The following is a 111,868-nucleotide window of genomic DNA, read 5'->3' on the forward strand; positions in this document are numbered from 1 at the left end:
AGAACGGCGCGAGCTCGGCCTTGATCTTGAGCTTGTCGTAGACGGCGCGCACGCGGCTCATGTCCTCTTCGCGCACCTGCTGGGTGAGGACGAGACGGCTCCACAGCGCAGGCTCGAGCCTTTCGATCGCGCCCGGCACGATGTCGGCCATGATGCGCGCGCCCTGGCTGCCGCCGACGACGAGCAGACGCAGCGGACCGTTCGGCTCGGGCGCGGCATATTTCACCGCGGCGGCCGCGAGGATCGCCAGACGCATCGGCGTGCCGACGGTCGTGGTCTTGCCTGCCAGCGCCGGATCGCGATCGAGCACGCCGGGCAAGGACGTCGCGATGGCGCGCACGCGGCGCGACAGGAACCGGTTGGCGCGGCCGAGCACCGCATTGGCGTCGTGGATGATGCCGGGAACGCCAGCGAATTTCGCCGCGACCAGCGGCGGCAGCGTCGGATAGCCGCCGAAGCCGACGACGGCGACGGGCTTCAACCGCTTGATCAGCGCGTAGGCCGACAGCGTGCCGGCGGCGAGCGTGAGGCCGGCATAGGCGAGCTGGAACGGATTGCGGCCGCGCGCGGTCTCGCTTCTGACGACGTCGATCATGTCCTTGCTGAATAGCCCGCTATAACGCAGCGCGCGCTCGTCGGTGACGAGGCGGACGCGATAGCCGCGCCGGATCAATTCGACGCCGAGCGCTTCGGCCGGGAACAGATGGCCGCCGGTGCCGCCCGCGGCGAGAAGAATCAGGGGGGACGTGTCCATAATGAGGGAGTTTTACAGGGTCTTTCTCGTCATTGCGAGCGAAGCGAAGTAATCCAGACCACCTCCGCGGAGACAGCCTGGATTGCTTCGTCGCTTCGCTCCTCGCAAATGACGGCTCACGCGTAACTGCGCATCGCCTCGGCGTGGCCGCTCGCCTCGACCTCGGTGCGCGGGCGCAGCCGCGTCAGCGCCAGCATCATGCCTATGCCATAGGCGAGCGAGACCATCGAGGAGCCGCCATAGGAGATGAAGGGCAGCGTCATGCCCTTGGCGGGGATGAGCTGCAGGTTCACCGACATGTTGATCGCCGCCTGCACACCGAACAGGATCGCGAGCCCGGAGGCAGCAAAGCGCGAGAACATGTCCTCGTTGGCATAGGCGCGCGACAGCGTGCGCATGACGACGAAGGCGAACAGCGCCAGCATCGCAAGGCACAGGATGATGCCGAACTCTTCGCCCGCGACCGCGAAGACGAAGTCGGTGTGGCTGTCCGGCAGGCTGCGCTTGGCGATGCCCTCGCCCGGTCCGAGCCCGAACCAGCCGCCGTTGTAGAAAGCCTCCATGGCGGTATCGACCTGGAAGGTGTCGCCGGAGGCCGGGTTCATGAAGCGCTTGATACGCCCCGCGACGTGCGGAACGAACAGATAGGCGCTGAACAGGCCGGCCGCGCCGAGACCTGCGAGGCCGAACACCCAGATCATCCGCATGCCCGCGATGAAGAACAGCGAGCCCCACACCATCAGGACCAGCATGGTCTGGCCGAAATCCGGCTCCATCACCAATAGCGCGACCAGCATCAGCAGCAGCACCACCGCCATCGAGGTCGCCGGCATCTCCGGGCGCCTAGTCGATTCCGCGAACAGCCAGGCCGCGATCACGACGAAGGACGGCTTTGCGATCTCGGAGGCCTGGATGTTGACGCCGAGCAGCGTGATCCAGCGGCGCGAGCCCTTCACCTCCGGGCCGAAGGCGAGCGTGAGCACGATCAGGACGATGCTCGCCGCGAAGATGATCAGCGCCGAGCGGCGGATCGCGCGCGGCGACAGGAAGGACACCCCGAGCAGCACGATGCAGGACGGCACCAGGAACAGCACGTGGCGGCTGAAGAAATGGAAAGCATCGAGCCCGATGCGGGTCGCAACCGGCGGGCTCGCCGCCAGCGACAGGATCACCCCGGTCAGCATCAGCCCCAGGATGGCGCCCATCAGCGGCTTGTCGACGGTCCACCACCACTCGGAAAAGGGGGTGCGTTCTTCACGGGAGAGCATGGGCGGCCGCTTTCGGACAGAGGTCCGTTCATTGGTCGCCGAGGTTGGTTACCGGGAGGTTAAAGGGACGGGTAACTTTTGAGCGAAGCGCTGGTGCCGGGCTACGAACCGGGAGCCCTGACGAATCGATAGGGTATGCCGCCAAGCGCCAGAGTGAGAACGCCATCCTCGGCGAATGAGAACTGGGTTCGTTCAACTTGTGGAGCTGAGGGCTGGTCGGTGACAATCGTCGAGCCCTCCACCCGATATCGAAGATTGATGATTTGTCGCTTGTCGTGCTCACGAATTGTGTAGCGCAGCCCACCGCTCTCATCGAACTCGACATTTCCCAGGCGGGCTAGCGCCAGTTCATCGGTCTCGTCTACAAGCCAGGCGCCTACCAGAGTCATTATGTCATTCAATGGTTGGTGTCGGTGTCCTCACACCACCGGCTGCACACCCGGCAGCGCTTGCACCAGCTCGCGGAACTTGGTGCCGCGGATCTCGAAGTTGCGGTACTGGTCGAAGGAGGCGCAGGCGGGCGACAGCAGCACGACGGCATCGGTGAGACCAGAGGCTTCCGCATCGCGAGCCGCGTGTTCGACCGCAACGTCCAGCGTCTGGCTGATCTCGTGCCCGACCTGTGTGCCCAGCGTGCCCGAAAACTCCTGCGCAGCCTCGCCGATCAGATAGGCCTTGCGGATGCGCGGGAAGAAGCCGGTCAGGCCAGTGATGCCGCCCGCCTTCGGCTTGCCGCCGGCGATCCAGAAGATCTCCGAAAACGACGACAGCGCATGCGCGGTGGCGTCCGCGTTGGTGCCCTTGGAATCGTTGACGAACAGCACGTTGCCGCGGCGCCCGACCTGCTCCATGCGATGCGCCAGGCCCGGAAAGCTGCGCAGGCCGTTCTGCAGCACGTCCTGGCTGATGCCCATGGCGAGCGCGACGGCGGCCGCGCAGGCCGCGTTCTGCGCGTTGTGCTGGCCGCGCAGCGAGCCGATGCCGCCGAGCGCGGCGATCTCGCTGCGGGCGCCGCCCGCGGCGCGCACGATGGTGCCGTGCTCGACGTAAATGCCCGACGCGAGCGGGTTCTTGACCGAGATGCGCACCACGTTCTTGCCAGCGCGGTCGAGCCGGTCGGCGATGTCGCGGCAAAAGCCGTCATCGACACCGACAATCGAGGTGCCGCCGCCTTGCACGCCGGCCACGAGGCGCTCCTTCACCGCGGCGTAATGCTCGATCGTGCCGTGGCGATCGATATGGTCCTCACTGACGTTGAGCAGGATGCCGACGGAAGGATCGAGCGAGGGCGTAAGGTCGATCTGGTAGGACGACATCTCGATGACGTGGACGCGGCCCATGCGAGGCGGCTCCAGCGACAGGATCGCGGTGCCGATATTGCCGCCCATCTGGGTGTCGTAGCCGGCGACCTTGGTCAGATGCGCGATCAGCGCCGTCGTGGTCGACTTGCCGTTGGTGCCGGTGATGGCGACGAACGGCGCGTCCGGCGCATGGCGGCGCCGCTCGCGGCAGAACAGCTCGATGTCGCCGATCACCTCCACCCCTGCCTCGCGCGCCTTCAAGACGCTCCAGTGCGGCACCGGATGGGTGAGCGGCACGCCGGGCGCGAGCACGAGGGCTGCGAAATTCGCCCAGGAAACGTTGCGCAAGTCCGCGGTGATGAAGCCGGCCTGCGTCGCCTTGGCGACGTTCTCGGCATTGTCGTCGGCCGCGATCACTTCGGCCCCGCCGGCCTTCAACGCATGGCAGGAGGCGAGCCCCGAGCCGCCGAGGCCGAACACCGCGACCGTCTTGCCGGCGAACGAGGTGACGGGGATCATCGATCGGTCACCGCAGCTTCAGCGTCGAGAGGCCGGCAAGCGCCAGCATCACCGAGATGATCCAGAATCGGATTACGATCTGCGGCTCGGTCCAGCCCTTCTGCTCGAAGTGATGGTGGATCGGCGCCATCGCGAACACGCGCTTGCCCGTGAGCTTGAAGGACACGACCTGCACGATGACCGAAACCGCCTCGAGCACGAACAATCCGCCGATCACCGCGAGCACGATCTCGTGCTTCACCGCGACCGCGATCGCGCCGAGCATGCCGCCGAGCGCGAGCGAGCCGGTGTCGCCCATGAAGATCGAGGCCGGCGGCGCGTTGAACCAGAGGAAGCCGAGGCCGGCGCCGAGCAACGCGCCGCAGAGCACCGCGAGCTCGCCGGTGCCTGCGACATATTTGATCTGGAGGTAGTCGGCGAACACCAAGTTGCCGGTGAGATAGGCGATCATCGCGAAGCTCGCGGTGGCGATCATCACCGGCACGATGGCGAGGCCGTCGAGGCCGTCGGTGAGGTTCACCGCATTGCCAGCGCCGACGATGACGAAGGCGCCGAAGACGACGAAGAACCAGCCAAAATGCAGCACGGTATCCTTCAGGAAGGGAATCGTCAGCGCGGTGGAGGCGGGATCGCGGTTGAGCCGCACCAGCGCATAGCAGGCGACCAGCGCGATCACGGCTTCGATCAAGAGGCGCAGCTTGCCGCCGAACCCGGTCGTGGTCTGCTTGGTCACCTTGAGGTAATCGTCATAGAAGCCGACGAAGCCGAAGCCGAGCGTCACCGCCAGCACGATCCAGACATAGGGGTTGAGCGGATTGGCCCACAGCACGGTGCCGACCGTGAGCCCGGACAGGATCATCAGCCCGCCCATGGTGGGCGTGCCCTTCTTGGAAAGATGCGATTGCGGACCGTCGGTGCGGATCGGCTGGCCCTTGCCCTGACGGATGCGCAAGTGATCGATGATCCAGGGGCCGAACAGGAACACGAACAGCGCGCCGGTCACGATGGCGCCGCCGGTGCGGAAGGTGATGTAGCGGAAGACGTTCAGGAAGGTGCGAAAGGCACCGAAGCCCGGAAATGTGTTGGAAAGCTCGATCAGCCAGTAAAACATTCAGACGGTCCTATGGCGCCTTTGCACGTCCAGGTGCTTCACGCGCATTCGCTGGTCTTCGTCATGGGCCGCGCGTTTCGGAAAACGGACGGCTTCCGCCGCAAAGGGTGGGATTCGGGAACGGCGTCTTCCAAGCAGTTTACGCCTTTGCCTGCAAGGCGGCCACCAGCCCCGGCACAAACTTGTTGACCCAGAACATCTTCTTGCTGCCCTTGACAACCACGACGTCGCCTGCCTTCAGCAGATTTGCGACCTCGTCCGGCTTCAGCGTGGCGGGATCGTCGTGCCAGCCAAGACCCTTGCCCGAGGGCAATGCGTCGAACAGGTGGCGCATCAGCGGCCCGACGCAATAGACGCCGTCGATGCCGTCGAGGTGGCTGGCAAGGCCGGTGTGATAGCTCGTTGCGTCCGCGCCGAGCTCGAGCATGTCGCCGAGAATCGCGATGCGGCGGCCGCCGCTCATGTTGCGCGCCTGCAGGCTTTGCAGCGCCGCGGCCACGCTGGCCGGATTGCCATTGAAGCTGTCGTCGATCACGGTGACGTCGCCGACCGCCTGCTCGACGCCGCGGCCGGTCATGATGCCGACGCGGTCGAGCTTGACCGCGAGCGTCGCGACGTCGAGATGCGCGGCATGAACCGAGGCGAGCGCGGCCAGCGCATTGTGCAGCCGGTGCGGCGCGCCAGGGGTGAGGCTGAAGGCGATCTCCTTCCTGCCGATCGCGGCCACGACCTGCCAGCTCTCGCCGTGCGGCGCGTGCGCGACCTCGTGCACCTCGGCATGCTCGCCGCCGAAGCGCACGACCTTGCCCTTCCACTCGGAAGCCTTGATTCCGGCGGGCAGCACCAGCACGCCGTTCTCGGGCAGTCCGAGCGCGATCGATACCTTCTCGCGCCGGATGGCTTCGAGCGAGCCGAGCTTTTCCAGATGCACCGGCTGGACGTTGACGACGAGCGCGACGGTTGGCTGCGTGAGCTCGCTGAGACGGGCGATCTCGCCCTTCTGGTTCATGCCCATCTCGACGACCCAGAGGCTGGCGTCCCGCCTGGCATTGCACAGCGTCAGCGGGACGCCCCAGAAATTGTTGAAGCTGGAGGGGCTCGCATAGGCGTTCGGATAGGCGGCGATGAATTCCTTGGTGCTGGTCTTGCCGGCGCTGCCGGTGAGCCCGATCACCGGGCCGTTGAAGCGCGCGCGTGCGGCGCGCGCGAGGCCCCAGAGGCCGTCGATCAGCGTGTCCTCGACCACGATCTGGGGGATGCGGATGCCCGCGATCTCGTGCGGCACGATCATCGCCACTGCGCCTGCGGCTTCCGCCTTGTCGGCGAACTCCCAGCCGTCGCGCGCGCTGGCGAAAGCCGAGATGAAGCCGCCGCTCGGCGTGCCGCTCAGCGCAACGAACAGGCTGCCCGGCTTCACCAGCCGACTGTCCTGGGTGACGAGATCGATTGCCGTCTCCGGGAACGATCCGGCGACGCCCAGCGCGCGCGCGACCTCGGCAACCGTCCATATTGGCCCGCTCATGCAACCCTCGACGCTAGTGCGGCGGCGACCGCCTCGTGATCACTGAAAGGCAGCACCTCGCCGCCGACGATCTGCCCGGTCTCGTGGCCCTTGCCGGCGATTAGCAGCGCATCGCCCTCCTGCAAGTCCTCGATCGCGGCGCGGATCGCCTCGGCGCGGTCGCCGATCTCGCGGGCGCCCTTGGCGGCGGCGAGGATCGCGGCGCGGATCGCTTCCGGCTTCTCGCTGCGCGGATTGTCGTCGGTGACGATGACGGCGTCGGCGTTCGCCGCCGCGATCTCGCCCATGATCGGACGCTTGCCGGCATCGCGGTCGCCGCCGGCGCCGAACACGACGACCAGCTTGCGCTTCGCATAAGGCCGCAGCGCCTGCAGCGCCTTCGCGAGCGCATCGGGCTTGTGCGCATAATCGACGAAGATCGGTGCGCCGTTGCGCTCGCCGACGCGCTCGAGCCGGCCCTTGGCGCCTTCGAGATGTTCGAGGCTCGCAAACACGTTTTCAGCATCGCTGCCCGTGCCGATGGCGAGGCCGGCCGACACCAGCGCATTCTCGATCTGGAATTCGCCGACCAGCGGCAGCCGGATCGCGTAAGCCCTGCCGCGATGTTCGACCGTGAGCATTTGCGAGAAGCCTTCGACCACGGCCTCGGCGAGGCGAATGCCTTCGCCTGCGCCATCGCCGTTGCGGCCCACCGCCATGACGCGCAGGCCGCGCGATGTCGCCGCATCGATCGCCTCCGCCGAGCAATCATGATCGGCCGAAATCACCGCCGCGCCATCAGGCGGCACCAGCTCGCGGAACAGGCGGAGCTTGGCCGCGAGATAATGCGCAACGGTCGGATGGTAATCCATGTGGTCGCGCGAGAGATTGGTGAAGCCGCCGGCCGAGACGCGCACGCCGTCGAGGCGATATTGGTCGAGCCCGTGCGAAGACGCCTCGAAGGCGAGATGCGTGACGCCCTCGCGCGCGATCTCGTCTAACTGCCGGTGCAGCGCGACCGGATCCGGCGTGGTCAGCGAGCCATAGACGGTGCGCTTTTGCGACACCAGACCGATGGTGCCGATGCTGGCGGAGGCGTGCCCGAGCCGCTCCCAGATCTGGCGCGTGAACGCGGCGACCGAGGTCTTGCCGCTGGTTCCGGTCACCGCGGCAATCGTCGCGGGCTGTGCCGGGAAAAATCTGGCCGCGGCAAGTGCCAACGCGCGGCGTGGATTGGCGACAGCGATGAACGGCACCTTGCAGGCGTCCGGTGCATGGTCGCCGACGACAGCCACCGCGCCCGCCGCAATCGCGGCATCGACGAAGCGGGCGCCGTCGGTCTTGCTGCCTGCGAGCGCGAAGAAGAGATCGCCCGGCTTGACCACGCGGCTGTCGAGCGCAAGGCCGCTCACCTCGAGCGCCGCAGCGGCGGGCTCGATCGCGGCATCATTGCCCTTGACATCCTGACCCAAGAGGTCGCGCAGCTTCATGGTGTTCCAGTCGACATGCCGTGCCGGAAAGCCGAATCCTCCGGGGAAAATCCCGACTCAGCAGCGGCGATGGCCCACCCGGTTGATTACTGGGTTGTCCTGGATGCTGCAAGAATAAGGCGCTCCGCAGGCGGCAGCTCGAACCGCGGCTCGACCCCCAGAAGCGGCGCGATCCGCTCGATCACCTTGCCGCCGGTCGGCACCGCGTTCCAGCCCGAGGTGATGAAACCATGCGTTTCCGGCAGTGCCTGCGGCTCGTCCAGCATGATCAGGACGTGATATTTGGGATCATCGCAGGGCAGGATGGCGGTGAAGGAGTTGAGCACGCGCTTCTTGGCGTAGCGGCCGTTGACGACCTTCTCGGACGTGCCGGTCTTGCCGCCGACGTAGTAGCCCTTGACGTCCGCCTTTCTCGCCGAGCCGACCTCGGCATTGAGCCGCATCAGGAACCGCATCTTGTCGCTGGTCTCCGGCTTGATGACGCGCTTGGCCATCGCCTGGGCTTCGGATTCGCTGCGCTTCAGGAATGTCGGCGGAATCAGATAGCCGCCGTTCACCAGCGCGTTGATGCCCATCACCGCCTGCAACGGCGCCACCGACAGGCCCTGGCCGAACGCGGCGGTGACCGTGTTCAGCTCGCTCCAGCGCCGCGGCAGCAGCGGCGCCGCACTCTCCGGCAATTCGGTGCGCAGCCGCGTCGTCTGGCCCAGCTTGGCGAGGAACGCCTTGTGCGCCTCGACACCCTGGTTGAGCGCAATCCGCGCCGCGCCGATGTTGGAGGAATAGGTGAACACTTCCTTGGTGTTGATGAAGCGCCCGACCGGATGGCTGTCGTGGATCGTGAACTTGCCGTAATGCAGGTTTCCGCGCGCGTCCCACATCGAGTTCAGATTGATCTTGCCGGAATCGAGCCCCATCGCCAGCGTAAACGCCTTGAAGGTCGAGCCCATCTCGTAGACGCCGGTGGTGAGGCGGTTGATGCGGTCGGGGTCGTGCGCTTCCTTCGGATTGTTGGGATCGAAGTCCGGCAGCGAGACCATCGCCACGATCTCGCCGGTCTTGACGTTTGAGACGATCCCTGACGCGGCCTTGGCGCGGAACTTGTCCTTGGCCTTCAACAGCTCGTCGCGCAGCGCGTGCTCGACGCGCAGATCGACCGCGAGCTCGATCGGCTTCTGCAACCGGTCGGTGGCAAAGCCGGCGCGGTGGAGGTCGGCGAGTCCTTGATTGTCGAGCCACTTCTCGAGGCCGGCGATGCCCTGGTTGTCGATATTGACGAGACCGATGAGGTGGGCGACCTCGTTGCCCGTCGGATAGACGCGCTTGTTCTCGCGCAGGAATCCGATACCGGGAATGCCGAGCTTGTGGACGGCCTGCTGCTGCGCCGGCGTGACCTCGCGCTTGAGCCAGACGAAGCCCTTGCGTGTCCTCAGGCGCTCGCGCACCTCGGCCTCGTCGAGGTCGGGAATGGTCGCGGTGAGGAGCTCGATCGCCTCGTCCTTGTCGATGATGCGGCGCGGCTCGCCGAACAGGCTCGCCGCCTTGACGTCGGTCGCAAGGATGGCGCCGTTGCGATCGACGATGTCGGGCCGCGCGGTCGCAACCACCTCTTGCGCTGCGGCGCGGCGCGCGCTGTGGGCGTCGGCGCCGATCGCGAACATCACAAGCCGCCCGCCGATCAGGGCGTAGACCGAAGCGAAGGCGAGCATGGCGAGGCCGACACGCGCGCGCGCCTTCGCGGCGCGATCGACGTTGCGCCCGTAGAGCAGGCTTCGGATCAGCCGCCGCCGCCAAGGTTCACCTGACCGCTCGGTCGACTTTTCGGTAAGTTTTGCAGGCGTTGCCGGACTCATTGCTTGTCCTCGGGCTGAGGCACGGAGCCCGTCACCGTGTCGGGATCGCTCGCGGCTTCGATGGTCTTGAGCATGGCCCCGATCGGATCGGGCTCGCCCGGCCTGAACATCCGCGGCGGACGCTCCGGCAGGCTCTTCAGCGAATCATATTGCGTGCCGTTGACCGGCTTGAGGTGCAGATGCCGGTCGGACAGGCCTTGCAGGCGGTGGGGCGCGTCGAGCTTGGCCCATTCGGCCCGCAGCCCCGCGATCGCATCGCGCTGCTCGCGGATCTCCGCACGCAGCCGCAGCACCTTCTCGGTGCGCGCCGTGGAGTCCATCTTGATCCGGTAGACATGAGCTGCTGCGAAGATCAGCGCCCCGATGACGAGGAGGTGGATGATGCGCATGCGCTAGCCGCCCCTCATCACGTCGGCGAGCTTCGGCCAGGACGATGCCTCATCAGTCTCATGCGCCGGCGCCGAGCTGCGCTCGGCCGCGCGCAGCTTTGCCGAGCGCGCGCGCGGATTGTGCGCAACTTCGTCCTCGCCGGCGACGACCGGCCGCCGCGTCAGCAGCTGGAAGCTCGGCGGGACTTGCGCGACTTCCGGCAGATGCCGCGAGCCGCCGCCGGTCTTGGAGCGCTCGGAGAAGAAATTCTTGACGATGCGGTCTTCCAGCGAATGGAACGAGACGACGACGAGGCGGCCGCCGGGCTTGAGCACACGCTCGGCCGCAGCGAGCGCGGTCTGGAGCTCCTCGAGCTCTTCGTTGACGAAGATGCGCAGCGCCTGGAACGTCCGTGTCGCCGGGTGAATGTCGCCGGGCTTCGATCGCACCACCCTGCCGACGAGATCGGCGAGCGCGCGCGTGGTCGTGAACGGAGTTTCCTGCCGATCCGCCACGATGGCGCGGGCGATGCGGCGCGAATGCCGCTCCTCGCCGAAGAGATAGATGATGTCGGCGAGATCGCCTTCCGAGGCGCGCGCGACGATTTCGGCCGCGGTCGGACCTGTCTGTCCCATCCGCATGTCGAGCGGACCGTCGAGACGGAAGGAGAAGCCGCGGCCGGCCTGGTCGAGCTGCATCGAGGACACCCCGACATCCATTACGACGCCGTCGACGCCATCGACGCCTTGCGCCGCGCAGACTTCCGCGAGGTTGGAGAAGCGGTCCTCGACCAGCGTCAGCCGGCCCGCGGCGCGTTCGACCAGTTCGGCGCCGCCGGCAATCGCGGTGCGGTCGCGATCGATGGCAATCAGTCGGGTTCCCGGCACGTCCAGGATCGCGCGGCTATAGCCGCCGGCGCCGAACGTGGCATCGACGTAGACGCCGCCCTCGCGCGGGGCGAGATGTGCGATGGCCTCACGGCCAAGAACGGGGATGTGCGGAACCGAACTCATGCGCGACGCCTGCCGGCCGCCGGCCGAAATACCCGAGTGGAATCGAGGCCGAACAAGCCCATAACGCCTCGAATCATTGCGCGTCGCGGCGGTTCCACGACAAAGCCCCCGTCCAGCATGGTTACCAAGCCCGATCGTCCCGGGCCACAAACCCAGTGTTCCCAGCGGAATTTGTCGGGCAGCCATGGGATTTCGAGCCAAAATACGCTTTGGCCGCCTCCGGACGCGGGTCGGCTCTTCATCCCTCAGTAACGGCCCTTAGCGTTAAGAAAGCGTTGCTCGGTTCGAGACAAGTGGAAAAGGTGACGAGGGGAGTGATGCGTCATCCACACACATTGCCAAAATGAATCCGTTAACCGCGTCGCGCGATTGCGCGCGATGGAGGGTAAAGGAATAGTAAAGAGAAGGGCTTGCCCCACTCTCCGTCCGTTTGAGCTGCTCATGCCCTCGGGTTCGTCCACGGCTGGATCTGATTCGAAGCGTCAACGCGTTCTCCCGGTTCCCAAGACCGTGGCGGGCCTGCGCACCTTCGAGCCCGATTCCTCGATCGTCTCCGACATCATCCCCTCCCCGAACCATGGCGAGCGCAACAAGGGACGGCAGCCGGACATGATCGTGCTGCACTACACCGGCATGCCCGACGTCGAGGGCGCGCTGGCGCGCCTGTGCACCGCCGGCACCGAAGTGTCGGCGCATTATGTCGTGCTGGAGGACGGCCGCATCGTGCAATGCGTGCCTGAGGCCAAGCGTGCCTGGCACGCCGGCGTCTCCTCTTGGGCCGGCGAGGACGACGTCAACTCCTGCTCGATCGGAATCGAGATCATCAATCGCGGCCATGACTGGGGCTATCCGGAGTATCCGCTGCGCCAGATTGCCGCCGTGATCGCGCTGTGCCGCGGCATCATGCTCCGCCGCAAGGTGCCGGCGCACCGGGTGCTCGGCCATTCCGACGTCGCGCCCGCCCGCAAGAAGGATCCCGGCGAGAAATTTCCGTGGCATTCGCTGGCCAATTCCGGCGTCGGCCACTGGGTGACGCCCGCGCCGATCGTCCGCGGCGAGACTCTCATGCTCGGCACCATCAGCGACGCGGTGCTGAGCATGCAGCAGGCGCTGGCAAGATACGGCTATGGCGTGCCCCTGAACGGCAAGTACGACGCTGCGACGATGGAAGTCGTCACCGCCTTCCAGCGCCATTTCCGCCCGGCGCGGCTGGACGGCGTCGCCGATCACTCGACGCTGTCGACCTTACAGGCGCTGCTGGCGAGCCTGCCGGCGGAAGGAACGCCGGTGGCGTCGACATAGCAGACGTCTTCCGAGAATGTGACCTCTTGCTCCGTCATGCCCGGGCTTGTCCCGGCCATGACGGAAACTCAATCCATCTCCCTCATCCTTCGCGCATAGAGCCTTCGCAACGGCTCGAGCTGCGTCGCCACCGTCGCCGCACGATAGGCCTCGCGCGCCTCCTCCGTCCTGCCGAGCCGCCGCAACAGATCCGCGCGCACGGCGGGCAACAGCTCATAGCCGCGAAGCCCGCCGCGCGCGGCGATCGCATCGACGAGATCGAGCGCTCGTGCCGGCCCATCGACCATCGACAGCGCCGCGGCGTGATTGAGCTCGATCACCGGCGACGGATTGATGCGCAGCAGCACCTCGTACAGTCCTGCAATCTGCGGCCAGTCGGTCGCCTCGAAGCTCGGCGCACGCGCATGCAGCGCCGCGATCGCGGCCTGCACCGCATAGGGTTGTGGCCGGCCCGGCACGCGCAGCGCGTGCTCCACCAGCCGCAGCCCCTCGTCGATCTGCGCGCGGTGCCACAGCGAGCGGTCCTGCTCTTCGAGCAGGACGATGTCGCCGGCCGGCGTCTGTCGCCCGGCGCGGCGCGCGTCGTGCAGCAGCATCAGGGCCAGCAGGCCCTTGATGCCGGCGCGGTTGGGCATCAGCCGGTTCAGCAGGCGGCCAAGCCGGATGGCTTCGCTCGCCAGATCAGGCCGCATCAAGTCCGCGCCCTCGGTTGCGACATAGCCTTCGGTGAAGACGAGATAGATCACGGCGAGCACGCCATCGAGCCGGGGCGCCAGCATCTCGCGTTCCGGTACCTCATAGGGGATTCCGGCAAGCCTGATCTTCTGCTTGGCGCGGACGAGCCGCTGCGCCATCGCCTCCTCGCCGACGAGGAAGGCGCGCGCCACCTGCATTGTCGACAGTCCGCAGACGGTGCGCAGCGTCAGCGCGACCTGCACCTCGGGCGCGAACGCGGGATGGCAGCAGGTGAAGATCAGCCGCAGCATGTCGTCGTCGAGCGTTGCTGTCGGCTCGTCCGGCCCCAGCGCGTTGAGCTCGAGCTCGTGCACCAGCGCCTGCTGCTTGCCGCGGAAGACAGCCTGACGGCGGATGCGATCGATCGCCTTGTGCTTGGCGACGTTGACGAGCCAGGCGCGCGGATTGTCGGGGACCTCACACGCCCAGCGTTCCAGCGCGACCGCGAACGCATCCTGCAGCGCGTCCTCGGCGAGATCGAAATCGCCGGCGAGACGGATCAGCGTGGCTAGCGCCCGCCCCGCCTCGTCGCGGAAGATTTTGTCGATCTCGCCAGGGGTCATGTCACGCGATCACCCCCTCTCGTCATTCCGGGGCGCGGCAAAGCCGCGAGCCCGGAATCCATAACCACGATTCGGGGATATGGATTCCGGGCCTGCGCCTTGCGGCGCATCCCGGAATGACGAAGGTGAGAGAGCCGTCACTTGTCATAGACCCAGATCGGCCGCACCTCGATCGAGCCGATGCGTGCGCTCGGAATCCGCGCCGCGATCTCGATGGCGGCGTTGAGATCCTTGGCTTCGATCAGGTAATAGCCGCCGAGCTGCTCGCGCGTTTCCGCGAACGGACCATCGGTCGTCAGCGTCTTTCCGTCGCGCACGCGCACCGTTGTCGCGGTCGTGGTCGGCTGCAAGCGGTCGCCGGCCTTGAAATTGCCGTTCTGGATGATGTCTTGCGTGAAGGATTGATAGTCGGCCAGGATCTTCTGGCTGGTCGCCGCGTCGATCTTCGCGTACTCGACCTCGTTCTGATAGATCATCAGCAGATATTGCATTGCTTCACTCCTGTGTTCGGCTGTGTTGCCGACAACCAGTCGAACGGGCGGCGCGCCAAACGACATCTTCAGGATAAAATATTTCGGGCGGGCCGTTGCGCGGCGATATCGGCTTGACGAAACCATCACAAATGCCCCATGCGTTATCAGTCAGTCGGCCGGACGGCCGCTCCGGCAGGTGCCGAAAGGCCGCCGGGGAGGAAAGTCCGGGCTCCCTTGACATGCGGTGCCGGATAACGTCCGGCGGGGGTGACCCCAGGGAAAGTGCCACAGAGAACGAACCGCCCGCCTTCGCCCTCCGGGGCTTCGGCGCGGCAAGGGTGAAAAGGTGCGGTAAGAGCGCACCGCGGGTCCGGCAACGGAGCCGGCATGGCAAACCCCACCGGGAGCAAAACCGAATAGGGACGGCTTAAGCGGGCTGTTCGCGAAAGCGATAACGCCGCGGGGCGATGTCAGGCTCGCCGTCCGGGTAGGTTGCTCGAGGCCGTGTGCAAACATGGTCCCAGAGGAATGGCCGTCACGTATCGTTCGCGCAAGCGGACGGTGCCCTACAGAACCCGGCTTACAGGCCGGCTGATGTGCGACGAGGGGTTCGGTGCCAACGCATCGGACCCCTCACCATTTTGGCCGATCACCTCGCCAGCCAACCGCCGTCATTCCGGGGCTCGCGAAGCGAGAGCCCGGAATCCATCAGGCGGCCGGCGCGGAGGAGAAATGGATTCCGGGCTCGTGCTGCGCACGCCCCGGAATGACGGCTGCGACCTATGCGACGATCTCGTCCAACACCGCCATCAACGCCTCGGGCGCCGTCACATTCGGCGCGTGGCTGGCGTCGAGCTCGACATAGCGCCAGCCCTTCTCGCTCTTCGTGCGCCTGGCAAACTGCCCGAACACATCGCCGGGCGGAAGGCGCGTGCAATAGATATAGCTGCGCGGCATCGCCGGCTCGCCATGTTCGAGCCTCAGGCGCGTCTCGAAGCACTTGATCGGCATCGGGACGCGGCGCGCATTGAGCCAGTCGAGATCGGCCGGCGAGGTGTCCGGCGGCGGCGGGTTCGGCGGGATGCGATAGCCGTCGCCCGAGCTGACTGCCTTGCGCATCGGCTCGCGCCCGCCCTCGTTGAGGTCGAACAGCGACTGGCCGTCACGCGGCACGAAGGCGTCGAGATAGATCAGTTCCGTTACGCGCTCGCGCGCACGGTCGGCGACGCCGGTCGCAACCATGCCGCCATAGCTGTGCCCGAGCAGCACGATGTCGCTGAGATCCTCGAACGCGATGACGTTGAGGATGTCCTGGATATGGGTGTCGAGATCGACCGAAGGATTGGCCAGATGCGCGCGCTCTCCGAGGCCCGTATAGGTCGGCGCCACCAGGCGGTGGCCGGCCTGCACCATCAGCGGGTGCATCTTCTTCCAGGCCCATCCGCCGGACCATGCGCCGTGACAGAGCAGGAAGGTCTTCGCACGCGGGGCCATCGGCGTTTCCATCGTTCTTGCTTGATACGATGGAGTGTAGCGGCATGCCGCGCGATGTAAACGCCGCCTCAGGCGGCGCGCGTGTCCTTCACCAGCACCGGCGCAAGCTCGCCGGCCTCGCGCCGCAGCTTGCCCGCCTCGAAACCATGCATGCCGAGCTGCCATTGCAGGCCGACGATGGCGCCCTTGGTCGGTTGCAGCAGCGCGAGTGAGGCGAACAGCGTCACCGGCAGCCACACCGCGAGCTGCAGCCACTCCGGCGGCGCGTAGGCGGTCTCGACCGCGAGGATTGCCGGCACCACGAGATGGCCGACCACCACCATCACGAGATAGGCGGGAAAATCGTCGGCGCGCTGGTGGAACAGCTCCTCGCCGCAATGGTCGCAAGCCTGCGTCACTTTCAGGAAGCGGCCGAACATGTGCCCTTCTCCGCAATTCGGGCATTTGCCGCTGAAGCCGCGCCACATCGCCTTGGCCAGAGAGACCGTCGCCAGAGAGACAGACATGACCACACCTCTTCCTTTGCGATGATCCATACAATAATATCTTGCATCCATACATTCAAAGGTTATAGGCCTAAATTGCATGGAATGGATCCCTACAATCTCGGAGCTTTCGGGCCCGCGCTACCAGCGCATCGTCGAGGCCATGGAGGCCGATATTGCCGCCGGCAGGCTGGTGCGCGGTCAGCAGCTGCCGACGCAGCGCGCGCTGGCAAGGGCCCTCGGCATCGACCTCACCACGGTGACGCGCGCCTACACCGAGGCGCGGCGCCGCGGCATCATGGAAGCCAGGGTCGGACAGGGCTCGTTCGTCTCGGAGACCAGCGCGCGGCGCGCGGTTGACCTGCCGCACCCGGTCGCGATCGACCTGTCGATGAACGTGCCGCCGCACCCGCTGGAGGCGCAGCTCGACGAGCGCATCATCGCCGGGCTCGAAGCCCTCCGCGCGCAATCGGGCCTGACGGCGTATCTCAACTACCAGCCGCCCGGCGGCAGCGCGCATGAGCGTGAGGTCGCGGCGCGCTGGATGCGCACCCGCGTTCCGCATGCACAGGCCGACCGGCTGGTGATCTTTCCCGGCGCTCAGACGATCCTCTTCAACCTGCTCGCCCATCTTGCGCGGCCCGGCGACACCGTGCTGACCGAAGCGCTCACCTTCCCCGGCATCAAGGCCGCCGCGGCACTGCTCGGTGTCAAGCTCGTCGGTGTCCCCATGGATGAGGACGGCATCCTGCCGGATGCGCTGGCAAAGGCGTGCCGCGTGCATACGCCGAAAGCCGTCTATCTCATTCCGACGCTGCACAATCCGACCACGGCGACGCTTTCCGCCGAGCGGCGCGGCACTATTGCGAAGATCATCCGCGATGCCGGCACCATCCTGATCGAGGACGATGCCTACGGGCTGCTCGACCGCTCGGCCTCGCCGATCGCGAACCTCATTCCGGAGCGGACCTATCTTGCAACGACGCTGTCAAAATGCATCGCGCCGGCGCTGCGTGTTGCCTATCTGGTGACGCCCGACAGCGGCGCCCAGCGGGACATGCGCACCTCCTTGCAGGCGACCGTGCAAATGCCGGCGCCCTTGATGGTCGCGCTGGTGACGCATTGGATCGAAAACGGCATCGCCGATCGCATCATCAGCGCCATCCGCAACGAAGCGGTCGGGCGCCAGCAGCTCGCGCAACGCGCGCTGAAAGGCTTTCAGTTCCTCGCCAGGCCCGCGGCGCATCATCTCTGGCTGCGGCTGCCGGAAGGACGCCCCGACGTCGCGGCACATCTGCTGCGGAACGGGCTTGCGGTCGTCGCCGGCGATGCCTTCACCGTCGACGGGGCACCGCCGCATGCGGCACGCGTCTCGCTCGGCGCGGCCCGAAACAGATCGGAATTGACGGAAGCGCTGCGTATCCTGGTCGGCGCGCTGCACAAGCCTGCCGATACGAGGCAGATCGTCTAAAGCATGATCCGGAAAAGTGCGAAGCGGCTTTCCGGAAAGATCATGCGCAAACAATAACCTAAAGCGCGATGACGATTCATCCAAATTTCATCGCGCTTTGGTCTTTGACGATGGCGGCGCTGGAACGCTGCAGATCACGCTTGCATGCGGCATGGATTGACCTCGATGGCGGCAAGCATGTTTATGCGAGCCGTGCGATCAACCGTTCGGGGTCGCCGCTTGCGACAAGGACAATCCGTTGGAAACGCTCACCTACGTCCTGCTGCTGCTCGGCGCGCTCGCCGGCGGCTTCGTCTCGGGACTGGCCGGCTTCGGCACGGCGCTGATGGCACTCGGCATCTGGCTCTACGTGCTGCCGCCCTCGCTCGCGGTGCCCCTGGTGCTGATCTGCTCGGTCATCGCGCAGACCTCGACGCTGCCCTCGATGTGGAAGAATTTCGATCTCTCGCTGGTCTGGCCGTTCTTGATCGGTGGACTGATTGGCGTGCCGCTCGGGACCATGATGGTCGCCTCCGCGGACCCGGAGGTGTTCAGGCTGAGCGTCGGCGTGCTGATCCTGATCTTTTCGAGCGCGCTGTATCTGAACAAGAGGCCGCTCGCGATCAAGATCGGCGGCCGGATCGCAGACGGTGCGATCGGCTTTGCCGGCGGCATTCTGGGCGGACTTGCCGGATTGTCCGGCCCGCTGCCGATCCTGTGGGCCAACATCCGCGGCTGGAACAAGCACGAGCGGCGCGGCATCTTCCAACTCTTTAACTTCACGGTGCTCGCCACCGCGCTGGTGTTGCAGACGGCATCAGGTCTCGTCGCCCTCAAGGTGGTCTGGCTCGCGGCCGTCGCGTTTCCGGGCACGCTGATCGGCGCATGGGCGGGCGCGCGCGTCTACCATGCGCTGAACGACAAGCATTTCGGCGATGTCGTGCTCGGCCTCTTGTTTCTGTCGGGCCTGACGCTCGTCTGGAACAGCCTTGGCGCGCATTAAAGCGCCGCGAACTCGCCAGAGGTCACTTTCGCTACGCGGGAGCACGGGCGGAAGGCGCGACCGGCTTGGCTTCCACCGTCTCCGCGGCCTGGTCCCGCGGCGCGAAGCGCTTGCCGAACTCGCGGCGCAGCAGCCACAGGCTCAAGCCGGCCTGCAGCGTCGTCGCCGCGATCGAAAGATACCAGACGTGCTCGATGCGGAAGCCGGGCCGCGTCGACAGCCAGAGCACCGGCACCGAATAGGTGAACACGCGCGTCACCGAACTCAGCAGCACAGGCCTGGTGTTGCCGAGGCCCTGGAACATGCTGGAGCAGGTGAAGATGAGGCCCTGCGCCACCATATTCAGCGAGATGATCCGCAGGAACAGGAAGGCGACCTCCATCGTCTCCCGGTCGTTGGAGAATCCGGCCAGCAGCAGCTCCGGCTTCAGCTGCGCGAGGATCATGAAGCCGACCGCCACGACCGTGGCGATCAGCGCCGATTTGACGAAAGTCTCTCGCACCCGCGCGGCGTTGCCGGCACCGAAATTCTGGCCGGCGATCGGCCCGGCCGCCAGTGCAACCGCGAGCGCCGGCATCTGGATGAGGGCGAGCACGCGCTGGCCGATACCGAATCCGGCCTGTGCCGCCGCGCCGAAGTCGCGCAGCACGTAGTAGACTACCGCCATGAAGATGAACATCATTGCGAACTCGCCGCCGGCTGGCAGACCGACATTGAGGATGCGCTTGAAGTGGCGTGGTTGCGGACGCCACTGCACCGGATTGAATGCAACGTAGCGCTCGACCTTGCGAAAATACGCCAGTAGCATCAGGACGCCGGCGCCCACCGCGATCGTGCTCGCCAGTCCGGCGCCGGCGACACCGAGCGGATAACCGGTGCCCCAGCCGGAGATCAGGACCGGCGCCAGTGCAATGTTGATGATGACAGCAAGGATCCGCACCAACATAGCGGGGCGCACGATGCCGGTCGCGCTTAGCGCGGAGGCAATGACTTGCATGACAAATTCCAGCGCGAGCGCCGGCACGAACCACAACAGATAAGTGGTCCCCGCCTCGATCGTGGCCTGGTCAGCGGCAATCGAACGCATGTAAGGACGCGACAGCACCGCTCCCGTGACCAAGGTCAGCAGGCCGAACAGCACCGACAGCGCGACCGCCTGATTGAAGATCAGATTGGCGTCCCGCCGGTCCTTGCGTCCCACCGCATGCGCAATCAGCGCCACCGTCCCAACGCCGAGCACCTGTATCAGGCCGTTGACGAGAAAGCCGGCATTGCCCGCCGCGGCCACGCCTGCCACTGCGGCATCGCCCAGCCCCGACACACAGTAGAGATCGACCAGCTGGCAGATCATGATCGAGATCATGCCGGCCATGATCGGCGGCGCCATGCTCAGGATGTGGCTAGCGATGGAGCCGCGCGTCAGGTCTTTCATCTCATTCCATCCCTCGACGCCGTGACGGCCGGACTTCGCCCCGCCGCCGCGCGCCTCACTCCGCTGCTGCGATCTGTCCGAGCTCCACCACCTGACGCTCGAACAGGCCGCGATAGATGCCCCCTTGCTTGGCTGCGAGCACCGTATGCGTGCCCTGCTCGACGATCTCGCCGCGGTCGAACACCAGGATGCGATCGAGGCTCCTCACCGTCGACAGCCGGTGCGCGATCACGATCGAGGTGCGCCCCTTCATCAGCCGCTCCATCGCCTCCTGGATCAGCGCCTCCGATTCCGAATCGAGGCTCGAGGTCGCCTCGTCCAGGATCAGCACCGGCGCATCCGCCAGGAAGGCGCGCGCCAGCGCGACGCGCTGCCGCTCGCCGCCCGACAGCTTGACGCCGCGCTCGCCGACCAGCGTGCCGTAGCCCTTCGGCAGGCGCAGGATGAAGTCATGCGCGTTGGCGAGGCGGGCCGCCTGCTCGATCGCTTCAAGGCTGGCACCGGGCCGGCCATAGGCGATGTTCTCGGCGAGCGTGCGGTGAAACAGGATCGGCTCCTGCTGCACGATCGCGATCTGGCTGCGCAGCGATTGCTGCGTGGCGAGCGCGATATCCTGCCCGTCGATCAGCACGCGGCCGCCGGTGACGTCGTAGAGCCGCTGCACCAGCTTGACGAAGGTGGTCTTGCCGGAGCCGGAGCGGCCGACCAGGCCGACCCGCTCGCCGGCGCGGATCCTGACCGACAAGCCGTCGTACAGCGGCACGCGATGGCCGCCATAGTGGAACGTGACGTCGTCGAACACGATCTCGCCGCCCTCGATCGCGATCGGCCGCGCGTCGGCCGCATCGGCAATGCCGATCGGCTCGTCATGGATCGCCACCAGCTCGTCCATGTCGTTGACCGAGCGCTGGAGGTTGTTGATGTGCATGCCGACGTCGCGCAAATAGGCGTGGATGATGTAGTAGCTGGTCAGCACATAAGTGACGTCGCCGGGCGAGGCGTGACCTGACATCCACAGCAGCATCGATCCGCCGATCACGGACGCGCGCAGGCACAGCAGCAGCGAGAGCTGCGACATCGCCGTGTAATTATAGCGGTACCAGGTCCGCCGCACGCGCACGCGCCAGCGGTTGATGACACCGGCGAGCCGCGTGTCCTCGCGCGACTCCGCGCCGAAGGATTTCACCACGGCATTGCAGGTCAGCGCATCCGCCAGCGTGCCGCCGACCTTGGTGTCCCAGGCATTGGAGACGCGGGCCGCCGGCGCGATGTAGCGGGTCGAGAGCACCACCGTGATCGTGACGTAGAAGATCGCCCCGATCGCGATCACCACGCCGAGCGAGGCCCAGTGCATCCCTATCAGGATCATCGAGCCCACCAGCACCAGCAGCGAGGGCGCCAGCGCCATCAGGATGGTGTCGTTGAGCAGGTCGAGCGCCCACATACCGCGAGTGATCTTCCGCACCGTGGAGCCGGCAAAGGAGTTCGCATGCCAGTCGGTCGAGAAGCGCTGCACGCGGGTGAAAGCCTCTTGTGCGACGTCCGACATGGTTTTGAGCGTGAACGGCACGATCGCCTGCAACCCTGCGAGCCGCAGCACCACCGAGGCCGCGCCCAGCGCCACGATGGCGCCGAACGCGACCAGCGCGGCATGGCGCGCATCGGGATCGGACGGTCCGCGGGTCAACGCATCGACCAGATGTCCGGAGAAGACCGGCATGAACAGGTCGGCGACGGTTGCGCCCAACAGGCCGCCGGCCACGACGAGGCCGCGCACCGGCTGCTTCAGCCAGTGCCGGAAGACGAAGGGCAGCACCACGCGAATGGCGGCGGGCTTCTTGGACAGAGCGGTCATGGCATCATCCGGCCGCTTCGCGCGGGCCGGCTCCATCGGTGGACGCAGGCCGGCCGCGAGGGCCGAGACGGCGTCACGTAAGACTGATTTTGACTTGGGAAACGAAGCGATCGGGACGCTTGGCCAAAACCTTGGCCCAATCGAAGCTGGCGGAAGAGGCCTCTAACAGGCCGCGTACATACCGAGCCAGAACGTGATCGAGGTCATCATCGAGCGCGGGCGTACGATCTGCGATTGCGACGAAATCATGCAAATCTCTCCCCGGTTCGAATGAATGAGGTGCGCTTTATAGATGTGTCGCCAGCCGATTGCAACGGGCCTCGCGCGAGATCACGCACGAGTGTTGCAAATTAGTGCGCGTCGCCGCCGGCGCCGAACGGGGAAGCCGGCTTGTTCAGGAGCGCGACCAGCAGGCTGAGACCGAGATAGAACAGCGCCAGCATGAGGAAGACATCGCCGAAGCTCATCACCACGGCCTGACGATGCACGATCTGGCTGAGCTGCTTCATCGCCATCAGCGCGGAATCGCCGAGCCCCTGGAACTTCTGCATCAACATGGTCAGGGTTTCAGTCGCGGTCGCGTTGCCCCAGGTCACCCGCTCCTGCAGGCGGACGATGTGCAGGTCGGTGCGTTCGTTGAGCACGGTGTTGATGACGGCGAGGCCGACCGCGCCGCCGAGATTGCGCATCAGGTTGAACAGGCCGCTCGCGTTCTTCACCTTCTCGGGCGCGAGCGTGCCGAGCGCGATGTTGTTGGTCGGCACCATCGCGAACATCATGCCGATGCCGCGCAGGATCTGCGGCACCAGCAGCTCGTAGAAATCGTATTCGCGCGTGATAAAGGTCATCTGGTAGGAGCCGATCGCGAACACGATGAGGCCGAATGCGATCATGTAGCGCATATCGACCTTCGCCATGAGCCGGCCGACCAGCGGCGCGACCAGGAACATGGTGATGCCGGAGACGAACATGGTCTCGCCGATCATCAGCGCGCTGTAGCCGCGCACTTCGGCGAGATAGCGCGGGTAGATGTAGGTCAGGCCGTAGAGGCCGATGCCGATGCAGAATTGCAGCGTGCATCCGACGGCGAAATTGCGGTCGGAGAAGGTGCGCAGATTGACGATCGGCTCGGCCGCCGTGAACACGCGCCAGAAGAAGGCGATGGCCGAGAGACCGCTGATCCAGGCGCAGATCGCGACCGACGTGTCCTGCATCCATTGATGTTGCGATCCTTCCTCCAGCACGTATTCCAGCGTGCCGAGGAAGCTCGCCATGAACAGCAGGCCCCACCAGTCGAAGCGGTCGAGCAATTCGAAATGCGGCTCGTCGAAATCGACCAGCGCCAGCACACCCAATGTAATGCCGATGCCGGGCACGACGTTGATGAAGAACAGCCAGTTCCACGACATCAGGTCGGTGATGTAGCCGCCGACCGTCGGCCCGATGGTCGGGGCCAGCGTCGCGACGAGCCCGATGATGGGGCCGACGATGTGGAATTTCGTGCGCGGGAAAACCGTGTAGGCCGAGGCGAACACGGTCGGGATCATGCCGGCGCCGAGAAAGCCCTGCAGCGCACGCCAGAGGATCATCTCCTCGATCGTCGTGGCGAAGCCGCAAAGCAGGCTTGCGGCGGTGAAGCCCGCCGCCGAGATCGCGAACAGGAGCCGCGTGCCGAAGGCGCGCGACAGGAATCCCGACAGCGGGATCGCGATCACCTCGGCGATCAGATAGGCGGTCTGAACCCAGGACACCTCGCTGGAGCTCGCCGACAGCCCGGCCTGGATTTCGCTCAAGGAGGCCGAGACGATCTGGATGTCCAGGATCGACATGAACATCCCGAACACCATGATGATGAACGCGAACAGCCGCTTCGGCGCAATGCGCTCCGAAGCGGGATCCGCCATCATGGCAGGTGAAGCGGTGGTGGCGGTGGCCATTCTCTCACTCAGCTCGCGCGAGAGGGCACGGCCCACCTCTCCCCATCGGGGAGAGGTCGATTTGCTCCTCGCGATGCGAAGCATCGTCGAGTGCAAATCGGGTGAGGGGCCGCAGCTTCCACGAGAGAGCGTAACCCCTCACCCGGATCGCATCTTCCGATGCGATCCGACCTCTCCCTTCGGGAGAAGTGAAAGACGACGCGGCGCTCGTCTCGAACATCACCGATCCTACTGCGGATGGACGGTGGGGTCGTCGAGGTCGACCTCGCTGTCGGCGTCGGCGGCGCCCTTGTTGGTGTCGACGGTGGCGTAGACCGACATGCCGGCGCGGAGCAGGTTCTGCTTCGCCACCGATTTGGGCACGCGAATGCGGACCGGCACGCGCTGCACGATCTTGGTGAAATTGCCGGTGGCGTTGTCGGGCGGCAGCAGCGTGAACACCGAGCCCGCGCCCGCCGCGATGCTGTCGACCACGCCAGAAAACTTGCGCATGCCATAGGCATCGACCTTGATCGTCACCGGCTGGCCGGGACGGATGCGCTTGAGCTGCGTCTCCTTGAAATTCGCGTCGATATAGACCTCGTCCAGCGGCACGATGTTGCCGAGGCGCTGGCCGACCGCGACGAAGTCGCCGGTGTTGACCAGGCGGTTCGAGAACGTGCCGTTGACCGGCGCGCGCACCGCGGTGAAGCCGAGGTCGCGCTGGGCCCTGGCCAGCGTGGTCTTGAGCTCGGCAAGCTGAGCCTGCGCTTCGGCCTGCTGCGCCCTGGCGACGTCGACATTGCTGACGGCGACCTCGTAGGCGGCCTTTGCAGCCTTGACCGCGGCGGCGCCCTGGTCGCGTCCGGCTTCCGAGCTTTCGAAGGTGGCGCGCGAGGCAAAGCCCTTGCTGCTCAGCGCCTGCTGGCGCTCGTAATCGAGGTCGGCGCGCTTGAGGCCCGCTTCCGCGGAGACGAGCTGCGCCTTGGCCTGGGCGACTTGGCTGTCGAGCGCGGCGACCTGGCGGCCGATGCGATCGATGGTGGTCTGCTGGGTCGCGATCTTGGTCGCGGCGGCTTCGACCGCGATCCTGTAATCGCCGTCGTCGATGCGGAAGATGATGTCGCCGGCCTGGACGGGCGTGTTGTCGCCGACGAGGATCGCGGAGATGTGGCCGGCAACGCGCGCGCCGAGCATGGTGTTGTTGGCGCGGACATAGGCATCGTCGGTCGAGATGTAGAAGCGGCCGACCAGCGTGTAATAGCCGGCATAGCCCGCAACGGCGAGCGCGAGCGCGAGGCCGACGCCGGTCAGCACGAATTTGCGCTTGCCGGATTTGGGCGCAGCGGCGGCGGGCGCTTCCGCCGCGGGTGCCGGCGGCTTGTCGGTCACCGGACCCGCCGGCGCCTCGCGGGTCGGACGCTTCGCCTCATCGGCGACATGAGTTCGCAGCTGCTCGGCAGGGAGTGCGGATGCCTCGGAGCCAGCATCACCGCCCGCCTGGTCCTCCACCGCTTCCTGGCGAAGGACGCGAGCTGTCTGGTCTCTCGATGCGGCCATCCAGGCCTCCCCACAAACGCAACTGAGGGCGCCCGCTGGGGCGGTCTCCTCGCTGGATCTCAAATAACATTGACCGAACGGTTCGGTCAATATAGAGATTATGTCCTGCAGACCTTACTGCCGCGAATCCTTCGTTGGCGTTTCATGGCCCTGATCCGAACCAAAAAGCTTCCGAGACCCTAAACCAATGGTTGTAGCTGCCGGCGAACAATTGCAGATCGTCCCGGACGAGGACAATTCCAAGCGCCGCCAGATTCTGGACGGTGCGCGCAAGGTGTTCATGGATCTTGGCTTCGACGGCGCCAGCATGGGCGAGATCGCCCGCGCCGCGCAGGTCTCCAAGGGCACGCTCTACGTCTACTTCGCCGACAAATGCGCGCTGTTCGAAGCCATCGTCGAACAGGAGGCGCTCCAGCATGGCCAGGTCGTGTTCAGTTTCGATCCCGAGCGCGAGGCCGAGACCACGCTGAAGGAGTTCGGCCTCGCCTATCTTCACCTGGTCTGCCGCCCCGGTGGCGGATCCGCGATCCGCACCGTGATGGCGATCGCCGAGCGCATGCCTGATGTCGGCCGCCGTTACTATGCGCGCGTGCTGGACAAGAGCATCAACCGCCTCTCCGACTATCTCAAGGCCCGTGTCGCCTCGGGCGATCTCGCGATCGACGATTGCGATCTCGCCGCCTCGCAGTTCATGGAGCTCAGCAAGGCCTCGCTGTTCCTGCCCTTCGTGTTCCAGGCGGCGCCCGCGCCGTCGGAACAGCGCATGAGTGCGGTGGTCGAGAGCGCAACGCGGATGTTCCTGGCGGCGTATAAGGCGAAGTAGCCGCGCGTTGCGCCTGCGGGCCGGGCGGCTATATTGCGGCCATGTCTCGTGATCTTCGCCCGCCGGTCGACATCCTCCACTACGAGATCGTCCAGGAACAGGCTTCCGCGCTTGGACGGATGGGCCGCGCCCTCGAACAGAGCCTGTCGCGCTTGCGCGAGTTCGACGCCGCCCACGCAGCGACCGATGTGCCGGAAGCGATGCAACCGGCCAGGCGCAAGCTGGTGCTGCAAGCCGGCCAGGCGCTTTGGATGTTCGTGGTGCAACGCGAGGCGTCCGGATTGCGCGACAGCCGCCACATCATGCGCACCTACAACGTCCCGGGTGAAGTGCAGCGCTGCATGGGATTGGCACCCGCGCCGCGGAAGCCGGCCGCCGGATGAACTCCGGCTCCGCTGAGCTCAAGTCCCGAGGTCTTCCATTACGCGCCACCCGTGCAGGACGCGCCGCCCCTCCCGCGCGAACGCAAAGCAGTTGCCGCCGCCGGCGGGCTGATCGTGGATGCGGGCGATGGGATGGCCCGCAATGTGGCAGAACAGCAGCGTGCCGACTGCGCCGTGGCCGACGAACAGGACGTCGCCGGGACGATGTCGCGCCAGCACCGCCTCAGCCTCGCGCACGATCCGCGCCTGTGCATCCGCGGCACGCTCCCAGCCGCGCACGCTGAGATGAGGCGCGGCGAAGAACTGGTCGGCGACGGCTTCGAACTCGGCCGGCTTCAGGAAGCCGGTCGCCGAACGGTCGTTCTCGTGCATGGCCTCGCGGATCTCGATCATGAGTCCGAGCCGAGCGGCAATGATCTCGGCGGTCTCGATCGCCTTCCGCTCGCCGCTGGCGACGATCTGCGTCGTGCTTGCGAGCCAGCCTGCATTCGCCAAGGCTTCGGTGCGCGCGCGACCGACCGGGCTCAGGCCCCATTGCGGCACAGGCACATCGGGATCGATTTGCACCTGCGGGTGGGTGAGATAGCGGACGATAGACATTGGATTGACCCGATCGTAGCCCGCATGGAGCGAAGCGAAATGCGGGGACACTTTTCCCGGATTGCGCTTCGCTCCATCCCGGCCACCGGCAAATCCGGCTATTCGTCGATATAATCGTCGTCTTCCCGCTTGTGCATCGTGCTCTTGCGAGCACCGAGCGAACCGGTCACCGACGGCTCGCGCCCGCTCGCATAGGGTCTGCGCGATTGCGCGCGCGAGGCGACCTCTTCGCCCGACACCGCGGCCGGCTGGCAGATCAGGCGGCGGCTGGCGCGGCGCATCAGATCGACATGGATGTGATCGTAGTGAAAGACGTTGGAGCCCGGCGCCAGCACGGTCGTGAAGTGCGCGCAGGCCCCAGCCTGCACGTCGCGCAGGAAGCCCTGCTCTTCCGGCATGCCGCGCCAGCCGTCCTTGATGGTGATGCGGCGGCCGTCGGCGAGCACGAAGGCGGAAATGTCGAGGGCGTTGCCGAAGGCGTGCTCCGAAATATGGGCCCGCGAATTGCCGTTCATGCCGCGGCAGGAATAGGCGGAGATCTGCTTGATCTCGGCGACGCGCACGCCGAACCAGCGCATCGCCGACGGCTGCACCGTGTCGGCGAGCCAGCGGTCGAGCTCGGACACGATCGGACAGGCGAGCGTCGCGGTCGGCTTGATCGCGACGGGACCGACGCTCGTGACGGGATTGCCCTGCGCAGGACCAAGACGCGGCAGCGGCTGCTGCGCCGGGGCCTGCGAGTAGGGCGCCGGACGAGCCGGATAGCTCGGTGTGTTCATGTAACGCGCCGCCCCCGCGGCATCGGTGCCCTCCGGCGGCAGATCGATCTCGTCCTCCTGCGCGGCCACGCCGGGAGCGTTGAGCGACATCGGCCCGGACGACGTGCCGTAGCCGGCGGGCTGGCGCACCGCGCTCTCGGGATAGTTCGAGCGCTGCGGATAGGACGATGCCGGATAGCCCTGCCTCTGCGGATAATTCGACTGCGGCTGCACCGGCCAACGCGGCTGGTTGCCGATGCTGCCGGGCGGGCGTAGCGCCTCGTCGGCAAAGCCATAGGTGCCGGAGGCTTCGCCGATGGCGGCGACCTTGAGCGGAAACTCGGCGCCGCAGCTGCCAGGCCCAGAGATCGGGTCGATGCGGACGATGTCCGCACTTTCCTTGACTGCGCCCGATTTCAGGCATGCGGCTTCTGCCTCGGCCCGCCACGGTTCGCGTTCGGCCTGGAAGAAGCCGCGACCGCAACCCGCTAGCGAAACAAGGACGATGGAGCCGACGAGATACAAACGAACTCCGCGCGTCATGCACGCACGTTCGATGAATTTACTTAAAGACTCTTCAACGTGTTGATTTCAGTGTTCTTTAACCATACCGGGCGCAGCGGCACCGGTTGCTGCCGATGACGAGCGACAGCGAGCCTGACTTTTTCGAAAAGAGACTTTCTGTTAACCATAAGAGCTGCGCGCCAAGCAACGCGCACGGAGGGACCGACCTCATGACGTTCGCCGGCAGATTGAGCGTTATCACCGCCTACCTCGCCATGGCCTTCGTCGGCGCCATCGTGCTCGGGATGATTTAGACGGCATCGATCGACACACCGCGGCCCCTGATCTTCCTCTCCAGGGCAGGGCAATCGCATTTGAATTTTGCAGTGGCCGTCATGCCCGGGCTTGTCCCGGGCATCCACGTTCTTTGTGCTGCGTGGAAAGGCGTGGATGGCCGGGACAAGCCCGGCCATGACGCCGTGGAGAGTCGGTGTCCTTAGCCATATCTCAGCCCCCTCCAGGGCCCTACAGGGAGGGTAAGAAAAACGCTACGACCGCGTGCGCGAGGATTGCGACGAGGCGGTGATCTCCTCCCGTGGCGCATCGACTCGCGTCCAGTCGTTGCCGGAGCACCAGAAGCGGCCGAGCGCGCAGGCTTCGACGTGCAGCTTGCCGGAGCTCTTCAGCGTCATCGTCGCGTAATAGGTGTTGCCGCTGGAGCGGCTGTAGATGCTGCCGGTCCAGACATCGCGCTTCTTCGGCTTCATGTTGACGAGCACGCTCTCACCGCGGCTCGACGCTTCACTGAGCGCGTAACCGCACAGTGCAGGTCCACAGCGCTCGATGCGGACCGTGCCCTTGGCGCCGGCGCTCTCCCATTCGCCGAGCAGCGCGTGGCCCTCTTCAGCGCCGATCTGTGCCACCGCTGCGGTCTGATTGATCTCGGCGCTCGGCTGGACGCGCGGCGGTTCGAGCGCGGCGGTCTTCGGCTGATCGGTGCGCTCCAGGTCAACCCGCGGCGGACCGGGGCTCAGCGTCTCCAGTCTCGAAATCTCCCAGCTTGGCGCCGGCGGCGGTGCAACGGGCTGCGACGACGCCGCGGCAAGAACGGGAGGCGCCGGTGGCGGCACCACCACAGCCGCTTGTGGCGGCTTGACCGCTGCCGCCGGACAAGCCGGCTGCGGCGCCTGGACCATCAGCGCGGGCGCCGGCTGCGCAGTTCGTGCCGTGCTCACATCCTCCGTCGGCCTGAGGCTGCGCTTGGGAGCCACCGTCATAAAGGACGCGGCTCGGCAATTGCGCGGCGCCTCGACATGGAACCGGCTGCCGCCGATCGAGAACGTGTAGGAGCCGGCCTGCGCCGTCGGCGCGACCGCCAGCAGCGCGATAGATGTGGCAAGACAAGTGGCAAGCCAGGTTGCAAGCCGCTGCATCTGCGTTTCCCTCGGTGTCGCGACGACGTTACGCCGCGCAGGCGAGGCTGAATGTGCGCTGAATCACCCAGGCGTTGTTCGCTCGTTGTGACGCCCATCACAGAACGCCCGACCGCCGCGGCGTAGGGTCGAACCACGCTTCATTCACCAGCGACACCAGTCCATATCGGGACCGCGCTATTTTCGGAGGTTGTCATGAACAAGCTCTCCATCGCCGCCACCGCCCTCTTCCTGGCTTCGACCGCCGCCGCGCATGCCGGCAATTCGATCTCGTTCCAGATCGAGGGTCAGCACATCCGCATCGAGACGCCGCGAAACTGCGCTTCGCTCAATTGCGTGACCATCGTCGCGCCGGGCCTGTCGGACAAGCCGATCAAGCTGAACAACATCAACCTCAAGGGTCTTGGCGGCTCCAAGGACGATGACGACGACACCACGCCGGCTCCGGCGCCCACGACGGCGCAACCCACGCCGGCTCCCGTGCAGCAGCAGCCCGTGCCGCAAGCGACTGCGCCGGCAGCGCCAGCCGCGCCCGCTGCCCCAGCCGCGACCGCTGCCGCCGCTCCTTCTGTCGGCTTCGACAGCTCGCAGCCTGCTCCTGTTGCTGCGCCTGCCCCTGTTGCCGCCCCCGCTCCCGTCGCCGCGGCTCCCGCGCCGGCTCCGGTGGCTGCCGCGCCCGTGGCCGCAGCGAACTCGCCGATCGGCATCTGGGCGACCGAAGAGAACAAGGGCAATGTCCGCGTCGAGCAGTGTGGCGCCAATCTCTGCGGCTATGCCGAGAAGACCAATGAGCGCATCCTGATCAACATGAAGCCCGAAGGATCGAAGTGGAGCGGCCGCATTCGCGATCCCAACTCCGGACGCAATTACGACTCCACGATCTCGATGAAAGGTCCGAACGTGATGCGCGTGCAGGGCTGCGCCTTCGGCGGCATGTTCTGCGGCGGCCAGACCTGGAAGCGCGTGAGCTGACACCGAAGCGCGTCGCGAACGGACACAACTCTTCGTCATGCCCGGGCTTGTCCCGGGCATCCAGGTTCTTCGTGCCGCAATCAAGACGTGGATGGCCGGGCCTTCGCCGCGCCGTAGCGGCTTCGGCCGCGCCGGCGGGACAAGCCCGGCCATGACGGCGAGAGGATAGCTAGCCCTTGCCCCGGCGACAGACGTTCATCCACCATTCAGCCACGCCCCGTTGAAATCGCCCGATCTCGCCTCACGCTCTCACCGGGACTTCCTCGTGACATCAATGCTGGCTTGGCGCCGCTTCGTGTTCGCGCTCGCGCTGCCGGCATTGACGCTGGCTGGCAGCAGCGTGGCTCGTGCATCCGAGACGATCGAATTCGCACAGGCGCAGCCGCAAGCCCAGCCAACGCCCGCGCCTTCGCCAATTCCGTCGGCGACCCCGACACCGGCCGCAGACGCACAGCCGGCCACGGCCGAGCCGATCGGCAACGTCGCGACCGTGACGGGAATTGCGACCGTGATCCGCGACAAGAATTCCTATCCGCTGCGCGTGCGCGACGACATCTATCTCAACGATATCGTGCAGACCTCGTCGAACTCCGCGCTCGGCATCACCTTCAACGACGCCACCACGTTCAACCTCTCGGCCAGCGCGAAGATCACCATCGACAATTACGTCTATGACGACGGCGGCAAGCAGAATTCGGCGATCTTCGACGTCGGCAAGGGCACGGTCGCCTTCGTGGCGGCCGCGGTGGCGAAGACAGGCGACATGAAGATCACGACGCCGACGGCAACGCTCGGCATCCGCGGCACCACCGGGGTCGTCGACGTCCCCGAGGGCTCGGCGGCGAACAGGGCGCGCAACGTCAACATCAAGCTCTATCCCGACGCCGACGGCCGGGTCGGCCACATCGAGGTCCAGGAACGCACGAGCGGCGCGCGGCTCGGCGCGCTGACGCAAGCCGCGAGCGGCTTTGCGATCCGCACGGGCGCAGCCACGGCCGGCGGCATGCGCTTTGCTGCCGTGCCGATCATAATTCCCGCGCAGCAGATCGCGCGCGACCGCGGCTTCGTCGGCCAGGTGCATCTGGCGCAGACTGCGGGCCGGCAGATCGTCATCGAGCAGCGCGACTTCCGTCGCGCCAATCCGACTGCGCTCAGCCGCATTCCGCGGCCGGCACAGCCGCCGCAGCAGCAACAATTGCGGCCGACGACAACCCCAGGCCGGCAGCCGCAACGACCGAACGTCCAGCCGCGACAGGACAATCGTCCGGGTCAGCAGCAGCCGGGCACACCTAGCCGGCAGGGAACACAGCAAGGTGCACAGCCGCCGCAGCGGCAGGGACAAGGACAACAAGGCGGCACGGTGCGGCCGGGCACGCCGCGTGCCGGGCAGCAGCAACACTTGCAACCGCAGCCCGGCCAGCCGCAAGGTGCCGGCCGTCCACGCGCACCGCAGATCCTGCCGCAGCGTGATGGACAGATTCAGCGCGGAGGAATCGTGCCGCCGCAACCGGGCGGGACACAGCAAGCCGGTCCGCAGCAGCCATTGCCGCGCACAGGATTGCAACCGGGCCAGCCTCCGGGTCAACAACCAGGCATGCAGCGCCCCGGCGGCTTCCAGCCACGCCTCCCCGCCGCGCAACGTCCCGCAGCGCCGCGCAGATCCGCGCCCGCGCCGAGGGACAAAGAGCGGCGGTAACGCTTCGCTTTCTGCCGTTGCGCCCCCAACGTGCATCGTTAGCGCCGTGGTGGCTTCTGAGCAAAGAGCGCGAGAGAGGCGCACTCCGACATCTCCGCGTCATTGCGAGGAGCCCTTGCGACGAGCAATCCAGAATCCCTCGGCGGAAAGCTTCTGGATTGCTTCGCTGCGCTCGCAATGACGACGTAGAGAGGCTTACGCGCAAACCTCACGCCTCGCCGCGCAACCAGGCCTTCACCTTCTGCAACAGGCCGTGCCGCAACTCGTCGACGGAAGCTGCTTCGGCGGGTGTGAGTGTCTGCAAGGCCGCATCCACGGCGTCGTTCGGCGTCGGCTCTTGCGCCGGCGATGGCGCCAGCCCTGCCGCCGCGAGCGCGATCGGTCCGATCTGAGTCAGGAAGACGCGTTCGTATTCGCGCGACAGACGGGCGATCGCGTCGTCCAGCGTCAGCCAGTCGACCGCCTTGATGTCGTTCATCAGCTTGCGGACCGGACCGCCGTCGGCCTCCATGCGCCAGAAATGCACGACCTTGGAGCGCCCGCCGGACTGATAGACCAGCGTGCCCAGAAATTCGTGCACCGCGACCTCGTGGCCGGTCTCCTCCAGCACCTCGCGGTGCGCGGCTTCCTTCGGCGTCTCGCCGTCGTCGAGCTTGCCCTTGGGCAGGACCCATTCGTTGCGCTTGCGCTGGCGCACGACTGCAACCAGCGGCACCGGCGCGCGCCGCAACACAATACCACCCGCCGCCATGACCGGCGCCCGCGCCATCGTCACATCCGTATCGATCGAATCGTCCCCGCCCGACGATATAGGCGGCGGGGGCGGCGGATTGAAGGCTACTTTCTCCTGAGCAGCGCTTGACCGGCGCGAATGCGCGTGCCCTCGGCAATGCCGTCGCAGAACGAGAAATCGCCGGGCGCAAGGATGATGATGGTCGAGCCATGCTCGAACCAGCCGAGCTCCTCGCCTTTGCTCACGTTGACGTCGCAGGGAAAATTGACGGGGCCGCGCGTCTGCGCGTTCAGCACCATGTCGAGGAAGTGCAGGCGGATGCTCGCGACCAGAATCGCCGCCACCGGCACCAGCGTCACGGCTTCGCCGGTCGACAAATGCGTGCGGATCACCGCGCGCTCGTTCTTGCAGAACAGACGCTCGACGCGCTTGAGCGCGATCGGGTTGACGTTCCAGACGTCACCGTGGATCAGCGTGACCCGCCCGATGTGCGCGTCATAAGGCGCATGGAAGCGGTGATACATGCTCGAGGTCAGCCGCAGCGTAACGTAAGAGCCGTTGCGGTGCTGCTCGACCAGCGCGGAATCGCCGACGAGATCGAGCAGCGAATAGGGCGCGCCCTTGACCTGGAACAGCTCGGTGTCCGCGATTTTCCCGTGAGCGCCGACGATGCCGTCCGAGGGGCTCGCCACCACCGCAGGATCAGGATCGAACGGCCGCAGGCCCGGCTTCAGCTCCCGGGTGAAGCAGTCGTGCAGACTCCTGAACTGCGTCTTGCGCGCCTCCGACAGATCGAGGTCGGAGAACAGCTTCCACAGCGCGATCGAGAAGTCCCGCACCAGGGCATTCTCGATCTTGGAGAACCAGCCCATGAAGCGGGTCAGCGCCGCGCGGGGGATGCGGTTGGTCAACAGGAAGTTGAGATCTTCCTGCTGGGTGAAAGAGGCGATGAGGGCTTTGACTGTCATGAATCTGTCAGCTCACAGGTTTAGCGCTTGTTGTCATGGAAACGACACTCCCGATTCTCTCGATGTCCGTGGCCGCCGCAGCGTCCGCTGCCGCCGTCCTCCCGAAGATCAAGGCGCGGGTCGAACTCTCCCGCGCCAAGCACCGCTCGCTCGCCGGGCACTCCAAGATGTCGCGCCGGGTGGCGCGGCTGCTGCCGTTCTACGAGTTCGAGGGTGATCAATACTTCGCCTGCGACGGCGCGCCGGCGAACATCGCAGCGCAACGCAAGGACGCCTTCTTCCGTCTCGCCAGGCTTTACGCCGAGCGCTACCCCAAGGGTCGCGCGATGACGAAGGAAGCGGCGGAGACGATCTCCGACCTGAACTTCACCGAAAGCTACCGCGTGCCGTTCCAGTTCTCGCGTCTCGTCCGCGAGCATCTGGGCACGTCGACCTTCATGGAATCCTCGCGCGGCGTCACCGTCACCGACGTTGACGGCAACACTGCTTACGACCTCACAGGATCCTACGGCGTCAACATCTTCGGCAACGACTTCTACAAGGAGTGCATCGAGGGCGCCGAGAAGCGCGCGCACGCGCTTGGACCCGTGCTCGGGCCCTACCATCCCGTCATCCTCGAGAATGTGCAGCGGCTCTGCCAGATCTCTGGCCTCGACGAGGTCTCGTTCCACATGTCCGGCACCGAGGCCGTGATGCAGGCGGTGCGGCTGGCGCGCTACCACACCAAGCGCACGCACCTGGTTCGTTTCGCCGGCGCCTATCACGGCTGGTGGGGCGACGTGCAGCCCGGCGTCGGCAATCCCATTCCTGCGCATGAGACCTACACCCTCGCCGAAATGTCGGAGAAGACGGTGCATGTCCTGCGCACGCGCAAGGACATCGCCTGCGTGCTGGTCAACCCGCTGCAGGGCCTGCATCCCAATGCCAACGCGCCCGGGGATTCCTCGCTGGTCGATTCTTCCCGCGGCGGCAACTTTGACCGCGCTGCCTACACCGAATGGCTGAAGAAGCTGCGCGAGGTCTGCGACCGGCGAGGCATCGTCCTGATCTTCGACGAGGTCTTCGTCGGCTTCCGCCTCGCCGCCGGCGGCGCCCAGGAATATTTCGGCGTCAAGGCCGACATGGTGACCTACGGCAAAAGTCTCGCCGGCGGGCTGCCGGTCGGCGTGGTCTGCGGCAAGCGCGAATTGATGCGCCGCTTCCGCGACGACCGTCCCGGCGACATCTGCTTCGCCCGCGGCACCTTCAACTCGCACCCCTACGTCATGACGGCGATGGACGAGTTCCTGAGCCGCCTCGCCAGCCCGAACTTCCGCGCCGTCTATGATGGGCTGGAAGAGACCTGGAACGGGCGCGTGACGAAGCTCAACCAGATGATGCAGGATGCCGACCTGCCGGTGCGCTTCGCCAACTTCTCTTCGATCTGGACGGTGAAATACACCACGCCGTCCCGCTACAATTGGATGCTGCAATATTACCTGCGCGCCGAAGGCCTGGCCCTGAGCTGGGTCGGCACGGGACGGCTGATCTTCAGCCTGAACTACACCGACGCCGACTTCACCGAAGTCGCCGATCGTTTCGTCCGTGCCGCGCAGAAGATGAAGGCCGACGGCTTCTGGTGGCACGATGGCGTGCTCACCAACAAGCAGATCAAGCGGCAGATCCTGACAGAGATGCTGGCCAAGCGCTTGGGGCGCTGAGGCTAGTTGCTCCAAGGCCGTCATGGCCGGGCTTGTCCCGGCCATCCACGCGGCTCCGGGCGGTAGCTCCAAGACGTGGATGCCCGGCACAAGGCCGGGCATGACGTAGCGATCAGACATCGGAGCCTGTCGCGTGCGCCGCGCGCTTCAAGCGTGCTGCTCTTCGAGCACGGGCTCGTCGATGAAGCCCAGCGTGTGCTCGGGATTGAGGTGCAGGCCGGGATCCATCAGCTCGCCGCGCATCAGGGCGAGCGGAGCACCGCGATAGAGCATCAAATCGTGGAAGGGATCGGTCAGGATCTTGGTCATCCAGACGAGGCCGGTCTCGACGTCGCGGATGAAGAACAGGTGCACGGTGCGGAACAGCAGGCCGCCGCCGCCGACCACGAGCCAGATCTTCGCCACCTGCCGCATGAAGTCGGTCGCGCTCTGCCAGGGCGTGAAGATGCCGAACAGGGTGGGATCGACGACCAGCACCAGCGGCGACAGCGCCCAGATCGCCATCAGCACCACCTTGCGCTGCAAATTGTAGCCGACCTTGATCTCTTCCTTGTACTCGTGCGTCGCCTGATTGATGTGGTCGTAGGTGTGCGGCTCGAAGAAGAAATGGCCGGCCTGGCGCGAGGTCATCGACACCAGCCAGCCGACCAGCGCGGAGACGACGGGATCGATGAACAGCCAGACATAGGCAAAGAGAAAGCTCAGCGCGCTGACGAAGTGCAGGCTCTGATTGATGCGGCTGTGGTGATAGTAGCGATGGTCGTCCCAGCGCTGGATCCGCAGCTGCTCGAGATAGTTCTTGATCATGCTCATCCCCAAAATGCTTTCGGGTTCAGGATTTACAGAGATTCGATGTAGGCCGTGTGACATCATCATTTTGTCATGTGACGATGAGCAGCGGCGCGATGACGCACGAAAGACGCGTAAGCTCACGCCGCTTTCGCGACGTCGACCTTGCGGAAGCGCACCAGCGAGAAATGTCCCAGCGGCGGAATCAGGCGGCGCTCGGCGAGCTCGATGCCGTGCGCGCCGGCGAGCCATTTGGCGTAGCGCGACCAGGCGAACTCGGCGGTGCGGAAGCCGAGCGGACGCACCACCGGCTGCAGCTTCTGCTCGATGAAGCGGCGCATGCCGGTGTCGGCGCTGACGCGGGTGAGGATGATCAATTCGCCGCCCGGACGCAGCACGCGGGCGAATTCGTCGAGCGCCTTCTCCGGGTTCGGCACCGCGGTGACGACGTATTGCGCCATCACGACGTCGAACGAATTGTCGGGGAATTCGAGCTTCTCGGCGTCCATCACCGCGAGGCCCTCGACGTTCTTCAGCTCCTGCTCCTTCACGCGGCGGCGCGCCTTGTCCAGCATCGCTTCCGAGATGTCGGTGCCGAAGATGCGCAGGTTCGGCGCGTAGAGCGGCAGCGAGATGCCGGTGCCGACGCCGACCTCGAGCACGCGGCCGCCGATCTTGTTGGTGGCCGCGATCGCCGCCTGCCGGCCCTTGGCGAACACGCCGCCGAACACGAGATCGTAGACCGGCGCCCAGCGGTCATATGCCTGCTCGACCGTGCCGCGCGTGAGGTCGAGCTGCTGGGTGCCGTCAAGGTTCATGATCTTAGCCATCGATGAGGTTCTCGCTGTGGTTCGAATAAACGGTCAGCCGCGCACCGGCCGCCGCGCCATGCGAGGCGAGGCGCGCAAGGAGCGGCTGGGCTGCAGTGAGGTGAGGTTGCCGACGAACTGGCGCGCGCTGTTCTCCCAGGAGCGCTCCAGCGCGAAGTTGCGGCAGGTCTCGCGCGACATCGTGAGTGCGCGCAGGCAGGCGGTGCGCAGATCGTGGTCGATCGCGCCGATCGGGTGATCGGCAATGACGTCCTTCGGGCCCGTGACCGGAAACGCCGCAACCGGCGTGCCGCAGGCGAGCGCCTCGAGCTGCACCACGCCGAAGGTGTCGGTCAGGCTCGGAAACACGAATACGTCGGCCGCGGCGAGATGCGCGGTGAGATCCGCCCCCTTCTTCTCGCCGAGGAAGACTGCGTCCGGATATTTCTTCTCCAGCGCCGCCTTCTGCGGGCCGTCGCCGACCACGACCTTGGTGCCGGGCAGGTCGAGCGAGAGGAACGCTTCGAGATTCTTCTCCACCGCCACGCGTCCCATCGTCATGAAGATCGGGCGCGGCAGGTCGAGCTGTGCCGGAGCGTCGGGATGAAACAGCCCGGTGTCGACACCACGCGTCCAGAAGCCGAGCCGCTTGAAGCCGCGCTCCGACAGCTCCTGCCGCAGCGAGGGCGTCGCCACCATGGTCATGGCGGCGGCATCGTGGAAGTGGCGCAGCACGGCATAGCCGACGCCCGCCGGGATGCCGGTCCGCACCGAGACGTATTCCGGAAAGCGGGTCGTGTAGGAGGTAGTGAAAGCGAGCCGATTGCGGCGGCAATAGGCGCGCGCCGCCCAGCCGATCGGGCCTTCGGTCGCGATATGCAGCGCATCCGGCGCGCACCTCTCGATCCGCCGCGCGATCTCCTTCGCCGAAGGCAGCGCAAAGCGCAGGCCCGGATAGGTCGGCAGCGGCCAGGACGGAAAGCCGTCCGGGGTGAGGAAGTCAATCTCGACGTCGAGGGCCTTGGCCGCATTCGCCAGGGACGTCAGGGTGCGGACCACACCGTTGACCTGGGGATGCCAGGCGTCCGTCGCGATTAATACCCGCATGGGAAAATCCCGAGAGTTTGATGATTCTCAGGCATCGACCATCAACGAAGGATATTTCAGGCGTGTGACGTCACAGAAGTGTCGGCGCGCTGTTTTGTTCGTTAACGAGCCGGCGGGGCCACGAAACTGTCATGAAACAATTCTTGCCGCCGTGAAACCGTTTTCGGTTTTCCGCGCAAATGTCCCGAAACGTTTTTCCGTTAGGACTTTAGGCAACGGAGCACCGCAACGGTGCCGCGGTGAGCAAAACACCGAGCAAACAGGGGCGATCACATGTTCAATCTGGACACATCCAAGACGTTTTCGCGCGCCGTTGCACTCAGTGCCGTTACGGTCTCCGCAATCGCGTTCGCTGGCGCAGCCAAGGCCGCGCCGGTGCAGATCTTCCCGTTCTTCCAGCCGCTGGCGCCGATGACCGCGCCGCAGCCGCTGCAGCCGTATCAGCCGTCGTATCAGCCCTATCAGGCGCCGACCTACCAGACCGAGCCCGAGGATCAGGACGCGGTCGAGCTGCCGGCCCGCTTCCGCCGCCAGACCGTCTCTTACGCGACGCGCGAAGCGCCGGGCACGATCATCATCGATACGCCCAACACCTATCTCTATTACGTGCTCGGCAATGGCCAGGCATTGCGCTACGGCATCGGCGTCGGCCGCGACGGCTTCACCTGGTCCGGAATCCAGTCGGTGAGCCGCAAGGCCGAGTGGCCGGCCTGGACGCCGCCGCCGGAGATGATCGCCCGCCAGCCCTATCTGCCGCGCCACATGGCCGGCGGCCCCGGCAATCCGCTTGGCGCGCGCGCCATGTATCTCGGCGGCACCATCTACCGTATCCACGGCACCAACGCCCCCGAGACCATCGGCAAGCGCGTCTCCTCGGGCTGCATCCGCATGACCAACGCGGACGTCACCGACCTCTATTCCCGCGTCAACGTCGGCACCAAGGTGATCGTGCTGCCGATGAGCGAGCGCCGCGCGGACCTCGGCGCCGCGAGCCGCTGAAGCGACAGGACAACGTGACGCGAACGGCCCCGGAACCCACCGGGGCCGTTTTCGTTTGCCCTCGACATCCCCGTTGCGCCTGCTGCGGCGCGATCCACGATGGAGGCGCAAATGCGACCACGAAGGCAACCCTCGCCAAGCCCATGGCTGCACGCCCTCGCCGGCGCCGGAGCACTGACGCTTCTCGTGTTTGCGCCGTCCTCGCGTGCGCAACAATCCGCGAATGACGACGCCGGCAAGCAGGCTTTCAACAATTCCTGCCGCACCTGCCATTCCATGAAGGAGGGGGACAACCGCCTCGGTCCCAACCTCAACAAGATCGTCGGACGCAAGGCCGGCTCGCTGCCGAACTACAATTACTCCTCGTCGATGAAGGAAGCCGGCTTCGCCTGGGACCAGGACAAGCTCACCCGCTTCATGGTCAAGCCGGACGAGGTCGTGTCCGGCCACAAGATGCAGCCCTATGGCGGCATCTCGAAGGACGAAGCGGGTAAGGTGGTTGCGTATCTGCAGGCGGCGGGCGGGCAATAGATCGCAACGCGCTCTTTCCGCTGTGCGATTGCGGCGCGCTTACCGGCTGACTGCACCCCGCCACTCCGCTATCAGCCTCAGCCACGCCGCGGCATGGAACGCGCTCATCAGGAGATACATCGGCACCATCCCGCCGAGCAGAGAGCCCTGCCCGGCGCCGCACAGCATCTCCGCGGGCCCACCCCCGGGCAAAGCCGTCAGCACGGCCATGATGGCGAAGGTCGGCGTGGCCGCCAGCCCCAGCCATCTGGCGAGGTGGCGCGCGGTCGCCACAACGTCCGGGCTGGCGCCGGGGACCGCGCTGACCGGGCCGGTCATTTCCGTTCTCCCGCGGCCTCCTCGCGAAAGGCTTTCTCGCCGGCGTCCGAGATCTCCACCCATCGCTTGTCGGGCGCGGCGCCTTCGGTGTAGCTGTCGTGCCAATTCCACCATTTGTAGGTCGGGGTCTGCGGATAGCCTTCCGGCGAGTCCTCCCACACCTCCTGGCGGCCGAGCGGGGTGATGTCCAGATAGTTCCAGGTCCCACCCATCTGCTCGTCGCCGCGGCTCTTGACGAAATAGGTGCGGAAGATGCGTGTCCCGTCTCGGTAGAACACATTCGTCCCGTGCCATTCGTCGACGCCGAAATCGGCATCGAAGCTGTCGGTGATGGTGACCCAGGGCATGATCCAGCCCATCCGCTGCTTCAGCCTGACGATGTCGGCTTGCGGCGCACGCGAGGCGAACACCAGCGTGGTATCGCGGGCATTCAAATGCGAGACATGGGCGACCTGGTCGGCCACCATGGAGCAGCCGCGGCAGGCCTGATCGGGCCAGCCGAACACGCCGGGCTCGAAGAAGGCGCGATAGACGATCAGTTGCCGCCGGCCCTGGAACAGGTCGTGCAGACTGAGCTTGCCGCCGGGCCCCTCGAACGCATAGGTTTTGTCGACAGCCATCCACGGCATGCGGCGCCGCTCGGCGGCCAGGGCGTCGCGGGCACGGGTATGCGCCTTCTCCTTCACGAGCAGCTGCAGACGGGCCGCCTCCCAGTCCTGCGGCGACACCACCGGCGGTGTCTGCATGGCGGTCTTTCCGTTGACCCTTACGTTTTCAGTCGATGTCATGATCATTCTCCAAATCTCTTGCCGTGGCCGTCATTCCGCGCCCCTCCACGCCGGAGGCGGAACCGCCCGCCGCGCATCGGCCGTCCACGATTTCTGGCACCAAGCGGCCGCGGTGCGGGAGTAACAAGTGTGGCGGGATTGACATGGAATCGCTGATCACTGCCGCTGCGCGCGCGTTAGAGGCCGGCGATCCGCTCGGCGCCCTGAACCGCGTCGCGCTGCGCAACGATGCGCCGTCGCTGGCGCTGCGCGGCATCGCGATGGCGCAGCTCGGCGATCTCGCCAAGGCCAAGTCGCTGCTGCGCACCGCCGCGCGTGCCTTCGGTCCGCGCGAGGCGGTGGCACGCGCAAGGTGCCTGGTGGCCGAAGCCGAGATCGCGCTGGTCTCGCGCGATCTGAACTGGCCGGTGAAGACGCTCGCGGCGGCACGCGCGACGCTCGAACAGCACGGCGATCTCGTCAATGCCGCCCATGCGGGCCATGTCGAGGCGCGCCGCCTGCTTCTGGTCGGTCGCCTCGACGAGGCCGAGCGCACGCTCGCCGAACTCCGTCCCACGCCGCTCCCGCCCGCGTCGCAGGTCGTCCGCGAGCTCGTGCTCGCCGGCATCGCCATCCGGCGGCTCAGAACGAAAGACGCGCGCACGGCGCTCAGCCGCGCGGCTCACGCGGCGCGCCTTGCAGCCATTCCGGCGCTCGTGGCCGAGGTCGACAGCGCGAGCCTGATCCTCGACACGCCGGCAGCGCGCCTGATCGCCCGCGGCAGCGAACATCCGCTGTTGCTGGGAGAGGTCGAACGTCTGGCGACTTCGACGGCGCTTGTCGTGGATACCTTCCATCACGTCGTGCGCAGGCAAGGCGTCGCGGTGTCGCTCGGAACGCGTCCCGTGCTGTTCGCGCTCGCGCGTCTCCTGGCGCAGGCATGGCCTGCAGATGTCTCGCGCGAGACGCTGATATCGGGCGCCTTTCAAGCCAGGCACGCCGACGAATCGCACCGCGCGCGCCTGCGCGTCGAGATCGGACGGCTCCGCAGCAAGCTCGCGCCGCTGGCCGATATCAGCGCGACGAAGCAGGGCTTCGTGCTGGCGCCGCGGAGGACGCGCGACGTCCTCGTGCTGGCGCGGCCCGTTGAGGAGAAGCACGCCGCCGTCCTCGCCTTTCTTACCGACGGCGAGCCATGGTCGAGCTCGGCGCTCGCGCTTGCGCTTCGCATCAGTCCGCGCACCGTGCAGCGTGCGCTCGAGGAGCTGGCGCGGTCGGGCAAGGTGCAGTCGTTCGGACACGGACGGGCGCGCCGCTGGATGACGCCGCCCGTTCCGGGTTTCCCGACAGGCTTGTTACTCCCCACGCCGCTCCTGAAGACGTAGGATGGGCGCAAGCATGAGGGATCGAGCACATGAAACGTTCAGCCGCCGAGATCGTCACGGAATATGGACCCTTTCCAGGCGTCGAGGCCGTGCATGGCGTCACCTATGACGGCACGCATGTTTGGTTCGCCTCCGGCGACAAGCTGAACGCGGTCGATCCGGCCGACGGCAGGATCGCGCGCTCCATCGACGTCGCCGCGCATGCGGGAACAGCGTTCGACGGACGGCACCTGTTCCAGATCGCCGAGGACCGCATCCAGAAGATCGATGCGGCCTCGGGCAAGCTGCTCGGCACCATTCCGGCGCCCGGCGGCGGCGGCGATTCCGGCCTCGCCTGGGCCGAGGGCTCGCTCTGGGTCGGGCAATATCGCGACCGCAAGATCCATCAGATCGATCCCGAAACGGGGAAGATCCTCCGCACCATCGAGAGCAAGCGCTTCGTGACCGGGGTGACCTGGGTGGACGGCGAGCTCTGGCACGGCACCTGGGAGAACGAACAGAGCGATTTGCGTCGGATCGACCCGGAAACGGGACAAGTGATCGAGCAGATCGACATGCCCGCCGGCACGATCGTGTCAGGCCTGGAATCGGACGGCGGTGACCGTTTCTTCTGCGGCGGAGGCAATCGCGGCAAGGTGAGAGCGGTCCGGCGCCCGCGGCAAAGCTAGAGCATGATCCGGAAAAGTGCGAAGCGGTTTTCCGAAAAGATCATGCTCAAAACAACAACCTAAAGCGCGATGACGATTTATCCTAATCGCATCGCGCTTTAGTCCTTGGGTCTGGCGTGACGGCACGCCGACGGCGCGTTCACAATCCGTAACCTGTTCGCCCCAATTCCACCCAACGGGTGCGCTCTAGCGCCCTCCTCGCCCGCCCTGTAGAATCCCCGTCGGGGCGACTTGGGGGATTGATGCGTCTGACGTGGAATCTGAAGACTATCCTGATCGGTGTCGCGGTGCTCGCGGCGTCGTTCTTCATCAGCCTGAAGGCGATGGACTTGCTGGCGCCACGCGCGACGGATTCGGCGCCGCCGGTCGCTCAGCTGCCGCCGCTGCCGCCGGCCTCGAAGAGCTCCATCGTGATCGCGCCGGTCGCCATCGCGCTGTCGGCGATCCGCGAGCAGGCCGAGAAGGCCGCGCCGCGCAATTTCGCCGGCAAGGCCGACAACCCGATCTCGCAGATCCTGGAGAATGCCGATATCGGCTGGTCCGCCGTCCGGGGCCCGATGGCGGCAGCCGGCGACAAGGACGTGCTGACGATCTCGACCCCGCTCACCGGCAAGCTCAACGTGACCGGCTCTCTGTCGTCGAAGGCCACAGGCGCGCTTGGCGATGCGCTTGGCAGCGTGCTCGGCGGCGACGCCGCGAAGCGGATCGGCGCGGTCAACATCAAGAACCTGAACGCGAGCGCGGAGATCAAGGGCAACGTCGTCGTCACCTCGCGCCCGAAGCTCGCCGCCGCCTGGTATCTGGAGCCCAATCTCGGCGCCCAGGTCAATCTCGGCGACACCAATCTCAACGTCGCCGGCGCCAAGGTCAACGTGCCCGCGCAGGTCAAGCCGCTGATCGACAAGACCGTCGGCGAACAGATTAACGCCGTCTCCGAGCGCATCCGCAACGATCCCAGCCTGCGCGAGAACGCCAAGGCGCAATGGATCAAGGCCTGCCGCTCGATCCCGCTGCAAGGATCCAGCGCCTCGGCGGCGCTGCCGCCGCTCTGGCTGGAGATCAAGCCGGTGCGCGCGATCGCGGCGCAGCCGCGCGTCGATGCGCAGGCCGTGACACTGCTGCTCGGCCTCGAAGCAGAGACACGCGTGACCTCGACGCCGACCAAGCCGGACTGTCCGTTCCCCGACAAGATCTCGATCGTGCCGCCGACCGGCACAGGCGTGAACATCGGCGTGCCGATCGACGTGCCCTTCACCGAGATCAACAAGCTGATCACCGTGCAGATGGTCGGCCGCACCTATCCCGAGGACGGCTCCGGTCCGGTCGACGTCACCGTCAAGAGCGCCAACGTCATCCCGTCGGGTGACCAGCTGCTGATCTCACTTCTGGTGCGCGCCAAGGAGAAGAAGAGCTGGTTCGGCCTCGGCGCCGAGGCGAATGTGCACATCTGGGGCCGGCCGGTGCTCGACCAGGCGCAGCAGACGCTGCGGCTCACGGACATCCAGCTCGCGGTGGAATCCGAGGCCGCGTTCGGCCTGTTGGGCGCCGCTGCACGCGCAGTCGTCCCGCAGATGCAGCAGGCGCTGCTGCAGAAGGCAACCCTGGATCTGAAGCCGATCGCCGCCAACGCCCGCGAGAAGATCGCCGCCGCGATTGCCGACTACCAGAAGAGCGAGGACGGCCTCAAGGTCGAGGCCAGGATCGAGAGCCTCACTCTCGCCGACATCGCCTTCGATTCCAAGACCCTGCGCGTGGTCGCGGAAGCCGGCGGCTCGCTGAACGTATTCGTGACGAAGCTGTCGGGGATGTAGCGCGCCCCTACGCATCGCAGGGCCATCGCATTTGAACCTTCACCAGAGGTCGTCATGCCCGGGCTTGTCCCGGGCATCCACGTTCTTTGTGCTGCGCGGCAAGGCGTGGATGGCCGGGACAAGCCCGGCCATGACGATGTGGGGACTATCGTGCCAGACGTGCACTGTTCATATGCGATCGCCTCGCCACTCGCCGGAGCCCGCACACGTCCTCGTCGCTTGCGCCGCTGGCATTCTCGCTGCAGGATGCTAATCTCGCACGAGCATTGTAGGGGACACCGCGAGGACAATATGGAAGCCGGCATGGTCACACCCGCGCCGGCGCTGGTGCGTTTTTCCGGCATTCAGAAGACCTATGATGGCGAGCATCTCGTGGTGAAGAACCTCGACCTCGACATCAGGAAGGGCGAATTCATCACCCTGCTCGGCCCGTCGGGATCGGGCAAGACGACCACGCTGATGATGCTGGCCGGCTTCGAGGTGCCGACCCATGGCGAGATCTACCTCAGCGAGCGGCCGATCAAGAACGTGCCGCCGCACAGGCGCGACATCGGCATGGTGTTCCAGAACTACGCGCTGTTTCCGCACCTCACGATCGCTGAAAACATTGCCTTCCCGCTATCGGTTCGCAAGTCGAGCAAGGCGGAAACGCAAGAGCGCGTCAGCGCGGCGCTGCGCATGATCAAGATGGAAACTTTGGCGCACCGACGGCCCGGGCAATTGTCCGGCGGTCAGCAGCAACGCGTGGCGCTGGCCCGCGCGCTGGTGTTCAATCCCCAGCTCGTGCTGATGGACGAGCCCCTGGGCGCACTGGACAAGCGGCTGCGGGAGCAGATGCAGCTGGAGATCAAGCAGCTGCACGAGACGATGGGCATCACGATCGTCTATGTCACCCACGACCAGAGCGAAGCGCTCACGATGTCGGACCGCATCGCCGTATTCAACGACGGCATCGTGCAACAGATCGACCGCCCCGACGCGCTGTATGAGCATCCCGTGAACAGCTTCGTCGCCCATTTCATCGGCGAGAACAATGTGCTCGCCGGCACCGTGGAAACCGTCGAAAGGGATTATTGCCGCGTCGCGCTGGCCGGTGGCGGCACCGTCGCCGCGCGGGCGGTCAACGTGTCAGGCGCAGGCGCATCGACCTCTCTGTCGGTGCGGCCGGAGCGTGTCGCAATAATTCCCAATGGCAATTCCAGTGAGGGACCGAACCGGCTTCCGGCAAAAGTGCAGAACACCATCTATCTCGGCGACCACGCGCTTGCGGTGCTGGATGTGGCCGGCAACGCCGAGTTCATGGTCAAGCTTCAGCCGGGAGCGCATCACGGCCTAAGACACGGCAAAAGCGTGTTCATCACCTTCCGCCCGGAGGACTGCCTCGCCCTCGATCCCGTCTGATCTGTCGGCGGCAAAGCTGAACATTCGATGTCAACGCAACTCACATGAAGAAGGAACGAAGACCATGCTGAAGCGCAAGATTGCTCTGGGTTTCGCCGCGGCACTGGGCGCCAGTGCTGCGCTGGCCAATGTCGCGGAGGCGCGTGACCTCACCGTCGTCTCGTGGGGCGGTGCGTATCAGGAGGCCCAGAAGAAGGTCTATTTCGAGCCGTTCAAGAAAGCATCCGGCATTGCGATGAACGACGAATCCTGGGACGGCGGCGTCGGCGTGCTGCGCGCCAAGGTGCAGGGAGGCGCCGCCACCTGGGACGTCGTCCAGGTCGAGAGCGATGAGCTCGCGGTCGGCTGCGAGGAGGGCCTGTTCGAGAAGCTCGACTATTCCAAGATCGGCGGCGAGGCCGCCTATATCCCGCCTTCGGTCAATCCTTGCGGCGTCGGCGCCATCCTCTACGATTTCGTGCTTGGCTACGACAAGGACAAGCTGAAGGAGGCCCCGAAAGGCTGGGCCGACTTCTTCGACACCAAGAAGATTCCGGGCAAGCGCGCGCTGCGCCAGGGCCCGAAGACCACGCTGGAGATCGCCCTCATGGCCGACGGCGTCGCACCGAAGGACGTCTACAAGGTGCTGGCGACCGACGAAGGCATCGAGCGCGCCTTCAAGAAGCTCGACACCATCAAGGGCGACCTCGTCTGGTGGAAGGCCGGCGCGCAGCCGCCGCAATTGCTCGCCTCCGGCGAGGTGGCGATGACCTCGGTCTACAATGGCCGCATCGACACCGCGAACAAGAACGAGAAGAAGAACTTCGGCATGGTGTGGGACGGCGCGCTGTTCACCCTCGACAGCTGGGTCATCCTGAAGGGGAGCCCGAACAAGGATGCGGCCTACAAGTTCCTGGATTTCGTAGGCAAGGCGGAGAACCAGTCCAAGCTGTCGGAGAACATTGCTTACGGGACGTCGAACAAGGACGCCGCCGGCCGGCTCGCACCCGCCGTTCTGAAGGACCTGCCGACGGCGCCTGACAACATCAAGAACGCGGTCGAGATCAACGTGGCCTTCTGGCTCGAGAACATCGACCGCCTGACCGAGCGCTTCAACAAATGGGCCGCGAAATAGCAATCGATGACGAACGCGCTTCTGACTGGCGCCAATGCGTCGACCGATGTGCCGCTCAAACGCCGATTGAGGCGCGCTGAGCGAACACGCCAGGTCAAGGCATTGGCGCTGGTCCTGCCGCTTCTGCTGTTTCTGCTCTTCACTTTCGCAGGTCCCATCGCCGGCATGCTGTGGCGCTCGGTTGAGGACTGGGAGGTGCGTCAGGTCCTGCCGCAAACAACAGCTGCTCTCGCCAGCTGGGACGGCAAGGACTTGCCGGATGAAAACGCCTATGCGGCGCTTGCAAGCGACATCCTGGCGGCGCGCGCCACCGGCACCCTTGCGATTGCGGCCAAACGGCTCAACTACGCGCTGAACGGCTTCCGCACGATCCTGACCAGCACGGGACGCAATCTGAAGGCGGTGCCTGAGCCCGGTACGGCCAGGGAAACGCTGGGCAGGATCAACCCTGCCTGGCGCGAACGCGCCACCTGGACAACGATCAAGGACGCCGGCGGCCCGATCACCGGCTTCTACCTGCTTGCCGCGCTCGACCTGACGCGAAACGCGGACGGTGCGATCGTCGCCGCACCACCGGATCAGGCCATCTACCGCGACATTTTCCTCCGCACCTTTCTCATCAGCCTCGGTGTCACGGCGCTCTGCCTGATCCTCAGCTTTCCGGTCGCTTACCTCCTGGCGGCGCTGCCGCCCGGCCGGTCGAACCTCTTGATGATCTTCGTGCTGCTGCCGTTCTGGACCTCGCTCCTGGTTCGCACCTGCGCCTGGATCGTCCTGTTGCAGAGCAAGGGCGTCGTGAACGACAGCTTGCACTGGCTTGGCCTCATCGATGCGCCGCTCCGCCTGATCTACAACCGCTTCGGCGTCTGCGTCGCCATGACCCACGTTCTGCTGCCGTTCATGATCCTGCCGCTGTACAGCAGCATGAAGGCGATCTCGCCTGCTTACATGCGTGCCGCCGCTTCGCTCGGAGCACCGCCCCTCACCGCCTTCCTGCGGATCTACCTGCCGCAGACCCTGCCTGGCATCGGCGCCGGAAGCCTGCTCGTCTTCATCCTGGCGCTCGGCTACTACATCACGCCGGCCCTCGTCGGCGGCGCCGCCGACCAGATGATCAGCTACTTCATCGCCCTCTACACGACCGAGACGGCCAATTGGGGCCTTGCTTCGGCGCTGGGCGCGGTGCTGCTGCTCGCCACCGTTCTGCTCGCTCTCGTCTACGGCAAGCTGGTGCAGGGCCAGCAGGTCACGGGAGGGATGAAGAATTGAGCGACAATTTTTCCTTGCGCACCCCCAGCCAGCGCATCGCGTGGACCGCGACTATCGTTGTCTCCACGCTGGTGTTCATCTTCCTGATCGCGCCGATCCTTGCGATCATGCCGCTGTCGTTCAGTTCGAGCTCGTACCTCACCTATCCGCTGCCGGGCCTTTCCTTGCGCTGGTACGACGACTTCGTCAATTCGCCGCGCTGGATGAATTCGCTCAAGAACAGCATGATCATCGGCGTCGCCTCGACGCTGTTGTCCATGGTCCTCGGCACGACGTCCGCGCTGGGGCTGGCGCAGTGGAAGAGCCGGTTCAAGCCGCTCGTGCTGGCCTTCGTGCTGTCGCCGGTGGTCGTGCCCGGGGTCATCACCGCGGTCGGCCTGTACTTCTTCTTCGCGCCGATCGGGCTGACCGGCAGCTATCTCGGCCTGATCCTGGCCCACACCGCGCTGGCGACGCCCTTCGTGGTGATCACGGTCGGGGCGACGCTGCAGAGCTTTGACACCAACCTGGCACGCGCCGCCGCCTCGCTCGGCGCCTCGCCGCTTCAAGCGTTCCGTCGCGTGATCCTGCCGCTGATCCTGCCGGGTCTGGCGTCTGGCGCCCTGTTCGCCTTTGCGACCAGCTTCGACGAGGTGGTGATCGTGCTGTTCATGGCGGGCCCCGAGCAGCGCACCCTGCCGCGCGAGATGTTCAGCGGCATCCGCGAGAACATCAGCCCGACCATCACGGCAGCGGCGGTGATCTTGACGACCGTCTCGGTCATCCTCCTCGCCACCCTGGAGGCCCTCCGCCGGCGCAACGAACGGCTGAAGGGCAGCGGGGGTTGAGGACGCAGGAGGTCGAAGACACGACAGCGCGCCCGGTGAAACCAGGCGCGCTTCGTTCAGGCAGTTACGCGAGCCACATTACTCGGCGTACTTGAACTGCGGCATGTTCTTCAGCTCGTCCTTGCTGGCATTGAACACGGCGTGGTCCGGGTACCATTTTGACGCGGACGACGTCGATGCGGTCGCTGCGGGCCTGTCGGTACCGGTCGCAGCGCCAGTCGTCGTGCCGGCGGGCTTGGCGCCGGTGTTCGCGCCGGTGCCGGTGTAGGCGACGGGCTCGTTGACGAACTTCAGCTTCTCGTAGGGCACGGCGACCAGATGCTCGCCCATGCCGAGGAAGCCGCCGACTCCGATCACGGCGATCTTGATATCACCGTTCTTGTCCATCAGCAGGTCGTTGATCGTGCCGATGTTCTCGTTGGCCTCGTTGTAGACCTTCAGGCCGTCCATCTTCGAGGTGCGCCACTGGCCGGAAGCCGTCGTGGTCGTTGCGGTGGCCGCAGGGGCCGCCTTGTCGGTGGTGGCGGCGGGCGGCGTTTGCGCGATTGCGACGGTCGCAAGCAGCGCGGTACCGGCGAGGCCGGTGACGATCGATTTCATCAACATTGTTGTCCTCTCCTTCACAGAAAACTCGTGCGGAGAAAACCGCTCTGATCGGGCGCAGTTCCGTGCGCGCCGCAATTTCGTCGCGCCATGCGCGAACTGTTCCTGCGTCACTCAGGAACATTTTGCGGTGCACGGTTCCCCGCCGAGAGGATCATGCGCATTGGGGCAAGGCAGGACCGCGGCGAGGACCGCACCGACCCGGCGTCGCCGAGGTCAGTTCTTGTAGTCGATCAGGAGCGCGGCGAGGCTCGAATTGCCGGTTGAGCTGCCATTGGCACCGTAGGAGGATGCCGACGATCGCGATTGCTGCAGCGCCTGGAGGAATTGCTGGAGGATCTCGGCGGTGGTCTGGTCCGTCGAGCTGCTGCTCGTCGAATCCGTCGTCGTCGAATCCGAAGAGCCCTCGTCCGGCGGCGGACCGCCTGGTCCACCCGCGAAGGCGGACTGAAACACGCTTTTCAGCTCCTCGGCCTGTTCGGATGCGCCGCCATCTCGGCCGCGCCTACAAGTCCGGACGGCTGGCTTCAGGCAGCATCGAGCCCCGTATCGGCGTGCAATTGCCCGACGGCACCGTGATCGCGGGCCATGTCGATGGCGCCCCGCGGCCGTTGTTCTCTGGCGCGCCCTGGCTGATGGCACTGATGAGCGCCTTCATCTGCGTCACCGTGCTCGGCCTGTGGGCGGCGCGCGCGCTGACGAGGCCGCTGTCGTCCTTCGCCGCGGCGGCGGAGAATTTCAGCCTCGACGGCGCCGCCGAGCCGCTGCCCGAGCGCGGCCCGGAGGAGATCCGCGCGGTGGCGCGCGCTCAACCGCATGCACGAGCGGATCGTGCGGCTGATGTCGGACCGCACGCGGATGCTGGCGGCGATCAGCCACGATTTGCGCACGCCGATCACGCGGCTGCGCCTGCGCGCCGAATTCATCGAGGACGAGAGCAACCGCAAGCGCATGCTGATGGATCTCGACCAGATGCGCGCGATGCTGGAATCGGTGCTGTCGCTCTTGCGCGACGACCGCAAGGTCGAGGCGGTGACGCTGATCGACATCGCCAGCACGCTGCAGCTCGTCGCCGATCAATTCGGCGACATGGGCCAAGTCGTGCACTACGTCGGGCCGGCGTCCGCGACCGCCGCCGCGCGGCCCGACGATCTGCATCGCGGCGTCACCAACCTGGTCGAGAACGCGGTGCGCTTCGGCGCCGAGGTGACGCTCCGCCTCGACGTCTCGGACACCATGCTCGTCATCGACGTCGAGGACGACGGCCCCGGCATTTCGGATGCGCGCAAGCAGGAGATGCTGGAGCCGTTCGTGCGCGGCGACGACGCGCGCACCATGGACTACTCCACCGGCTTCGGGCTCGGCCTGTCGATCGCGCGCGCAATCGCGCTCGGCCACGGCGGCGAGCTGTCGCTGCGTGACCGCGCCCCGCGCGGCCTGATCGTGCGGATGCGATTGCCGGTCTCGCAGGCGCCGCGCCTTGCCGCCTGATCAAGCCGCGAGCGGCGGGTGCTCGATCGCCTCGTGCGGGAAGATCGCCACCGCCTCGAAGCGGTAATTGCAGGCGTGGCAGGTCCAGAGATAGGAGACGCGGCCTTCGCCCGGCTCGATCCAGTCAGGGAACGGGATCGGTGTGCCACATTGTGCACAAGGGTTCTGCTTGGGAATGTCGTCGATGTCTGCAGGGGTCATGGACGTCTCCCGAGTGCTGGCTTTGACTAGCGATTGTTGGGCGAGCGCGAAATGGACAGACCCGCTGTCGCGTAAGGCGCTCCACCAGCTCCGAGCTTAACCCAGGTTTAAGTCGCAAAAGCGACGAGCCGGCGAAAATCGCCGTTGGTGACATTTCGCCACATCATCGCCGTGTTCCCACGGCCTAACGCGCTGGGGCGCGGGTCCGTTCTGCCGAGGAATATTTCGATGAAAATCTTACGAATTGTCGCGCTGCTCGCGGCCGGATTGACGTTGCCGCAGGCAGCTTTCGCCGGGCAAGCCGAATATGCCGAGATGGTGGCCGCCCATGCCCGCGCCAACGGCGTGCCGGAAGCACTGGTGCATCGTGTCATCATGCGTGAGAGCCGCTATCAGCCGCATGTGGTCGGTCGCGGCGGCACCATCGGGCTCATGCAGATCAAGCTCGCGACCGCCCGCGGGGTCGGCTACACCGGCGATGCCGCAGGCCTGCGCGATCCCAACACCAACCTCACCTATGCCGTGAAGTACCTCGCCGGCGCCTATCGCGCTGCCAATGGCGATCACGCGCGAGCCGTGCGTTATTTCGCGGGCGGCTATTACTACGCTGCAAAGCGCCAGCGGCAGGAGGCCGTCCAGGTCGCCAATGCCGGCGAGACCATGGGTCAGGGCACTATGGGCCAACCTTGGCTCGAGCCGAACGGCAATCCGCAGCCGATGTTCGCCGCTCCGACCCACAGGAAGCTCGCCCAGCGCGTCCGCAACGCGCGGGCGCAGGTTCCCGCCCATTGATCTCCGTTATGGCCGGGCTTGACCCGGCCATCCACGTCTTTGCATCCGCGCCAAGAACGTGGATGCCCGGGCCTTCGCCTCGCCGAAGCGGCTTCGGCCGCGCAGGCGGGACAAGCCCGGGCATGACGACTGTTACCGCGTTGACCACCCCATCCTGCTGGCATACATTACCACCGTTCCGAGGGGTGCTCCGAGGAGGAGCTGAGATACCGCTAAATGGGCAATCCTGCCCAGGACCGCGGTGACCCTTTGAACCTGATCCGGGTCATGCCGGCGAAGGGACAGGGATGTTGCAGACCACCAAGCGACCGGTTTCACCGGTATCCATCATCGGCGCAGGCATCGCGGGCGCCTGGCAGGCGCTGCTGTTCGCGCAGGCCGGTCACGCCGTCACCTTGCACGAGCGCGGTGACGAGGCGATGACGGATGCCACCAGCCATTGGGCCGGCGGCATGCTCGCGCCCTATTGCGAGGCCGAGATCGCCGAGCCCATCATCAGCCGCTTGGGGCTGCGCTCGCTCGATCTCTGGCGGCGCGAGCTGCCCGACACGCCGTTCAACGGCTCGCTGGTCGTCGCCCACCCGCGCGAGCGCAACGATTTCGAGCGGTTTGCGCGCATGACCGAGCATCACCGCCGGCTCGATGCCGCCGGCCTAGCCGCGCTCGAGCCGTCGCTGGAGGGCCGCTTCCGTGACGCGCTGTTCTTCCCTGCCGAGGGCCATGTCGAGCCGCGCCGCGTGCTGCCGCAGCTGCACGAGCGCATCAAGGCTGCCGGCGGCACCATCAAGTTCTGCAGCGACGTCACCGCGAACGAGCTTGCAAACCTGAATCCTAAAAGCATCGTCATCGACTGCCGCGGCCTTGGTGCCCGCGACGAGCAGAGCGAGCTTCGCGGCGTCAAGGGCGAGATGATCCTGATCGAGACGGACGAGGTGCAGCTGGCGCGCCCGGTGCGGCTGATCCATCCGCGCTGGCCGCTCTACGTGATCCCGCGCGAGAACGGCCTGTTCATGCTCGGCGCGACCTCGATCGAGGCGGAAGACACCGGCGTCAGCGTCCGCTCCGCGTTGGAGCTTTTGGGCGCGGCCTATACGGTGCACCCGGCGTTCGGCGAGGCCCGTATCGTCGAGTTCGGCTCGGGGCTGCGCCCCGCTTATCCCGACAATCTGCCGCGCATCGGCATTCGCGATCGCAAGATCAGCGTCAACGGCCTCTACCGCCACGGCTTCCTGATCGCGCCCGCGCTCGCCGAGCTGACGCTCGCCTATGTCGAGCGCGGCCAGATCGACAACGAGGTGATGCAATGCGCGTGATCGTCAATGGTGAGCAGCGCGAGGTGATTTCGTCCAGCGTGGACGCGCTGCTCGCCGAGCTCGACTACGAAGGCAGCCATTTCGCCATCGCGCTCAATTACGACGTCGTGCCGAAAAGCCGCTGGGCCGAGACGCGCCTGAACGCCGGCGACGAGATCGAGATCATCACGCCGCGGCAGGGAGGGTGAGGTGATGGCTCTTCGTTCGTTGCCCCGACGCCTGCCAAACGCTCCGCTGTCATCGCCCGGCTCGACCGGGCGATCCAGTACGCCGCGGCTTCACGGTTCTAGCCGCACTGCTGCGGCGTACTGGATCCCCGCCCCCGTGCGCAATTGCGCACTAGGCGGGGATGACAGCATCCACTAAGGAGACACCTGCCACATGGTGACCTTCTACGGCAAAACCTTCGCCTCCCGCCTGCTGATCGGCAGCGCGCTCTATCCCTCGCCTGCGATCATGCAAGGCGCGATCCGCGCCTCCGGCGCCAACATCGTCACGGTCTCGCTGCGGCGCGAATCTGCCGGCGGCAAGACCGGGGATGCGTTCTGGAAGCTGATCCGCGAGCTCGACGTCACCGTGCTGCCGAACACCGCGGGATGCCGCACCGTGCGCGAGGCGGTGACGACGGCCAAGCTCGCACGCGAATTGTTCGGCACGAGCTGGATCAAGCTCGAGGTCATCGCCGACAACGACACGCTGCAGCCCGACGTCGTCGGCCTGGTCGAAGCCGCCGGCATCCTGATCAAGGACGGTTTTGAAGTCTTCCCCTATTGCACCGAGGACCTCTCGGTCGCGAGCCGCCTGGTCGAAACGGGGTGCAAGGTGGTGATGCCGTGGGCCGCGCCGATCGGCAGCGCCAAGGGCATCACCAACCGCGATGCGCTAAAACTGTTGCGCGAGCGGCTGCCCGACATCACGCTGGTGGTCGACGCGGGCCTCGGCGCGCCCTCCCACGCCGCGCAGGCGTTCGAGCTCGGCTATGACGCCGTGCTGCTCAACACCGCGATCGCCAAAGCCGCCGATCCCGTCGCGATGGCCAACGCCTTCCGCCTCGGCTGTGAGGCCGGCCGCACCGCTTACGAGGCCGGGCTGATGAACGCCCGCGACTTCGCCTCGCCCTCCACCCCTGTTGTTGGGACCCCGTTCTGGCATGCCGTATCCTGATCGCTTCTATCCCGTCGTCGACAGCTTGGCCTGGGTCGAACGCCTGACCAAGCTCGGCGTCGGCACCATCCAGCTGCGCGCGAAAGAGCTCGACGACTCGCAGGCGCTGCAGATCGTCAGCGACGCGCTGGCGATCACGAAAGGCACGCAGGCCAAGCTGGTCGTGAACGACTATTGGAGGGCCGCGATCGTCGCCGGCGCAGAATACCTGCATCTCGGTCAGGAGGATCTCGCTGACGCCGATCTCGGTGCGATCCGCGAGGCCGGCCTCAAGCTCGGCATCTCCACCCACGACGACGCCGAGCTTGAAACCGCGCTCAAGGCCAAGCCGGACTACGTCGCGCTCGGCCCGATCTTCTTCACCACGCTCAAATCAATGCGCTTCGAGCCACAGGGCATTCCCAAGATCACCGAATGGAAGCAGCGCATCGGCACCATCCCGCTGGTTGCCATCGGCGGCATCAAGTTCGAGCACGCCGCGGAGATTTTCGCGGCAGGCGCGGATTCCATCGCGGTCGTGTCCGACGTCACCCAAAACCCCGACCCCGACGCCCGCGTGCGGCAATGGCTCGACGGTTCGAAGGAGGCGGCATGATGATCGCCCCGCTCTCATCCCACACTCCACTGTCATCGCCCGGCTTGACCGGGCGATCCAGTACGCCGCGCCTTCTCGGCTCCAGCCGCACTGCCGCGGAGTACTGGATCCCCGCCTTCGCGGGGATGACTGAGAACCTTCCACCCGGCGTCATTCCGGGGCACGCGAAGCGTGAACCCGGAATCTCGCTCAACAACCTCGAGGTTCCGGATCGGACCGCTCTGCGGCCCGTCCGGAACGACGCCCAATAGAAGGAGGATCCCATGAACATCCGCTCCAACCCCGACAAAACCGTCCCCGCCGTCACCACCGGCCCTCTGCCCTCCTCGCGCAAGATCTTCGCGAGCCCCGACGCCGCCCCGGACCTGCGCGTGCCCTTGCGCGAGATCATCCTGTCCGAAGGCGCGGGCGAGCCGAACCTTCCGGTCTACGACACTTCGGGCCCCTACACCGATCCGAGCGTGACCATCGACGTCAACGCCGGCTTGGCGCGCAACCGCAAGCAATGGGTCCTGGAGCGCGGCGGCGTCGAGGAATATGAGGGCCGGCAGATCAAGCCGGAGGACAATGGCAGCGTCTCCACCGACAAGGCCGCGCGCGCCTTCTCGGCCTATCACAAGCCGCTGCGCGGCCTCGACGGCCACAAGGTGACTCAGCTCGAGTTCGCCCGCGCCGGCATCATCACCAAGGAGATGATCTACGTCGCCGAGCGCGAGAACCTCGGCCGCAAGGCACAGCTGGAGCGCGCCGAAGCAGCGCTCGCCGACGGCGAGAGTTTTGGCGCCGCGGTGCCCGCCTTCATCACCCCGGAGTTCGTGCGCTCGGAGATCGCGCGCGGCCGCGCCATCATCCCCTCCAACATCAACCACTCAGAGCTCGAGCCGATGATCATCGGCCGCAACTTCCTGACCAAGATCAACGCCAATATCGGCAACTCGGCGGTGACCTCGTCGGTCGAGGAAGAAGTCGAGAAGATGGTGTGGGCGATCCGCTGGGGCGCCGACACCGTGATGGACCTCTCCACGGGCCGCAACATCCACACCACGCGCGAATGGATCCTGCGCAACTCGCCGGTGCCGATCGGCACCGTGCCGATCTACCAGGCGCTGGAGAAGTGCAACGGCGATCCCGTCAAGCTGACCTGGGAGCTCTACAAGGACACCTTGATTGAGCAGTGCGAGCAGGGCGTCGACTATTTCACCATCCACGCCGGCGTCCGCCTGCAATACATCCACCTCACCGCCAGCCGCGTCACCGGCATCGTCTCCCGCGGCGGCTCGATCATGGCGAAGTGGTGCCTGGCGCATCACAAGGAGAGCTTCCTCTACACCCATTTCGACGAGATCTGCGACCTCATGCGCAAGTATGACGTCTCGTTCTCGCTCGGCGACGGCCTGCGTCCGGGCTCGATCGCCGACGCCAACGACCGCGCGCAGTTTGCGGAGCTGGAGACGCTCGGTGAGCTCACAAAGATCGCATGGGACAAGGGCTGCCAGGTCATGATCGAAGGCCCCGGCCACGTGCCGATGCACAAGATCAAGATCAACATGGACAAGCAGCTCAAGGAGTGCGGCGAGGCGCCGTTCTACACGCTCGGGCCGCTGACCACCGACATCGCGCCGGGCTACGACCACATCACGTCAGGCATTGGAGCAGCCATGATCGGCTGGTTCGGCTGCGCCATGCTCTGCTACGTCACGCCGAAGGAGCATCTCGGGCTACCCGATCGCAACGACGTCAAGACCGGCGTCATCACCTACAAGATCGCCGCCCACGCCGCCGACCTCGCCAAGGGCCACCCCGCCGCACAACTGCGCGACGACGCCCTCTCCCGCGCGCGGTTCGAATTCCGCTGGACCGACCAGTTCAACCTCGGCCTCGACCCTGACACCGCGAAGAACTTCCACGACGAGACCCTGCCGAAGGAAGCCCACAAGGTCGCGCATTTCTGCTCGATGTGCGGGCCGAAGTTCTGCTCGATGAAGATCACGCAGGATGTGCGGGACTACGCCGCGACGCTGAACGATCCGAACAGCGTGGGCATGTCGATGAGCGGGACGGCCGAGGACGGCATGGCGAAGATGAGCGCGAAGTTCAAGGAGATGGGCGAGAGCCTGTATCTGGATGCGGAGAAGGTGAAGGAGAGTAATCGGGTGTTGTGAGGCGGCAAGCCCGTTCCGCCTAGACGCCCGAAGATAGAGCGCTCAGACTATCGGCCGGCAACTTTTAGTTGCCGACCGATTTATTTTCAGCCAAGCTAACCTCATTTGATTTGGGTCATTTGGGGGGAAACTCATGGCAGGCAATAAGAGCCCTAAGACAATCGCAACCATCAACTTTAAAGGCGGCGTGGGGAAAACCACGGTTACCTGGTGTCTCGCCGACACGCTTGCCACTTACTCCAATGCAAGCGTTCTCATGTTCGATCTCGATGCGCAAATGTCACTTACCCAGGCCGTTGGCCTTAACGAGGACAGCGGCTCACTGCATGCTGCCTTTGGCAGCTGGTACGACAGAAGCGTCTCTGACCGTCGAACAATCTTTGATGCGATCGATCAATACACGAAGCCAGGAGCTCACTTCGACTTTCCGATAGCGTACGACTTTATCTATCAAATTGCGAAGGGTCTTCACTTTGTTCCCTCGGTCGAGGACCTCTATTGGCTCGAGCTGGAAGTTTTTGATCGGGACCAGATGAAGGACTTTATGCGCAGGCTACTCGGCAAAATTCATCACTCAAGCAAAGTCACCGACTATGACTATGTTCTGTTCGATTGCCCGCCTTCATTCACGCTCCTTTCGTACAGCGTACTGTCATGCTGTGATTTGGTCCTCATCCCGGTCAACCCAGACTTCTTTGCATCAAGAGGCGTCAGCTTGTTGTTGAATTCGCTTAAGATGCGAATAGAACCCCACCCGACTCCGCAGATCGCGGTCTTCATGAACAAGACTAAGACTTGGGCCAACTCACCAACAAAAGAAACCACATTCTACATGCGGCAAATTCAGCAGATCTGCGACCGCGCGACTAAAGATCACGGCATCCGTGCAAAATTCTTCGATGATGCATGGGTACGTGAGAGAGTAGGCATTAAGCGAGCCATCACCGGCGGCGGCGTACCGGCTGATTTAGTCGCCGACTTTCAGAAGCTCTGGAGTGCCTGTTTGGGAGTGATTAAGTGACAAATGAAGCACCATTTCGGACTTCTGACGAAGAGATTGAGAGGCTCTTGGAGGAGTGCGGGGAGCTTAAGAGGACACTTAAGTCCATTAGCTCCCAGCTCTCGCGGATGGAGAACCGGATAAAGGCCGCCTTTCCAGTTGCGGCGAAGAAGATTAAGGAGCAGCAGCAAGCTCGGTCAGTGCAGAGGGAGAGCACTCTCTCAGCCGATCAAGCGGTGGCCGAGTTCGACAAGATTGTACAGCTCGCCTCTTCAGGAGCCACATCTGAGGCAGAGACTTATCTTGCCCGCCGTCCTTCTGCCGACCTACTCGCAATAGCGAGAGAGGTTGGCGTTACGTTTCCCAGTACCAAACCTTCGGTTCGCGCTATGCTTGACGCAATTCTCGGTAAAGTCCGAGAGAGCCTACTCTTATCACGTCATAGTCGTAGAGAATGAACAACTTACCAGTTGAAATCTTGCAGGGGGCAGAACTGCGCCGCCGGCAAGGCAAGCCATCAATGCCGCGGTCTTTGATGCAATGATGATCGGATGCGCCAAGCGGCTCCAGAATGGCGCGGTTAGCAACAAAGACGAATTCGCGAACGCGTACGCTGCACTTCTTAAAGACGAAACTTTTCGTCGCAACTATCAAAGAGCAACGGCGGACGAAGAGAGCGTCAAGAATCGTATCAAGCTTGCAATAACGGCTTTCACTAGTGTGACGTAAGATGAGAAGTCATGGCATTTTAGACCAAGTCGACAATCTAATTTCCCAAGCCAAAATCGCTCCAATCAGTCTTCCCGGAGGCGATGGCGACTTCATTCAATCGCAGTTAGTTCGTTATGGATGCCTTCTGACGTGCGCAGCTATCGAACAGGCATTGATCGATACTGCTGTGTCTTACGCTGATAGATTTGGTGACGATCGCCTGAGCGCCTTTGTTTCCGAGTCGCTAAAGACGGGAAGGAATCCTTCCCCCGGTTATATCAAGGAGACTCTTTCGAGGTTCGACCCAAACTGGGGTTCTCACATTGGATCCGTAATCGATGCCGTAGGCGAAGATAAGATAAAGTCCATTGTTTCCAATAGGAACCGCATTGCGCATGGAGAAAGTGTCTCGATGGGAGTCACTTCCCTATTGCAGTGGGTGCCGGCGGCGCGGCAGCTTTGTTTGGAAATCGTCAAGTTTGCCAAATAGGATCGCAGGGTAGCGCATTCTTCGCGTTGAGCTACAGACAAATTGATCCTTTCCGGTTGGGGCTCAGTCGGGCAAGGTGCAACACCGACGATCGATGGTCCTGCTTGTCCCACCGCCTCCCCGACATCCTCGGCCCCAACCTCCGCCTCGTCTTCGTCGGCACCGCCGCCTCGACGCGTTCGGCCGAGGTCGGGCACTACTACGCCCATCCCGGCAACCGCTTCTGGCGCGCGATCCATGAGGCTGGGATCACGCCACGGCGCTGTCAGCCAAGCGAGTTTGCGGCGCTGATCGAGCTCGGGATCGGCTTCACCGATCTCTGTAAGACGGGCGCAGGGATGGATCACCAGATCGCGGCGGAGACGATCGACGTGCCGGGCTTCAGGGCGAAGATCGAGGAGTATCGGCCGCGGACGATTGCGTTCACGAGCAAGAAGGCGGCGAGCTTGTTTTACGGCAGGCCGTCAGCTGCGATTGCGCCGGGGCGGCAGGCGCGTGATGGAAGCTGGCCGGAGATTTTTGTGCTGCCCTCGCCGTCCGGCGCGGCGTCGGGGAGTTGGACGCTGGAGCCGTGGCGAGAGCTTGCGGCGTGGATCGCTGCGTAGTGTGGATTAGCCCGCGGCTGCGCGAAGCGCAGTCCGCCGGCGTAATCCACCAACTTCGTCCAGCAACCGAGGAAGGGTGGTGGGTTACGGCTTCGCCTTACCCACCCTACCGCACTGTCGCCTCACCCCGCATACGCCCTGTCCAGCTCCGCGATCACGATCCTCCGCATCCCCATCATCGCCTGCATCACGCGGTTCGCCTTGGTGCGGTCGGGGTCGCCGAGATAGCGGCCGAGCGCCGTCGGGATCACCTGCCAGGACAGGCCGAACTTGTCCTTGAGCCAACCGCACTGCGATTCCTCGCCCCCGTCGGCGGTCAGTGCTTTCCAGAAATAGTCGACCTCGCCTTGCGTCTCAACGCTGATGAAGAACGACACCGCTTCGTTGAAGCGGTATTTCGGCCCGCCATTGAGCGCGTGGAAGCGCTGGCCTTCGAGCTCGAACACCGCCATGAAGTCGCTGACGGTTTCGATCTTGGCATTGGGAAACACCGATTTGTAGAAGGCGACGGCCGCCGGGACCTTGTTATCGAACCAGAGAAACGGCGTGATGGACGTCATGAATGGGGCTCCTTTCGGCCCGGGCGGCGCGCGGGTACTTCAAGGACGCGGGCGGGAGGGGCGTTCCGACAAGGCCGGCCGATTTTTTTTTGCCCGGCGCAATGGTAGCGCGGAAAACGCGATACCTGTCGGCCCCCGCCCCCGTCGTTCGTCCTCTGGAAACGATCACCCCGGAGCCCCCCATGCCCACCATCACCGCCTTCGAATCCTCCCCCGACCGCGGCAAGGGCCACGCGCGCGACATGCGGGTGCGCTGGGCGCTGGAAGAGGTCGGGCAGCCCTACGACGTTCGCCTCGTCTCGTTCGCCGCGATGAAGCAGCCGGCGCATCGCGCGCTGCATCCGTTCGGGCAGATCCCGACCTATGAGGACGGCGATCTCACGCTGTTCGAGTCCGGCGCGATCGTGCTCCACATCGCCGAGCGCCATGATGGATTGCTGCCGAAGGACGCCAACGCGCGCGCCCGCGCGATCGCGTGGATGTTCGCTGCGCTGAGCACGGTGGAGCCGCCGATCGTCGAGCTCACCATGGCGATGCTGTTCGAGCGCGACAGGAGCTGGTACGCCGAGCGTCTGCCGAGCTTGCAGGAGCGCGTGCACATCAGGCTCGGCGAATTGTCCCGTCACATCCGTGATGCCGACTGGCTCGACGGCGCCTTCAGCGCCGGCGATCTCATGATGGTGACCGTGCTGCGGCGGCTGAATACGTCAGGCCTGCTCGATGAATTTCCTGAGATCGCCGCCTATGTCGCGCGCGGCGAGGCGCGGCCGGCATTCAGGCGGGCGTTCGAGGCGCAGCTGGCGGTGTTTCAGGCGGCGTCGCGTTCGTAGGCGGGTCAGCCCACTTCAGCTCAGCTGGGCCAGCTCGCGGGCAAGGTTCGCGCGGGCTTGGCGATCGAAGCTCGCGGCGAAGACCGGGTCAGGAAAGATGACCTCGCGTGCCGCGAAACGGCGCAGCACGCGGGCGCGGCCGGCGCGATAGTCCTCCTCGGCGACATGGCTGAACTCCCGGCGGATCGCAGCGGCATAGGAGTCGTAGCGGGCGTTATCGGCGCCGAGAATGCTGAGGTCAATCGAGATCAGGATCGCCCCGAGACGGTCGCCCGGGGGAACGTCGTGCGTTTTGGTCAGCCGGATCAGGCGGCCGACCTCTTGGCGAAGCTCGGCGCGGACGTGCTGCTCGGCAAGCTCCGCGCTGCGCTCCTCGTTGTCCGTCCGCGTCGGATCGTAGACGGCGTCGTGCCACCAGATCGCTTCCGACAACGTCTCGCGCTCGGCGACCGAGAGACCATTGATCCGCGCGAGCGCCGCCAGGCAATCCTCGATATGCGCGAGATTGTGATAGTGGCGGCCGGGTGCCGCATAGGCAGCGGCCAATTCGTCGCGGGTCATGGGCGAAGTCTCATGTCGTCGATCTTGTCCTTGTTGATGGCCATCGTGATCTCCCGGACCAGAGGATTGCGGTCATCCTATTGCGCAAAAGGCCATTCGCAAATGGCGCTCTGACGTAGCCCGGATGAGCGCAAGCGATATCCGGGGAGCCCATTCCCGCATGTCGCTGCGCTCATGCGGGCCACGAGGATTGCATCCGCTTCCACTCCCTAGCATGCTGGTCTCCGCCACCCCGGAGGAGCCCGCACATGCTGACCCTCTACTCCTACCCAGAGCTCTTCGGCGTCGCCGACAACAACGGCTACGGCCTCAAGGTTTACGCCTTCCTCAAGCTGTCGGGCGTGCCGTTCGTGCATGAGCACGTCTTCGATGCCTCCGCCGCGCCGCGCGGGCAGCTGCCTTACATCGTCGACGACTTTGATACCATCGGCGACAGCGAGACCATCATCGCGCATGCGATCGCGAAATATCGCCTCACGATCGACGCCGGCCTGTCGCAGGCCGCACGCCGCACCAACCATTTCGTGACGCGCATGCTGGACGATCTCTACTGGGTGATGTCCTATTCGCGCTGGAAGGACGAGCGCTTCTATCCGGCGTTCCGCGACGCCTTCATTGCGCAGCATCCGCAGATCGACGCTGCCGGCTTCGAGAAGGCCAAGGCCTACAACGCGCAGCGCTATCACTTCCAGGGCGTCGGCCGCTACACGCCCGAGCAGGCCTATGCCCGGGGGCTCGCCGATCTGCAGGTGCTGGCGGACGTCGTGCCGGCGCAAGGCTTCGTGCACGGCGCAGCGCCGACGAGCGTTGATGCCGGCATCTACGGCTTCATCGCAAACATCTATTACTTTCCGATCCCGACGCCGCTGAAGGCCTTCGTCGATGCGCACGCAAACCTCGTCGCGCATTGCGAGCGGGTGCATGCGATGGTGAGCAATAATTAGATTGCTCCGTCATTGCGAGCGCAGCGAAGCAATCCAGAATCTCGCCGCGGGGATAGACTGGATTGCTTCGCTGCGCTCGCAATGACGGCGTTCAAGCAGCCCCTACCGCATCGTGATCGCAAGCCCGCTGAGATCCGCATTCGCCATCAGGCCGACCTGCGTGCCCGACAGCTCCAGCACTGCGCCCTTCTGGTTGGTCAGCACGATGGCGCGGGCGCCGGAGCCGACGGCGATGCCGGCACCGGCGGCGCCGTAGACGCCGGCAACGTCGGAGGGGCGGTTGATGTTGGAGACCCGGCCGCGCAGCACGGTCTTGGATCCCCCGAACACGAGGCCGTAGTCGAGGCCACCGGTGGAAAGCCCGTAAGTGCGACCGCGGAAGTTCAGCACGCCCGAGCCGCCGGAGCCGCCGATGATCCAGCCCGCCTTGTAGATCGTCAGCGTCACGAAGCCGCTGTCGGCCTGCGCGGTCGTCGAGAGGCCAGCCAGGGCGACGATGGCGACGCACGCGGCGCGGAGGGTGGATGCGAGCTTCATGGGGGTCTCCGGGGGCTGTTTTTTAAAGGAGGATTCGAATCAGACGGAGCGAATGTACCTGATCGATCGGGGCGGCAACATGTTGGGCGGACGAGGGACTCGGTCTGCGGCCACGCACTCAACTGTCATCGCCCGGCTTGACCGGGCGATCCAGTACGCCGAGACCATTGTGCTTGAGCCGAGAAGCCGCGGCGTACTGGATGCCCCGGTCAAGCCGGGGCATGACGGCGGAGTTTGGGGCCACAGGACGGACCAACCGCTATCATGCCATTCTGCCCCTGTTTTGCCCGACGGAGCAAGCCGCTACTTCCGTAATCCCGAATTTCGACAAACCCCAACGATCTCCGCACCATCCCTACTGTGCATGGGGTTGTTTTCGCACTTTTTGTTTTGAGCCGCCCCGGCCAGCCGCTACGCTCACCCCTCCGCCCCCCTCCCGAGGTGATCCCATGCCGATCCAGCATTTCGCGCCCCCGCCGCACGTCAAGGCGCCGCCGCTGTCCTTTGCGACGCGGGTTGGCGACCTCCTGTTCGTCTCCGGCATTCCCGGCTTCGATGCCAATGGTGCGCTGCCCGACGGCTTCGAGACGCAGTTCGCCAATGTCGTCGTCAACATCAAGCGCGTGCTGGGCGAGGCCGGCGCCGGCCTGCATGATCTCGTCAAGGTCAACGTGCTCCTGACCCGCGCCTCGGACGTTGCCGCGATGAACGCGCTCTATGCCGGCGCCTTCGGCCCGCCGCCGTACCCGGCGCGCACGACTTGCGTGGTGCAGGCGCTGCCCGATCCGAAGATGCTGATCGAGATCGAGGCGGTCGCCTCGCTGGCCAAGTAGGAGCCTACTCAGCTGCGTGTGGCCCATCGGGCACGCGTCCAAACCAAATGCGTTGGGCGCAGCTGACATGTCCGTGAATGGCGGCTCCCCCGCTTGCAAAGGACCTGCTTTTACCGCACGAATTTTTTCGGTCCCATGTCCCACCGCCCATGTCCCACCACCCATGTCCCACAAGGAGTTACTTCATGCGCCGCCTTCTCGCGCTCAGTGCCGTTGCCGGCATCGCTAGTTCCGTGTTCGCCGTGCCCGCCTCCGCGAAGGTCGGCTATTACGTGATCCGCTGGGACAACACCGGCATCTGCCAGGTCTGGAACGAGGACCTGCAGTACAAGCCGTTCCAGTTCGGTGTCTCGACCTACAAGGTCGTCAGCAAGCCGTTCCCGACCTTCCAGCAGGCCTCGGACCTGCAGATCAAGATGCGCACCGAGCGGAAGTGCACGCTCTGAGCCGGACGCGAGAGTAGCGTTTGAAGGGCGGGTCGCGCGGGCGATCCGCCCTTTTGCTTTGCGCTGGCCTGAAGCGTTTCGCCGGCCACAATCAGACCTGTCCCACGCACATTTTTTGAACCTCGACGACGGGTGGAACTACTCACATCTTGTCCGGGGCGCATGCCAAGCGCGTCCCGCACCACCCCTCCCCGTCATTGTCGGGAGGCGCATCACATCATTCATTTGAGGAGCTGATCATGCGTCGTATTTCCATGCTGTGCGCTGCCGCCGGTCTTACCGTCACCGCGTTCGTCGCCGCGAGCCCGGCCGAAGCCAGCTATCATCTGATCCGCTGGCAGGACACCGGCTTCTGCCAGATCTGGGACGAGAGCATCCCGACCACGCCGTGGCCGGCCGGCTATCACCGCGCCAGCGCCAGCGTGCCGACCTTCGTCGATGCACTCATGGTCAAGGACGCCGCGCTCAAGAGCGGTAGCTGCAAGTGGTAAGGTAATCGATCGGCGGACGAAGAACCGGGCAAGGACGCGGGCGTCCTTGCCCGGTTTGCTTTTCGAAGGCCCGAGACGCTCACGCGTCCTTGTGCGCGCCGGGATGGATCAGGATGTCGCGCGCGGCGGCGAGATCGATGAAGGCTTCGGCGCTGCCGCCCTGGTCGGGATGCAGGCCCTTGGCGGCGCGGCGATAGGCCTGGTTGATGTCCTCGCAGGTGAGCTGCACCGCGAGCGGCAGGCCGAGCACCTTGCGGGCGCGGTCCTCGCTGGAGAGCTTCTTCGGCGCGGCGTTGCGGCGGCCGAAGCGCGGCGCGGTCAGATCGTGCACGACCTCGAGCACCACGCCGAGACGGCGCTGGGCCGCCAGCGTCACGCTATGATCGTCATTGTCGACGGCCTGGCGCAGCACCGGCAGCGCCTGCTCGGCGGCCTGGCGCAGCGTGACGTCGTTGCTCATCCGCGCGATCTCCGCCACCAGCCGGCCGGCCTCGGCCCAATCCGGCGCTTGCGCGGACCGCAGGCGTTCCAGAGCGAGTTTCCAGGTTTCGAGCCGTTCCATCATGCGCGCAACGTTTAGCAATCAGGATCAGTATGCCAAGGCCGCCGTTTCCGACCCCTTAATTTCGCGTTAGCGTTTCGTGAAACTTCGAAACGAAAACGGGAGGAAACTGCCATGGCGCTGCTCGCAAACCACATCGCCGTCGTCACCGGCGCCGGTTCCGGAATCGGTCGGGCGATCGCCGCCGGCTATGCGCGGGAGGGCGCGCAGGTCGTGCTGCTCGACGTCAACGCGGAGACGGTGGCGGAGGCGGCGCAGGAGATCCGGCAAGCGGGCGGCAAGGCCGAGAGCTTTGCGCTCGACGTTGTCAGGCACGAGGATTGCTTCGCGCTCGCCAGGCAGATCGCGGACAAGGTCGGGCAGGTCTCGATCCTCGTCAACAATGCCGGCATCACCCGCCGCAACGCCTTCACCGCGGAGACCGAGACGGTGGCGAAGGACTGGAACGACATCATCTCGCTCAACCTCACCGGCGTGTTCAACGTGACGCAGGCGTTCCTCGCGCCCTTGCGCGCCAGCAAAGGCCGCATCGTCAACATCGGCTCGATCCAGTCCTTCGTGCATCTGCGCACGCCGAGCTCGGCGGCCTACACCACCTCGAAACACGGCGTGCTCGGCTTCACCAAGGCGCTCGCGGTCGAGCTCGGCAAGGAAGGCGTGCGCGTCAACGCGATCGGCCCCGGCTTCATCGAGACCAACCTCAACGCCAACGCCCGCGCGACCAATCCGGCGCTGGTGCAGGCTTTCATCGATCACACCCCGCTGGCGCGCACCGGCAAGCCCGAGGACATCGTCGGCCCCGCGGTGTTCCTTGCCTCCGATCTGTCGGCCTATGTCACCGGAACCATCGTGATGGTGGACGGCGGCTATCGCACGGTGTGAGGGACGCGATGCTCGCGCCAATCGCGGCGGCATCTGGGCATTCTCAAGATCAATTCGGTGCAGCCCCTCCAATTAACCTTTCATTAACCAAACCGGACCACCGTAGATTCACGGCTTGGGGGTCGTTGGTTCTCGATCCGCTTCCGACGATGGAAGCGGGCGTTGATCGGGAGGTGTGTTGATGACCACTGTTCATGTCGCCGCGTCCGGGCCGGACGCACAATTGCTTGCCCCGAACCAGATCGTTCCGCTTCTGATCGGCGCCACCGTCGACGAGGTTGAGCGTGAGCTCGTGCTCCAGACGCTGGCGCGCTGCGACGGCAACCGCACGCGCGCCTCGCGCGTGCTCGGCCTTTCCGTCCGCACGCTGCGCAACAAGATCAGGCTCTATGCCGCCTCCGGCATCGACGTGCCCGCCTGTCAGGATTAGCGCACGACATCAGTCGGACAGCGACGACGCGCTGCGCAGCCACGCGCGATGGATGAGGCGGCCGCTCGCGCCGCCGATTGATGTTGATCAAGCCTGGCACGATGCGCGGGCAGAATTGCTGCTGTCGTCAAACGCCGCTAAGTAGCGTGCTCCAGGTGAAGGGAGCGGTGGCGTGGCAGACGACCAGGGACGACGGCCGGGGCCTCAGGGGCCTCGCGGGCGGCAAGGCGAGCCGGGACGGCCGGGGCCACAGGGACATCCGGGCCGGCGCGGCGCCGACGGCGCACGCGGCAAGCCCGGGCCGCAGGGCAAGCCGGGCCCGGTCGGGAAGGCCGGACCGCCCGGCAAGCCCGGTCCGCAAGGCAAACAGGGCGAAGCCGGTCCGCGTGGGCCAGCCGGCGCACCGGGACCTGCCGGGCCGCAGGGACCGGCGGGGCCGCAAGGCCCGCGCGGCGAGCCGGGTCCGCCCGGCCAATTGCCGTCGATCGAGCAGGTGCTGCCCTGGCTCGACCAGCTCTTCGACGCCTGGGACGAACGCCGCCGCCAGCGCGAGCGCGAAGCCGCCGAGCGCGAAGCGCTCGAAGCCGCCGTCCAGGAGACCGACGCGGCAATCGTCGATGACGAGGGCGATGACGTCGACGATCACAGGAAGAAAAAGAAAAGGAAGAAGCACGGCAAGGATAGCCGACGGGTCTAGTCGGGCCGATCCTCGCGCGGCGGCAGCATGCCCATGCGCTCGAACTGCCAGCGCATGGCGCGATACCAGAAATAGCCGACCGCCGCGCCGCACAGGGCGAGGATGATCACGTTCGCGCTCGAGAACGAGCCGCTCCACCACATCATCCACGCGGTCCACAGCAGCGTGAAGACGATGGCACCTGCTTTCAAAGGAAGAAGGGGGCGGCTCATGTCGTGCTCCGGGCGATCAAAACCCCGGCCGCCACCATCGCAAGCTGAGGCAGCAGATACCGTGAGCCAGATCACGGAGCACGCTGCCTGAGCTCACGTACCGAAGCGCAGCCGCGAACGCTCTTTCGCCTTTTCCGCCTCAACCTCGCGGTCGCGCGCCGGTGCGTTCGTATGCAGCGAGGTCAGGAGTTTTCGCGCCGCCTCGGAGACTTCGGCCACCGCACGCTCGAACGCCGCCTCGTTGGCCTGCGAAGGCTTGTTGAAGCCCGACAGCTTTCGCACGAATTGCAGCGCGCTGGCGTGGATCTCATCCTCCGTCGCCGGCGGCTCGAAGTTGAACAGCGTCTTGATGTTGCGGCACATGCACTTTCTCCCGGCGTTTTCCTTAAGACGAAGGTCGGAGCCGAAATCCTACATCCGCCTTCTCGCTTCTGCGACCAACTTGGGGGCGCACCGCCACAAGCTGATCTCGCAGCGCATCATAAGCGGGGCGCCGGCATCGCATATTATTTGAGCATGCATTGCAGTGACGGCTCAGGCTTAATCCGTGCCAACGATAGGAAATACGCGCAGGACAATCGCGCGCCCATGGCATGATACGCGACGAGGAGGATCGCATGCACAGGCTCGCACTGTGCGTTTGGTTGGTTGCGGCGACAGCGCTGGCAAACGTTGCGTTCGCGCGCGACAATGGCCAATACGACCACGTTCCGCCCGACATCCGCGCCTGGTTCAAGAGCGTGATCGCGCCGAACGGGGTTCCCTGCTGCGACATCTCCGACGGCCATCGCACCGAGTATGACGTGCGCAATGGCGCTTATTGGGTGCCGATCGAGGGACAATGGATCGAGGTGCCCGGACGCGCCATCATCCGCGACCAGGGCAATCCGATCGGCCAGGCCGTGGTGTGGTACGTCCACCACCGCGGCTCCATCATCATCAGCTGCTTCGTGCCGGCGGATGCGGTGTAACGCGCCTTGGTGATTTCCATTGGCTGGCGACGGCCCGATCGAGTAGCTTGAAGCCCAGCTGAAGCGGAGGCACGCCGTTGACCGATCTTAGCGCCGAAGACCTCGCCACCATCTATGCCAAGCCGAGCCCGCGCGTGACCGCGAAGGCACGGCCCGCGATCGATGCGCATGCGAAGAAATTCATCGAGATGTCGCCATTCTGCGTGCTCGCGACATCGGGAGCGGACGGCAGCGTCGACGCTTCGCCGCGCGGCGGCGGCATCGGCTTCGTCCGCGTCGCCGGCCCCAACCAGCTGCTGATGCCCGACCGCTCCGGCAACAACCGCATCGACAGTTTCCGCAACGTCGTCGAAGGCTCAGGCTTCGTGCATTTGCTGTTCTTCGTGCCGGGCATCGAGGAGACGCTGCGCGTCGGCGGCCGCGGCACGCTGTCGGCCGACCCGGATCTGCTCGCCTCGATGGTGGAATTCGGCAAGCCGCCGCGCGCGGTGCTGAATGTCGCGGTCAGCGAGGTCTATTTCCACTGCGGCAAGGCGCTGATGCGCTCGAAGCTGTGGTCGTCCGAGAAGGTGCAGCGCTCGGTGATGCCGAGCATCGTCACGGTCATTCACGAGCAGACCGGCCTCGGCGAACCGGCGAGCCAGGAGGCCGTGGAAGAGCTCTACAAGACGCAGCTGTAGCCGAGAGCGGTTCCGCAAAACGTCGTGCGGCAACACGTGGATGGCCGGGTTCAAGCCCGGCCATGACGATGGAGGGAGCCGGGCCCGAGTTTAGTGCCCCTCGCCCTCGAGCCCGCCGACATGCTTCTGGGTGTAGAGCTCGAGGCCGATGCGGCCGATCAGATCGAGCTGGGTCTCGAGGAAGTCGATGTGGTGCTCCTCGTCGCTCATCAGCTTCTCGAACAGGTCGCGTGTGACATAGTCCTTGGCGCTGTGACAGTAGGTCGCCGCCTCCTGATAGAGCGCCCGCGCGCTCATCTCGGCGGCGAGATCGCACTCGATGATCTCCTTGACGTTCTGGCCGATGCGCAGGGGATCGAGCACCTGCATGTTCGGAAAGCCGTCGAAGAACAGGATCCGCTCCGTGAGCTTGTCGGCGTGCTCCATCTCCTCGATGGATTCCTTGCGCCAGACCTTGGCCATGTCCAGCAGGCCCCAATTGTCGAGGAAGCGGTAATGCAGCCAGTACTGATTGATCGCAGTCAGCTCATGACGCAGCGCCTTGTTGAGATAGTCGATGACTTTTGCGTCGCCCTGCATGGTTCACTCCAGCTCTTGCAGTCCAAATCGGTCCCAAACCGAGTTTAGAACGCTTCTAAATCACTTTGCGAGCGAGAGCAACCGGCTACGGGAACCCAGCCGGGGAAAAGCTCAGCCGGAGTTGCGGAAGTTTTCAGCAGGCCGCGAGGGCGAACTCGGCGGGTTCGGCGGTCTCGTCGTTGGCAGCCACGGTGTGGCTATGCGGGCAGCCGGCGCAGCAGGACTGCGCACAGGGGCCGAGCGCTTCGTCGATGATACTCTTGATCGTCCGGGCGCAGCGGCCGCATTCGGCGCTGCAGCCGAGACAGCCATAGACCTGTTTGGCATGCCGCACGGCGTCGTCGGACTCGGCGACGGCGGCGCGGATATCATCATCGCTCAGCACGTTACAGGAACAAACGATCATGGAAGTGGCAGGCCCTTCGGTGACGCGCCATCATCGATATTTAACAGGCCGGCCGGATGCAAAAGGAAAAACAGGTATTTGAAGCTATTCCAAACTGGCCTGATCAAAGCCTAGAACGGCTCTAAATCAAGCTCTTGCGCTGGATCAAGATTGTAGCCGGACTAGTCGCCACCGCCGCCTCCGCCATCGCCATCGCCACCGCCTCCGCAGTCGCCGCCGCTGCTGCTGCCGCTATCGCTGCTCGAACAGCTTGCGCCGTCGCTAGAGCTTCCCGAACTGCCGCCGGACAACCAGCTTCCCAGCGAGAAGCCGTCATTCGTCCCGGAATAGGTGCTGTCCCCGCTACTCCCTCCGTGGCTGCCGGCGGTGGCGCGGGAGCGCCGTGCGCGGTTCTGGAGATGTGCGATCCAGCCGTAGCCGATCGCGAAAACGATCCCGGCCGCAATCAAAGCATTGACCATCGCGTTGCCCATCATCGTCTCCCGGTGGGATCCATATCAATTGGTCGTCTCCGGCAAAGGTGCCGTTCATTGATCATTCAAGCGAAATATGGAACCTTGCCGCCCAAAGGTTCCCTCGTGTTCGTCTGAAAGGTCAAGCAATGAAGAAGTCGCTCCTGGCGGTCGCTGCCGTCGCCATTCTGGCCCTGACGGCCGGAACGCCGGCCCATGCCCAGCGCGGTGTCGCGGCAGGCGTGGCGGCCGGGATCATCGGCGGCGCCATTGTCGGCGGCGCGCTGGCTTCTCCGTATTATTACGGGCCCAGCTATGGCTACTATGGGCCGGGCTACTACCCGCCGCGCTACTACGCCCCGGGTCCAGGCTATGTTGCCGACGACTATTACGGCGGCTGCGTCTGGCAGAAGCAGCGCTTCTGGGATGGCTATGCCTGGCGCGTCCGTCGCGTCCGAGTCTGCGGCTGAGGCGCGCCAAGCCGGTTGACTACGGATGCGCCGTTCATCTCAGGGCCTGAAAAAGACCGCTTTTTCTCGTCACAGCTCCGTGTGCGTTTACCGTGGATTGACCATTTGCGCGCTTCCTAGCTGCAAGGCCAATTCCATCAGAGTGTGCGTGAACCTTTGAAACCCGGGCGCCTCTAACTGGAGGAACCCATCTCCCAGGAGAGCCAAGAGCATGAACAAGACTTTAGTTGCCGCGCTCACGGTCGCGACGGTCGCCGGTTCGCTGGTGACCGCCGCTCCGTCCGCGAAGGCCCATGACGGCGTCGGCGCCGGTATCGCAGCCGGCCTGATCGGTGGCGCCATCGTCGGCGGCGCCATCGCCTCCAGCCGTCCCGCCTATGGCGGCCCCGTTTACATCGCCGAGCCCCCGCCGCCCGCGCCCTGCTACTGGCGCCGCGAGCGCTATTGGGACGGCTACGGCTGGGTCAGCCGTCCGGTTCGCGTTTGCTACTGATCTGATTGCCTGGCGCATGCGCGCCGCGATCGGAAAGCCCGGCCGAGAGCATCGGCCGGGCTTTTTTGTTTGCGCACGCTATCGCGCCGCCTGGATCGAACGCAGCACCTCTTCGCTCGGCCAGCAATCGACCTTGAGGCCCGCCGACTTCTGATAGGCGCCGAGCGCGGCACGCGTCTGCATGCCGGCCTTGCCGTCGATCTTGTCCTTGTAGAGTCCGATCCGCATCAACCCGCGCTGCATGGTCTCGACGTCCTTGGTGCGCAATTGCTTCGAGGCTGACCAGGGCGTTGCGAACGGCAGCGGGCTCGTCATGCGGTCGCTGAGATGGCCGACGAACAGAACGTAGAGATCGGAGAAATTGTATTCCTTGATGACAAAGTAGTTCTTCGTGGTCAGGAATGACGGGCCGTAGATGCCTTCGGGCTGGAGCAGCGAGGCCGGCTGCGCCTGCTCGGCGGCGCTGAGCTTTTGGCCGCGTACCGGGACAAAACCCTCGCGCAGCCATTGGCCGATCGGCTTCGTCACCTCCGGCACGCCCGTCGCGCAATCGACCTTCGGCGGCGCCTGCACCTCATAGGCCCAGCGTACACCGCTTTGCCAACCCTTGTTGACGAGCTGCTGCGCAGCCGAGGCTAGCGCATCCGGCACCGAGTGCCAGATGTCGATGCGGCCATCGCCGTCGAAATCGACGCCATGCTTGTAATATTCGGACGGCAGGAACTGGGTGAGGCCGGTCGCGCCGGCCCAGGACGAGCGCATGTCCTTGCGCGTGACGACGCCTTCATCGAGGATCTTGAGCGCGGCAATGAACTCGTTGCGATACTGATCCTTTCGGCGTCCGACATAGGCCTGCGTCGCCAGTACGCGCACCAGATCGTAGGGCAACGTGTGCCGGCCATAGTCTGTCTCGCGGCCCCAGATGGCGAGCATGACGGTCGCCGGCACCCCGGACTTCTTCTCGATCTCGTCCAGCGAGGTACGATGCTTTTGGAGCAGCCGCTGCCCCTCGCCTGCAAGCCGCGCGATCGAGGCTTCCTTGACGTAGTCGGCCGGCACCTGCACGAACTCGGCCTGCGACGGCGCGCCAGTCGCCGGCCGCCCGGGCAAGAGCAGATCGGGCAGCTTGTAATCGGGCTCCAGACCGCGCGTTTGCGCATCAAACGTTGCGCGCGAAACGCCGGCCTGTTGGGCCTCCGGCCACAACGAGGCGATGAACTGGGTGAAGGCGGCGTCGGCAGCACGGACGGGCGACCAGTTGCAGGCGATGACGATCCCGGCAGCGATGAGCGCCCGTCGCATCATGCTGCCATCACCGCGTCAGCTTCTTGTACTTCACGCGGTGCGGGATGATGCTGTCCTGGCCGAGCCGGCGCATCTTGTCCTTCTCGTAGTCCTGGAAATTGCCTTCGAACCATTCGACGTGGCTCTCGCCCTCGAAGGCGAGGATGTGCGTCGCGATGCGGTCGAGGAACCAGCGATCGTGGCTGATGATGACGGCGCAACCGGCGAAGTCCTCCAGCGCCTCTTCGAGCGCGCGCAGCGTGTCGACGTCGAGGTCGTTGGTCGGCTCGTCGAGCAGCAGGACGTTGGCGCCGGACTTCAGCATTTTTGCGAGATGGACGCGGTTGCGTTCACCGCCCGAGAGCGCGCCGACCTTCTTCTGCTGGTCCGCGCCCTTGAAGTTGAACGACGAGCAATAGCCGCGCGAGTTGACTTCCTTCTTGCCGAGCAGGATCAGTTCGTTGCCGCCAGAGATCTCCTCCCACACGGTCTTCTTGCCGTCGAGCGCGTCGCGCGACTGGTCGACGTAGCCGAGATGCACGGTCTCGCCGACCGTGATCGTGCCGGAGTCCGGCTTCTCCTGAGCGGTGATCATCCTGAACAACGTGGTCTTGCCGGCGCCGTTGGGACCGATCACGCCGACGATGCCGCCGGGCGGCAGCTTGAAGGTGAGATTGTCGATCAGGAGACGATCGCCAAAGCCTTTGCTGAGCCCCTCGAAATCGACCACGTTGGCGCCGAGCCGCTCGGCCACTGGAATGATGATTTGCGCGGTCTGGGTCTGCTTCTCGCTCGCCTTCTTCAGCAGCTCCTCATAGCGCTGGTAGCGCGCTTTCGACTTGGCCTGGCGTGCCTTGGGCGAGGACGCCACCCATTCCTGCTCGCGCGCGAGCGTCTTCTGGTGCGCGGCATCCTCGCGGCCCTCCTGCTCCAGACGCTTCTGCTTCTGCACCAGCCAGGACGAGTAATTGCCTTCGTACGGGATGCCGCGGCCACGATCGAGCTCGAGGATCCAGCCGGTGACGTTGTCGAGGAAGTAACGGTCGTGGGTGACGATCAGGATCGCACCGGGATAGTTGCGCAGGTGCCCTTCCAGCCACGACACGGATTCCGCGTCGAGATGGTTGGTCGGCTCGTCCAGCAGCAAGAGCTCGGGCTGGTCGAGCAGCAGGCGGCACAGCGCGACGCGGCGGCGCTCACCGCCCGAGAGTTTCGTCACGTCGGCATCGTCGGGCGGACAGCGCAGCGCGTCCATGGCCTGGTCGACCTTGCTGTCGAGATCCCACAGGCCCTGGGCCTCGATCTCGTCCTGGAGCTTGGTCATCTCGTCGGCGGTCTCGTCCGAATAGTTGACCGCGAGCTCGTTGTAGCGGTCCAGGATCGCCTTCTGCTTGGCGACGCCCTGCATGACGTTCTCGCGCACGGTCAGCTTGGAATCGAGCTGCGGCTCCTGCTCGAGATAGCCGACGCGGGCGCCCTCGGCGACCCAGGCCTCGCCGGTGTATTCCTTGTCGAGACCGGCCATGATTTTGAGCAGCGTCGACTTACCCGAGCCGTTGACGCCGAGCACGCCGATCTTGGCGTCCGGGTAGAAGCTCAGATGGATGTTATCGAGCACCTTCCGGGTCGGGTAGCTCTTGGTCAGGCCCTGCATGAAATAGATGAACTGGCGCGCCATCGGTCCCGTGAAACCTTCGATTTGAGGAAATTTGCTTCGCCAGCGATGTAACGATCCCGCCCCCAAAGGGCAACGTTTTCCGTCCGTTCACCACGGATGAATACGGTCAGGAAACCATCCGGCCACCGATCCGGACAATTGAAACCATCTTTTAATAAATCAGGCCAAAGCTCGGCTTCGCGCGGAAACAGCGCCACCCGCTCAGAACGAACGGGGAGCACAGCGAGGCCGCATCATGGCTCTGATCCAGACCCATTCTCTTCCTGTTCCGGCAGGAGCCGGGCGCACTTTCGGGTTCGCCTCGGAGATCAAGGCCTTCTGGAAGCACTTCTTCGTCACCGCCTTCAATCCCTACCGGCCCGAACTGCATTACATGCGCGGCCCCGGCCCCGCCTGGCGCGCCAAGCACGGCATGGATGCACCGTTCCGCTTGAAGCCCCGCGACCTCTGAGCGACGATCTCCTATCGGATTTTTGAAGGCGCAGGCTGCTTGCGCGCTGGCGCGATTGCGCGCAAACCATGGCCAGGTTCCAATGACGGCGCCCGCCCGGCGCCTTCACCTCTCGCCATGGACGAACGCTGATGAGCCGGCTGCGCTGCGCAATCCTCGACGACTATTTTAATCTCGCCCTCGACGTCGCCGACTGGCCGAAATTGTCGGATCGCGTCGACGTCAGCGTGTTCAGCCATCCCTTCGCCTCCGAGCAGGCCGCAGCCAGTGCGCTCACCGACTTCGAAATCATCTGCGCGATGCGCGAGCGCACGGCTTTCCCGAAGAGCCTATTCGAGAGCCTGCCGAAGCTGAAGCTGCTGCTGACCTCAGGCATGCGCAATGCAGCGATCGACATGGAGGCAGCCAAGGCACGCAGCATCGCCGTCGGCGGCACGCAATATTCCCGCGATCCGACGGCGCCGCTCACCATGGGCCTGATCCTCGAACTGACCCGCGGCATCGGTCGTGAGAACGCGCGCATGCATGCCGGCGAGCCCTGGCAGACATTTGCCGGAGTCGAGATCGAAGGGCTGACGCTCGGCATCGTCGGGCTCGGCAAGCTCGGCAGCAAGATGGCGGGCATTGCGAAGGCGTTCGGCATGAACGTGATCGCCTGGAGCCCGAACCTGACGCCGGAGAAATGCGCGGCGGCAGGGGTCGGCTACGCCACCAAGGACGAACTCTTCGCCAAGGCCGACATCGTCACCATCCATGTGGTGCTGAGCGAGCGCTCACGCGGTCTCGTCAGCCGCGCCGATCTGGCGCGCATGAAGCCAACGGCGTTCCTCGTCAACACCGCGCGCGGGCCGATCGTGGATGAGCAGGCGCTGCTGGAAGTCTTGCAGCAGCGCAAGATCGCAGGTGCAGGATTGGACGTGTTCTCGGTCGAGCCGCTGCCGGTCGACCATCCCTTCCGCAAGTTCGACAATGTCGTGCTGACGCCGCATCTGGGTTACGCCACCACGGAAGGCCTCCGCATCCATTACGGCCAGATGGTCGAGGCGATCGACGCCTTCACGAAGGGCGCTGAGCTGCCGCGCCGGCTGGCCTGAAACGACAATGGGCGTGCCAAGGCACGCCCATTGCAATTCGAATCCTTGTCTCGCGGCGATCAGCGCACGGTGACCGGTGCGGGCAGCGGCGGCACCACGGTCGGCTGCGTCCCGGGGACCGGGCCGGCCTGGGCCGACATCGGAGCTGGACCAGCAATACCGGGTGCGGCTGCGCCCGGGGTCGGCGCGGCGGAGGCCGTCGCCGTTCCCGGCGGCGGACCACCCGGCATCACGACAACGCGGGTGCCGACCTTGACGCGCTCGAACAGGTCGGAGACGTCCTCGTTCAGCATGCCGATGCAGCCGGAGGAGACGAACTTGCCGATCGTCGAAGGCTGGTTGGTGCCGTGGATGCGGTAGACGGTTGAACCGAGATACATCGCGCGGGCGCCGAGCGGATTGCCCGGGCCGCCGGCCATGAAGCGCGGCAGATAGGGCTGACGCTCGATCATCTCGGTCGGCGGATGCCAATCCGGCCACTCGGCCTTGCGGGTGATCTTCTGCACGCCGGTCCAGGTGAAGCCGTCGCGGCCGACGCGGACGCCGTAGCGGATCGCACGGCCGCCTCCGAGCACGTAATAGAGGTAGGTGTTGGGCGTATCGACCACGAGCGTGCCGGGCGGCTCCTTGGTCTGGAACGCAACCTCCTGACGGCGCAGGTTCGGCGGCAGCTGCACCGGCGCAGCATCGGGCTGCTCCTCGGGCGGCAGCGCGGCCAAGGTCACCGGGCGGCCATCCGTGCCCACGGGCGGCTGCCCGGTCTGGACCGTCCCGGTCGCGGCGGGACCGCCCACAGCCTCGGGCGGACGCAGGCCATCATTGGCGGGCGATTGCTGAGGCGGACGGTCGGCGTAGATCACCGCTGGCGGACCGGCGGGCCGGCCGTAGCGGGGATCATCGGGCGACATCACGGGGCCCTGCGGCGCGGCCGAATAGACCGGCGGGGCGCCAGCCGGGCGCCCATAGCGCGGATCATCCGGCGACATCACCGGACCTTGGGGCGGGGCGGCCGAATAGACCTGGGGCGCGCCCATCGGACGGCCGTAGCGCGGATCGTCGGCCGGACCGGGCGGCGGCAGCGAGGCATGCGGCATCGCCTCGTCGTCTTCATCCAGCGCGTCGAAATTCGGCATGCGGTCACCGGGCCGATATTCGGCCGGCGCGCCATAGCTTGGCACCTGCTGGATCGGATAGCTCTGAGCCTGAGCGAGCGAGGTTCCCGCCGCAGCGACTGTTGCAGCGCATATCGTCAGAAAGTGTTTGATCATCATCGCTCTTGTATAGTCCCCAAGCCCGACCGGACCGTTAACGGCCAGATGACGGAAGATAGCGGCACATTCAAGACATATCAGGCGCATTTGCGCCGGATTTGCCGATTTGTGATCCGCAAGACTACCGTTGCCCCGTTGCATCACGGGGCTGAAATCGTATCGCGCCTTCGATTGGCGCGATGGTCGGCCGCGATTTTAACGGAACGATGCGGAGACGTTGCGATATGGTCGAATCAGCCTGATTCGCCACCTTTTTGAGCTCCGATCCCGCGTGGCGAACGCGGCAAGCAGTACCGTCACCGCGTTCAGATGGCTCTTGAGCCCCGGCCACTTCCGCCGCCGGGGCGGAAATTCGCAATCGCTCAATGCTTCCCGGCTTTCGCTTCCTGTTTGCCGCGATCCTGCTGTCAACCTCCATCCTGGTGTTCGGCCTAGGGGCCGCCGCGCTGCTCCGGGCGACCCATCAGCAATATGTCAACAACCCCGGCTGGCGGAACGGGCCGCAGGAGCAGGTGTTTGCGCAAGCGCCCGAGCCGGCCCAGCCGGTGCTCGCTCTGCTGCGGGCCGAGCCGGAGCCGGCCGCCGAGCCCACGCCATCGCTACGCGACCAGGTGCCGACCATCGCTCTGCCCTTGAGCGAGCCCGAACAGGTGGCCGCACTCACGACCGAGACGGACGTCCAGCCCGAGGCCGCCGCGCCCATGGCTGAAGTGCCGGCCATCGAACCAGACAAGCCCGAGCCGACCGGGGCGGCCGCAGCGCCGGCTTCCATCGATACGCTGACCCCCGCCGACACCACGGCCGGGATTCCCGAGGCCCAGCCTGCCGCAATCGCCAGCGAGCCGGAACCGGCTGACCCGGCCCTCGCCGCCGCGGCGCTTGATGTCGCCTCCGCAAGGCTCGCTGCGCTGAACGTTGCAGCGGCCGCGACGGACGCGCCGGCGAAGGTCAAGGCCGAGAGCACCAAGTCGGACAGCAAGGCGACCAAGCGCAAGGCCAAGGCCAAGAAGCGCCAGCGCGTGGTGCGGCGCCCGCCGCCTCAGCAGCTGCAGCAGCAGCTCGATCCGTTCGGTCAGCAGCAGCCGGCTTTCGCGACAACGACGACCGCACGCACGCGGTGATCTTCACCTCTCCCCGCTTGCGGGAGCCGATCTGGAACGCTCACAGAGGTCGTCATGCCCCGGGCTTGTCCCGGGCATCCACGTTCTTCGTACTGCGCGTCAAGGCGTGGACAGCCGTGGGACAAGCCCGGCCATGACGCTGTGGAAGCGCGAACGCCTCCAATACTCATATCAAGCCGGGACGGTCGCGATGGCCGGGCCGCCGGCCTGGCCCCATTCCGACCACGAGCCGTCATAGAGCGCGGTGTCGGTGATGCCTAGGCGGTAGAGCGCGAGCGTCAGCACGCCGGCCGAGACGCCGGAGCCGCAGCTCGTCACGATCGGCGCATCCAGCTTGACGCCGGCATTCGTGAAGGCGGCGCGGAGCTCGTCGAGCGGCTTCATCTCGCCGGTCGCGGCGTCGAACAGCAGATTGTAGGGCACGTTGCGGGCGCCGGGGATGTGACCGGAGCGGATGCCCGGGCGCGGCTCGGGCGCGCGGGCTTCGAAGCGATCGGCGGCGCGCGCGTCGATCACCTGCTCGTTGCGGCTTTCGACATTGGCGATCAGTTGCTGCATGCTGCGCACGCGGTTTGCGTCATAGCTCGCCGTGAAGGTCTCCGGCTTCGGCTTGACCTCGCCGCTCTCGGTCGCGCGTCCCTCAGTGCGCCACTTCTTAAGGCCGCCATTGAGAATGCGTACGTTGCTGTGGCCATAGGACAGGAACATCCACCACGCACGCGGCGCTGCGACCCAGCCGCCGGCATCATAGAGCACGACGGTGTCCGCGTTGGAGATGCCGAGATTGCCGACGTCGCGGCCGAACTGCTCCGCGCTCGGAAACATGTGCGGCAGCGGGTTGGAATGATCCGACACCGCATCGACGTCGAAGAACACGGCACCCGGCAGATGCGCGGCGAGATAGTCGTCCTTCGGCAGCGGCAGCACGCCCGGCAGCTTGAAGCTGGCGTCGAGGATCTTGAGGTTGGCATCGCCGACGTGAGCGGCGAGCCATTCGGTGGAGACGAGGGGGTCGGTGGCGGTGGTCATGGGCTTTTCCTTGCGGTCATTCCGGGGCGCGCGTAGCGCGAGCCCGGAATCCATCGCGCGGCAGAGTCGGCGGATGAATGGATTCCGGGCTCGCGACTTCGTCGCGCCCCGGAATGACGAGAGGGGTCACCCCTTCTTCTTCGGCTCCCACTTCTCCGTGGGCCCGCCGGCATCGCGCCAGGCGGCGTAGCCGCCGGCGATGTGGGCGACGGGCTTGAGGCCCATGTCCTGCGCGGTCTTGGCCGCGAGCGCGGAGCGTAAGCCCCCGGCGCAGTGGAACACGAACTTCTTGTCTTCCTGGAAGATCGGTTTTGCGTACGGGCTCTGCGGGTCGATCCAGAATTCGAGCATGCCGCGGGTGCAGGCGAAGGCGCCGGGGATGCGGCCGTCGCGCTCGATCTCGCGGGGATCGCGGATGTCGACGATGACGACGTCGCCGTTCTTGGAGATCTCGATGGCGTCCTTGGCTGTGAGCGTCTCGATCTCGGCATTGGCCTCGTCGATCAGCGCCTTGATGCCGCGGGTGATGGTCTGGGGCATATGGTTCTCCCTCTTGTCATTCCGGGGCGCGCGCAGCGCGAGCCCGGTCCATTTCTCTACACGCGCTGCGGCCCGATGGATTCCGGGCTCGATGCTGCGCATCGCCCCGGAATGACGGCGGGCGCTAGTGCGTCAATTCCTTCATCGCAGCTTCCAGCCCCTCGATCGTGATCGGATACATCCGGTTGGCGAAGATGCGCTTGATGATGGTGGTGGATTCCGAATAGTCCCAGTGCTTCTGCTGCACCGGATTCAGCCACACCGTATGCGGATAGGTGCGGATGATGCGGTCGAGCCAGACCGAGCCCGGCTCCTCGTTGACGTGCTCGACCGAGCCGCCGGGCACCATGATCTCGTAAGGCGACATCGAGGCGTCGCCGACGAACACGACCTTGTAGTCGTGCGGGTATTTGTGCAGCACGTCCCAGGTCGGGGTGCGGTCGGTGAAGCGGCGCTTGTTCTGCTTCCACACGCCCTCATAGAGGCAATTGTGGAAGTAGAAATACTCCATATGCTTGAACTCGCTCTTCGCCGCCGAGAACAGCTCCTCGACCTGCTCGATATGCGCATCCATCGAGCCGCCAATGTCGAAGAACACCAAGAGCTTCACCGCGTTGCGCCGCTCGGGTCGCATGTGCACGTCGAGATAGCCGTGATTGGCGGTCTCGCGAATGGTGGTGTCGAGATCGAGCTCATCGGGCGCGCCGGTGCGCGCGAATTTGCGCAGGCGGCGCAGCGCCACCTTGATGTTCCGGATGCCGAGCTCGACATTGCCGTCGAGATCCTTGAACTCGCGCTTGTCCCACACCTTCACGGCGCGGTTGTTGCGGTTCTTCTCCTGGCCGATCCGCACGCCTTCGGGATTGTAGCCATGGGCGCCGAACGGCGAGGTGCCGGCGGTGCCGATCCATTTGCTGCCGCCCTGGTGCCGGCCCTTCTGCTCCTCGAGGCGCTTCTTCAAGGTCTCCATGAGCTTGTCCCAGCCCATGGCCTCGATCTGCTTCTTCTCTTCTTCGGTCAGGTATTTCTCGGCGAGCTTCTTCAGCCACTCCTCGGGGATCTCCGCCTTGTCCATGGCCTCGAGCAGGCTTTCCAGCCCCTTGAACACCGTGCCGAAGACGCGATCGAACTTGTCGAGGTTGCGCTCGTCCTTCACCAGCGAGGCGCGCGACAGGTAATAGAAATTCTCGACCGTATAGTCCGCAAGGTCAGCGTCGAGCGCCTCCATCAGCGTGAGGTATTCGCGCAGCGTCACGGGGACCTGCGCATCGCGCAGAGAGGTGAAGAATTGCAGGAACATGGGTGACAGATTGCCCGTCGGGTGGCGAACGTCAAGGGGCGGAGGCCGCTGCGGGACGTTGGACCGGCAGGCTTTTTGCTCTAGAATTGGCGACAATGAGGGGTTGTTTGTGGGACGTTTGCAATGGGAATTCTCGCAGCGCTGATCATCGGTGCCATCGCCGGCTGGCTTGCGGGCAAGATTGTCCACGGGGCGGGATTTGGGCTGGTCGGCAACATCGTTGTCGGCATCATCGGCGCGCTGGTGGCGAGCTGGGTTCTGCCACAGCTGCACATCCAGCTGGCAACCGGCACGATCGGCGCCATCGTCGACGCCACGATCGGCGCGGTGATTGTGCTCGTCATCCTTTCGCTGATAAAACGGGTCTGAAAGCCTGACCGAACCAGGAACGGCCGCCGCGAGCGGCCGCTCGCTTGTCGTGACCGAGGCCATTGATACTGGCAATGCGTTGCGGCGACGACCAACAAGGACGCGCGATGAAATTTACCGGCACCAAGGACTATGTTGCGACCGACGATCTCAAGGTCGCCGTCAATGCTTCGATCGTGCTCGAGCGTCCGCTCCTGGTGAAGGGCGAGCCCGGCACCGGCAAGACGGTGCTGGCGGAGGAAGTGGCGAAGGCGCTGAACGCGCCGCTTCTGACGTGGCACATCAAGTCCACCACCAAGGCGCAGCAGGGCCTCTACGAATACGACGCGGTGTCGCGCCTGCGCGACAGCCAGCTCGGCGATGCGCGCGTATCCGACATCCGGAACTACATCAAGCGCGGCAAGCTGTGGGACGCCTTCACCAGCGAGCAGCGCCCGGTGCTCCTGATCGACGAGATCGACAAGGCCGACATCGAATTCCCCAACGATCTGCTGCTCGAGCTCGACCGCATGGAATTCCATGTCTACGAGACCGGCGAGACGATCAAGGCGAAGCAGCGCCCGATCATGATGATCACCTCCAACAACGAGAAGGAGCTGCCGGACGCGTTCCTGCGCCGCTGCTTCTTCCACTACATCAAGTTCCCCGACGCCGACACGATGGGCCGCATCGTCGACGTCCACTTCCCCGGCATCAAGAAGCGCCTGGTCGAGGAAGCCTTGCGCATCTTCTTCGAAGTGCGCGAGGTGCCCGGCCTGAAGAAGAAGCCCTCGACCTCGGAGCTGCTCGACTGGCTCAAGCTGCTGCTCAACGAAGACATGAGCGCCGAGCAATTGCGGGAGCGCGACCCGCGCAAGCTGATCCCGCCGCTGCACGGCGCGCTGCTGAAGAACGAGCAGGACGTGCATCTGTTCGAGCGGCTAGCGTTCTTGAGCAGAAGGGAAGTGTAGGCTGGGGCTCACTCACGATAACGCTCCGCTGTCGCTCAAAACATTGGTGTCATTCCCCGCGAAGGCGGGGAATCCAGTACGCCGCAGCCTTTCGATTCCATCCCAGCCGCCTCTGGAATACTGGATCGCCCGGTCAAGCCGGGCGATGACAGTGAGAATGTGGCACGCGCCTGCTTCCACATCGTCATTGCGAGCGCAGCGAAACAACCAGAATCCCTCCGCGGAAACAGTCTGGATTGCTTCGCTTCGCTCGCAATGACGGAGCAAGGGGCAACGGCGTCGTTGTCCGACTCGCATCTCTATTGCAGACACACCTTCGCAGCCTCGCGGCTCATCTCGCCCGAGCTTTGCTCCATTCCATTGCCCCAAAAAGAAAGAGGGCGCAGGGAAGACCGGGTGCCGACGGGCACCCGCGGTCCGCTGCGCGAAAAGCACACGCAGAGAAACCGCACAGCAGCATACAGGTGTCGCCGATCACTCGGCCTTCCCTGCGCGATGGTCGGACGGCTTATGCCGTGCTCTCCCGGGAGCCGAATTCCTTCTGGCCTCCCTCGCCCCGCGAATTGACGATGCCGTCCGCCCGGTTGGGCTCGCGCGCATCTCCGCGGCCAGCTTGACCGTAGCAACGACGGCCAGGACCACACGGTTTTGCCGTACGCAGCTCTTCCGGCTTCGCCAAGAGGCTTCGCCGGACTTCAGCGCCGTTCGTCTGCACGGGGCCTCGGGCTCACAGGGACTACCCGCCCTGCCCGCACCCATCGTGCCGACGCTGCCGCGTCCACCGCAACCCGGCCCGCGTTTCGAACGACTCGCGAACCGCCCCTCTTCCGTGGGCCGGGCTGCTGCGATCTATGCCGCAATTCCGAATTTCGGTAAAGTGGAATATTTTCGCGGGGAGGGCTTGACGGGCTGCCGGGTGTTTTGCCCGACGGGTTACGGGCCGCACCTCTTTTGTTTCCGCATCGGCAGAAGTGGTGGGTTACGCAAACGGCCACGCTTTGCGCGGCCGCTCGCTAACCCACCCTACGCAGTTGCGCTGCTCACGCCACCGCCGCCTCCGGAATCCTTGCGGCTTCCATCGGCGCCTTGCCGCGGATGAGGTCGGAGGCGCGGTCGGCGATCATCATCGTGGACGCATTCAAATTTGCCGAGATCATGCGTGGCATCACCGAGGCGTCGATGACGCGGAGGCCTTCGAGGCCGTGGACGCGGAGCTGGTCGTCGACCACCGCCCACGTCGAGTCCGCAGGGCCCATGCGACAGGTGCAGCCGGGGTGGAAGGTGGTGGTGCCGCGCTCGGTGGCGGCGGCCAGGAATTCGTCGTCGGAGTTGACGTTGGGGCCGGGGAAATCCTCGTAGGCGTAATAGGGCGAGAGCGGCGCACTCTTCAAGAGGCGCCGCGCCAGCTTCATGCCGCCGACGATGACGCGGCGGTCGAGCTCGGCGTCGAGATAATTGGTCTGGATGATCGGCGGCGCGAACGGATCGCTGGAGCGGATCCGGACATAGCCGCGGCTCTCGGGACGCTGCTGCCAGGACGCCACCGTCATGCCGGGCTCGTCCTCGAGCTGGCCCTGCACGCCTTCTTTGTAGGAGGCGGGCGTGAAGGTGAGCTGCAGGTCGGAGCTCTCCGCGCTCTCGCCGGAATGCCAGAAGCAATAGACCATGGTCGGCGACAGCGAGAGCAGGCCCTTGCGCTGGGTCGCCCATTTCAACGCCTCGATCCACAGCGAGAAGCCGCGGCGGAGCTCGTTGATGGTCTTGATGTCTTTTACGCGCGCCACCGTGCGCGGGGCGTAGTGATCCTGCAGGCCCTCGCCGACCGGCAGCGCGTGACGCACGGCGATGCCGTGCTGCTGCAACAGATCCGGCGAGCCGATGCCGGAGAGCTGCAGCAGCTGCGGCGAATTATAGCTGCCGCCGGAGAGGATCACCTCCTTGTTGGCGCGCACTTCGACAGGATGGCCGCCGCGGCCGCCCTTCATGTAGCGCACGCCGACGGCGCGCTTGCCCTCGAAGATGATCTCGGTCGCGTGCGCATGGGTGCGCACATGCACGTTGGGCCGCTTCATCGCCGGCTTGAGGAACGCGGTGGCGCCGGAGACGCGCAGGCCGTTGTTGATGGTGCGCTGGCAGTAGGAGACGCCTTCCTGGGTCTTGCCGTTGTAGTCGGGGTTGCGGGGAATGCCGAGCGAGACCGCGCCTTCCATGAAGGCCTCGCAGAGCGGATCGCGCCAGTTCATGGTGGTGACGATGAGGTTTCCGTCGCGGCCGCGATAGGTTTCCTCGCCCTCGCCGATCCGCTTCTCCAGCCGCCGGAAGTAGGGCAGTACGTCCGCATAGCCCCAGCCGCGATTGCCCATCTGCGCCCAGGTGTCGAAATCCATGCGCTGGCCGCGATTGTAGATGTGGCCGTTGATCGAGGACGAGCCGCCCAGCGTCTTGCCGCGCGGCGCGTAGATGCTGCGCCCGCCGGTCCACGGCCCGGGCTCCTGCTGGTAGGCCCAGTTGATGCTCTTCATGTGGAAGGTCTTGATGAAGCCCGCCGGCAGATGGATGTAGGGATGCCAATCGGACGGGCCCGCCTCGAGCACGCAGACGCTGGTGTTGGGGTCCTCGCTGAGCCGGCTGGTGAGCACGCAACCGGCGGAGCCCGCGCCGACGATCACATAATCAAATCTATCCATGGTCCCTCGGCCGCCCTAGCGCGGCTTGTCGTTGAGTTGGAATTCGAGATGCGCCTGCACCGTCGGCCATTCGGCGGCGGTGATGCTGTAGACGACAGTATCACGCAACGTGCCGTTCGGCGCGATCTGGTGGCTGCGCAGGATGCCGTCCTGCTTGGCGCCCAGGCGCTCGATGGCGCGGCGGCTCTGGTGGTTGAAGAAATGCGTGCGGAACTCGACCGCGATGCAGTTCAGCGTCTCGAAGGCGTGGCGCAGCAGCAGCAGCTTGCACTGCGTGTTGAGCGGGCCGCGCTGCGCGCTCTTGCCATACCAGGTCGAGCCGATCTCGACGCGGCGGTTGGTGGCGTCGATGTTCATGTAGGTGGTCATGCCGACGATCTTGCCGCCGGCATCGAACACGGTGAAGGGCAGCATCGAGCCCGCGGCTTGCAGGCCTAAGCGGCGGTCGATCTCCTTGCCCATGTTCTCCGGCAGCGGGATCGCGGTGTACCACAACTTCGACAGCTCGCCGTCCTTGACGGCCTCGACCAGCCCCTCGCGATGATCATGCGACAGCGGCTCGAGCCGGGCGTGCTGTCCGCGCAGGGTGATGGGATCGGGCCAGGGCATTCTATGGTTCCTTATGATTGTCATTCCGGGGCGGCTCGAAGAGCCAAACCCGGAATCTCGAGATCCCGGGTTCTATGCTCCGCATAGCCCCGGGATGACAATCGCGTTTTACGCTATTGTCACTTGTTCAAGAAATTGAGCGGCAATCCGCCGCGCGGCCAGTCCATGGCGATCAGCTCGCCCTTGCCCGACAGCGTGATATAGGCGGTCTTCAGCTCGTGGCCGCCGAAGGCGATGTTGGTGGTGACGCGGTCGCCGGTCGGAACCTGTTCCACCAGGGTGCCGTCGGGCGCGATCACCGAGATGCAGCCGGAAACGAGCGTGGCGACACAGACATTGCCGTTCGCTTCCACCGCGAGCGAGTCGAACATCTGGTAGCCGCCAAGGCCGCAGATCGGCTGGCCGCGCTCGCCGCGATAGATCGGATCGCGCGGCTTGAGCGTGCCCGGCGCCGAGAGCTCATAGGCCCAGAGCCGCCCGGTCGGCGTCTCCGCGATGTACACCGTATTCTCGTCCGGCGACAGGCCGATGCCGTTGGCCGGCAATACGCCATGCACGATTTCGACGATCTCGCTCATGCCGGGCTTGAGGTAATACATGCCGCCGACGTCCATCTCGCGCGCGCGCCGCTTGCCGAGGTCGGAGAACCAGAGGCCGCCGTGCTTGTCGAAGACGAGGTCGTTCGGCCCGCGCAGATCGTGCGCGCCACATTTGGTCACGACGGTCTCGACCTTGCCGGATTGCAGATCGACGCGCTGGATCGCGCCGCCGAGATAATCGTCCGGCTGCGGGCCGGGCATGATCATCTTGCCGGCCGGAATCCAGGAGAAGCCGCCATTGTTGCAGATGTAGATCTTGCCGTCGGGCCCGAGCGCGGCGCCATTCGGGCCGCCGGGAATCTTGGCCACGATCTCCTTGCGGCCGTCGGGATAGACGCGCGTCAGCCGCTGGCCGCGGATCTCCACCAGCACCACCGAACCGTCCGGCATCACGACCGGCCCTTCGGGAAATTCGAGGTCGGTGGCGAGAACGCGGACGTTGGACATTGGAGACCCTCCCGGCTGCTTGTTATGGCTTGCACGGGATGTCCGGCACCGGCCCCCGCAGGCAAGATTTGCCTGCGGTTATGGCAAAGTCGCCGGAGCTTGCCAAGCAAGCGGGACGGTATGCCAGCGTTGCGTGTTATTCGCTGACAGGTATCCAGATTTCGAAGCCGCCGTTGCCGGTGGCGGGATCGAATTTTTCGTCATAGCGCTCGAAGTTCGGCGCGTCCGCGGCTTTCAGGCCAGACGCCGGCAGCCATTGATTCCAGATCGTGTTGACGGTGCGCCGGATCGAGGCGACGTGATCCTTGTGCGTGAACACCGCATAGCGCTGCTCCGGAATGCGGATGCGACCGAAGCGGCGCGGCAGGTCGGAGAAATCGGCGACCTCGACGCCGGCAATGTAATCGAAATTGCCGGCATCATCGCCGTTGCAGCAGACGCCGTAGGCGACTTGATCTTTTCCTTGGCCGACGCGCGCGGGAATGTCGGCGACCTCCCGATTGAAGCGCTGCCATAGACCGGGGATCATGGCACCGTTGTCGCAGGAGATGCGCTCGGCGGGGCCGGCGACGAGGAAGGCCTTTGCCGTCTCGAAGCGCGGTGGGGCGAGAGTATCGAGCATGGTGGAATCCATGAGAATCGGCTCCTGTAGCCTGAGCTGGTTGACGCACGCTGCCGCCCTCACCGCTTCAGGCGTGGTGCCGAATTGGTCGCGGAACGCGCGGGTGAAAGCTTCGTGCGAGCCGTAATCCGCCTCCAGCGCCAGCGACAGGATGTCGGGTGCGCCCTTTGCCAGACTGCGCGCCGCCTCCGTCAGCCGCCGCGCGCGCACGTAGCGCATCACCGGCAGACCGACGGCTGCGGCAAACGCACGCACGATGTGGAACCGCGAGACGCCCGAGATCGCAGCGATCTCGTCGAGCGTCATCGGCTCGGCGAGATGGCTCTCGATATACCAGAGCGCGCGCTGGGCTGGATTCATGGCTGTTAGGCCCTTGTTCGAAGCGCGGTGATGATGCGCCGATCGGCGTCGCTTTGCTTGATCGGCATTGCTGTCCTTCGCATGAGGATAGCCGGTCAATGGAAGCTGGCAACGCCCCGGTGTTCGTGGCTACACTCGCCGAAACCGCTCACGAGAAAGAGGAACCGGGTCATGGAAATCACCGATGTGCGGGCGCACCATATCCGCATCCCCTATGATGCCGGTGTCGCGAGCTTCCGCCAGGGCGCGTCCGCCATCACCGCGCTCGACATGGTCCTCGTCGAGGTCACGACCGATGCCGGGCTCACCGGCTGGGGCGATGCCTTCGCCTATGTCTGCCCGCGCACGACGCGCAGCGCGGTCGAGGAGATGATCGCACCGCAGGCCCGCGGGCTGAAGGTGCCCGATGCGGCCGGCATTCCCGAAGTGATGGAGCAGATCCAGCGCAATTTGCATCTGTTCGGCCGCTACGGCATCACCATGTTCGCGATCTCCGGGCTCGATATCGCGCTGTGGGACCTCGCCGCAAAGATCAAGGGCGTGCCGCTGCACCGCCTGCTGGGCGAGATCAGGCGCACGGCGATCCCGGCTTACGCGAGCCTGCTCCGGATCGGCTCGCCCGACAACATCGCCGCCGAGTGCAGGAAGGCGCTCACGCTCGGCTATGGCGCGATCAAGCTGCACGAGACCACGACGCCTGCGGTGTTCGCCGCGCGCGCGGCGATCGGCCCCAGCATTCCACTGATGGTCGACATGAACTGCCCGCTGACCGGGGAGCAGGCGATCGCGTTCGCGGCGACATGCCGCGACGCGCAGCCGATGTTCCTCGAAGAGCCGGTCTGGCCGCCGGAAGACTTCGCCACGCTTGCCGAGGTGCGCAGCAAGAGCGGGCTCGGAATTGCCGCCGGCGAGAATGCCTGCACCGAATATCAATTCCGCCAGATGATGGAAGCGGGCGCGGTCAGCCACGCCCAGCCGTCAGTCATCAAGGTCGGCGGCATCACGGAATTCCTGAAGGTCGCAGGCTTGGCCGATCGGCTCGGCATCAGGATCGTGCCGCACTCGCCTTACTTTGGCCCGGGCCTGCTGGCGACGCTGCATCTGCTCGCGACGCGCGACGACGGGCTGGTCGAGATGTTCTATCTAAAGCGCGAAGCCTGCCTCTGGGGCGGCCGCGCCGATGTCGATGCAAGCGGCCATGTCGCGGTGCCCTCGGGTCCCGGGCTCGGCTACGAGCCCGATCGTGGCGTGATGGAGCGCTATCGCGTCGCGTGATCGGCGCGCCTATTTCGCAGCATCCTTCGCCGGCGGCGCGTCCTGCTTCTTCTTCAGATCCTCAGTGGTCTTCGCCTGCGCGGCCTGGAGATCGAGAAGCGTCTTCTGCAGCCCGGCGACGGCCGTCTTCAGCGCATCAATCTGGCGATGAGCCGCATCCAGCTTCTGCTGATGGTCGAGGCTGAGCTTGGTGATCGTCTTCTGCAGGAAGTCGACATTGCTCTGCAGGCAGCTGGTGCGGCGCTCCATGGTCTTCTCGACCGTGCATATCTCGATGCCGGGCACGTCCTGCGCGAGCACGGGCAAAGGCGCCAGCGTTGCGAGCAGCAACATTGCGAAACAGAGGCCGGCGTTTCGAAGCAGCATGAAAGTTCCTCGGCCAGTCGATCACATCAATGTGCGCTGTTTGCGCGCTGCAGCGTGAGGCTACCACACTCGCACCGCATTCTCGCGTTGAGCTTGGGCCCGTTCCCCTGGGACGGGGAGCAGTGAACCGCATGCGGGAGAAGTGGGCGCTCTCCGCGGCTTTGTTTAGGGGAGATTTTTGGAATGGCAACGCGCGATAGACGTTTGGCGGAATTCGATGGCGCCGGAGAACCACCGCCGGGCCTGCCACTTGAAGTGCTGTGCGAGGATCACAGCGGGACGTATCAACTGCCGTTCGCCTGCCGCTATGTCGAAGGACGCTGGCAAAACCACGAGGCCGGGATTGCGGTGGAAGCAACCGTGATCGGCTGGCGCCTGCCGCGCGTGAAGCAGCGCGGGGCCGCCTGAAGGCGGTGTCTGTTTCAAAATGCGACGGAGCCGCGCTGCGCTTTAACCTTCGGAACGCGGCCCGAACGAATCACGTCCGAATCAGCCGAAACGCCTTGTACGCACCTGTTCACGGCTAGATCTCGCTGCGGTTCGGCAGGCGCGCACAATATCTGCGCAGCCGGCCGGATCGCAGGCGTCTGTCGCCGGGTCCAAAGGTTAATCTGCAAGGGCATAGCGCCGCGGTCCGCAGCGGAGGGCCGCCGCCCTCGAAACAGGCATAGCCGTGCAACGCCTGCCTAATATTCGACCTCGAGCTCCTCGATCTCGGCCGGCTCCTCCTTCGCCGCCGTGACCCATTCCTGCATCTCGGGCATGGCCATGATGGTGTCGGCGTAGGCCTTGAGTGGCGGTGCGAGCTTGACGTCATAGGTCACGAAGCGCGTTACGACGGGAGCGTACATCGCATCCGCCATGGTGCGCTTCTCGCCAAACAGGAAGGGACCGCCCGATTTCTCCAGGCAGTCGCGCCAGACGAACCAGACCCGGTCGATATCGGCCTGCGCCCGCGACCAGATCTTGAAGCCGGGAAAGTGCCCCTTCAGGTTGACCGGCAGCGAGGCGCGCAGCGTGGTGAAGCCGGAATGGATTTCGCCTGAGATCGAGCGGCAATGGGCGCGCTGGATGCGGTCGGCCGGCAACAGGCCGGCGTCCGGCATGACCTCGTTGAGATATTCGGCAATCGCCAGCGTATCCCAGACCACGGCGCCCTCGTGCCGCAGGCACGGCACCAGGATCGAGGACGACAGCAGCAGGATCTCCGCACGCGCCGACGGATCGTCCGGCGCCGTGACGATCTCCTCGAAATCGAGCCCGGAGAATTTCGTCAGCAGCCAGCCACGCAGCGACCAGGACGAGTAGTTCTTGCTGCTGATGGTCAGTGTCGCCTTCGCCATAGAGCCCTTCCCTCACGCCTGGGCAACGCACCGCCGCGCGTGCGTGCCCGTGATCTGTGCCTACCCGACCGGGGCGCAGCAAGCGACGTGCCAATTTTCCGGGCGGTCCGGCTCCCGTCTGGCTTCGATATTGCATCACGACAGGAGGCAAGTGGGCGCTTCAGTATGATGTCGATGTATTATCAGGCTTTTCAGAACCACATGGACCTGACGGCGCCATGGCGCGCGGGGGCTTCGTCCGCACTCAAATTCCTCAATCTGGTGCCTCAGGGCTCATCGGACCAAGTGGTCGGCCGGCTTTCGGCCGCGCTGGAGCTGATCTCGCGCTCCACCCTCACCTATGACCGTCCCGCCTACGGCATCGACAGCGTCATGGTGGGCAACCGCGAGGTCGCGGTCAGCGAGGAGATCGCCTACGCGACGCCGTTCGGCTCGCTGCTGCACTTCAGGAAACACGGCGTGGCCGAGCAGCCGCGCATGCTGCTGGTTGCGCCGATGTCCGGACACTTTGCCACGCTCCTGCGCGGCACCGTGAAGACGCTGCTGCAGGACCACGACGTCTACATCACCGACTGGCACAATCCGCGCGACATCCCGCGCAGCGAGGGCCGCTTCGGGCTCGACGACTACACCGAGCACCTGATCGACTTCCTCGGGCAGCTCGGGCCGCGCCCGCACATGGTGGCGATCTGCCAGCCGTCCGTCTCCGCGCTCGCGGCCGCCGCGATCATGTGCGAGGACAACCATCCCTCGCGCCCGGCGACGCTGACGCTGATGGCCGGCCCGATCGACACGCGGATCCAGCCGACCAGGGTCAACGAATTCGCCAAGAGCAAGCCGATCGAATGGTTCGAGCGCAATCTGATCAACTACGTGCCGGTGCAATGCCGCGGCGCCCTGCGCAAGGTCTATCCCGGCTTCGTGCAGCTCACCGCCTTCGTCTCGATGAATCTCGAGCGCCACATCAAGCAGCATCTCGACCTCGCCAACCACATCGCCAAGGGCGAGAAGGAGAAGGCCGCGACCATCAAGACCTTCTACGACGAATATTTCGCCGTGATGGATCTGCCGGCCGAATTCTACATCGAGACCGTGCGCGACGTGTTCCAGGAGCATCTCCTGCCGCAAGGCAAGCTGATGCATCGCGGCCGTCCCGTGAACACCAGGGCGGTCAGCCGCATGGGGCTGATGACGGTCGAGGGCGAGAAGGACGACATCTGCTCGATCGGCCAGACGCTCGCCGCCCAGGACCTCTGCACCGGCGTGCGCGCCTATCGCCGCGTCCACCACATGCAGGCCGGCGTCGGCCATTACGGCGTGTTCTCCGGCAAGCGCTGGAACAACGAGATCTATCCGCTGTTGCGGGATTTCGTGCACGTGAATTCGTGAGGCGCACGCCGCGGCGCACGAGAGCTACTCTTCAAGCTCGTATCGCGCTGGGCCACGCGATGATTTGCCCTGACATCACAAGGCGGTTGCGCCCGCTCTCCTTGGCGGCGTAGAGCGCCTTATCCGCGGCCGCTATCAACGACGTGAAATCAGCATTATCGCCGAACGACATATGTGTGGCGCCACCAATACTGAGGGTGACCTGCTTGGATGGCGGGTTGAGCGCGTGCAGGATGCCGAGGTCTTGAATCGCTTGCCGGATTCGCTCGCCGACCTGCTCGCACCCTCCTGTGTCCGTATTTGGTAGCAGCAAGGCGAATTCCTCACCACCATACCGAGCGGCCAAGTCTGCTGGCCGCCGGGCCTGTTCTGCCAGGACCCCGGCGACCGAGCGGAGACATGCATCGCCCGCCTGATGCCCGTACTGATCATTGAAACTCTTGAAATGATCGACATCCATCAGCAACAGTGACAGAGGCCTTCCTTCGCGCCTGGCTCGGTCCCATTCCGCCTCTAGCCGCTCGTCGAAGTGTCTGCGGTTTGCCAAGTCCGTCAGGCCATCCGAACTGGCGAGAGCCGCCAGCTTATCCTCCAGGTCCTTTCGTTCGGTCATGTCGCGCGAGATCGCCACCACGCCGTTGATGTCTCCACTCTGCGCACTCCTGGCGACGCGCAGTGCGGTTTCGATCCAGACCTCGCCTTTCTCGCGATGCCGAGTGCGATAAGTGATTCTCGCCTCCTCGGCTTCGCCGTTCATCAACGCGGAGATCGTCTCCTCAACCCGCGCCAGATCCGCCGGATTTATGCCGGCGAGGGCCGACGTATCCACCAATTCGTTCGGAGCCCAGCCGAGGACTCGCGCGCTGGACGGCGACGTATAGAGAATCCGTCCATCGACCGCTATACGCATGACCATGTCTCCCGACTGCTCCGCGAGGAGACGAAAATCCGCCTCCTTGGCGATCAGAGCAGCGGCCATCTTCTGCCGCATGTGCAACTGGCGCACCAGCCAAACCCCCGCAACAGCGAGCCCTCCTATCAGTCCCAGCACCGCAGCCACGCGCGTCAGCGCCGCTTTGCGCCAGGGGGCCAAGACGTCGTCTTCCGATTCCGTCGCAACCACGACAACAGGGTAGCGACTGCTGAGTTGATAAAAGCTCAGACGCCGAACGCCGTCGAGAGGCGACGTGAAGTAGTAGACGTCCGCACTTGGCCGCTCGCGGAAATTCCTAAAAAGCGGTGCATTCGACAGATCGCGACCCGTATATCCGTTGTCCGGGCTACGCGCGAGGACAACGCCCTTCGCGGTCGCCAGTGCAATTGAGCCGTTCTGCCCAACGTCGAATCCGCGATAGAATTGCAAAAAATAGTCGACATCGATCGTGGTAAGAGCCACTCCGGCAAAACTGCCGTCAGGATGATCGAAGCGCCTTGACGCTGTGATGATCCATTGCCCCCCCGATCTGCTCCTCACTGGACCCCCAATGAAGGTTCCTCGCTCAGCCACGGCGCGATGATGCTGGAAATACTCGCGGTCGCTGTTGTTGAGGCCGGCGAAATCCACGGGCTCGCTGGTTGCGAGCCAGCGGCCGGTCTCGTCATAGACGAACACAGCTCGAATCCGGTTCGCGGCTTTGCGCCGGGAGAGAAAGGTCTGAATCTTTGCGATCGCCGCCGGGCTGGTCCCCTCGAGTTCGAGTTGGCCGACCAACACATTGAGAACGGTGTCCGCGAGTTCGAACGTATCGTCCGCGTGTTGCGTCACCGACCGGGCCAGATTGGCCACGTCTGTTTCGGAGCCCTTCAGCAGCGTCTGTCGCTGGGACCACTCCCGCCAGCCGCTGAGCGCGACAATCGCCAAGCAAGCGACCGCCACGAATGCGGAGGCCCAGAGCGTCAGACGCCCCTTCCGAAGATCGCTGCGGTGATCGATCAAGAGATGCTCCCTGCACCCTCAACCCCGTAAACGCCTTGGGCCAAAGGATGGTTGCTCGTTCCGCTTGTGATTTTATGGGAGAACACCGGAAGGAGATTGACGGCATCGATGAGCGGCTTGACCGTCGATCGATAGCGCATGGACTGGTCCGGCGAGAAGGACAACACAGCAATCAACTCGGCGCGACGGCTTCGATTACTGTCCGGCCACTCGGCCAAAGCCAGGTTCAGTAAAACTCGTCGGATGCAGGCTTCGAGCTCCGGCAAGAAGTGCAAAATCGTCTGTCCGCGGTTGAGGCCGAATGACCATGCTCTCTGCCGGCAGACGCTCGGTCGGCGAGACCGACGCGGGCTTCGCGCCGCCTGCAACAATGTGGGGCAACGGTGCGGCCATCAACCAGATGTTCTTAAGCATCGCCCTATTCACCGAGCACGCGACGACACCTTTCCGCTTCAGACGGGCGACGGTAAAGAGCTTGCGGATCAGCAGGTCTCGTTCAAGCGACTGCGGCAATTTGAACTGCACCCCGATGAGCCGGCCCCTTTGTTGCGCAATCACCGCATCGACCCATCCGACCTGCATGATGTGCACGCGCAGCGGTTCTCCGGCGCGAGGACAGTCAATACCGGAGCCAAGCAGAACGCCGGCGCCAGAGAGGGAGATGTTGCTCACGCGTCCAGAAAGCTGCTCGCCGGTCGCGGTCTGGATCAAGATAGTTTCGTCCATGTCGAAACGCTCCTCGGTACGTCCCATCCGCGCCTGCAGCGAGGTCATACAGACGAAGAAAAGCACGACGATGTTCACGACCGACCAGAAGGCGACCATCGGTAGAGCCGCCGGATGATCGATGATGCGCCATTCCGGGATCGTGTTCATAACCACACCGACAACCGTCAACGCCATCAAGACCGCCGACGGCCAGAATATCTCCGCAGCGTAACTTGCGCGCCGCGCGGCAGCGCCCTTCGGCGTCACCCTGAACGCATGTCCCGCCGGCTTGACGAGAGTCCCCAGCACCGTCGGCAATATCTTGAAGCTCTGGATCGTCGCCGACACCTGAGCGGCGAGCGGAAAATGCACGTGCGGCGCGAACCAGGAGATGCCGCCGTTGAGCGCCAGGATCGCGGGGAACAAGTAGTAGAACACCGATTCGGGGGTGACATCGACGACAGGCGCCAAGCCGGTCCACATGAACACGATCGGAACCACCACGACCATGAGCGCCCGCAAGCCCAATGAGAGCCAATGCGTCGGAAAGAAGAGGAGCCGATGCATCAAGCCCAGTCCGGGGCCGAGCGGACCGGCGGCGAGGTACAGCGTCTGAATCGCGCCACGCGCCCAGCGTTGCCGCTGCACGAAAAAGGCATCAAGGCTTTCCGGCGCCAGTCCAATCGCCAGCGGTTCGCAGAGATAGCGGGTGACGTATCCCTTGCGCAGCAGGACGAGCGTCAGCAGGATGTCTTCCGTAATGGACTGGGTCGGCAAGGCATCGCCTACCGCGCGGAGTGCTGCGCGACGCGTGACGGAGTTGGAACCACAACAAAAGGCACCATCCCAGCCGTCGCGCGCGGGCATGATGGAATCGAAGAAGAACCGTTGCTCGTCCGGCAGTCCCCTGTGCAGGCCGAGATTCGCCTGCATCGGGTCCTCATTGTAGAAGGCGTGCGGGATCTGAACGATTCCGACCTTTGGATCAGCGAAGAAGCCCATCGTGCGCATCAGGAAATTGCGCTGCGGCACGAAATCCGCATCAAAGATCGCGAAGAACTCGCCGCTCGTCTTGGTCAGGGCATGATTGATATTGCCGGCCTTGGCATTCAAATTGTCGGCGCGCGTGAGATAGCCGGCGCCCTTTTGCGTGCAGAGTGCCCTGAGCCAAGGCCTGCGACCATCATCCAAGACCCACACCTGGACGTTCGGATAGTCCAGGCACAGCGCGCCGGTGATCGTCTTTTCCAGCACCTCGAATGGCTCGTCGTAGGTCGGAATAAAGACGTCGACCGAGGGCAGCTCATCATCCGGCAGGCTGCGAAGCCGACGCTCGTGCTGATCTGCTTCGCTTCGGCGATCGGTCCTGCGAAGGAACGTCAGATAGAGAATGAACTGATCTGTGAAAGTCAGAAGCTCGACGAACAGACAGAACCAGATCCAGCCGACCTGATACCAGGTCCCGCTTGCCGGCAGCACGGTGGTGAAGATACGCCATTCGAGATAGCGGGCCACCACAAGCCAAACCACGGCAAAGACCGCGAGACGCGCCCAAGTGCGCGCGACCGGGAAGGTCGGCGCCAACAGATACATCGCAGCAAAGATGCTCAGCATCGGCGCGAACAGCTGAGAGAGAGAGAGAGTCATGGCCTGCATGGAACCTCTCGCTCACAGGGGCGATTGGTCGAGTTCCAGGCGAGCGGTCAGCCATTTCAACTTCGAGCCGACCAATCGTAGCAGGCCGTCGGCTCTGCGCTCGAAGCGCACCTCAGCCAAGCGTCCGATATCGCAGGAGCCGTTGCGGTCGGCCGACGTCTCATTCGGCGGAAGCGATATCTCAATGGTAATGTTGCCCGGATCAGGCCGCGGCACCCGAGCCGCAAGCAGCCGATCATCGCCGTACGCGGCCGATCCGCGGACCTGCCGGATCTGGCCGCTCTTCCATTCGCGACTCCCAATCAGACGGACGGTAGCCGCATCTCCGGCCTTGATCTTCTCGAAATCGCGCTCGGGTAGTTCAACAACAATAAACCGGCGTTCGCAATCTGCGAAATCGAAGACCGACTGCCCTTCCGTGACCATCGAGCCCGGGCTGGCAGCGACCGACCAGACCACATGGGCTGCGGGCAAGGACAGATCGTAGTGATCGAGACGATCAAGTCGAGTGCGTTCCTCTGCGATTTCCGCGGCCAGCTGCGCGGCACGTGAGCTGTTCTGCAACAGGTCTGTCTCGAGCTCCTGGCGGCGGAGGACAAGCCGCTCGCGCTGCTGCTGAGAATAGGGCACGTCGTTGGCATCGCCACGAAGATAAATGCCCTTGTCAGCCGCCCCCAGTTCCGTCTTGAGGCGCTGCAGGCGCTCATCGGCCATCTGGCACCGCGTTGCGGTTGCCTCCTGCGACGCCTGGGCCTCACCGGAGCGGATCTGCGAACTGATGCCGAGCTTCACGAGCCTCTCCATCCGGCCCGCGACATCGTTCCGCTGCCGCGCCTCAGCAAGACAGCCACTTTTTTCAGCTTCCGTTTCGGCTATCTCGTGGCTCAGGCGCGCTACCATCCCCGAACGATAGTTCTCGCTTCGCTCGCGGAGCTTGCGATCGAGCTCGGCGATTTCCTCGAGTTGCCGACGTGCGAGCTCGGCGCGTTTGGTGGACATGGCCAGCTGCTGATCAAGATCCATGAGGTGCCGGCGATCCGGCGAACGCGCCTCGACCAGCGGCACAATCCGGGTGTGCTCGAAATATTCACCCTTGCGTGGAAGATCTGACGAGAGCTGACCCGCTATCGGCGCAGTCACCCGCATGAGCTCGGCATTGACATAGGCGGAGGGGGCGATTCGGTAGGTCACATACGGCAACAGGGCCCATCCGCTGAGAGCGATGATCCCGAGTGCCAGGGAACGCCGAGCGATCCGGCTGCGAATGAAACGTTCGACATGCAAGCGAACCACGACTGGATCTCCAAATGGGCTTTGGTCGCTCCGCCTGCCCCCTGCGAAGGCAAGCCAATCGCCGCATGGCCCCGGCGTTGGCATGAAGCCTGCGCCTTGAGGCAATGAGCAATCCGACAATGCCGCTTGCCGAAAATCAGGATTCGCCGCCGCAGCAGACTCCTCCTCGCAACCACGAGAAGCATATCTAGCTTTCACCACAGCAGGTTAAGACGTGTCAAAACCGGAGAACTACTGCTCCGGAATCGAGAACAAGATGCCGACCTATTCTGGCTTGAAATCGGCGGCGCTTGTACTGATCGAATGGCGGCGCGGCTAACGCCCATTCCTAAGCAGCTCTTTCGCTTCCGCGAATTCGGGAAGACCATGCTCCGCCTCGAATTCAGCGAGTACGGGCGCGAGCACTTCGGATGCCGCATCCGCACGGCCATTTGTCTTGTACAGGCGTGCAAGTTCAAGAGCGCTGCGCAGCTCGAAAGTCTTGGTCTGCTGATGTCGTGCGATGTCCAGCGCTCGCTTGAGGGCATCTTCGGCACTGGATTCGTCCGAAGGGTCATGGCGCGATGAGAGTTTACCGCGGACACGATGCAGCTCGGCATCAAGCCAATGCTGCCCGGATTGTCCCGTCCCGGCGATCAATTCGTCCAGGATTTCCAGCCCGGTCTCGACTTCGCCTACATCTGCAATCGCCAGGGAGACATGCATCCCCCAGAACGGCTCGCAGAGGTAGCAATCGTTCTCGTGCAGGAAGGTCCAGCCGTGACGCATGTCCGCCAGTCCGGTCATTCGGTCGCCTGCACGCCACTTGGCGAGGCCGTTCAGGTAGGTGCCGGCGGCCACGTACAGCGGCATCGTGTGGTCGCGCGCGAGACCGAGCGCCAGGATCGTCTCTGTCTGCTGCAACATGCCCCCGCATACTCCGTCGAACACCGCGCGATGAACCAGCGCATTGGCCTGGGACAGCGCCCGTTTTTCTCCCGGAGTACCCACCGCTTCCGCGGCGAGCTTGCGCGCACGAGCGATGTCGCCGAGCGGCCAGAGCACCAAAGCGAGAAATCGCATGATCACGAACGGGAGATCCAGCGCCGAAGCCCTGAAGGTCGCGGGATCCGGTTCGGCCCGATAGATCGCCAGCGCCCGCTCAAGATGCGTACGCGCGTTCAAATACTCGCCGGCGAACCAGCAGGTCACGCCCCCAGTCCAATGGGCCACGACGGCGGCCACCGGCGAGTCCGGCCGTCGCTCAGCGGTGCTCCTGATGGCATCCGCCAGCTCCCGCATTGGAGCAAGTTCGCCATGGGTCAGGCAGGCATTGAAGAGGCCGGAATGGACCGGCGCAAGTTCAACGGGATCATCGATACCGGCTGCGAATTGTCGCGCGCGCGTCCATGCGGCGACCGTTTCCGGAGCGCTGTGGCCGAGGCTGCCCCGCAAGGCACGGCCATATGCGATTTGAAGATGCAGCCTGCTCATCATCCGGTGGGGCTCGCCAGGCAATTGATCGGCGATCGCGATGGCCTTGCCGAGATGCGCGATCGCCTCGGAATAGGCCGAGCGTTTCAACGCCTGCTGGCCCGCCTTGCGCCACCATTCGAGGGCGATCTCGCTCAGCCCCGCCTCGGTGAAGTGGTGCGCGAGAACTTCCGGCTCGGTCTCGGCGACGATTGGAAACTCCTCGCGCAGGACATCACCAATCCGCGTGTGAAGCACCTGCCGTTTGCTCTTGAGCAGGCTCTCGTAGGCCGCTTCTTGAACAAGGGCATGCTTGAAACTGTAATTTGCTTCGGGCGGTGTCCCACGACGCAGCAGCAGTTCGGCCTCTTCAAGTTGTCCCAGCGCCGCGCCCAGCGTCAGATCGTCGCGTCCCGCCACGGTTTTCAGCAGCGCGTACGAGAAGTCGCGGCCAATGGCGGCTCCTATCTGGGCCACCTCCTTGACCGGAGCGAGCCGATCAAGCCGCGCCATCAGCGAATCCTGCAGCGTCGCGGGGATAGCAAGCGGTGGCAGCGGATTATTCAGGCGGTAGCGCCCGGCATCCTCAACGAGCAGCCCGGACTCTAGCACCATCTTGGTCAATTCCTCGACGAATAGCGGAATGCCATCGGTCTTGTCGATGATCTGCTCCATCATCTCGCGTGGCAGCGGGCGACCGACGACAATCTGCTCGACGAGCGCGCGCGTGTCCTGCCGATCGAGCCGGTCGAGCCGCAACAGACTGACGTTGGCAAGGCCGGACCAGGAGGGCTCGAACTCCGGCCGGGACGTCAAGAGCACAACTATCGGCAGTCCCCTGATCCGATCGACCGCGAGATCGAACAGTTCAAGTGTCGTGGCGTCGGCCCAATGCATATCCTCGCAGATGATCAGCAGCGGCTGGCCTCGCGCCAGTCCCTCAAGCTGATCGAGAAGGGCGGCAAAAGTCTGCCGCCGCTGCTGCGCCGGGCTCAAGCCGAGGGGCGGGCAACGGTCGCCGGTGGGAATCGAAAGCAGAGCCGCAATGAGCGGTGTTGCCCGGGCGACCTGCTGGGTTCCTATTGCGAGCATTGCCTCGAGCTTGTCGAGTTTTTGATCCGCCGTGTCGTGCGAGCGAATTCCGGCGGCGCGCTCGAGCTGCGCGACGAAGGGATGAAGCGCACTATTGGTGTGGTAAGGCGAACACTGATATCGCACGCGACGGTGCGACCCCAACGAGGGGCTTTCTGACAGCGTTGCTACAATACGCGACTTGCCGATGCCCGCTTCGCCGGAAATCAATACGAACTGGCCCCGCCCCTGCCATGCCTCCCGCTGCCGCGAGAGGATGAACTCGATCTCGTTCTTGCGGCCGACAAAGCCGATCGAGCGCGCGGCACGGACTGCCTCGAAGCGACTCTCGGATGCGGTCGCTCCTTCCACCGCCCAGACTGCGATCGGGTCTGCTATTCCCTTGACCTCCCGGCGGCCGAGATTGCGCAGGGAGAAGAGATCGCCAAGCAGCCGGCGCGTCGATGAAGCAACGACGACGACCCCCGGCTCCGCCAGGCTCTGGAGCCGGGCGGCGAGGTTTGGTGTGTCGCCGATGGTTGCGTGCTCCTCCGACGCGTCTCCGCTGATGAGATCGCCGACCACCACAAGCCCGGTCGCAATTGCGATCCGCAGTTCAGCTGGTTCGTCAGTCCCTGTCTTGAGCTGGCGTATCGCGGAGATCATGTCGAGGCCGGCGCGCACCGCGCGCTCGGCATCATCTTCGTGGGCGCGCGGATAGCCGAAATAGACGAGTATTCCGTCGCCGACGAATCTGGCTATCCTGCCATCATAAGCAGCAACCACGCTCGCGCAGGCAGCGCGATAGGCCCGGATCACCTCCCACATATCCTCGGGATCCAGACGCGCCGAGAGCGCAGTCGAGCCGACCAGATCGCAAAACATGACCGTGAGGTGACGCCGCTCGGCGTCCTGAGGAGGAGCGGGAGATGCGATCAACGCGGCCGGATCGAGGTCAGCGATAGCACGCAGCATCTTGCGGCGATGGCCGAGCAGGACTCCGAGCTTATCGAAGTCCTCGTCCATCAGTTCGGGAAGGACGCCTATGTCGATCCCATTTTGGGCAAAGCGCTCCGCGTATTGCGCAAGCCCCAGCTTCTCGAGCCACTCCGCAATCTGCATTGGCTCCACCGATCGTGCGGTTGGCGGTTAGCAGAAATTTTGGACCACGGCGCGCGGGGACAATATACCAACACCACCATGATGGCACGTCTTGTTTGTCGCGCGATAACCTGGGTTTCTCAATGCCGATATCGCTTTCAAGCGGTGACGTTGCTCGATGCGAACGGCTTTGCTACCAAACATCGTTGGCACGCAGCATTGGACGGCAGAGGTTGCGAGGAGTCGTCACGCTCGTTTCGAACCGGAACCGAACCAACACTGCGGCTTAGTGCCGAGCGGATGTTTTCCGCGACCGGAGCTCCTTCATTGCTCGCTGACAGGCGCTTCGTAGTTGCGAGCCATCGTGCCCGCCGCAACCTGAAGCGAAGAACCGACCACCCAGCAGCCCGCAACAAAGCCGATCAGGCCGTTCGGCAGATTTTGATCAAGGACAAGGATGCTGACGGACAGAGTTGCGGCGATTGCCGCGCCGAACGTTCCGGCCGCACTCATGATCTCGACCGGCTCGGAACCGTTCCATTCCTCCGAGATGTTCGATGTCGACCTCGGTGCGACATTGCCGGACAGATCAATTCCCACGTAATAGCCAAGAGCTCCGTAGGCCATCGTTATTAGGACGATCCAGCCGCTTTCAAACAGACCGGCTTTCTGACGTAACAGGGTTGCTCCAACATAGAGGCCGCCAGAGGCCCCGACGGAGGCCAGCCCGATTCTTTCAAGAAGATGGGCCGATTTGATCAGACTGGAACGGGCGATCCGAAGATTGCCGACGCGCCTTGTTGCAGAAAAGGCGCTGAAAATTGCGCTGCTTATCTTCATAGGAGCTCCTTCTGAGTAAGTAGCAGCCTACCGGCCGACCCCGAACAGAAGCTGCGTGAGTTGCGCGATGCCCTTTCATTCCAATTTCTGAAGAATCTTTGCTGAGTGATGGGACTGGCTTTGCTCGTGACCGAGACGGAACCAATCCAAAGCTGCGAGCATGTGGCTGCGCAGGCATTGCATCTCACCCGTGTTTCAAATGATCCGGGTGCGGCAATTTTCGTTGCGAGAGTGGTAATTCAGAAAGAAAGCGAGCGCGTATGAAGCGGTTCACACACGGTCCTCCCTGTCGCTCTATTCGGTCACAATTTCCGAAGGACGCATCTCATTTCGCGATAACGGACGGCGAACATGCTGGATCTGCAACGCGCGGTTGGTCAGCACGCTGCCCGCGTCTGGCCGAAATCAAAGATACGCGCTTGGTTTCGTGAAGCTCGCAGCCTCAGCCCGACCACTCCTCGCCCCAGACCTGCACGACGTGGCCGGGCGACACTTCGCGATAGTGCCGCACCGGCGGCTGGTAGTCCGGCGCGCGGACCGGGCTTCTGATCTCGTCGTTGGAGGCTTGGCGCCGCGTGCCGCGGCGCGACGGGTCGGGCACCGGCACGGCGGCCATCAGCTTCTTTGTGTAGGGGTGCTGGGGATTGCCGAACACGGATGCGCGCGGGCCGATCTCGACGATCTCGCCGAGATACATCACGGCAACGCGGTGGCTCATGCGCTCGACCACGGCGATGTCGTGGGAAATGAAGAGATAGGCGAGGCCCATGCTGGCCTGGAGGTCGAGCATCAGGTTGACGACCTGCGCCTTCACCGAGACATCGAGCGCGGAGACCGCCTCATCCGCGACGATCAGCTTCGGCCCGAGCGCGAGCGCGCGGGCGATGCAGATGCGCTGGCGCTGGCCGCCGGAGAATTCGTGCGGGAAGCGCGCCGCCATGTCGGCGGAAAGCCCAACACGGACGAGCAGGTCGGCGACCTTGTCGCGCGCCTGCGACGCCGTCGCGAGCCCGTTGGCAAGCAAGGGCGCAGCGATCGCCGTTCCCACCGACATGCGCGGATTGAGGCTCGCGAACGGATCCTGAAACACGATCTGCATGTGCTTGCGGACATCGCGTAAAGCCCGGCCGTTCATGGCCAGCACATCCTGGCCGTCGATCAGGACGGTGCCGCTGTCCGGCTGCGTCAGCTTCAGGATGGAGCGTCCGGTGGTCGACTTGCCGCAGCCGGATTCGCCGACCAGCGCCAATGTCTCGCCGGCGCGCAAGGTGAAGGAGACGTTCTCGACCGCATGGACGCGGCCCGAGACCTTGCCGAACAGGCCCGAGCGGATCGGAAAGCGCGTCGTGAGGTTTGAGACTTCCAGCAGAGGCCGCTCGGCGGGCGAGACCGTATCGGGCGTCTCGGCCGGCTCGTCCGACGTGCCCGTCACCTTGTCGACGATCGGAAACCGCATCGGCCGCATCCGCCCGTCCATCGAGCCGAGCCGCGGCACGGCCGCGAGCAGCGCGCGCGTATAGGGATGCGCGGGCGCGGCAAAAATGCGCGCGGTGGCGTCGGTCTCCACCGCCTGCCCGCCGTACATCACCACGGTACGGTCCGCGATCTCGGCAACCACGCCCATGTCGTGGGTGATGAAGAGGATCGACATCCCCTCCTCCTGCTGCAGCTCCTTCAAGAGCTCGAGGATCTGAGCCTGGATGGTGACGTCGAGCGCGGTGGTCGGCTCGTCCGCAATCAGAAGCTTCGGCTTGCAGGCCAGCGCCATCGCGATCATCACGCGCTGGCGCATGCCGCCGGAGAAGCGGTGCGGATGCTCGTGGAAGCGCGATGAAGCCGCAGGGATACGGACGCGATCGAGCAGACGAATGGTCTCCGCCTCCGCCGCCGCGCGCGACAGGCCGCGATGCTGGATCAGCGCCTCCGCGATCTGGAAGCCGACGGTGAGCACCGGATTGAGGCTCGTCATCGGCTCCTGGAAGATCATGGCGACGTCATTGCCGCGGATATCCTTCATATCAGCCTCGGGCAGCGCGAGCAGGTCGCGCCCCGCCAGCATGACCCGGCCCTCGACCCGGCCGATCTCCTTCGGAATGAGCCGCATGATCGACAGCGCGGTCACGCTCTTGCCCGAACCGGACTCGCCGACGATCGCGACGGTTTCGCGGGCTGCGATGTCGAACGAGACATTGCGAACGACGGGAATCCATTGCCGCTCGAGCATGAAGGAGGTGGTGAGGCCGGAGACCGAGAGCACAGAGGACTGTGCTTCGGCAACGGCCTGATCAGATTTTCTTCTGTCGATGCTCATGCGATTGCCCTAATAGCCCCGCCTGCGATCGACCAGCCCCGGCAGCTCCTCGCCGCGACGATGCCGCGCGATGACGTCGAGCACGAAATCGACCGCCGTATCGGGCGTGGTCATGCTGGCATTGTGCGGCGTCAGCAGGATGCGGGGATGGCTCCAGAACGGGTGGCCCGCAGGCAGCGGCTCGGGATCGGTGACATCGAGCACCGCACCTGATAGCGCGCCGCTGTCGAGGGCTGCGAGGAGATCGGCCTCGACGAGATGCGGGCCGCGCCCGACATTGACGAGCCCTGCCCCGCGCGGCAGGCGCGCGAACAGCTCGGCATCGAGAATGCCGCGCGTCTGATCCGTCAGCGGCAGCAGGCAGACGAGAATGTCGGCCTGCGCCAGAAATTCTGGCAAGGCATCGGCCCCCGCATAGCAGGTGACGCCTTCGATCTCGCGCGGCGAGCGATTCCACCCAAGAAGCGGAAAGCCGAACGTCTTGAGCCGTTCCAGCACGGCCTGGCCGAGCTGGCCGAGCCCCACCACGCCGACGCGCCGGCGCCTGGCCGGGGTGATCCGGATCTCGCGCCAGACCTGCTGCCTCTGCTGGCTGATGAAATCGAGGAGATCGCGATGCAGGGCAAGCACGGCCATGGTGACGTATTCGACCATGGTCTCGGCAATGCCGGGCTCCAGCATGCGGACCAGCGGGATGTGCGCTGGGACTTTCGTGGTGTCGAACTGATCGACACCCGCGCCCACCGAGAAGACCAGCTCGAGATTGGGAAAGGTCGTCGCGATGTCATCCGGCGGCACCCAGGCCACGAGATAGCGCACCGCGGCCGGATCGCCGATGTCGGGCCAGAGCCGGAACGGCACATCAGGCGCGCGCTCCGCGAAGAAGCGCGCCCACTCGGCGCCGCGCACCATATTGGCCTTGTAGAGAACCGTCATGCCGGCCTCAGAACGGGCTGACCGGCGCGAGACGACGGCCGTCGATCATGCGCTTGTGGCTGTAAGCGGCGGGATCGACAAGCGGCGTCGCGCCCGTCACGAGGTCGGCCGCAAGCTTGCCAGCGGCGGGACCGATGCCGAAACCGTGGCCCGAGAAGCCGGTCGCGAGGTAGAATCCCGGCAGCGCATCGACCGGTGAGATCACCGGAATCGTATCGGGCGTGCAGTCGATGGTGCCGCCCCAGGCTTCGGCGATCTCGATGGTCTTCAATTCCGGATTCGACTTGATCAGCGCCGCCAGCGCCGCATTGACCAGCGACATGTCGGGCGCGGGATCGCGCACGCGCTCGGCCTCGAACGGCGATGGCTTGTCGAAACTCCAGCTGGTGCCGCGCATGAGCTGATCGAAGAACGACTTGCCGAACGAAAGCTTCAATCCGTTCTTGCGATGTTGATAGGTCGGCCAGAACGAGCGCGCGTAACGGAACAGGTCCGGCGACAGCTCGACCGTGCCGCGGTTGCGCAGCGCCAGCGTGAAGCCGCCGTCGAGGCGGCGGCGGATGCAGTAGAAATCGGTGCCGAGCGCGCCGGAGGTGATCTCCGGTCCCGGCGTGGTCCGGCACGCGGTGGCGTTGACGAGTCCGATCGGCAGCTCGATGCCGTGGCGGCGGCAGAACAGCGACGACCACGCGCCGCCCGCGAGCAGCACGGATTGCGTGCGGATGGTGCCCTTCTCGGTGACGACGGCGCTGACGCGCCCGCCAGTCGTCTCCAGCCCGCGCGCGGCGCAGCCCTGGTGGATGGTGACGCCGTGCTTGCGTGCGGCGGCGGCGAGCGCAGGGACGGCCATCGACGGCTCGGCGCGGCCATCGCTCGGCGTGTGCAGGCCGCCGACCCATGTGTCGGCGTTGCCGGGCATGCGCTCGGCGACCTCGGCCGGCGTCAGCACGGTGGAGTGAACCTGCATCTCGCGCGCGACCGCGGCCCAGCGCTCCCAGCTGGCGAGTTCGTCCTTGCTCTTGGTCAGGAACAACACCCCGGTTCGCCGGAAGCCGGCATCGACGCCGGCATCGTTCTGCATGTCCTCCCACAGAAGCAGCGCCTCGCGCGCGAGCGGGATCTCCTCGCGTGCGCGGCCTTGCTGGCGGCACCAGCCCCAATTGCGGCTCGACTGCTCGCCGCCGACATGGCCCTTCTCGACCAGCGCGACGGAGTGCCCCTTCTTCGCCAGATGATAGGCGGCCGAGACGCCGATGACGCCGCCGCCGATGACGACGACATCTACCTGCGCCGGCAGGCGTTCGTCGCTGTTGATGCGGTTGAGCGGCGGGGACATGGGGCACTCCTGGAGTTCAGTTCGAGCTCTTGCGCGTCAGAGGTCTTGCGCGTCACTGGATGTTCATTCGCGGATCGAGCGCATCGCGCAGGCCGTCACCGAGAAAGTTGAAGCTGGTCACCGCGAGCGTGATGGCGACGCCCGGCGCGATCGCGAGCCAGGGCGCGCTGGTGAGATAGATCTGCGCATTGTTGAGCATGTTGCCCCAGCTCGCCGCCGGCGGCTGGATGCCGTAGCCGAGATAGCTGACATAGGATTCGAGCAGGATCGCCTTGGCGACGTTGAGCGTCGCGGCAACGACGATCGGCGCGATCGCGTTGGGCACGAGTTCGCGGAACATGATGCGCAGGTTCGAGGAGCCGAACGCGAGCGCGGCCACCGCGAATTCCCGCTCGCGCAACGAGCGCACCTGGGCTTCGACGACGCGCGCGACCGCCATCCAGGCCGTGGCGGCGATCAATATGGTGGTGGTGACGAGACCGGGCTCGGTCAGCGCTGCGAGGGCCAGCAGCAGGAAGATGGTCGGAAAGCACAGCACGGCGTCGACCAGCCGCATCAACACCGCGCCGACCGCGCCGCCATAGAACCCGGCAAAGGCGCCGACGACAATGCCGACCGCCATCGCGATCACCATCGCGACGATGCCGATCGAGAGCGAGACCCGCCCGCCCATCATCAACCGTGCCAGCACGTCGCGGCCGAGCTCGTCGGTGCCGAGGATATGCGCGCCGGAGAGCGGCGGCGCGAACCGCTTCATGATGTCGATGTAGGTGTCGTCGAACGGCAGCAGGTAGGGGCCGAACGCCGAACCGAGCACGAGCACGAGGATGATCAATGCGCCCGCGAGCGCCAGCCGATGCCGGCGGAAGCGCCGCCACGCGGCCTGGCCGGGCGCGAGCTGAACGGTGGAGAGGGCTGCGGTTGCCATCGGTTAGCCCACCCGGATGCGCGGATCGACGACGGCATAGAGGATGTCCGCCAGCAGTGAGCCGATCAGCACCATCGTCGCCGAGAACATCAGGATGCCCATCACCACGGGATAGTCGCGGTAACCGATCGAATCCAGGAACAGGCGGCCCATGCCCGGCCAGGTGAACACGGTCTCTGCCACCAGCGCGCCACCGAGCAGCGTCGGAAACTGCAGGCCCGCGACCGTGATCATCGGCAGCAGCGCGTTGCGCAGCGCGTGCACCGTGAGGATGCGCCATTCCGGCATGCCCTTGGCGCGCGCGGTGCGGATGTAGTCCTGGTTGATGACCTCGAGCATCGAGGAGCGCATGAAACGGCCCCACATCGCGGTCTCGACCAGCGCCAGCACCATGGCCGGCGCGATCAGATGATGCAGCAGGTCGAGGAAGGAGCCGTCGCCAATCGTGTGCCGGTTGCCCGCCGGCAGCCAGCCGAGCTTGACCGAGAAGACGTAGATGGTGACGAGGCCGAACCAGAAGGTCGGGATCGACAGCGCGATCATGGCGCCGACGGTGGCGAGCGTATCGAACAACGAATAGCGGCGCAGCGCGCCAAGGATGCCGATCCAGCAGCCGAGCAGCACCGCGATGATAGTCGCCGTCGCCATCAGCTCCAGCGTGGCGCCGAGATGCGAGGAGATCACCGACAGCACCGCCTCGCCGTCGCGATAGGACTTGCCCCAATCACCCCGCACCATGCGGCCGAACCAGTCGAGATATTGGATCGGCAGCGGCCGATCGAGGCCGAGCTGCCGTGTGACGCGGTCGAGATCCTCCTGAGTCATCTGCCCGGAGACGGCGAACTGCGAGAGCGGGCCGCCGGGCGCCAGATGCAGGATGGCGAAGCCGATTCCCGAGACGATCACCAGCAGCATGATCGCCTGCGCCAGGCGATTGACGACGTAGCGGGCCATCTCAGGCGATCCGACCAGCCCGAGACATCAGGCCCAATACCATTCGCGGATGTTCCAGCAATTGATGGAGGTGTTGATGTTGGGACGGAAGCCTTGCAGCCCCTCTTTTACGCCCTCCGCAATGAAGCCCTGGAACAGCGGCAGGATCGCAAAATCGTTGCGGATCAGCCTCTGCAGGTCGCCATAAGTGGTCTTGCGCTGGGCGAGTTCGAACTGCTTGGCGCCTTCGGCGAGCAGACGATCCGCCTCCGGGCTTCTGTACTGATAGGTGTTGAAGCCGCGGCCGCCCTTGGCGGGAATGGCGCCGGAGCCGAAGCGCGGCGTCACATCGGGGTCACTGCCGAGCATGAAGTTCACCGACACCAGCACCGAGTTGAACTTCGACTGTTGCCAGAACTCGCCCCAGATCACCGCGGCCGGCATGTTGTTGACGCGCATCGCAGCGCCGATCGCGCGCCAGTCCTGGATCAGGAGCTGCTGGGTCTGCTCGCGGACGGCATTGCCCGACGTCGTCGAGTTGGTGAATTCGAGCTTGACGCCGCCCTTCTCGCGCACGCCGCCGGCGCCGCGAACCCAGCCCGCGGCGTCGAGCAGCGCGTTGGCCTTGGCAGGATCGTATTCGTGCTGCGGCAGGCCCTGCTGGAACGACCAGGCCTGCTGCGGCACGAAGCTCTCGGTCTGCGTCGGCAGACCGTAATAGAGCGCGTCGATGATCGCCTGCTTGTTGATGCCGAGATAGAGCGCCTCGCGCACGGCACGATCAGTGAAAGGGCCAAAATCCAGGTTCGGCGCGATATGCTCTACCGAGGAGGTCGAAGAGACGAAGATCTTGCGGCCCTTCAGCGTCTTTGCCTCCTGCACGAAGTTCGGCAGGATGCCTTGCAGGCCGGTGTAGTCGACCTGACCGGTGCGGAACTGGGTGTAGAGCACGGTGAGATCAGGGATGTATTTGAAGACCACGCGTTCGAGGTACGGCCCCTTGCCATGATAGCCGGTGTGGGCGTTCAGCTGGATATGGTCGCCGGGCACGCGCTCGCCCCAGCGAAACGGGCCGGTCCCGACAGGCGCATTGTGGAACGGTGAGGCATTCGGATCGGACACCTTCTCCAGGATGTGCTTGGGCACGATGAAGGTGAACGACGCCAGGATCGACATATAGGGCGAATAAGGCGACTCCATCCGCCAATGGATCTCGTCGGGCGCCACGACGGTGATGTCCTTGACGAGACTATGGCCGACCCGGCTGCGCGCGCGGAAACCGGGATTGTTGATCAGCTCGATGGAGAATTTGACATCCTCCGCCGTGAACGGCGTGCCGTCGTGCCATTTCACGTCGCTGCGCAGCTTGATCTTCCAGGTCAGGCCGTCGGCCGAGAGGCCGCCATTCTCGATGGTCGGGACTTCGCGGGCGAGGTCGGGAACGAATTTCCCGTCGGGCTCGATGTACCAGAGCGGCGAGAACACCTGCCACCAGATGCCCTGATCGACCTCGATGCCCGGCATCAAGGGATGAAAGACAGTCGGCTCCTGCGACAGCGCCGCGATCACCTGGCCGCGCGGCTTGTCCGGGGGATTGGTAGGACGTTC

At 65.0% G+C, this 111,868-nt stretch carries 110 protein-coding genes, 1 other RNA gene, 1 pseudogene and 1 riboswitch (2 of these 113 only partly in view); of the genes and pseudogenes, 49 read left to right on the forward strand and 63 right to left on the reverse strand.

The genetic code is table 11. The features are described from left to right. The 10 genes from murG to rsmH all read right to left on the reverse strand — a co-directional run. Positions 1-757: the 5' portion of an undecaprenyldiphospho-muramoylpentapeptide beta-N-acetylglucosaminyltransferase gene (murG, locus tag I6F17_RS02150; RefSeq protein ID WP_225130549.1), read on the reverse strand. 347 nt of this gene lie to the left of the window's left edge; the window shows 757 of its 1,104 coding nt (coding positions 1-757); it begins with the start codon at positions 755-757; its stop codon lies off the left edge, out of view. A gap of 113 nt (positions 758-870) precedes the next feature. Further along, positions 871-2,022, reverse strand: a complete 1,152-nt coding sequence (ftsW, locus tag I6F17_RS02155; protein ID WP_036003534.1) for a putative lipid II flippase FtsW — start codon at positions 2,020-2,022, stop codon at positions 871-873. Between the two features lie 101 nt (positions 2,023-2,123). Beyond that, on the reverse strand, positions 2,124-2,411 hold the full coding sequence (locus I6F17_RS02160) for a hypothetical protein (RefSeq protein ID WP_225130505.1): 288 nt from the start codon (positions 2,409-2,411) through the stop codon (positions 2,124-2,126). A 30-nt stretch (positions 2,412-2,441) separates the two neighbouring features. Next, positions 2,442-3,842, reverse strand: coding sequence for a UDP-N-acetylmuramoyl-L-alanine--D-glutamate ligase (gene murD / locus I6F17_RS02165; protein ID WP_225130506.1), 1,401 nt, complete (start codon positions 3,840-3,842; stop codon positions 2,442-2,444). Between the two features lie 7 nt (positions 3,843-3,849). Continuing rightward, complete coding sequence (gene mraY / locus I6F17_RS02170; protein WP_036003524.1) at positions 3,850-4,953, reverse strand: phospho-N-acetylmuramoyl-pentapeptide-transferase; 1,104 nt, start codon at positions 4,951-4,953, stop codon at positions 3,850-3,852. A 139-nt stretch (positions 4,954-5,092) separates the two neighbouring features. After that, positions 5,093-6,475, reverse strand: coding sequence for a UDP-N-acetylmuramoyl-tripeptide--D-alanyl-D-alanine ligase (murF, locus tag I6F17_RS02175; protein ID WP_225130508.1), 1,383 nt, complete (start codon positions 6,473-6,475; stop codon positions 5,093-5,095). Next, positions 6,472-7,944: a UDP-N-acetylmuramoyl-L-alanyl-D-glutamate--2,6-diaminopimelate ligase gene (locus I6F17_RS02180; RefSeq protein ID WP_225130510.1), complete on the reverse strand. Its 1,473-nt coding sequence runs from the start codon at positions 7,942-7,944 to the stop codon at positions 6,472-6,474. Before I6F17_RS02180 ends, murF begins: the two co-directional genes overlap by 4 nt. A gap of 86 nt (positions 7,945-8,030) precedes the next feature. Continuing rightward, positions 8,031-9,797, reverse strand: coding sequence for a penicillin-binding protein 2 (locus tag I6F17_RS02185; RefSeq protein WP_036003486.1), 1,767 nt, complete (start codon positions 9,795-9,797; stop codon positions 8,031-8,033). After that, positions 9,794-10,186, reverse strand: coding sequence for a hypothetical protein (locus tag I6F17_RS02190; protein WP_036038338.1), 393 nt, complete (start codon positions 10,184-10,186; stop codon positions 9,794-9,796). The genes I6F17_RS02185 and I6F17_RS02190 overlap by 4 nt, the downstream gene beginning before the upstream one ends. Before the next feature lie 3 nt (positions 10,187-10,189). Further along, positions 10,190-11,179 (reverse strand): 16S rRNA (cytosine(1402)-N(4))-methyltransferase RsmH, encoded by a 990-nt coding sequence (rsmH, locus tag I6F17_RS02195; protein ID WP_225130512.1) that lies wholly within the window; start codon positions 11,177-11,179, stop codon positions 10,190-10,192. Positions 11,180-11,620: 441 nt separating this feature from the next. Here rsmH and I6F17_RS02200 point away from each other — a divergent pair, with 441 nt between their 5' ends. Further along, a complete protein-coding gene (locus I6F17_RS02200; RefSeq protein ID WP_225112578.1) occupies positions 11,621-12,481 on the forward strand; it encodes an N-acetylmuramoyl-L-alanine amidase in 861 nt (286 codons plus the stop codon). A 68-nt stretch (positions 12,482-12,549) separates the two neighbouring features. Here I6F17_RS02200 and I6F17_RS02205 read toward each other — a convergent pair whose 3' ends face one another. After that, positions 12,550-13,779 (reverse strand): RNA polymerase sigma factor, encoded by a 1,230-nt coding sequence (locus I6F17_RS02205; protein ID WP_225130514.1) that lies wholly within the window; start codon positions 13,777-13,779, stop codon positions 12,550-12,552. Between the two features lie 137 nt (positions 13,780-13,916). Then, positions 13,917-14,270, reverse strand: coding sequence for a YciI family protein (locus tag I6F17_RS02210; RefSeq protein ID WP_225130516.1), 354 nt, complete (start codon positions 14,268-14,270; stop codon positions 13,917-13,919). 150 nt (positions 14,271-14,420) lie between these two features. Between I6F17_RS02210 and rnpB the strand changes: the two genes are divergently transcribed. Beyond that, positions 14,421-14,851, forward strand: an RNA gene (rnpB, locus tag I6F17_RS02215) — RNase P RNA component class A. Between the two features lie 181 nt (positions 14,852-15,032). Here rnpB and I6F17_RS02220 read toward each other — a convergent pair. After that, positions 15,033-15,746, reverse strand: coding sequence for an alpha/beta hydrolase (locus tag I6F17_RS02220; protein WP_225130518.1), 714 nt, complete (start codon positions 15,744-15,746; stop codon positions 15,033-15,035). Positions 15,747-15,814: 68 nt separating this feature from the next. After that, a complete protein-coding gene (locus I6F17_RS02225) occupies positions 15,815-16,282 on the reverse strand; it encodes a DUF983 domain-containing protein (protein ID WP_193374953.1) in 468 nt (155 codons plus the stop codon). Between the two features lie 49 nt (positions 16,283-16,331). Between I6F17_RS02225 and I6F17_RS02230 the strand changes: the two genes are divergently transcribed. Together I6F17_RS02230 and I6F17_RS02235 are read left to right on the forward strand one after the other, a co-directional pair. After that, positions 16,332-17,702, forward strand: a complete 1,371-nt coding sequence (locus I6F17_RS02230) for a PLP-dependent aminotransferase family protein (RefSeq protein WP_225130520.1) — start codon at positions 16,332-16,334, stop codon at positions 17,700-17,702. Between the two features lie 238 nt (positions 17,703-17,940). Next, complete coding sequence (locus I6F17_RS02235) at positions 17,941-18,684, forward strand: sulfite exporter TauE/SafE family protein (protein WP_036038352.1); 744 nt, start codon at positions 17,941-17,943, stop codon at positions 18,682-18,684. Positions 18,685-18,715: 31 nt separating this feature from the next. On the opposite strand, the gene I6F17_RS02240 is transcribed toward I6F17_RS02235, so the two are convergent. The 4 genes from I6F17_RS02240 to I6F17_RS02255 all read right to left on the reverse strand — a co-directional run bounded on the left by I6F17_RS02240 (position 18,716) and on the right by I6F17_RS02255 (position 25,447). Next, positions 18,716-20,116 (reverse strand): MATE family efflux transporter, encoded by a 1,401-nt coding sequence (locus I6F17_RS02240; protein WP_036038354.1) that lies wholly within the window; start codon positions 20,114-20,116, stop codon positions 18,716-18,718. Positions 20,117-20,171: 55 nt separating this feature from the next. After that, on the reverse strand, positions 20,172-21,971 hold the full coding sequence (locus tag I6F17_RS02245; RefSeq protein ID WP_036038362.1) for an ABC transporter ATP-binding protein: 1,800 nt from the start codon (positions 21,969-21,971) through the stop codon (positions 20,172-20,174). 350 nt (positions 21,972-22,321) lie between these two features. Further along, positions 22,322-23,908: a DHA2 family efflux MFS transporter permease subunit gene (locus tag I6F17_RS02250; RefSeq protein ID WP_128263727.1), complete on the reverse strand. Its 1,587-nt coding sequence runs from the start codon at positions 23,906-23,908 to the stop codon at positions 22,322-22,324. 228 nt (positions 23,909-24,136) lie between these two features. Further along, positions 24,137-25,447 (reverse strand): HlyD family secretion protein, encoded by a 1,311-nt coding sequence (locus I6F17_RS02255; protein ID WP_036038367.1) that lies wholly within the window; start codon positions 25,445-25,447, stop codon positions 24,137-24,139. A 187-nt stretch (positions 25,448-25,634) separates the two neighbouring features. On the opposite strand from I6F17_RS02255, the gene I6F17_RS02260 reads away from it, so the two are divergent. After that, the gene (locus I6F17_RS02260) at positions 25,635-26,270 is read left to right on the forward strand and encodes a TetR/AcrR family transcriptional regulator (protein ID WP_036038368.1); all 636 of its coding nucleotides are present in this window, start codon (positions 25,635-25,637) and stop codon (positions 26,268-26,270) included. 41 nt (positions 26,271-26,311) lie between these two features. Beyond that, complete coding sequence (locus I6F17_RS02265) at positions 26,312-26,653, forward strand: DUF6665 family protein (protein WP_036038370.1); 342 nt, start codon at positions 26,312-26,314, stop codon at positions 26,651-26,653. An 18-nt stretch (positions 26,654-26,671) separates the two neighbouring features. On the opposite strand, the gene I6F17_RS02270 is transcribed toward I6F17_RS02265, so the two are convergent. Together I6F17_RS02270 and I6F17_RS02275 are read right to left on the reverse strand one after the other, a co-directional pair. Continuing rightward, complete coding sequence (locus I6F17_RS02270) at positions 26,672-27,253, reverse strand: histidine phosphatase family protein (RefSeq protein WP_036038380.1); 582 nt, start codon at positions 27,251-27,253, stop codon at positions 26,672-26,674. 98 nt (positions 27,254-27,351) lie between these two features. Beyond that, positions 27,352-28,554, reverse strand: coding sequence for an extensin family protein (locus I6F17_RS02275; protein WP_036038372.1), 1,203 nt, complete (start codon positions 28,552-28,554; stop codon positions 27,352-27,354). Positions 28,555-28,649: 95 nt separating this feature from the next. Here I6F17_RS02275 and I6F17_RS02280 point away from each other — a divergent pair, with 95 nt between their 5' ends. Further along, the gene (locus I6F17_RS02280) at positions 28,650-28,829 is read left to right on the forward strand and encodes a hypothetical protein (RefSeq protein ID WP_157785131.1); all 180 of its coding nucleotides are present in this window, start codon (positions 28,650-28,652) and stop codon (positions 28,827-28,829) included. A gap of 234 nt (positions 28,830-29,063) precedes the next feature. On the opposite strand, the gene I6F17_RS02285 is transcribed toward I6F17_RS02280, so the two are convergent. Next, positions 29,064-29,948, reverse strand: a complete 885-nt coding sequence (locus tag I6F17_RS02285; RefSeq protein WP_225130521.1) for a DUF2147 domain-containing protein — start codon at positions 29,946-29,948, stop codon at positions 29,064-29,066. A gap of 195 nt (positions 29,949-30,143) precedes the next feature. Here I6F17_RS02285 and I6F17_RS02290 point away from each other — a divergent pair, with 195 nt between their 5' ends. After that, complete coding sequence (locus tag I6F17_RS02290) at positions 30,144-30,920, forward strand: DUF2147 domain-containing protein (protein WP_036038388.1); 777 nt, start codon at positions 30,144-30,146, stop codon at positions 30,918-30,920. 274 nt (positions 30,921-31,194) lie between these two features. Then, positions 31,195-32,616, forward strand: coding sequence for a FecR domain-containing protein (locus tag I6F17_RS02295; protein WP_225130550.1), 1,422 nt, complete (start codon positions 31,195-31,197; stop codon positions 32,614-32,616). Positions 32,617-32,824: 208 nt separating this feature from the next. Here I6F17_RS02295 and I6F17_RS02300 read toward each other — a convergent pair whose 3' ends face one another. Together I6F17_RS02300 and asd are read right to left on the reverse strand one after the other, a co-directional pair. After that, positions 32,825-33,385, reverse strand: coding sequence for an NUDIX hydrolase (locus tag I6F17_RS02300; RefSeq protein ID WP_225130522.1), 561 nt, complete (start codon positions 33,383-33,385; stop codon positions 32,825-32,827). 68 nt (positions 33,386-33,453) lie between these two features. Continuing rightward, the gene (gene asd, locus I6F17_RS02305) at positions 33,454-34,317 is read right to left on the reverse strand and encodes an archaetidylserine decarboxylase (protein ID WP_225130523.1); all 864 of its coding nucleotides are present in this window, start codon (positions 34,315-34,317) and stop codon (positions 33,454-33,456) included. 35 nt (positions 34,318-34,352) lie between these two features. Here asd and I6F17_RS02310 point away from each other — a divergent pair, with 35 nt between their 5' ends. Further along, positions 34,353-36,017 carry an aminotransferase class III-fold pyridoxal phosphate-dependent enzyme gene (locus tag I6F17_RS02310; RefSeq protein ID WP_225130524.1) on the forward strand — a complete coding sequence of 555 codons (1,665 nt, stop codon included), beginning with the start codon at positions 34,353-34,355 and terminating at the stop codon, positions 36,015-36,017. Positions 36,018-36,164: 147 nt separating this feature from the next. On the opposite strand, the gene I6F17_RS02315 is transcribed toward I6F17_RS02310, so the two are convergent. The 3 genes from I6F17_RS02315 to I6F17_RS02325 all read right to left on the reverse strand — a co-directional run bounded on the left by I6F17_RS02315 (position 36,165) and on the right by I6F17_RS02325 (position 38,722). After that, on the reverse strand, positions 36,165-36,824 hold the full coding sequence (locus I6F17_RS02315; protein ID WP_025034507.1) for a membrane protein: 660 nt from the start codon (positions 36,822-36,824) through the stop codon (positions 36,165-36,167). A 122-nt stretch (positions 36,825-36,946) separates the two neighbouring features. Further along, complete coding sequence (locus I6F17_RS02320; RefSeq protein WP_225130525.1) at positions 36,947-37,636, reverse strand: methyltransferase domain-containing protein; 690 nt, start codon at positions 37,634-37,636, stop codon at positions 36,947-36,949. Positions 37,637-37,669: 33 nt separating this feature from the next. Continuing rightward, positions 37,670-38,722, reverse strand: coding sequence for a glycosyltransferase family 1 protein (locus I6F17_RS02325; RefSeq protein WP_225130526.1), 1,053 nt, complete (start codon positions 38,720-38,722; stop codon positions 37,670-37,672). Positions 38,723-38,995: 273 nt separating this feature from the next. On the opposite strand from I6F17_RS02325, the gene I6F17_RS02330 reads away from it, so the two are divergent. Both I6F17_RS02330 and I6F17_RS02335 read left to right on the forward strand, forming a co-directional pair. Then, positions 38,996-39,721: a L,D-transpeptidase gene (locus I6F17_RS02330; protein ID WP_225130527.1), complete on the forward strand. Its 726-nt coding sequence runs from the start codon at positions 38,996-38,998 to the stop codon at positions 39,719-39,721. Positions 39,722-39,820: 99 nt separating this feature from the next. Beyond that, complete coding sequence (locus I6F17_RS02335; RefSeq protein ID WP_225130528.1) at positions 39,821-40,252, forward strand: c-type cytochrome; 432 nt, start codon at positions 39,821-39,823, stop codon at positions 40,250-40,252. Between the two features lie 39 nt (positions 40,253-40,291). Here I6F17_RS02335 and I6F17_RS02340 read toward each other — a convergent pair whose 3' ends face one another. After that, positions 40,292-40,570, reverse strand: coding sequence for a hypothetical protein (locus tag I6F17_RS02340; RefSeq protein ID WP_036038408.1), 279 nt, complete (start codon positions 40,568-40,570; stop codon positions 40,292-40,294). After that, positions 40,567-41,361, reverse strand: coding sequence for a thioredoxin family protein (locus I6F17_RS02345; protein WP_225130551.1), 795 nt, complete (start codon positions 41,359-41,361; stop codon positions 40,567-40,569). Before I6F17_RS02345 ends, I6F17_RS02340 begins: the two co-directional genes overlap by 4 nt. Positions 41,362-41,501: 140 nt before the next feature. Between I6F17_RS02345 and I6F17_RS02350 the strand changes: the two genes are divergently transcribed. From I6F17_RS02350 to I6F17_RS02380, 7 genes are all read left to right on the forward strand, one after another. Continuing rightward, positions 41,502-42,722: a helix-turn-helix domain-containing protein gene (locus I6F17_RS02350; RefSeq protein WP_225130530.1), complete on the forward strand. Its 1,221-nt coding sequence runs from the start codon at positions 41,502-41,504 to the stop codon at positions 42,720-42,722. A 29-nt stretch (positions 42,723-42,751) separates the two neighbouring features. Then, the gene (locus I6F17_RS02355) at positions 42,752-43,390 is read left to right on the forward strand and encodes a glutaminyl-peptide cyclotransferase (protein WP_036038414.1); all 639 of its coding nucleotides are present in this window, start codon (positions 42,752-42,754) and stop codon (positions 43,388-43,390) included. A gap of 242 nt (positions 43,391-43,632) precedes the next feature. After that, positions 43,633-45,201: a DUF4403 family protein gene (locus tag I6F17_RS02360; protein WP_225130531.1), complete on the forward strand. Its 1,569-nt coding sequence runs from the start codon at positions 43,633-43,635 to the stop codon at positions 45,199-45,201. 291 nt (positions 45,202-45,492) lie between these two features. Beyond that, positions 45,493-46,602: an ABC transporter ATP-binding protein gene (locus I6F17_RS02365; RefSeq protein WP_225130533.1), complete on the forward strand. Its 1,110-nt coding sequence runs from the start codon at positions 45,493-45,495 to the stop codon at positions 46,600-46,602. Between the two features lie 64 nt (positions 46,603-46,666). Continuing rightward, positions 46,667-47,716, forward strand: coding sequence for an ABC transporter substrate-binding protein (locus I6F17_RS02370; protein WP_036038424.1), 1,050 nt, complete (start codon positions 46,667-46,669; stop codon positions 47,714-47,716). Between the two features lie 6 nt (positions 47,717-47,722). After that, on the forward strand, positions 47,723-48,985 hold the full coding sequence (locus I6F17_RS02375; protein ID WP_225130534.1) for an ABC transporter permease: 1,263 nt from the start codon (positions 47,723-47,725) through the stop codon (positions 48,983-48,985). Further along, positions 48,982-49,812 carry an ABC transporter permease gene (locus tag I6F17_RS02380; RefSeq protein ID WP_225130536.1) on the forward strand — a complete coding sequence of 277 codons (831 nt, stop codon included), beginning with the start codon at positions 48,982-48,984 and terminating at the stop codon, positions 49,810-49,812. The genes I6F17_RS02375 and I6F17_RS02380 overlap by 4 nt, the downstream gene beginning before the upstream one ends. Before the next feature lie 78 nt (positions 49,813-49,890). Here I6F17_RS02380 and I6F17_RS02385 read toward each other — a convergent pair whose 3' ends face one another. Then, complete coding sequence (locus tag I6F17_RS02385) at positions 49,891-50,418, reverse strand: PRC-barrel domain-containing protein (protein WP_225130538.1); 528 nt, start codon at positions 50,416-50,418, stop codon at positions 49,891-49,893. Between the two features lie 213 nt (positions 50,419-50,631). After that, positions 50,632-50,871: a hypothetical protein gene (locus I6F17_RS02390; protein WP_346657041.1), complete on the reverse strand. Its 240-nt coding sequence runs from the start codon at positions 50,869-50,871 to the stop codon at positions 50,632-50,634. A gap of 26 nt (positions 50,872-50,897) precedes the next feature. Here I6F17_RS02390 and I6F17_RS02395 point away from each other — a divergent pair. Further along, positions 50,898-51,906: pseudogene (locus tag I6F17_RS02395) on the forward strand (ATP-binding protein); the annotation flags it as partial. Here the strand turns inward: I6F17_RS02395 and I6F17_RS02400 are convergent. Next, the gene (locus I6F17_RS02400) at positions 51,907-52,107 is read right to left on the reverse strand and encodes a hypothetical protein (RefSeq protein ID WP_036013259.1); all 201 of its coding nucleotides are present in this window, start codon (positions 52,105-52,107) and stop codon (positions 51,907-51,909) included. 228 nt (positions 52,108-52,335) lie between these two features. Here I6F17_RS02400 and I6F17_RS02405 point away from each other — a divergent pair, with 228 nt between their 5' ends. The 9 genes from I6F17_RS02405 (at position 52,336) to I6F17_RS02450 (ending at position 60,939) form a co-directional block, all read left to right on the forward strand. Continuing rightward, a complete protein-coding gene (locus tag I6F17_RS02405) occupies positions 52,336-52,899 on the forward strand; it encodes a lytic transglycosylase domain-containing protein (RefSeq protein WP_109144701.1) in 564 nt (187 codons plus the stop codon). A gap of 171 nt (positions 52,900-53,070) precedes the next feature. Next, a riboswitch (TPP riboswitch) is annotated at positions 53,071-53,199 on the forward strand. Next, complete coding sequence (locus I6F17_RS02410; protein ID WP_225130540.1) at positions 53,187-54,212, forward strand: FAD-dependent oxidoreductase; 1,026 nt, start codon at positions 53,187-53,189, stop codon at positions 54,210-54,212. Its footprint overlaps the riboswitch before it by 13 nt. Then, a complete protein-coding gene (gene thiS, locus I6F17_RS02415) occupies positions 54,203-54,400 on the forward strand; it encodes a sulfur carrier protein ThiS (protein WP_225130542.1) in 198 nt (65 codons plus the stop codon). Before I6F17_RS02410 ends, thiS begins: the two co-directional genes overlap by 10 nt. 193 nt (positions 54,401-54,593) lie before the next feature. Beyond that, positions 54,594-55,376 (forward strand): thiazole synthase, encoded by a 783-nt coding sequence (locus tag I6F17_RS02420; RefSeq protein ID WP_036028480.1) that lies wholly within the window; start codon positions 54,594-54,596, stop codon positions 55,374-55,376. Further along, entirely contained in the window at positions 55,363-55,971 is a 609-nt protein-coding gene (locus tag I6F17_RS02425; RefSeq protein ID WP_225130544.1) for a thiamine phosphate synthase, read from the forward strand. Before I6F17_RS02420 ends, I6F17_RS02425 begins: the two co-directional genes overlap by 14 nt. Before the next feature lie 263 nt (positions 55,972-56,234). After that, on the forward strand, positions 56,235-58,133 hold the full coding sequence (gene thiC, locus I6F17_RS02430) for a phosphomethylpyrimidine synthase ThiC (protein WP_225190401.1): 1,899 nt from the start codon (positions 56,235-56,237) through the stop codon (positions 58,131-58,133). 133 nt (positions 58,134-58,266) lie between these two features. Further along, the gene (locus tag I6F17_RS02435) at positions 58,267-59,154 is read left to right on the forward strand and encodes a ParA family protein (RefSeq protein ID WP_225132250.1); all 888 of its coding nucleotides are present in this window, start codon (positions 58,267-58,269) and stop codon (positions 59,152-59,154) included. Beyond that, positions 59,151-59,591: a hypothetical protein gene (locus I6F17_RS02440; protein WP_225132251.1), complete on the forward strand. Its 441-nt coding sequence runs from the start codon at positions 59,151-59,153 to the stop codon at positions 59,589-59,591. The genes I6F17_RS02435 and I6F17_RS02440 overlap by 4 nt, the downstream gene beginning before the upstream one ends. Before the next feature lie 847 nt (positions 59,592-60,438). Further along, on the forward strand, positions 60,439-60,939 hold the full coding sequence (locus tag I6F17_RS02450) for a mismatch-specific DNA-glycosylase (protein ID WP_225132253.1): 501 nt from the start codon (positions 60,439-60,441) through the stop codon (positions 60,937-60,939). A 122-nt stretch (positions 60,940-61,061) separates the two neighbouring features. On the opposite strand, the gene I6F17_RS02455 is transcribed toward I6F17_RS02450, so the two are convergent. Beyond that, positions 61,062-61,499 carry a VOC family protein gene (locus tag I6F17_RS02455; protein WP_225132254.1) on the reverse strand — a complete coding sequence of 146 codons (438 nt, stop codon included), beginning with the start codon at positions 61,497-61,499 and terminating at the stop codon, positions 61,062-61,064. A gap of 182 nt (positions 61,500-61,681) precedes the next feature. Here I6F17_RS02455 and I6F17_RS02460 point away from each other — a divergent pair, with 182 nt between their 5' ends. Then, positions 61,682-62,329, forward strand: a complete 648-nt coding sequence (locus I6F17_RS02460; protein WP_225132279.1) for a glutathione S-transferase family protein — start codon at positions 61,682-61,684, stop codon at positions 62,327-62,329. A 15-nt stretch (positions 62,330-62,344) separates the two neighbouring features. On the opposite strand, the gene I6F17_RS02465 is transcribed toward I6F17_RS02460, so the two are convergent. Continuing rightward, a complete protein-coding gene (locus tag I6F17_RS02465; protein ID WP_225132278.1) occupies positions 62,345-62,890 on the reverse strand; it encodes a phosphohydrolase in 546 nt (181 codons plus the stop codon). Positions 62,891-63,138: 248 nt separating this feature from the next. On the opposite strand from I6F17_RS02465, the gene I6F17_RS02470 reads away from it, so the two are divergent. Further along, positions 63,139-63,834, forward strand: a complete 696-nt coding sequence (locus tag I6F17_RS02470) for a glutathione S-transferase family protein (RefSeq protein WP_225132277.1) — start codon at positions 63,139-63,141, stop codon at positions 63,832-63,834. Positions 63,835-63,936: 102 nt separating this feature from the next. Here I6F17_RS02470 and I6F17_RS02475 read toward each other — a convergent pair whose 3' ends face one another. Continuing rightward, a complete protein-coding gene (locus I6F17_RS02475; RefSeq protein WP_036042094.1) occupies positions 63,937-64,371 on the reverse strand; it encodes a hypothetical protein in 435 nt (144 codons plus the stop codon). A 449-nt stretch (positions 64,372-64,820) separates the two neighbouring features. Here I6F17_RS02475 and I6F17_RS02480 point away from each other — a divergent pair, with 449 nt between their 5' ends. The 3 genes from I6F17_RS02480 (at position 64,821) to I6F17_RS02490 (ending at position 66,141) form a co-directional block, all read left to right on the forward strand. Then, a complete protein-coding gene (locus I6F17_RS02480) occupies positions 64,821-65,204 on the forward strand; it encodes a RidA family protein (RefSeq protein ID WP_225132231.1) in 384 nt (127 codons plus the stop codon). A 185-nt stretch (positions 65,205-65,389) separates the two neighbouring features. Next, positions 65,390-65,650: a hypothetical protein gene (locus I6F17_RS02485; RefSeq protein ID WP_036013227.1), complete on the forward strand. Its 261-nt coding sequence runs from the start codon at positions 65,390-65,392 to the stop codon at positions 65,648-65,650. Between the two features lie 239 nt (positions 65,651-65,889). Then, positions 65,890-66,141: a hypothetical protein gene (locus tag I6F17_RS02490; protein ID WP_225132230.1), complete on the forward strand. Its 252-nt coding sequence runs from the start codon at positions 65,890-65,892 to the stop codon at positions 66,139-66,141. A 79-nt stretch (positions 66,142-66,220) separates the two neighbouring features. Here the strand turns inward: I6F17_RS02490 and I6F17_RS02495 are convergent, their stop codons facing one another. Beyond that, positions 66,221-66,706: a J domain-containing protein gene (locus I6F17_RS02495; RefSeq protein ID WP_225132229.1), complete on the reverse strand. Its 486-nt coding sequence runs from the start codon at positions 66,704-66,706 to the stop codon at positions 66,221-66,223. A gap of 111 nt (positions 66,707-66,817) precedes the next feature. Here I6F17_RS02495 and fabG point away from each other — a divergent pair, with 111 nt between their 5' ends. The 3 genes from fabG (at position 66,818) to I6F17_RS02510 (ending at position 68,712) form a co-directional block, all read left to right on the forward strand. Then, the gene (gene fabG, locus I6F17_RS02500; RefSeq protein WP_225132228.1) at positions 66,818-67,585 is read left to right on the forward strand and encodes a 3-oxoacyl-ACP reductase FabG; all 768 of its coding nucleotides are present in this window, start codon (positions 66,818-66,820) and stop codon (positions 67,583-67,585) included. Between the two features lie 181 nt (positions 67,586-67,766). After that, positions 67,767-68,015, forward strand: a complete 249-nt coding sequence (locus tag I6F17_RS02505) for a helix-turn-helix domain-containing protein (RefSeq protein WP_036042101.1) — start codon at positions 67,767-67,769, stop codon at positions 68,013-68,015. A gap of 172 nt (positions 68,016-68,187) precedes the next feature. Continuing rightward, the gene (locus tag I6F17_RS02510; protein WP_128263768.1) at positions 68,188-68,712 is read left to right on the forward strand and encodes a collagen-like protein; all 525 of its coding nucleotides are present in this window, start codon (positions 68,188-68,190) and stop codon (positions 68,710-68,712) included. Here the strand turns inward: I6F17_RS02510 and I6F17_RS02515 are convergent. Both I6F17_RS02515 and I6F17_RS02520 read right to left on the reverse strand, forming a co-directional pair. Then, positions 68,709-68,924 carry a hypothetical protein gene (locus I6F17_RS02515; protein ID WP_036042135.1) on the reverse strand — a complete coding sequence of 72 codons (216 nt, stop codon included), beginning with the start codon at positions 68,922-68,924 and terminating at the stop codon, positions 68,709-68,711. The two genes, I6F17_RS02510 and I6F17_RS02515, sit on opposite strands and share 4 nt — an antisense overlap. Positions 68,925-69,017: 93 nt before the next feature. Then, entirely contained in the window at positions 69,018-69,287 is a 270-nt protein-coding gene (locus tag I6F17_RS02520) for a DUF2277 domain-containing protein (protein ID WP_036042121.1), read from the reverse strand. 254 nt (positions 69,288-69,541) lie between these two features. Between I6F17_RS02520 and I6F17_RS02525 the strand changes: the two genes are divergently transcribed. After that, entirely contained in the window at positions 69,542-69,895 is a 354-nt protein-coding gene (locus I6F17_RS02525) for a hypothetical protein (RefSeq protein WP_036028558.1), read from the forward strand. A gap of 77 nt (positions 69,896-69,972) precedes the next feature. Then, on the forward strand, positions 69,973-70,575 hold the full coding sequence (locus I6F17_RS02530; RefSeq protein WP_225132227.1) for an MSMEG_1061 family FMN-dependent PPOX-type flavoprotein: 603 nt from the start codon (positions 69,973-69,975) through the stop codon (positions 70,573-70,575). Between the two features lie 90 nt (positions 70,576-70,665). Here the strand turns inward: I6F17_RS02530 and bfr are convergent, their stop codons facing one another. The 3 genes from bfr to I6F17_RS02545 form a co-directional block, all read right to left on the reverse strand. Further along, positions 70,666-71,154 carry a bacterioferritin gene (gene bfr, locus I6F17_RS02535; RefSeq protein WP_036013205.1) on the reverse strand — a complete coding sequence of 163 codons (489 nt, stop codon included), beginning with the start codon at positions 71,152-71,154 and terminating at the stop codon, positions 70,666-70,668. A 133-nt stretch (positions 71,155-71,287) separates the two neighbouring features. Further along, a complete protein-coding gene (locus tag I6F17_RS02540) occupies positions 71,288-71,560 on the reverse strand; it encodes a (2Fe-2S)-binding protein (protein WP_036013202.1) in 273 nt (90 codons plus the stop codon). A gap of 161 nt (positions 71,561-71,721) precedes the next feature. Further along, positions 71,722-72,036 (reverse strand): hypothetical protein, encoded by a 315-nt coding sequence (locus tag I6F17_RS02545; RefSeq protein ID WP_225132226.1) that lies wholly within the window; start codon positions 72,034-72,036, stop codon positions 71,722-71,724. A 125-nt stretch (positions 72,037-72,161) separates the two neighbouring features. Here I6F17_RS02545 and I6F17_RS02550 point away from each other — a divergent pair, with 125 nt between their 5' ends. Beyond that, complete coding sequence (locus I6F17_RS02550) at positions 72,162-72,482, forward strand: hypothetical protein (protein WP_057026972.1); 321 nt, start codon at positions 72,162-72,164, stop codon at positions 72,480-72,482. Positions 72,483-72,693: 211 nt separating this feature from the next. After that, positions 72,694-72,975 (forward strand): hypothetical protein, encoded by a 282-nt coding sequence (locus I6F17_RS02555; protein WP_036013199.1) that lies wholly within the window; start codon positions 72,694-72,696, stop codon positions 72,973-72,975. 78 nt (positions 72,976-73,053) lie between these two features. On the opposite strand, the gene I6F17_RS02560 is transcribed toward I6F17_RS02555, so the two are convergent. Next, entirely contained in the window at positions 73,054-74,280 is a 1,227-nt protein-coding gene (locus tag I6F17_RS02560) for a lytic murein transglycosylase (protein ID WP_225124029.1), read from the reverse strand. 7 nt (positions 74,281-74,287) lie between these two features. Further along, positions 74,288-75,937: an energy-dependent translational throttle protein EttA gene (ettA, locus tag I6F17_RS02565; RefSeq protein WP_036028509.1), complete on the reverse strand. Its 1,650-nt coding sequence runs from the start codon at positions 75,935-75,937 to the stop codon at positions 74,288-74,290. A gap of 235 nt (positions 75,938-76,172) precedes the next feature. On the opposite strand from ettA, the gene I6F17_RS02570 reads away from it, so the two are divergent. Both I6F17_RS02570 and I6F17_RS02575 read left to right on the forward strand, forming a co-directional pair. After that, positions 76,173-76,388, forward strand: coding sequence for a hypothetical protein (locus tag I6F17_RS02570; RefSeq protein WP_036042131.1), 216 nt, complete (start codon positions 76,173-76,175; stop codon positions 76,386-76,388). Between the two features lie 131 nt (positions 76,389-76,519). Next, positions 76,520-77,482, forward strand: coding sequence for a D-2-hydroxyacid dehydrogenase family protein (locus I6F17_RS02575; RefSeq protein WP_225124028.1), 963 nt, complete (start codon positions 76,520-76,522; stop codon positions 77,480-77,482). Positions 77,483-77,541: 59 nt separating this feature from the next. Here the strand turns inward: I6F17_RS02575 and I6F17_RS02580 are convergent, their stop codons facing one another. After that, positions 77,542-78,750 carry a L,D-transpeptidase gene (locus tag I6F17_RS02580; RefSeq protein WP_225124038.1) on the reverse strand — a complete coding sequence of 403 codons (1,209 nt, stop codon included), beginning with the start codon at positions 78,748-78,750 and terminating at the stop codon, positions 77,542-77,544. A 368-nt stretch (positions 78,751-79,118) separates the two neighbouring features. Between I6F17_RS02580 and I6F17_RS02585 the strand changes: the two genes are divergently transcribed. Further along, on the forward strand, positions 79,119-79,874 hold the full coding sequence (locus tag I6F17_RS02585; RefSeq protein WP_225124027.1) for a hypothetical protein: 756 nt from the start codon (positions 79,119-79,121) through the stop codon (positions 79,872-79,874). Between the two features lie 171 nt (positions 79,875-80,045). Here the strand turns inward: I6F17_RS02585 and sseA are convergent, their stop codons facing one another. The 3 genes from sseA to I6F17_RS02600 all read right to left on the reverse strand — a co-directional run bounded on the left by sseA (position 80,046) and on the right by I6F17_RS02600 (position 82,743). Further along, the gene (gene sseA / locus I6F17_RS02590) at positions 80,046-80,903 is read right to left on the reverse strand and encodes a 3-mercaptopyruvate sulfurtransferase (protein WP_225124026.1); all 858 of its coding nucleotides are present in this window, start codon (positions 80,901-80,903) and stop codon (positions 80,046-80,048) included. Positions 80,904-81,029: 126 nt separating this feature from the next. Beyond that, positions 81,030-81,443, reverse strand: coding sequence for a rhodanese-like domain-containing protein (locus tag I6F17_RS02595; RefSeq protein ID WP_028179894.1), 414 nt, complete (start codon positions 81,441-81,443; stop codon positions 81,030-81,032). Positions 81,444-81,567: 124 nt separating this feature from the next. After that, positions 81,568-82,743: a VWA domain-containing protein gene (locus I6F17_RS02600; protein ID WP_036042143.1), complete on the reverse strand. Its 1,176-nt coding sequence runs from the start codon at positions 82,741-82,743 to the stop codon at positions 81,568-81,570. 123 nt (positions 82,744-82,866) lie between these two features. Here I6F17_RS02600 and I6F17_RS02605 point away from each other — a divergent pair, with 123 nt between their 5' ends. Both I6F17_RS02605 and I6F17_RS02610 read left to right on the forward strand, forming a co-directional pair. Beyond that, entirely contained in the window at positions 82,867-83,112 is a 246-nt protein-coding gene (locus tag I6F17_RS02605; protein ID WP_008559660.1) for a GlsB/YeaQ/YmgE family stress response membrane protein, read from the forward strand. A 107-nt stretch (positions 83,113-83,219) separates the two neighbouring features. Beyond that, complete coding sequence (locus I6F17_RS02610) at positions 83,220-84,062, forward strand: MoxR family ATPase (protein WP_036042145.1); 843 nt, start codon at positions 83,220-83,222, stop codon at positions 84,060-84,062. A 1,040-nt stretch (positions 84,063-85,102) separates the two neighbouring features. Here I6F17_RS02610 and I6F17_RS02615 read toward each other — a convergent pair. The 4 genes from I6F17_RS02615 to I6F17_RS02630 form a co-directional block, all read right to left on the reverse strand. After that, positions 85,103-86,749, reverse strand: coding sequence for a GMC family oxidoreductase N-terminal domain-containing protein (locus tag I6F17_RS02615; RefSeq protein ID WP_036042147.1), 1,647 nt, complete (start codon positions 86,747-86,749; stop codon positions 85,103-85,105). A gap of 15 nt (positions 86,750-86,764) precedes the next feature. After that, positions 86,765-87,358 (reverse strand): GNAT family protein, encoded by a 594-nt coding sequence (locus I6F17_RS02620; RefSeq protein ID WP_036042149.1) that lies wholly within the window; start codon positions 87,356-87,358, stop codon positions 86,765-86,767. Between the two features lie 119 nt (positions 87,359-87,477). Next, the gene (locus I6F17_RS02625) at positions 87,478-88,404 is read right to left on the reverse strand and encodes an SMP-30/gluconolactonase/LRE family protein (RefSeq protein ID WP_036042150.1); all 927 of its coding nucleotides are present in this window, start codon (positions 88,402-88,404) and stop codon (positions 87,478-87,480) included. Positions 88,405-88,540: 136 nt separating this feature from the next. Beyond that, positions 88,541-89,386: an AraC family transcriptional regulator gene (locus tag I6F17_RS02630; RefSeq protein WP_225124025.1), complete on the reverse strand. Its 846-nt coding sequence runs from the start codon at positions 89,384-89,386 to the stop codon at positions 88,541-88,543. Positions 89,387-89,557: 171 nt separating this feature from the next. Here I6F17_RS02630 and I6F17_RS02635 point away from each other — a divergent pair, with 171 nt between their 5' ends. Beyond that, complete coding sequence (locus I6F17_RS02635) at positions 89,558-90,661, forward strand: mandelate racemase/muconate lactonizing enzyme family protein (protein WP_225124024.1); 1,104 nt, start codon at positions 89,558-89,560, stop codon at positions 90,659-90,661. A gap of 9 nt (positions 90,662-90,670) precedes the next feature. Here the strand turns inward: I6F17_RS02635 and I6F17_RS02640 are convergent, their stop codons facing one another. Further along, positions 90,671-91,027, reverse strand: a complete 357-nt coding sequence (locus I6F17_RS02640; protein WP_225124023.1) for a hypothetical protein — start codon at positions 91,025-91,027, stop codon at positions 90,671-90,673. Positions 91,028-91,210: 183 nt separating this feature from the next. Here I6F17_RS02640 and I6F17_RS02645 point away from each other — a divergent pair, with 183 nt between their 5' ends. Further along, positions 91,211-91,435, forward strand: coding sequence for a hypothetical protein (locus tag I6F17_RS02645; protein WP_024339451.1), 225 nt, complete (start codon positions 91,211-91,213; stop codon positions 91,433-91,435). A 278-nt stretch (positions 91,436-91,713) separates the two neighbouring features. Here the strand turns inward: I6F17_RS02645 and I6F17_RS02650 are convergent, their stop codons facing one another. Beyond that, positions 91,714-92,370, reverse strand: a complete 657-nt coding sequence (locus I6F17_RS02650) for a glutathione S-transferase family protein (protein WP_225124022.1) — start codon at positions 92,368-92,370, stop codon at positions 91,714-91,716. A gap of 165 nt (positions 92,371-92,535) precedes the next feature. On the opposite strand from I6F17_RS02650, the gene phaZ reads away from it, so the two are divergent. Beyond that, positions 92,536-93,759: a polyhydroxyalkanoate depolymerase gene (phaZ, locus tag I6F17_RS02655; RefSeq protein WP_085969180.1), complete on the forward strand. Its 1,224-nt coding sequence runs from the start codon at positions 92,536-92,538 to the stop codon at positions 93,757-93,759. Between the two features lie 31 nt (positions 93,760-93,790). Here the strand turns inward: phaZ and I6F17_RS02660 are convergent, their stop codons facing one another. From I6F17_RS02660 to I6F17_RS02710, 11 genes are all read right to left on the reverse strand, one after another. After that, entirely contained in the window at positions 93,791-95,695 is a 1,905-nt protein-coding gene (locus I6F17_RS02660; RefSeq protein WP_225124021.1) for a diguanylate cyclase, read from the reverse strand. A 195-nt stretch (positions 95,696-95,890) separates the two neighbouring features. After that, positions 95,891-98,059 carry a glycosyltransferase gene (locus tag I6F17_RS02665; protein ID WP_225124020.1) on the reverse strand — a complete coding sequence of 723 codons (2,169 nt, stop codon included), beginning with the start codon at positions 98,057-98,059 and terminating at the stop codon, positions 95,891-95,893. Between the two features lie 12 nt (positions 98,060-98,071). Continuing rightward, a complete protein-coding gene (locus I6F17_RS02670; protein WP_225124019.1) occupies positions 98,072-99,352 on the reverse strand; it encodes an HlyD family secretion protein in 1,281 nt (426 codons plus the stop codon). 315 nt (positions 99,353-99,667) lie between these two features. Continuing rightward, complete coding sequence (locus I6F17_RS02675) at positions 99,668-102,997, reverse strand: adenylate/guanylate cyclase domain-containing protein (RefSeq protein WP_225124018.1); 3,330 nt, start codon at positions 102,995-102,997, stop codon at positions 99,668-99,670. A gap of 303 nt (positions 102,998-103,300) precedes the next feature. Next, positions 103,301-103,816 carry a hypothetical protein gene (locus I6F17_RS02680; protein ID WP_036042162.1) on the reverse strand — a complete coding sequence of 172 codons (516 nt, stop codon included), beginning with the start codon at positions 103,814-103,816 and terminating at the stop codon, positions 103,301-103,303. A 442-nt stretch (positions 103,817-104,258) separates the two neighbouring features. Next, positions 104,259-106,127 (reverse strand): ABC transporter ATP-binding protein, encoded by a 1,869-nt coding sequence (locus I6F17_RS02685; RefSeq protein WP_225124017.1) that lies wholly within the window; start codon positions 106,125-106,127, stop codon positions 104,259-104,261. A 9-nt stretch (positions 106,128-106,136) separates the two neighbouring features. Next, positions 106,137-107,063 (reverse strand): glyoxylate/hydroxypyruvate reductase A, encoded by a 927-nt coding sequence (locus I6F17_RS02690; RefSeq protein ID WP_225124016.1) that lies wholly within the window; start codon positions 107,061-107,063, stop codon positions 106,137-106,139. Between the two features lie 7 nt (positions 107,064-107,070). Further along, entirely contained in the window at positions 107,071-108,399 is a 1,329-nt protein-coding gene (locus tag I6F17_RS02695; RefSeq protein WP_225124015.1) for an FAD-binding oxidoreductase, read from the reverse strand. A gap of 52 nt (positions 108,400-108,451) precedes the next feature. Continuing rightward, positions 108,452-109,327 carry an ABC transporter permease gene (locus tag I6F17_RS02700; protein ID WP_225124014.1) on the reverse strand — a complete coding sequence of 292 codons (876 nt, stop codon included), beginning with the start codon at positions 109,325-109,327 and terminating at the stop codon, positions 108,452-108,454. Positions 109,328-109,330: 3 nt separating this feature from the next. Continuing rightward, positions 109,331-110,281, reverse strand: coding sequence for an ABC transporter permease (locus tag I6F17_RS02705; RefSeq protein WP_225124013.1), 951 nt, complete (start codon positions 110,279-110,281; stop codon positions 109,331-109,333). Between the two features lie 27 nt (positions 110,282-110,308). Continuing rightward, positions 110,309-111,868: the 3' portion of a peptide ABC transporter substrate-binding protein gene (locus tag I6F17_RS02710; protein WP_225124012.1), read on the reverse strand. 132 nt of this gene lie beyond the right edge of the window; 1,560 of the gene's 1,692 nt are visible here — the last part of the coding sequence; its start codon lies beyond the right edge, outside the window — the gene reads right to left on this strand; its stop codon occupies positions 110,309-110,311.

The sequence above is a fragment of the Bradyrhizobium sp. NBAIM18 genome (assembly GCF_020193825.1).
GTDB lineage: Bacteria > Pseudomonadota > Alphaproteobacteria > Rhizobiales > Xanthobacteraceae > Bradyrhizobium > Bradyrhizobium yuanmingense.

Coding starts and splice junctions, on each gene's coding strand:
- I6F17_RS02630 (WP_225124025.1), bottom strand. CDS start 89,386: ATGAATCCAGCCCAGCGCGCGCTCTGGTATATCGAGAGCCATCTCGCC.
- I6F17_RS02240 (WP_036038354.1), bottom strand. CDS start 20,116: ATGAAAGACCTGACGCGCGGCTCCATCGCTAGCCACATCCTGAGCATG.
- I6F17_RS02355 (WP_036038414.1), top strand. CDS start 42,752: ATGAAACGTTCAGCCGCCGAGATCGTCACGGAATATGGACCCTTTCCA.
- I6F17_RS02365 (WP_225130533.1), top strand. CDS start 45,493: ATGGAAGCCGGCATGGTCACACCCGCGCCGGCGCTGGTGCGTTTTTCC.
- I6F17_RS02680 (WP_036042162.1), bottom strand. CDS start 103,816: ATGAAGATAAGCAGCGCAATTTTCAGCGCCTTTTCTGCAACAAGGCGC.
- I6F17_RS02470 (WP_225132277.1), top strand. CDS start 63,139: ATGCTGACCCTCTACTCCTACCCAGAGCTCTTCGGCGTCGCCGACAAC.
- I6F17_RS02675 (WP_225124018.1), bottom strand. CDS start 102,997: ATGCAGATTGCGGAGTGGCTCGAGAAGCTGGGGCTTGCGCAATACGCG.
- ettA (WP_036028509.1), bottom strand. CDS start 75,937: ATGGCGCGCCAGTTCATCTATTTCATGCAGGGCCTGACCAAGAGCTAC.
- I6F17_RS02550 (WP_057026972.1), top strand. CDS start 72,162: ATGAAGAAGTCGCTCCTGGCGGTCGCTGCCGTCGCCATTCTGGCCCTG.
- I6F17_RS02360 (WP_225130531.1), top strand. CDS start 43,633: ATGCGTCTGACGTGGAATCTGAAGACTATCCTGATCGGTGTCGCGGTG.
- I6F17_RS02280 (WP_157785131.1), top strand. CDS start 28,650: ATGACGAGCGACAGCGAGCCTGACTTTTTCGAAAAGAGACTTTCTGTT.
- I6F17_RS02230 (WP_225130520.1), top strand. CDS start 16,332: ATGGAATGGATCCCTACAATCTCGGAGCTTTCGGGCCCGCGCTACCAG.
- I6F17_RS02595 (WP_028179894.1), bottom strand. CDS start 81,443: ATGCCCCAGACCATCACCCGCGGCATCAAGGCGCTGATCGACGAGGCC.
- I6F17_RS02320 (WP_225130525.1), bottom strand. CDS start 37,636: ATGGCTAAGATCATGAACCTTGACGGCACCCAGCAGCTCGACCTCACG.
- I6F17_RS02700 (WP_225124014.1), bottom strand. CDS start 109,327: ATGGCAACCGCAGCCCTCTCCACCGTTCAGCTCGCGCCCGGCCAGGCC.
- I6F17_RS02200 (WP_225112578.1), top strand. CDS start 11,621: ATGCCCTCGGGTTCGTCCACGGCTGGATCTGATTCGAAGCGTCAACGC.
- I6F17_RS02705 (WP_225124013.1), bottom strand. CDS start 110,281: ATGGCCCGCTACGTCGTCAATCGCCTGGCGCAGGCGATCATGCTGCTG.
- fabG (WP_225132228.1), top strand. CDS start 66,818: ATGGCGCTGCTCGCAAACCACATCGCCGTCGTCACCGGCGCCGGTTCC.
- I6F17_RS02410 (WP_225130540.1), top strand. CDS start 53,187: ATGTTGCAGACCACCAAGCGACCGGTTTCACCGGTATCCATCATCGGC.
- sseA (WP_225124026.1), bottom strand. CDS start 80,903: ATGACCACCGCCACCGACCCCCTCGTCTCCACCGAATGGCTCGCCGCT.
- I6F17_RS02300 (WP_225130522.1), bottom strand. CDS start 33,385: ATGGCGCGGGCGCCGGTCATGGCGGCGGGTGGTATTGTGTTGCGGCGC.
- I6F17_RS02605 (WP_008559660.1), top strand. CDS start 82,867: ATGGGAATTCTCGCAGCGCTGATCATCGGTGCCATCGCCGGCTGGCTT.
- thiC (WP_225190401.1), top strand. CDS start 56,235: ATGAACATCCGCTCCAACCCCGACAAAACCGTCCCCGCCGTCACCACC.
- I6F17_RS02435 (WP_225132250.1), top strand. CDS start 58,267: ATGGCAGGCAATAAGAGCCCTAAGACAATCGCAACCATCAACTTTAAA.
- I6F17_RS02635 (WP_225124024.1), top strand. CDS start 89,558: ATGGAAATCACCGATGTGCGGGCGCACCATATCCGCATCCCCTATGAT.
- I6F17_RS02335 (WP_225130528.1), top strand. CDS start 39,821: ATGGAGGCGCAAATGCGACCACGAAGGCAACCCTCGCCAAGCCCATGG.
- I6F17_RS02625 (WP_036042150.1), bottom strand. CDS start 88,404: ATGTCCAACGTCCGCGTTCTCGCCACCGACCTCGAATTTCCCGAAGGG.
- I6F17_RS02385 (WP_225130538.1), bottom strand. CDS start 50,418: ATGTTGATGAAATCGATCGTCACCGGCCTCGCCGGTACCGCGCTGCTT.
- rsmH (WP_225130512.1), bottom strand. CDS start 11,179: ATGAGTTCGGTTCCGCACATCCCCGTTCTTGGCCGTGAGGCCATCGCA.
- I6F17_RS02225 (WP_193374953.1), bottom strand. CDS start 16,282: ATGGATCATCGCAAAGGAAGAGGTGTGGTCATGTCTGTCTCTCTGGCG.
- I6F17_RS02290 (WP_036038388.1), top strand. CDS start 30,144: ATGAACAAGCTCTCCATCGCCGCCACCGCCCTCTTCCTGGCTTCGACC.
- I6F17_RS02160 (WP_225130505.1), bottom strand. CDS start 2,411: ATGACTCTGGTAGGCGCCTGGCTTGTAGACGAGACCGATGAACTGGCG.
- I6F17_RS02560 (WP_225124029.1), bottom strand. CDS start 74,280: ATGATGCGACGGGCGCTCATCGCTGCCGGGATCGTCATCGCCTGCAAC.
- I6F17_RS02485 (WP_036013227.1), top strand. CDS start 65,390: ATGCGCCGCCTTCTCGCGCTCAGTGCCGTTGCCGGCATCGCTAGTTCC.
- I6F17_RS02615 (WP_036042147.1), bottom strand. CDS start 86,749: ATGGATAGATTTGATTATGTGATCGTCGGCGCGGGCTCCGCCGGTTGC.
- murD (WP_225130506.1), bottom strand. CDS start 3,842: ATGATCCCCGTCACCTCGTTCGCCGGCAAGACGGTCGCGGTGTTCGGC.
- I6F17_RS02490 (WP_225132230.1), top strand. CDS start 65,890: ATGCGTCGTATTTCCATGCTGTGCGCTGCCGCCGGTCTTACCGTCACC.
- I6F17_RS02690 (WP_225124016.1), bottom strand. CDS start 107,063: ATGACGGTTCTCTACAAGGCCAATATGGTGCGCGGCGCCGAGTGGGCG.
- I6F17_RS02270 (WP_036038380.1), bottom strand. CDS start 27,253: ATGTCTATCGTCCGCTATCTCACCCACCCGCAGGTGCAAATCGATCCC.
- I6F17_RS02650 (WP_225124022.1), bottom strand. CDS start 92,370: ATGGCGAAGGCGACACTGACCATCAGCAGCAAGAACTACTCGTCCTGG.
- I6F17_RS02315 (WP_025034507.1), bottom strand. CDS start 36,824: ATGATCAAGAACTATCTCGAGCAGCTGCGGATCCAGCGCTGGGACGAC.
- I6F17_RS02400 (WP_036013259.1), bottom strand. CDS start 52,107: ATGACCCCTGCAGACATCGACGACATTCCCAAGCAGAACCCTTGTGCA.
- I6F17_RS02575 (WP_225124028.1), top strand. CDS start 76,520: ATGAGCCGGCTGCGCTGCGCAATCCTCGACGACTATTTTAATCTCGCC.
- I6F17_RS02640 (WP_225124023.1), bottom strand. CDS start 91,027: ATGCTGCTTCGAAACGCCGGCCTCTGTTTCGCAATGTTGCTGCTCGCA.
- I6F17_RS02340 (WP_036038408.1), bottom strand. CDS start 40,570: ATGACCGGCCCGGTCAGCGCGGTCCCCGGCGCCAGCCCGGACGTTGTG.
- murF (WP_225130508.1), bottom strand. CDS start 6,475: ATGAGCGGGCCAATATGGACGGTTGCCGAGGTCGCGCGCGCGCTGGGC.
- I6F17_RS02695 (WP_225124015.1), bottom strand. CDS start 108,399: ATGTCCCCGCCGCTCAACCGCATCAACAGCGACGAACGCCTGCCGGCG.
- I6F17_RS02665 (WP_225124020.1), bottom strand. CDS start 98,059: ATGCAGGCCATGACTCTCTCTCTCTCTCAGCTGTTCGCGCCGATGCTG.
- I6F17_RS02520 (WP_036042121.1), bottom strand. CDS start 69,287: ATGTGCCGCAACATCAAGACGCTGTTCAACTTCGAGCCGCCGGCGACG.
- I6F17_RS02185 (WP_036003486.1), bottom strand. CDS start 9,797: ATGAGTCCGGCAACGCCTGCAAAACTTACCGAAAAGTCGACCGAGCGG.
- I6F17_RS02555 (WP_036013199.1), top strand. CDS start 72,694: ATGAACAAGACTTTAGTTGCCGCGCTCACGGTCGCGACGGTCGCCGGT.
- I6F17_RS02265 (WP_036038370.1), top strand. CDS start 26,312: ATGTCTCGTGATCTTCGCCCGCCGGTCGACATCCTCCACTACGAGATC.
- I6F17_RS02475 (WP_036042094.1), bottom strand. CDS start 64,371: ATGAAGCTCGCATCCACCCTCCGCGCCGCGTGCGTCGCCATCGTCGCC.
- I6F17_RS02275 (WP_036038372.1), bottom strand. CDS start 28,554: ATGACGCGCGGAGTTCGTTTGTATCTCGTCGGCTCCATCGTCCTTGTT.
- I6F17_RS02465 (WP_225132278.1), bottom strand. CDS start 62,890: ATGACCCGCGACGAATTGGCCGCTGCCTATGCGGCACCCGGCCGCCAC.
- I6F17_RS02375 (WP_225130534.1), top strand. CDS start 47,723: ATGACGAACGCGCTTCTGACTGGCGCCAATGCGTCGACCGATGTGCCG.
- I6F17_RS02405 (WP_109144701.1), top strand. CDS start 52,336: ATGAAAATCTTACGAATTGTCGCGCTGCTCGCGGCCGGATTGACGTTG.
- I6F17_RS02210 (WP_225130516.1), bottom strand. CDS start 14,270: ATGCAATATCTGCTGATGATCTATCAGAACGAGGTCGAGTACGCGAAG.
- I6F17_RS02285 (WP_225130521.1), bottom strand. CDS start 29,948: ATGCAGCGGCTTGCAACCTGGCTTGCCACTTGTCTTGCCACATCTATC.
- mraY (WP_036003524.1), bottom strand. CDS start 4,953: ATGTTTTACTGGCTGATCGAGCTTTCCAACACATTTCCGGGCTTCGGT.
- I6F17_RS02610 (WP_036042145.1), top strand. CDS start 83,220: ATGAAATTTACCGGCACCAAGGACTATGTTGCGACCGACGATCTCAAG.
- I6F17_RS02250 (WP_128263727.1), bottom strand. CDS start 23,908: ATGGCCACCGCCACCACCGCTTCACCTGCCATGATGGCGGATCCCGCT.
- asd (WP_225130523.1), bottom strand. CDS start 34,317: ATGACAGTCAAAGCCCTCATCGCCTCTTTCACCCAGCAGGAAGATCTC.
- thiS (WP_225130542.1), top strand. CDS start 54,203: ATGCGCGTGATCGTCAATGGTGAGCAGCGCGAGGTGATTTCGTCCAGC.
- I6F17_RS02220 (WP_225130518.1), bottom strand. CDS start 15,746: ATGGCCCCGCGTGCGAAGACCTTCCTGCTCTGTCACGGCGCATGGTCC.
- bfr (WP_036013205.1), bottom strand. CDS start 71,154: ATGCAGGGCGACGCAAAAGTCATCGACTATCTCAACAAGGCGCTGCGT.
- I6F17_RS02370 (WP_036038424.1), top strand. CDS start 46,667: ATGCTGAAGCGCAAGATTGCTCTGGGTTTCGCCGCGGCACTGGGCGCC.
- I6F17_RS02505 (WP_036042101.1), top strand. CDS start 67,767: ATGACCACTGTTCATGTCGCCGCGTCCGGGCCGGACGCACAATTGCTT.
- I6F17_RS02425 (WP_225130544.1), top strand. CDS start 55,363: ATGCCGTATCCTGATCGCTTCTATCCCGTCGTCGACAGCTTGGCCTGG.
- I6F17_RS02540 (WP_036013202.1), bottom strand. CDS start 71,560: ATGATCGTTTGTTCCTGTAACGTGCTGAGCGATGATGATATCCGCGCC.
- I6F17_RS02570 (WP_036042131.1), top strand. CDS start 76,173: ATGGCTCTGATCCAGACCCATTCTCTTCCTGTTCCGGCAGGAGCCGGG.
- I6F17_RS02255 (WP_036038367.1), bottom strand. CDS start 25,447: ATGGCCGCATCGAGAGACCAGACAGCTCGCGTCCTTCGCCAGGAAGCG.
- I6F17_RS02580 (WP_225124038.1), bottom strand. CDS start 78,750: ATGATCAAACACTTTCTGACGATATGCGCTGCAACAGTCGCTGCGGCG.
- I6F17_RS02600 (WP_036042143.1), bottom strand. CDS start 82,743: ATGTTCCTGCAATTCTTCACCTCTCTGCGCGATGCGCAGGTCCCCGTG.
- I6F17_RS02205 (WP_225130514.1), bottom strand. CDS start 13,779: ATGACCCCTGGCGAGATCGACAAAATCTTCCGCGACGAGGCGGGGCGG.
- I6F17_RS02585 (WP_225124027.1), top strand. CDS start 79,119: ATGCTTCCCGGCTTTCGCTTCCTGTTTGCCGCGATCCTGCTGTCAACC.
- I6F17_RS02460 (WP_225132279.1), top strand. CDS start 61,682: ATGCCCACCATCACCGCCTTCGAATCCTCCCCCGACCGCGGCAAGGGC.
- I6F17_RS02525 (WP_036028558.1), top strand. CDS start 69,542: ATGCACAGGCTCGCACTGTGCGTTTGGTTGGTTGCGGCGACAGCGCTG.
- I6F17_RS02455 (WP_225132254.1), bottom strand. CDS start 61,499: ATGACGTCCATCACGCCGTTTCTCTGGTTCGATAACAAGGTCCCGGCG.
- I6F17_RS02180 (WP_225130510.1), bottom strand. CDS start 7,944: ATGAAGCTGCGCGACCTCTTGGGTCAGGATGTCAAGGGCAATGATGCC.
- phaZ (WP_085969180.1), top strand. CDS start 92,536: ATGATGTCGATGTATTATCAGGCTTTTCAGAACCACATGGACCTGACG.
- I6F17_RS02620 (WP_036042149.1), bottom strand. CDS start 87,358: ATGCCCTGGCCCGATCCCATCACCCTGCGCGGACAGCACGCCCGGCTC.
- I6F17_RS02295 (WP_225130550.1), top strand. CDS start 31,195: ATGCTGGCTTGGCGCCGCTTCGTGTTCGCGCTCGCGCTGCCGGCATTG.
- I6F17_RS02480 (WP_225132231.1), top strand. CDS start 64,821: ATGCCGATCCAGCATTTCGCGCCCCCGCCGCACGTCAAGGCGCCGCCG.
- I6F17_RS02515 (WP_036042135.1), bottom strand. CDS start 68,924: ATGAGCCGCCCCCTTCTTCCTTTGAAAGCAGGTGCCATCGTCTTCACG.
- I6F17_RS02495 (WP_225132229.1), bottom strand. CDS start 66,706: ATGATGGAACGGCTCGAAACCTGGAAACTCGCTCTGGAACGCCTGCGG.
- I6F17_RS02310 (WP_225130524.1), top strand. CDS start 34,353: ATGGAAACGACACTCCCGATTCTCTCGATGTCCGTGGCCGCCGCAGCG.
- I6F17_RS02325 (WP_225130526.1), bottom strand. CDS start 38,722: ATGCGGGTATTAATCGCGACGGACGCCTGGCATCCCCAGGTCAACGGT.
- I6F17_RS02190 (WP_036038338.1), bottom strand. CDS start 10,186: ATGCGCATCATCCACCTCCTCGTCATCGGGGCGCTGATCTTCGCAGCA.
- I6F17_RS02420 (WP_036028480.1), top strand. CDS start 54,594: ATGGTGACCTTCTACGGCAAAACCTTCGCCTCCCGCCTGCTGATCGGC.
- I6F17_RS02685 (WP_225124017.1), bottom strand. CDS start 106,127: ATGAGCATCGACAGAAGAAAATCTGATCAGGCCGTTGCCGAAGCACAG.
- I6F17_RS02545 (WP_225132226.1), bottom strand. CDS start 72,036: ATGATGGGCAACGCGATGGTCAATGCTTTGATTGCGGCCGGGATCGTT.
- I6F17_RS02330 (WP_225130527.1), top strand. CDS start 38,996: ATGTTCAATCTGGACACATCCAAGACGTTTTCGCGCGCCGTTGCACTC.
- I6F17_RS02245 (WP_036038362.1), bottom strand. CDS start 21,971: ATGACCGCTCTGTCCAAGAAGCCCGCCGCCATTCGCGTGGTGCTGCCC.
- I6F17_RS02350 (WP_225130530.1), top strand. CDS start 41,502: ATGGAATCGCTGATCACTGCCGCTGCGCGCGCGTTAGAGGCCGGCGAT.
- ftsW (WP_036003534.1), bottom strand. CDS start 2,022: ATGCTCTCCCGTGAAGAACGCACCCCCTTTTCCGAGTGGTGGTGGACC.
- I6F17_RS02645 (WP_024339451.1), top strand. CDS start 91,211: ATGGCAACGCGCGATAGACGTTTGGCGGAATTCGATGGCGCCGGAGAA.
- I6F17_RS02260 (WP_036038368.1), top strand. CDS start 25,635: ATGGTTGTAGCTGCCGGCGAACAATTGCAGATCGTCCCGGACGAGGAC.